The organism is Sphaerisporangium sp. NPDC004334, from assembly GCF_053602655.1.
Genome location: NZ_JBSGDZ010000014.1, coordinates 53,725 through 166,442 on the forward strand (window position 1 = coordinate 53,725; position 112,718 = coordinate 166,442).

Genomic DNA, 112,718 nt, shown 5'->3' on the forward strand with positions numbered 1-112,718 from the left:
GCCCCGGGGAGTCCTGCTCGGACACCAGGCGCCCCAGGGAGTCCTGCTCGGACACCAGGCGCCCCAGGGAGTCCTGCTCGGACACCAGGCGCCCCAGGGAGTCCTGCTCGGACACCAGGCGCCCCGGGGAGTCCTGCTCGGACACCAGGCGCCCCGGGGAGTCCTGCTCGGACACCTGACGCCCCGCGGGCCGCGCTCCACCGCGCCGTCCGGCTAGTTGGATCCGCGCCGTCCGGGGTACGGGAACGGGCATGTGCCACTCTCCGCGATCCATGCGGCGAGATCCGGCACGGCGGGCCGGGTCCGCCATGGGGAGCCCGAGCGGCACGGGGGCGGGCGAGTGCCCGGCGTCACACAGGGACGGTGAAAGATGCGACGCGGAGTCATCTTCGACATCGACGGAACGCTGGTCGACACGAACTACCTGCACGTGGTGGCCTGGTGGGAGGGCTTCCGGCGGCAGGGCCATGACATCCTGATGGTGGACGTCCACGGGGCCATCGGGCGGGCCGACCAGGCGCTCATCGACTATCTGCTGCCCGGGGCGACCTCGGAGGAGGCCGAGGCGATCTCGGCGACGCACTCCCGGCTCTACAAGCCGCGCATGGACGAGGTGCGGCCGGTGCCGGGGGCGGGGGAGCTGCTCAAGGCGGTCGCCGCGCGCGGCCTGATCGTCGTGGTGGCGACCAGCGCGCCCAAGGACCAGGCCGAGCGGCTGATCGCCGTGACCGGCGCGCAGGACGCGGTCTCCGAGATGGTCCACGCGGACGACGTCGACAAGTCCAAACCCCATCCCGAACCCGTGCGGCAGGCACTGGAGAAGGCCGGCCTGCGCCCGCAGGACGCCGTCATGCTGGGCGACTCCGTCTGGGACATGCTGGCCGCCCGCGCGGCCAAGGTGACCTGCGCGGGCCTGCGCTCCGGGGGCATCGACACCGCCTCCCTGGTGGAGGCCGGAGCCGAAGCCGTCTACAAGGACTGCCATGATCTCCTCAGCCACCTGGAGGACAGCCCGATAGGACGACTTCTCCGGAATTGATCCGGCCGATGCCCGGGTTACCTAGATGGCCCAGCGTGGGGGTTCCCTCACTCCATCGAACCGGGTGGGCACGCACGGCGTATTGCCGGATCAGAAGGAGAGTGATCGGACATGGCACAGCAAGCGGTCATCGGTGTGACAGGGCTAGGGGTCATGGGCCGCAATCTCGCCCGCAACTTCGCCCGCCACGGGTACACGGTCGCCGTCCACAACCGGACGAGCACCAAGACCAAGGCGCTGATGGACGAGTTCGGCCACGAGGGAGAGTTCATCCCCGCGGAGACGCCCGAGGCGTTCGTCGCCTCGCTGGCCCGGCCGCGCAAGATGGTGATCATGGTCCAGGCCAGCGCCTCGACGGACGCGGTGATCGAGGAGTACGCGCCGCTGCTCGAGCCCGGCGACATCCTGATCGACGGCGGAAACGCCCACTTCGCCGACACCCGGCGCCGGGAGAACGCGCTGCGCGACCGGGGGATCCACTTCGTCGGCGTCGGCATCTCCGGCGGCGAGCAGGGGGCCCTGGAAGGCCCGAGCATCATGCCGGGCGGGTCGCCCGAGGCCTACGAGTCGCTGGGCCCGATCCTGGAGGACATCGCGGCCAAGGTCGACGGCGTCCCGTGCTGCACCTACGTCGGGCCGGACGGCGCCGGGCACTTCGTGAAGATGGTGCACAACGGCATCGAGTACGCCGACATGCAGCTCATCGCCGAGGCCTACGACCTGCTGCGCAGGGCGTCGGGGATGTCGCCCGGCGAGATCGCCGAGACCTTCCGCACCTGGAACGAGGGCCGGCTCGGGTCCTACCTCATCGAGATCACCGCCGACGTGCTGTCCCACGTGGACCGGGCCACCGGCAGGCCCTACGTGGACGTGGTGCTCGACCAGGCCGAGCAGAAGGGCACCGGCCGGTGGACCGTACAGGCGGCCCTCGACCTCGGCGTCCCGGTCACCGGCATCGCCGAGGCGGTCTTCGCCCGGTCGCTGTCCGGCCACGTCGACATGCGGGGCGCCGCGCGCGAGCTCGCCGGCCCCTCCGGCGGCGGGCTGGACCACTCCTTCGCCGACGCCGTCGAGCAGGCCCTGTACTCCTCGAAGGTCGTGGCCTACGCGCAGGGCTTCAACGAGATCCAGGCGGGCAGCGCCGAGTACGGGTGGAACATCGACCTCGGCGCCATGGCCACCATCTGGCGGGGCGGCTGCATCATCCGGGCCAAGTTCCTCGACCGCATCCGCGAGGCCTACGAGGCCGACCCGGGCACCCCCACCCTGCTGACCGACGCGCGGTTCGCCGCCGAGGTCGGCGCCGCCCAGGACGCCTGGCGCGACGTCGCCGTCACCGCGACCAAGAACGGCATCCCCGCTCCCGGTTTCGCCAGCTCGCTGGCCTACTACGACGGGCTGCGCGCCGACCGGCTGCCGGCGGCGCTGATCCAGGCGCAGCGGGACTTCTTCGGCGCCCACACCTACCGCAGGACCGACCGCGACGGGGTGTACCACACCCACTGGGAGCTGCCGGACCGTCCCGAGGCCCGCGTCGACGTGTGACGGCCGCGCCGCGGCCCGCGTCGACGTCTGGCTGCGGCGCCGCGGCCCGCGAGAGGAAGGGGCGCGCCACCGCCGGGAGGACGACCGCGTGAGCGGCGCGCCGCGCTCTGAAGACGAGCAGGGGAACGGCGCGCCGCGGTTCAGGGGTCCCTGCGGACGCGGCGTTCCTGCTCGGCGATGAGCGCGGCGAGGGTGGCGGCGTCGTCGGCGTCGACGGTCCGCCACACCCCCGCCGCCTCGATCGCGTCGTCGAACCGGAGGCGGGTCGCCCAGAAGCGGCCGGCGTCCGAGCGGAACACGATCCACCCGGGCGCGTCCGCCGGCGGGCGGCTCACCTCGCCCCCTCGTGCGGGCGTCCGGGTAAGGACGGCCGGCGGGCGGGAAGGGTGCTGAGCTGTCGCACTTGAGTGCACCTCGCTTGCCCATCAAATCCGCTCAAGGCACACCATGCACGCATATCGGCCTGCCATTTACGGCGTCATCGGTCTGCGCGAGTGACATCCGCGCTACGGTCAGTGTGAGGGTTCGATGACGCGGTGTCACCGTTTCGGTGATGCCGCACGGCGTTGCCGCAACAGCTGGAGTGGCCATGATCGTCGGTGCCGATCTGCGCGCGGCCCGCCGCGACGCCAGCCTCAGCCTGGGGCAGCTCGCGGCCAGAACGGGCGTCTCCGCAGGTCACCTGAGCCGCGTGGAGCGCGGGGACCGCGAGGTGACCCCCTCGCTCGTCCTGCACTACCAGACCGCCCTGGGCCCCGCGGCCACCGCCCTTGCCGCACTTCTTGACTCCGATAGCGGTGCGCCTGAAAAGGGTACCGTCGATGACATGAAGCGCAGGGGCTTACTCTCAGTCATCGCCGCGGCGTCCATGGGGGTCGCCGCCGGCGAGCCGGTGACGCGCCTCCTCGATGGCCTGGCCGGCGACCTGCCGACCAGGGTCGGCTTACCCGAGGTGCACGCCGTCGAGGCCGCCGCCGACCTCTACATGCGCATGGATCTCGCCCGCGGAGGCGACGCGGCGATCGCGATGGCCCGCGGCACCCTCGAATGGGCGGTGAAGCTGCACGACCGCCCCATGGCCGAGCCCACGCGAGAACGGCTCTCCTCCGCCGTCGGGCTGCTGGCCGACCGCCTGGGCTGGGCCACCTACGACCAGGGCAGGGCCGAGCGGGCGGCGCGCATCCTCACCTTCGCCCTCGACTCCGCGGCCCGCGGCGCCGACCGCGACCTGCGGGCGCACACGATGCTCGACCTGTCGGTCACCCTCACCGACCTCGGCAGCCCCCGCGACGGCGTCGAGATCCTCCGCCTCGCGCTCGGCGACGAGCGCATCTCCAGCGCCGAGCGGGCCAACCTCCACGCCGTCGCCGCCCGCCACTGCGCCACCGCCGGCGACCGGGCCGCCGGGCTGCGGCACATCGGGCTCGCCGAGGAGGCCCTGGGCCGCGCCGAGCCGGCGCTCGCGCCCGACTGGGCGCACCACATCACCGTCGCCCCCGGCCACCACGACAGCGCGCTCGGCCTCGCGCTGTTCCAGCTCGGCGAGGACGCGCGGGCGCGCGACCACCTGACGGCGGCGCTCGGCCGGCTCGGGGAGAGCCGCACGCGCACCGGGCTGCGCTGCCTCATCCGCCTTGCGGTGCTGCGCGTCCGCGAGGGCGACCGCGACGCCGGCGCCGATCAGGCCAGGCGCGCGGTCGCGCTGGCGGCGGAGGTGCGCTCCACCCGGGTCGCCGGCGACCTGCGCATGATGGTCGACGGCGTCCGCGCGTGCGGCATGACCGACCTGGCCCGTGAGCTGGCCCGTTCCCTTCCCCTCTCTGATCAGCCCGCCGGCCGGGCATCGGCCGGACGGCCGATCCCCGCGACCCCCGAGTCCGCTAGCCTCGCCTGAAGCGCGGGCCGCCGGCGATCGCCGGATGGCCGCGAGAGGCGGGCGGCGCCGCGCGAGACCCCCGTCACGCGTGGCCGCCGGTCCTCCTCTCCGGCCGCCCTCCCCCGGAAGGTGTTGTGCATTGATCGGCTGGTTCGAGGCGCTCGTGCTGGGTCTGGTGCAAGGGCTGACGGAGTTCCTGCCCATCTCCTCCAGCGCGCACATCAGGGTGGTGTCGGCGTTCTTCGGCTGGCACGACCCGGGCGCCGCCTTCACCGCGGTGATCCAGCTCGGCACCGAGACGGCCGTGCTCATCTACTTCCGCGCGCGCATCTGGGAGATCATCTCCACCTGGACGCGGTCCCTGTGGACGCCCGCGCTGCGGCAGGAACCGCCGGCGCGCATGGGCTGGTACGTGATCGCGGGCAGCGTCCCGATCGGCGTGCTCGGCCTGGCGTTCCAGGACACGATCGAGACCACGCTGCGCGACCTGCGCCTGGTGGGCGGGTGCCTGATCGTCTTCGGCCTGCTGCTGGCGGTCGCCGACCGCATGGCGCGCAACGAGCTGATCCTGGACAAGGACCTCAACCTGCCGCACGCCCTGACCTACGGCCTGGCCCAGGCTCTGGCCCTCATCCCGGGCGTCTCGCGGTCCGGCGGCACGACGGGCGCGGGCCTGCTGCTCGGCTACCGCCGCGAGGAGGCCGCCGAGTACTCCTTCCTGCTCGCGATCCCGGCCGTGCTCATGTCGGGCGTCCTGGAGCTGTTCAAGATCGGGGAGGGCCGGGCGCCGGAATGGGGGCCGACGATCGTGGCCACCGTGGTGTCCTTCGTCGTCGGCTACGCCGTGATCGCCTGGCTCATGCGGTACATCAGCACCCACCGCTTCACGCCGTTCATCGTCTACCGCGTCGCCGTCGGCGTCCTGGTCATCGCCGCCGTGAGCGCCGGGCTCATCCCCGCGACCTGAGCCGCGCGCACCGGCCGCGCCGCCGATGCGTCCAAGTTCGGTAGATTGCCGACAACGGGGGTCATTCAATGACACTAAGGGGCGCGATGAAGGCCCGGATATCGGGCGTCGCGACGCATCTGCCCGAGCACACCATGACCAGTGACGAGGTGGAGGCCCGGATCCAGGGGTACGTTCCGCACCGCGGCGTGATCGAGCGGATGACCGGGGTCGTACGCCGGCACGTGGCGCCCGACGACCAGCAGGCCTCCGACCTGGCCGTGGCCGCCGCGCGCCTGCTGGACCACCGGGACGCCGACCTGCTGATCTTCGCCTCGGCCTCGCAGGACATGGTCGAGCCGGCGACCGCGCACATCGTGGCGGCGAAGCTCGGGCTGTCGTGCCCGGTGTTCGACGTCAAGAACGCCTGCAACAGCCTGCTGAACGGGCTTCAGGTCGCCGAGGCGCTGATCCGCACGGGGGCGCATCGCAAGGTGCTGGTCTGCACGGGCGAGATGCCCTCCCGCGCGGTCCGCTGGCGGGTCGAGGGGCGGGCGCAGTTCGTGGACGCCTTCGCGGGATACACGCTGTCGGACGCCGGAGCGGCGGTGCTGGTCACCGCCGACGCCGACCGCGGCATCTTCTACCGCGACTTCTCCGCCGACTCCAGGGCATGGGCGATCGGCACGCTGCCCGGCGGCGGCTCGGCCCACCCGCGCGACCCCGAGTACTCCTACTTCCGCGGCGACGGACGGCGGCTGAAGGAGGCGTTCGAGCTGGTCGGCCCGGACATCTACCTGGACGCGCTCAAGCGCACCGGGCTCACCTGGGAGGACTTCTCCCTGGTGGCCGTGCACCAGGTCGCCCTGCCCTACCTGGCGGTGCTCACCCAGGCGCTGGGCATCCCCGAGGACCGCCTGGCGGTGACGCTGCCCGAGCACGGGAACTGCGCCTCGGCCACCCTGCCGCTCCAGCTCTGCGCGGCCGGCGCCCGGCCCGGCGATCGCGTCGCGCTGCTCGGCCTCGGCGGCGGCGTCAGCCTCGGCGTCCTGTTCGCGGACCTGTGACGGCCGGCGTCATGGACCTGTGGGTGGTCATCCCCGCGTACAACGAGGCCACGGGCATCGAGGCCACCCTGCGCGCGCTCGAGGCGCAGGACGACCCCGCCTTCACCGTGCTCGTGGTCGACAACATGAGCACCGACGGCACCGCTGAGGTGGTGAAGTCCTATGCCGCCACGTCCTCGATGGCCATCCGGGTCGTCCAGGAGTCCCGCAAGGGCACCGGCGCCGCCTCCGACACCGGCGTGCGGCACGCCATCGCCCAGGGAGCCACCCACCTGGCCAGGACCGACGCCGACTGCGTGCCGCGCCGCGACTGGGTGCGGGCGATCAGGCGGGCCTTCGGCGAGGGGCTGGAGATGGTCGGCGGCAAGCTGCGCCCCCGCACCGACGAGTTCCCGCTCAAGCTGTGGGAACGGCGCCTCATCCCGTTCGTGGTCGGCGTCGCCGCCGCGTTCGGCCGCCTGCGTCCCGGCAACCGCGACGCCGCCTACCTCGGGCCCTACGTCATGATGCCCGGCGCCACGCTGGCCATCACCGCCTCGCTCTACGAGCGGTCGGGCGGCTTCCCCCGCACGGCCATCGAGGAGGTGCACGAGGACCGCGCGCTGGTCAACCGGGTGCGCAAGGTGACCGGCGCGTACGCCTCGCGGCGGGACGTGGTCGTGTACGGCTCGGTGCGCCGCCTGCGCGCCTACGGCCTGGCGGGCACGCTGGCCTGGTACGCCGACCACCACTACCGCCCCGACGTCGTCGACGTGCGATGAGCGCCAGGTGAGCGACACGGCGAGCGCCCGCCCGCGCCGGTGGGCCCCGGGCCACGAGACCCGCCTCCACCTGGCCGCCCATCCGTTCGCCTACCCGCTGGTGCGGCTGCTCGCCCGGCTCGGCCCGGTGGTGCGGGTCCCCGGCCTCGGCGTCGTGGTCAACGACGCCGCGACCGCCCGCGCCGTGCTGATGGACGAACGCTTCCGCAAGGACGGCCCCGGCTCCCCCGGCGACCTGTGGACTCCGGTGCTCGGCCCGTCCGTGCTGCTCAACATGGAAGGCGAGGCGCACGCCGCGCTGCGCCGCAAGCTGGCGCCGCTGTTCACCCCCGCCCAGGTCGCCTCGCTGGTGGACCAGGTGCTCCGGGCGCCGCTCGCCGGGCTGTCGGAGCGGCTGGCGCGCGGCGAGGCGGTGGACCTGGTGGCGGAGACGCGGCTGATGGCCGGCGCGGTGATCTGCCGGCTGATCGGCATGGGCGAGGTCTCCCCCGGCGACGCGCGGGCCATGTACGCCGACGGCGAGCGCATCGTGTCCATGGTGTCGCTGCGCTCGCGCCGGCTGTCCGCGCGGCAGGTCGCGCTCGCCCGCCGGGTGCTGGACCGCGTCGGCGACATCGCCGCGGCGGCCTACGAGCGGGGCGAGGAGACGACGGTCATGGGCCGCATGCGGTCCCTCGGCCTGTCCGCGGCCGAGGCGCGCGGCGCGGCGGGCGCGTTCTTCCTCACCGGCACCGAGACGGTGGCGACGTTCGTCCCCCGGCTCGTCGCGCTGCTGCACGACGCGCGGTCCCGGCCGGCCGGGCCGCAGCAGCTGGACCGGGCGATCGAGGAGGCGATGCGGGTCACCACTCCGACGCCGGTGATGCTGCGCTCGGTCGCCGCCCCCGCCCGCGTCGGGCGGGTGCCGGTGCGGCCGGGCGACCGCGTGCTCATCGTGACCCACAACTGCGCGCGCGCCTACGGCCCGTTCGACCCGGCGCGGACGCACCCGCCGGAGCTGCGCCGCCTGTGGTTCGGGGCCGGCCCGCACTTCTGCATCGGCTACCCGCTGGCGCTGGCCGAGATCCGCGCGATCGCCGCCGTCGTCCTGGCGCACGATGTGCGGGTGAGCGGCCGCGGCGCGGCGCGCGGCGTGCTCATCCCCACCTACCGGCACCTGTGGATAACGGCGGCGCCCGCGTGAACGACCTCTGGACGGCGGCGACTTCGCACGGACACCATCCCGGTGATACCGGCCCCGCCGGCGACCTCCCGACGAGGCTGGTGGTGCCCGCGTGAACGACGTCGTCACCGGCGTCCTCGAGACCGCCCGGCGCGCCCCCGGCGGTGTCGCGGTCATCGACGGGCGTGGCGCGACGCTGACGTACGGCGAACTCCGGCGCCGGGTCCTCGCCGTCGCGGGGGCCATGACCGGGCTCCGGCCGGGCGACGGGGTGCTCTTCGCGGCGCGTCCGGGCCCCGATGCCGTGGCGCTCGCCCTCGGCGCGGTGGCGGCCGGAGGGATGCTGGTCCTCGCCGACCCCGGTCTCGCCCCCGACGTGGCCGCCGCGCGGCTGGCCGCCGCCGTGCCGGCATGGGTGGTCGCCGACTCGGTGGCATACACGCTGAGCGGGCCCCTGCGTGCTCTGGCCCGTCATCGCGGGCTGTCGCTGCCGCACCTGCGCGACCCCGCCCCTGGCCGTCCGGTGCGCCATCTGTACGCCGGCCCGTGGCTCCCCGGCGTCCCCCGCGACGCCATACGACTGCGCGCCCTGTACCGCGCCCCTTCACCTCACCCTGCGCCGCTGGAGGGAGCCGGCCCGTTCGAGGACCCGGGCTCTCCCGACCGCAACGGTCCGGCCGCGCGGCCGGACCAGCCGGCCGTGGTCGCGTTCACCTCGGGTACGACGGGACGGCCGCGCGGCGTCGTGCATACCCGGGGGTCGCTCGCCGAAGGGTCCGCGTCGTTCGGCTCGGCGGTCCCGCTGGCCCCCGGCGACGTCGTGCACACCGACCAGCTCATGCTGGGCCTGCCCGCCCTCATGGCCGGCGCCACCTGGTCGCTGCCCGGCGCACGGCCGTTCGCCCGCGAGCTGGCCGAGCGGGGCGCCACCCACGCCTTCTGCGTCCCGGTGCGGCTGGACCGCATCCTGCGGGAGGACGACCGGCTTCCCGGCACCCTGCGCTGTCTGCTGCTCGGCACGGCCCCCTCCCCGCCCGCCGTACTGCGCCGCGCCCGCGCCGCGGCCCCGCGCGCCCAGATCTGGTCGGTGTACGCGATGACCGAGGCCCTGCCCATCGCGATCGTCTCCGCCGAGGAGAAACTGGCCTGCCGGGAGGGCGACCTGCTGGGCGCGCCGCTCCCCGGCGTCGCCGCGCGGATCGCCGCCGACGGGGAACTGTACATCTCAGGACCGCAGCTCGCCCGCGGGTACCTCGGTGAACCGCCGCTGCGGGAGGTGGCCACCGGAGACCTGGCCCGCCTCGACGAACAGGGCCGGCTCATCCTGCTCGGCCGCAAGAAGGACATGATCCTGCGGAACGGGGTGAACATCTACCCGGGCCTGTACGAGCCGGCGCTGGCCGCGCTGCCCGGCGTGGCGGAGGCGGCCATCGTGGGCGTCGCCGACCCGGAGACCGGTGACGAGGAGGTCGTGCTCGCCGTCCGCCCCGACGAGGGCTTCGACGCGGCGGCGCTGCGCCGTGCCCTTCCGGACCGGGTGGACGCCGGGGCGCTGCCCGACCGGGTGGAGGTACTGCCCGACTTCCCCCGCGCGGGCCGGACGGACAAGCTCGACCGCGCCCGCCTGCGCGCGGCGGTCGCGAGACACACCGGCGGCGGCGGCCGATGAGGATGGCGGTCACCGGGGCGTCGGGATTCGTGGGCGGGGCGGTGTGCAGGGCCGCGACGGCGGCGGGATGGGAGGTCCACGCCTTCGGCCGCCGCTCCCAAGTGGCCATGAGGTTGACGGGCGCGGTGCCGGGCGGCCACCGGGGAGCGGCCGTGTCACCGCCGTCCACGGGCACCATGGCGCCGTACCGTTCGTGGGACATCACCGGGGCGCCGCCCGATGAGCTGCCCGAGGTGGACGCGGTGGTGCACTGCGCGGGCAGCGTGACCGACTGGGGCCCGGCCCGGGAGTTCTTCGAAGTGAACGCCCGGGGCACGCTGCGGGTCCTGCGGGCCTTCCCCGGCGCCCGGTTCGTCCACGTCAGCACCGCCAGCGTGTACGACCCGTTCCGGCCGACCGTGATGGCGCGCGAGGATGAGTGCCGGGCCGCGCGGCACGTCAACGCCTACGGCGCCTCCAAGGCGCTGGCCGAGCGGCTGGTGCGGGACTCGGCGGTGGTGCTGCGGCCGCACGCCGTCTACGGCCCCGGCGACCGCACGCTGCTGCCGCGGCTGCTCGGCGCGGTCCGGGGCGGCCGTCTGTGGGCCGTCGGGGACGGACATCAGCGCATCAGCCTGACCTCGGTGGAGAACCTCGCCCAGGCGTGCGTGCTCGCCGCCGCCGGTCCGGTGGCGGCGGGGGTGTTCAACGTGACCGACGCCGAGCCGGTCGTGCTGGACGACGCCCTGCGGTGGTTCCTGCGAGAGCGGGACGTCCCGGCGCGGCCGGCGTACCTGCCCGCCGCCGTCGCCCGGCCACTGGCGGCCGCCGCCGAGACCGCCTTCCGCGTGCTGGGACGCCCGGACCCGCCGCGCCTCACCCGGTACGCCGCCGGCCATCTCGCCGTGGAGCGCACGCTGGACATCACCGCGGCCCGCGAGCGCCTCGGATACCGTCCTTCTCCGACGTCCTTCCGCGGAGCGGCGCACTGGTGAACCCGCTGGCCGTGGCCCAGTGGATCACAATCTGTCATGACAAGTATTGACAATGGGCATTGCGGGATCGATGCGCAAATGCGACGGTCGAGATGACCGTTCGCGATGGGGAAGCGAACCGACCAGAGGGGCGCCACCGTGTCAGATCTCCCGCAGATGCCGTTCCCGCGCCGCCACACGCTCGACGTGCCGCCGACGTACCGCGAATTACGGGAGCACGCGCCGATCACCAGGGTCCGCACGCCGGTCGGCGACGAGGTGTGGCTGGTCACCGGCTACGAGGACGTCCGCCGGATGTTCGCCGACGACCGCCTCGGCCGCTCGCACCCCGACCCCGCCTCGGCGGCCAGGGTGTCGGGATCGGTGATGCTCGGCGGCCCGATGGGCGAGTACGACACCGAGAAGCAGGAGCACCAGAGGATGCGCAAGCTCCTGGCGCCCGCGTTCTCGGCGCGCCGGATGAAGGCGCTGTCCGGCCACGTCCAGGAGCTCGTCGGCGGCCTGCTCGACGAGATGGCGCGGAACGCGCCTCCGCTGGACCTGCACGAGCACCTGTCCTTCCCGCTGCCGGTGCTGGTCATCTGCGAGCTGCTCGGCGTGCCGTTCGAGGACCGCCACCTGTTCCGGGCGCTGTCGGACGGCATGGCCATCACCACCGACCCCGCGGCGTCCTCGGCGGCGATGGAGAAGTTCTCGGCCTACATCCTGGAACTGGTGGAGCACAAGCGCAGGCATCCGTCCGAGGACGTGCTGTCGGACCTGGCCGGGATGGACGCCGACGACACCGAGATCGCCAGGCTGGGGGCCGGCCTGCTGTTCGCCGGGCACGAGACGACGCTCAACCGCATCGACTACGGGGTGGTGTTCCTGCTCAGCGACCTCGCCCAGCGCGACGCCCTCGCGGCCGACCCCTCGCTCGCGCCCGCCGCGGTCGAGGAGATCCTGCGCATGACCTCCCCGTCCGACCACGGCCTGCCGCGGTACGCCAAAACCGACATCCAATACGGCGAGGTGACCATCCGCGCGGGGGAGGCGGTGGTGCTCATCCCCTCGGCGGCCAACCGCGACGAGGGCGTCTTCGACGACCCCGACGTCTTCGACATCCGGCGCGAGACCTCCGAGCCGCATGTCGCCTTCGGCTACGGCCAGCACTACTGCATCGGCGCCAACCTGGCCCGGGTCGAGCTGACCGAGGTGTTCCGAGCCCTTTTCCAGAGGTTCCCGACGATGGAGCTGGCGGTGCCGGTGGAGGAGCTGCGCCCCCGCACCGGCCACCTGACCGGCGGCCTGCTGGAGGTCCCCGTCACCTGGTGACCGCCCGCCGCCCGGCCGGACGCCGGTCCGGCGGTGACCCGCGACCGCTTCGCACGACCGGCGCACGGTCCGGTCGTGCGAAGCGCCTCCGTCGCACCACCGCCGGACGGCCGTTCCGGTCGAGGCGGCCTGCGCGCGACCAGCGAAAAGCGGTTTCCGCCCGATGGTCGCCGTTTCGTCCTGCGGTCACCGGAAGATCGTTCCGGTGTGTCGCGGGCTTACACGGACGTGCCGCCACTCTCCGTTACTAATCTGTTATCGATTACCGACGGAGTGGGAGTTGCGGAAGGCGCGATGCCGATGAGAGGCGATCGGGGATCCCTGCGGCTGAGCGGGGCGCTCGGGCTCACCCTCGCGGCGGCCCTGGTGTGGGGCCTGGCCCACCTGCTCGCCGGCCGGCGCGCGGCCGGCGCGGCGCTGCTTGCGGCACAGGTCCTGCTGGTGGCGGGCCTGACGGCGGCGGCCACGGCGCTGCGCCCCGAGGTGCTCGCGCTCGTGGCGCGGCCGGGCCGGCTGGCGGGCCTCGCCGTCGCGGCGGTGCTGCTCGGCCTCGCCTGGGCGACGGTGATCGTCTCGTCCTACCGGCTCGTCCGGCCCCCAGGGCTCGGCGGCCCGGGACGCTCGCTCGGGCGGGCCGCGGTGGGCGTGATGTGCGCCGCCGCCCTGCTGCCCACCCTCTACGCCGCGCGGCTGGCGTACGTGGGCCGCGACGTGGTGACCACGGTGTTCGCCCCGCGCGGCGCCGCCTCCGCCGATCCGTGGCAGGGCAGGTACCGGGTGAACGTCCTGCTGCTCGGGGCGGACGCGGCGGCCAGGCGTCCGGGAGCGCGCACCGACAGCATGTCGGTGGCGGCCATCGACACAAGGACGGGCAGGACGGTGCTGTTCAGCCTGCCGCGCAACCTGCAGCACGTGCCCATGCCCACCGGGCCGGCGCGGCGGATGTTTCCCGGCGGCTTCGCCGGCGACGGCACGCTCAACCACCCCGGCCTGCTCAACGAGGTGTACCAGTGGGCCGAGGACCACCCGGAGGCGGTGCCGGGCGTCCCGGCGGGACGGCGCGGGCCCGAGCTGCTCAAGCGCACGATCGGCGGCATTCTCGGCCTTCCGATCGACTACTACGCGATGGTCGACATGAAGGGTTTCGCGCGGATCATCGACGCGACCGGCGGCGTCAGGGTGACCGTCAAGAACGACATCCCGTACGGCCTCGCGGGCGGCGTGCTCCGGGCCGGCACCCGCAGACTGAGCGGCGCGGAGGCCCTGTGGTTCGGCAGGTCCCGGTCGGACGGCGACGACTACGTCCGCATGGGGCGTCAGCGGTGCCTGCTGGACGCGGTCGCCCGGCAGGCGGACCCGTTCACGGTGATCAGAAGCTTCGGCCGGCTCGCCGATGCGGCAAAGCGCTACATATCCACAGATATACCTCAAGAATCGCTACCCGCGTTTATCACCCTTTCCCGCAAGATAAAGGACGCTCCTCTGGAAAGCGTGCAATTCGTTCCGCCGCTGATCGACACGGCCGCCCCCGACTGGGCACTGATCAGGCAGAAGGTCTCCGAGACGACCGGGGTGCCGCTGCCCGCGTCCACCCGCGCGCGGCGCGGCGCCCCCGGCGACCCGGCGGCGAGCGCGTCGCGCGCCTCAGCGACCCCGTCCGTCATATCGCCACAAACGGAACAAACGTCACCTAACGCTTCTTGTAACTGAATCTTATAAATCTCGTTAGGATTCACTCGATCACCACGCTGATCGGGGAGACATGCAGAGCCTGTGGTACGACCGGCCCGCCGACGGGCCGGATGAGCACGACGCGTGGGAACGGCAGGCGCTGCCCATCGGCAACGGCAGGCTGGGCGCGATGGTGTTCGGCCGGCTCGGCTCCGAGCGGCTCGCCCTCAACGAGAGCACCCTGTGGACCGGCGGCCCGGGCTCCAAGGACGCCGGGCCCGGCGGCTACCGGTCCGGCGACTGGCCCGCCCCCCGGCCGGGCGTCCTGGCCGAGGTCAGGCGGCGCCTGGCCGAACACGGCCGCCTCGACCCGGTGGAGGCCGCCCACCTGCTCGGCAACCCCGCCGGCCCGCACGGCCGCATCCCCGGCTTCGGCGCCTACCAGCCCTTCGGCGACCTGCTGCTCGACATCGCCTCCCCCGGCGGCGGCGTGTCGGACTACCGCAGGGAGCTGGACCTGACGACGGCGGTCGCCACCGTGCGCTACACGGCCGGCGGGGTGCGCTTCACCCGCGAGCACTTCGCCAGTCACCCCGCCCAGGCGGTCGTCGTCCGCCTGGCCGCCGACCGTCCCGGCCACGTCTCGCTGACCGTGCGCCTGGCCCCCGGTCCGCTGACCGCGCCGCCGGAGTACGCCGCGGCGGGGGGCCGGCTGACGCTGCGCGGGGCGCTGGAGGACAACGGGCTGCGCTACGAGGGCCAGGTCCAGGTGATCGCGGAGGGCGGCGCCCGGACCGACGGGCCCGGCGCCATCGCCGTCCGGGGGGCCGACGCGGTCACGCTGGTCTTCTCTGCGGGCACCGACTACGCCTGCGCCCACCCCGGCTACCGCGGGGCGCCTCCCGGCGCGGCGGTCACCGCGCACGTGGACCGCGCGAGCGCCCGCCCGTACGGCGAGCTGCGCGCCGAGCACGTCGCCGACCACCGCGGGTTGTTCGACCGCGTCCGGCTCGACATCGGGGGCGGCGCGGCGGGCTGCCCGCCGCCGACCGACCGGGCGCTCGCGGCATACGGCCGGGGCGGCCCCGGCGACCGTGCGCTGGAGGCGCTGCTGTTCGCCTACGGCCGCTACCTGCTCATCGCCTCCTCCCGGGAGGACTCGCCGCTGCCGGCCGGCCTCCAGGGCCTGTGGAACGACAGCCCCGCCCCGCCCTGGAACGGCGACTGGCACACCAACGTCAACGTGCAGATGAACTACTGGCCGGCCGAGGTGACCGCGCTGAGCGAGTGCGCCGCCCCGCTGACGCGCTTCGTCGACGCGCTGCGCGTGCCCGGCAGGGTCACCGCGGCGACCATGTTCGGCTCCCCGGGCTGGGTGGTCCACTCCAGCACCAACCCCTTCGGGTTCACCGGCGTGCACGACTGGCCGACCGCGTTCTGGTTCCCCGAGGCGGCCGCGTGGCTCGCCCAGCACGTCTACGAGCGCTACCTGTTCGGCGGCGACCTCGCCTACCTGCGCGACCACGCCTACCCCCTGCTCAGCGAGACCGCCGAATTCTGGCTGGACAACCTGGTCGAGGACAGCGGCCTGGTGGTCTCGCCCGGCCACTCGCCCGAGCACGGGCCCTTCTCGGCCGGTGCCGCCGTCTCCCAGCAGATCGTGTGGGACCTGCTGGCCAACACCGCCGAGGCCGCCGACCAGCTCGGCATCGAGCCGGGCTACCGCGTGCTCAAGGCGCTGGGCGAGCTGGACGAGGGCCTGCGCATCGGGTCCTACGGCCAGTTGCAGGAATGGCGGGACGACTGGGACGACCCCGACGACACCCACCGGCACCTGTCCCACCTGTTCGCCCTGCACCCGGGTCGCCGCATCCACCCGTGCACGGAGTTCGGCGAGGCGGCGCGGGTGGCGCTGGAGCACCGGGGCGACGCGGGCCCGGGCTGGAGCAGGGCCTGGAAGATCAACCTCTGGGCGCGGCTGCTGGACGGCGACCGGGCGCACCACCTGCTGGCCGAGCAGCTGCGGCACAGCACGCATCCGAACCTGTGGAGTACGCATCCGCCGTTCCAGATCGACGGCAACCTCGGGACGACGGCCGGCGTCGCCGAGATGCTCCTGCAGAGCCACCTCGGGGTGATCGACGTGCTGCCCGCGCCGCCCTCGGCGTGGCCGGACGGCTCCTTCGACGGGCTGCGCGCCCGGGGCGGCCACACGGTGGGCGCCACCTGGCGGGACGGCGAGCTGGTGGAGGTGCGCGTGCTGGCCGGCCACGACGGCGAGGTGCGGCTGCGCAACCCGGCGTTCCTGAACGGCTGCCGCACGCGCGTGCCCTGCGCCGTCGAGGGCGACACCGCCGCCTTCCAGGCGAGCGCCGGCCACACCTACCGCCTCGCCGTCGGCTGACCCGGCCTCTCACCCTCCTCCGCCGACATAACGGCATATTTCGTCATATGGGCTGGTAGAGGCCACCGGTCAGGGACACGAAGCGATAACGACAGGCGTCCGAAACCCCGTTCTCGCTTGACATGTGGCTCCGCATGTCGTGTTATGACACCTAACCGACTTATTAAGTAGGAATTAGGGAGAGGTCAATGAGGGTTCGCAGGCTACGAGGGATGGCGGCCGTGGTGGCCGCGGTCGCGGTGACCGCCCTCGCGGCTGCCTGCGGAGGGGATGGGGGATCCTCCGGCGGCGACGCTGCCAAGACCGAGGTCCGCCTCGGCTTCTTTCCGAACATCACGCACTCCACGGCCCTGGTCGGGGTCAAGAAGGGCCTGTTCGCCAAGGCCCTGGGCTCGAACGTCACACTGAAGACGGCGACCTTCAACGCCGGCCCCGCCGCGACCGAGGCGATCTTCTCGGACGCGGTGGACGCCACCTACATCGGGCCGAACCCGGCGATCAACGCCTGGTCCAAGTCCAAGGGCCAGGCGATCAAGATCATCGCCGGCTCCGCCTCCGGCGGCGTGTACCTCGTCGTCAAGCCCACCATAAACGACGTCGCCGACCTCAAGGGCAAGAAGATCGCCACGCCGCAGCTCGGCAACACCCAGGACGTGGCGCTGCGCTACTGGCTTCAGGAGAAGGGGCTGAAGACCGACACCAAGGGCGGCGGCGACGTCTCGATCGTCCCGCAGGAGAACTCCCAGACCTTGCAGACCTTCGCCACCGGCGACATCGACGGCGCGTGGGTGCCCGAGCCGTTCGCCAGCCGCCTGGTGCTCGAGAGCAAGGGCAAGATCCTGGTCAACGAGTCCGACCTGTGGCCGGACAAGAAGTTCGTGATCACCCACCTGATCGTCCGGCAGCAGTTCCTCAAGGAGCACCCCGACCTGGTCAAGAAGCTGATCGAGGGGCACGTCGAGTCGACCGCCTACATCAACTCCGACCCGGCGGGCGCCAAGGAGGCGATCAACGCCGAGCTTCAGGACCTCACCGGTAAGCCGCTGAAGCCCGAGGTGCTGGACAGCGCGTTCAAGAACATCACCTTCACCAACGACCCGATCGCCTCCTCCCTGGTCGCCAGCGCCGACCACGCGCAGAAGGTCGGGCTGCTGGACCCGGTGGACCTCAACGGGATCTACGACCTCAAGATCCTCAACGAGGTGCTCGCCGCCAAGGGCCAGCAGGCGGTGAACGACAAGTGACCGCGCCCGCCCTCACGGGCGGGCACCCCGCTCATCACGCTCATCACGGCCCGTCCGGCCCCCGCGGCCGGGCGGGCCGGCCGCCCCGCTCCACCGGCGCCCCCGGACGGACGGGCACCGCAGGTCGAAACAGCCCAAACGGCGCCGACGGCCACCGGCCGGCGGGGGCGCCGGGTGAGGAGTCGAAGTGACAGCTCCGAGCAGGGAGCTGCGCTCCAGCCGGGTCGACGGGCACGAGCCCGCGGTCCGGCTGGACGCGGTCTCCAAGGTGTACGGCAGGGAGTTGCTCGCCCTGGACCGCGTCACGCTGTCGGTGGGCAAAGGCGAGTTCGCCTGCCTGCTCGGCGCGTCCGGTTGCGGCAAGAGCACGCTGCTCAACCTGGTCGCCGGGCTCGACCGCCCGACGGCCGGGACGATCGACACCGGCGGCGCGCGCATCGCGATGATGTTCCAGGAGCCGGCCCTGTTCCCGTGGCTCACGGTCTCGTCCAACATCGAGCTGGCCCTGCGGGTGACCGGCACCGCCCGGAACACCACCAAGAAGGAACGCCGCGCGCGGGCCGCCGAACTCCTGGAGACGGTCCACCTGGCCGGCTTCGGCGGCAAGCGGCCGCACGAGCTGTCCGGCGGCATGCGCCAGCGGGTCGCCCTCGCCAGGGCCCTCGCCCAGCGGGCCGACGTGCTGCTCATGGACGAGCCGTTCGGCGCGCTGGACGCGATGACCCGCGACCTGCTCCACGACGAGCTGGAGCGCATCTGGCGCGAGCGGGGGCTGACCGTCCTGTTCGTGACGCACAACGTGCGCGAGGCCGTCCGCCTCGGCGACCGGGTGGTCCTGCTGAGCAGCCGGCCGGGAACCGTCATCGAAGACTACGCCGTCACCCTGCCGCGCCCGCGACGCACCGACTCCGGCGAGGTCGCCGGTCTGGCCTCCACCATCACCGACCGGCTCCGCCAGGAGGTGCTGCGCCACGCCAGGCCGGCGCAGGCGGTGTCCGCGGCCGGCGCCGTCCCCGCGGGAGCCGACCGATGACCGCCGACGTCTCCCAGCACCTCGCCGGACTGGACGCGCTCGAGCTCTCGGGCCAGGAGCGGCGCGGCGTCGCCGCGCGCGTCTGGTCGCGGGCGTGGCCGATGATCGCGGCGATCTTCCTGGTCTTCGCCATCTGGGAGGTGGTGGTGCTCAGCGGCTGGCGTCCCGAGTACGTCCTCCCCGGCCCCATCACCGTCCTCGGCGAGCTCGGGCACCGCCTCGGCGACGGCGACTTCTACCAGGCCGTCGCGGTGACCATGCGCCGCGCCATCTTCGGGTTCGCGGTCGCCGTCCTTGTGGGGCTGGTGGTCGGCGCGGCGGTGTCCCGGGTGCGCCCGCTGCGCGCGGCGTTCGGCTCGCTGATCACCGGCCTGCAGACCATGCCGTCCATCGCGTGGTTCCCGCTGGCGATCCTGCTGTTCAAGCTGAGCGAGAGCGCCATCCTGTTCGTGGTCGTGCTCGGCGCCGCGCCGTCCATCGCCAACGGGCTGATCGCCGGCGTCGACTACACCCCGCCCATTCTGCTGCGCGCCGGCCACATCCTCGGCCTGCGGCGGCTGGCGCTGTACCGGCACGTCATCCTGCCCGCCTCGCTGCCCTCGTTCCTGTCGGGCCTCAAGCAGGGCTGGGCGTTCGCGTGGCGGTCCCTCATGGCGGGCGAGCTGCTGGTCATCATCGCGCACCAGACCTCGATCGGCGAGCAGCTCGACAACGCACGTGAACTGTCCGACGCACCCGGCCTCCTCGCGACGATGATCGTGATCCTGGTCATCGGCATCGTCGTGGACATGTGCTTCGGTGCGGCCGACAACGCTCTCAGGCGCCGCTGGGGGCTCGACCAGCCGGTCGGCTGATGCGGATCTCCGCCAGGACGCAGTACGCCCTCCGCGCCGCCGCGGAGCTCGCGGCCGCTCCTCCCGGCCCGGTGCCGGCCGAACGGATCGCGAGCTCCCAGGACATCCCCCGCAGGTTCCTGGACAACATCCTGCTCCAGCTGCGGCGCGCGGGGCTCATCGAAAGCCAGCGGGGTCCCGAGGGCGGGTACTGGCTCGCCCGGCCGGCCACCGAGATCACGCTGGCCGACGTCATCCTCGTCGTCGAGGGAGTGCCCTCCCACAGCGAGCGGTTCCCCGGGGTCGCGGGGCCGCTCGCCGAGGTGTGGTCCGCGCTGCGCACCTTCGAGAACGAGACGCTCACCGAGATCACCCTCGCCCACATCGCCACCGGCTCACTCCCACCCCTCACCGCCCCACCTCTCTGAAAGCGTCGTTCCCGGCGACACGGCGGGCGCGTGCGCCCACATTGACGCTTGCGAACAGCGTCTGCCCGGAGGCCGGGTGGAATCCGGTCGAGCTCGCGCAACGGCTTTCCCGCTGGCGGGAGTTCTGGCCGGTTCGTCTTCACCGGACTGGTGGTGATGCCGAGCCGGTCGTGGTCCGAACGGCGCGAAATCCCGGCCGTGATCCTGCCCCCGGAACCACTGGTCGGCGTAGTGGACCGAGCGGGGCGGCACGGCGGCGACCTTCATGTTGGACGGTGGGGACCTTCATGCGGGACGGCGTTGTTGGAGCGCGGTGGTGGCGGCAACTGTGGAAGACTTCCCATCTGCTGACTTCTCGCTCTATCGCCCGCGAAGGGGCATTTTGGATGGGAACACCTGGGCAACTGGTGGTGAAGCGGTACCGGCTGGTGCGAGCCCTCGGGCAGGGCGGCATGGGAATGGTGTGGGAGGGGCACGACACGCTCCTCGACCGGCCGGTCGCCGTCAAGGAGGTCCTGGTACCGCCCAGGCTCGACTCCCGCCAGCGGCTCCAGATGCTCCACCGGACCTCGCGCGAGGCCCGCACGGCGGCGCGGCTCAACCACCGCACCATCGTGGGCGTCTACGACGTGGCCGAGGAGGAGGGGCATCCCTGGATCATCATGGAGCTCGTCCCGTCCCGCTCCCTGGACCGCGTCCTCGGCAGTGAAGGGCCGCTCTCGGTGCCCCGGGCCGCGACGATCGCGAGCGAGGTGCTCACGGCCCTGTCGCTCGCGCACGCCGCCGGCGTCGTCCACCGTGACGTGAAACCGGCGAACATCCTGATCGGTTACGACGGCCGGGTGGTGCTCAGCGACTTCGGCATCGCCACCTCGCTCGGCGACCCGTACGCGCAGCGCAGCGGCACCATCGGCTCGCCCGGTTTCGTCGCGCCCGAGCGCCTCGACGGCGCCCCCGCCGCTCCCGAGGGCGACCTGTGGTCGCTGGGCGCGACGCTGTTCGCGACCGTCGTCGGCCGCCCGCCGTTCGAGAACTCCATGGGGCCGCTCGCCTCGCTGCTCACCCAGGACGCCGAACTGGCCCGGGTGCCCGTCGAACTGCGCCCGGTGCTCGCCGGCCTGCTGGCCAAGGACCCGGCCAGGCGGATGAGCGCGTCGGCGGCCAAGGCCCTGCTGGAGCCGCTCCGCTCACCGGCGACGACGCCCGCCGCGACCGCTCCGAGACTGGCCGGTCACACCAAGCTGCTGGCCGGCGTGGCGGCGGCCGTGGTGATCGCGAGCGCCGTCGGCGGGTGGGCGATGCTGCGCCCGCCGGACACCACGCCCGCCGGACGGGACGGCGTGCCGTCCACGGAGGCTCCCACGTCGAGCACGCTGTCCAGCCGCGCGGCCGCCCCCGCGACGGCGTCGCCCGCTCCGGACCGGTTGCGGATGAAGTGGTACGACGCGGACGCGGGCTGGAGGGCCGGCGTGCCGCGCGGCTGGCGACTGTCCGTACAGGACGGCCGGCACACCTGGGCGGCGCCGACCGGCACCGCCTACCTGGGCGTGGAGGTCGTCGACGCCCGTGGGCGGGACCCGCTGGACCTGCTCACCGAGGTCGAGACGTCCCTGTCCGGGTCGGTGCGCAAGTACCGCAGGATCCGCCTGGAGAAGCTTCCCGCCACCCCGGCGACACCGGCGAGCTTCGCGCGATCCTCCACCTCCACCACATCGCCGACACCGGGAGCACCCACGACACCGAGGACACCCACGACGCCGGGAGCATCGGCGACGCCGCCGACACCGGCCGACGGCGGCACACCGGGAGTCACCTCGGCCGGGCACAGGGGCTCCGCTCCCGCCAAGGGCGTGGTCGTCGCGGAATGGGAGAGCACCTGGACCGGCCCCGGATACCACTCATGGGCCGTCAAGGGCGTCCCCTACCACGAGCTGCAGCGGATGATCATCTCTGGCGGCCGGATCAGCGTCATCGACTGGGTGACCACCCGCACCGAGTGGGACCGCCTCAAACCCACCCACGACGCCGTGCTGAAGTACTACCACCCCCCAACCCCCCACTCCTGACGCCCCACCCACCGGCTCCCCGACAGGCGACCGAGGTGGATCCGGGGGTCAGCCGACGTGGACCGGGGGGCGGCGGGTGTCGTCGGGTTCGGCTTGGCGGAGGACCTCGCGGGTGAGGGGGGCGACGTCGCCGCCGCCGAAGACCAGGTAGCGCAGGAGCGCGGCGATCGGGTTGCCCTCGGACCAGTGGAAGTAGACGTGCGGCAGCTTGTCCGTCTCGTCGCGGATGTGCAGTAGGACGGCCGCGATCGTGTTCGGGACCGTCGCGGCCTCGACCGTGAGGATCTTGTAGCCGTGGCGCTCCTCGCCCCGCACGTACAGCTCGGAGTGGAACTCCGAGGCGTCCTCGATGGTGACCTCCAGGAAGAGCAGAGGCTCGTCCTCGGGGAGGTGGTTGTTGCGGCGGGTCTCGTGGTCCTTGTCGGCGTACTCCTGCCGGTCGCGGGCGTCGGGCTCGTTGGCGATGATGCGGAGCTTCCCGGGCACGTCGATGAGGCGCTTGGCCTCCTCGTCCAGTTCGATGGCGCTGACCCGCAGCTCGGTGGACCGGGTGGCCCGGGAGACCAGCGAGGTGACGATGATGGCCAGCACGAAGAAGAACGCGATCTTCAACCCGTCGGGGCGCTCGATGATGTTGGCGATCGCGGTGTAGGCGAGGATCAGCGCGACCACGCCGAAACCGATGGTCCTGCGGAGATGGCGCTTCTGCCAGCAGGACAGCGTCACCGCGACGGCGGCCGAGAGGATCAGCGCCAGCACGCCGGTGGCGTACGCGCCGCCCTGCTCTTCGACGCCGGCGTCGAAGAAGACGGTGATGGCGAAGGCGATGGCCGTGAACACCAGCACGAGGGGGCGAACGGCCCTCGTCCAGTCGGGGGCCATGCCGTAGCGGGGTAGATAGCGCGGCACGATGTTGAGCAGGCCGGCCATGGCCGACGCTCCGGCGAACCACAGGATGGCCATCGTGCTCAGGTCGTACACGGTGCCGAACAGGTCGCCGAGATAGGTGTGGGCGAGGTAGGCGAGCGCCCGCCCGCTGGCCTTGCCGCCCTCGTGGAACTCCTTGGCCGGGATGAGCACGCTGGTGGCGAAGCTGCTGGCGATGAGGAACACGCTCATGATGAGCGCGGCGGTGGTGAGCAGCAATTTGGCGCCCTTGACGCGCTGCGCCAGGTCGCCCTTGACCAGCGGCATCACGGCGACACCGGTCTCGAAGCCCGACAGGCCGAGCGCGAGCTTGGGCATCACGAACAGCGAGACGGCGATCATGGCGAGCGGCCCTGAGTGCTCGGTGACCAGAGCCTGCCGCCAGTCGCCCACCAGGGCGGGGTGGGCCACCGCCTGCGCGACGGCCGTGGCCACCACCACGACGTTCAGCGCGAGGTAGACCGCGACGAGCACGACCGCCAGGCCGATGGCCTCACTGAAGCCGCCGAGGAAAACCATGCCGAGCAGGGCGATGAGCAGCAGCGTGATCGGGACCTTCCACCCCTGGAAGAACTCGGGGACGAAAGGATTCTGCAGGAGGTGGGCCGTCGCGTCGGCGGCCGACAGCGTGATGGTGACGACGAAGGCCGTGGCGACGAACCCGAGCAGGAACAGCACGAGCAGCTTGCCCCGCCACCCGGGCAGCAGGCCCTCGAGCATGGACAGCGAGCCGAGGCCGTTGGGGCTCTCGGCGGCCACCGCGCGATAGGTGGGCAGGGCGCCGAACAGCGTGAGCGCGACGAGCAGCAGCGTGGCGACAGGGGACAACGCGCCGGCGGCCAGCGCGGCGATGCCCGGCTGGTAGCCGAGGGTCGAGAAGTAGTCGACACCGGTGAGGCACATGACCTGCCACCAGTGGTGCTGCTCGTGCGGCGCCGGCTCGGCGTGGTGACCGACGGACTTGCGGTCGGACTGCAGAAGCCCGTGCAACAGCCAGGCACGGAGCTTGTCGTCGGCGCGTTCGTCGGACGCCGGCGGAGTCGAAGTGGCCGCCACCCGTATCACCCTCTTCAGTGCTTGGACGACAGGAACCCTACTCAACGCGCGCCGCCCTCAGCCCCCCGAATCCACCGGCTGTGGACAGAGAACGTCTTCCCGCGGCTTTTCGCGGACAGAAAGGGCGAACAGCAACCGCGCTTGTGGACAACGCACCGGCCGGCCGCCGGGGACAAGGGACCCTTGCCTGACCGCCGCCCACAGGTTGTGGACGGCCACCACGCCGGCCGGGCCAGGACTGCCCGGCGCGCCTCGGACAAGCCTCGGACAGGGCAAGAGCAGGTGAAAGACGAGCCGGAGGAGCCGGAAGCCGACGAGGAGAGCCGGTGCGGCGTGGCATGATGAGGCCGCCGGTACTTGCAATGGTTTTCATAACCAGATTGGATTTCCCGCATGAGAGTCGCCTTCGTCGGCAAGGGCGGCAGCGGCAAGACCACGCTGTCGTCGCTCTTCGCCCGCTACGTCGCACGACAGGGCGGCCCCGTGGTCGCCATCGACGCCGACATCAACCAGCACCTCGGCCTGGTCCTAGGCCTGGACCCGGCCGCGCTGCCCGAGCCGCTGGGCGCCCACATCGGCGAGATCAAGGAGTACCTGCGCGGCGACAACCCGCTGATCGCCTCCGCCGGCTCCATGGTCAAGACGACTCCGCCCGGCCGCGGGTCGCGCCTGGTCGGTCTCGACGACCCCTTCTTCGCCGACCGGTTCACCACCGCCGTCCAGGGGTTCGGCCTCATGGTCACCGGCCCCTTCAGCGAGGACGACCTCGGCGTCGCCTGCTACCACTCCAAGGTCGGCGCGGTCGAGCTGTTCCTCAACCATCTGGTCGACGGCCGCGACGAATACGTCATCGTCGACATGACCGCCGGCGGCGACTCCTTCGCCTCGGGCATGTTCACCCGGTTCGACATGACCTTCCTGGTGGCCGAGCCCACCCGGCAGGGCGTCAGCGTCTACCGCCAGTACCGCGACCACGCCCGCGACTTCGACGTGCCCATCGCCGTGGTCGGCAACAAGGTCCACTCCGCGGCCGACGTCGCCTTCCTCCAGGAGCAGGTGGGCGAAGACCTGCTGGTGTGCCTGGAGCACTCGCCGGCCGTCCGCGCCATGGAGCAGGGCCGCGCGTTCACCCTGGAGGACCTGGAGCCGGCCAACCGGCAGGCCCTCGTGACGCTCCTCGCGCGCGTACAGGCGCAGGAGAAGAACTGGGAGAGGTTCGGCCGGCAGACCATCGAGTTCCACGTCCGCAACGCCGAAGCCTGGGCGAACCGCGCCACCGGGGAAGACCTGCGCAAGCAGATCGACCACGGCTTCGTCTTCGGCGAGCGCCCCACCGTCCCCGCCGGATGACACCGGACGACGCGGGATGACGCCGCACGTCCCCACGCGACGCCGCACGAGGCTCGAGGCTGTGAGGCCGCACGGTGCCGCACGACGCCGTACGAGCCTGCACGAGGCCGCGACGCCGGAACGCCGGACGACGCCGGACGACCCCCGCGGCGGCACGCGCCGCCCATGTGACCGTCCCCCCACCGCCACCTGGAGCCGGTCCGACCTGACGCCTGACCTCGGACCCGCCCATCTCGAGAGGAGAACCCGCATGTCGCTGACCGTTCCGAACGAGCTCGTCGACCAGGCCCGCACCGGCGACGTGGACGACGAGGCGTTCCTCGCCTGCGTCCGCGACTCGCTCCCGTACGCCTGGTCCCTGATCACCGGGCTGGTCCGGGAACGCGAGCAGAGCGGCGCCGAGTTCGCCGACAACCTCACGCCGCCGCCGGACGAGGCGGCGCGGGGCCAGTTGCTGCGCTGCTTGGCGAGCGACGCGATGCGCGGCGCCCTCGAACGGCACTTCGGGGTGCGGCTCGCCTTCCAGAACTGCCACCGCGTCGCGGTCTTCGACCCCGCGGCCGAGAAGGCGCACGCGGAGTTCGTCACCGCCCGCGCGCAGATCCTCAACCAGCGGCCCGACCTGGTCGACTGCTGACCTGAGGCGCGGCAGCGGCCCGGCCTCCGGCCCCGCCTGCCCCGCCGTCCTCGCCCCGCCCGGTCCCGCACCGCCACGGCGGCCGCGCCCCGCTAGTCGGTGGAGGACCGGACGGGCGCGAGGTCGGCGGCGAGGTAGCGGGCCGCAACGTGCAGGGCTCGCAGCGTCGCTGCGACCGACGGACGGTTGACGCTCGCCGTCCTGACGACGGCTCGCACCTCCCGGGTGACCGGGTTGCCGGGTATCTCGCGCACCGCGACGCCCCGCACTCCGGCGGCCAGGGCCAGCGCCGGCACCGCGGCGATGCCGATGCCCTTGGCGACCAGGCTGAGGATGGTGCCGAGCCCTTCGAACTCCCACGGCACGGGCAGGGCGCCTCCGACGTCCGACAGCAGGCGGTCCACCGCCATCCGCGACGGTTCTCCGTCGGGGGTGGCCATCCACGGCTCGTCGCGCAGGGTCAGCATGTCGACCGGGACCGACGGGTCGGCCATCCGGTGCCGGCGGGGCACGACGAGCACGATGGGGTCGTGCAGCAGCGGCAGCACGCGCAAGGTGTCGGTGCCTCGCGAACGCATGCCGCCGTACCAGTCGTCCACGAGCGCGATGTCCGCCTCTCCCGCCTCGACCTCCCTGATGCCGCGGCCGGACCGGCCCTGGCGCAGCCGCAGCGACAGTGCGGTGTGCCGGCGCAGCGACCGCACGAGGACCGGGGCGAAGGCGACGGCCGCCGTGGGGAAGGCGGTCACGACCACGCGGCCCGAGGGCGTGGCGGCATGGGCCGACAGGTCGGACTCGGCGGTCTCCACCATGGCGAGGATGCGTTCGGCGTGCTCGACGAGCCGGTACCCGGCCTCCGTGAGTTCGGCGCTACGAGATGTGCGGTCCAACAGCGCCGAACCCGACTCGCGTTCCAGGGTCGCGAGCTGCTGCGACACCGCCGAGGCGCTGTAGCCGAGCGCCGCCGCCGTGGCGGCGATGCTGCCCCTGCGCGCGAACTCGCGGAGCAGGGACAGCCGCCGTAAGTCGAGCATCGGTTCTCCTTGTGCTCACCACCGAAAAGCCTCGCTTGTGCCGATGGGTGTACCCGTTCAAGCTGGGCAGGTCCCCAGACACCAGGAGGTTATGACGATGAATGTCACACTTTCAGCAACCCTGGCAGCTAATGAGGACATTGCCCGAAGACGCCGCGCCGGAGAACGGGTTCTCAACCTGGCCTTCGGCGAGGCGGGCCTCCCCGTCCACCCGGCACTGCGCGAGCGCCTCGAGGCGGCCTCGCGGGAGAACGGTTACGGGCCGGTCGCCGGCGCTGCGGCCCTGCGCGAGGCGGCGGCCGGCTACTGGGAGCGCCGCGGGCTGCCCACCGATCCCGACCTGGTGGTCTGCGGCCCGGGCAGCAAGCCGCTGCTGTACGCCCTGCTGCTGGCGATCGGCGGTGACATCGTGCTGCCGATGCCGAGCTGGGTGAGCTACGCGGCCCAGACCGGTCTGGCCGGCGTGCAGCCGATCATGGTGCCGGCGTCCTCCGGCGAGGGGGGGACGCCCGATCCCGAGCAGGTGGCCGCAGCGGTCTCACGCGCGCGCGCCCGGGGACGCACGGTCGGCTCGGTGCTGGTGACGCTGCCCGACAACCCGACCGGCAGGCTCGCGACCCCGAGGACCGTGCGGCGCCTGGCCCAGGTCGCCCGTGAGCTGGACCTGACGATCATCTCCGACGAGATCTACCGCGACCTCGTCCACGATCCCGATGCCGAGTTCCTCAGCCCGGCGGACGTCGCGCCCGAGCGCACCGTGGTCACCAGCGGGCTGAGCAAGAGCCTCGCCCTCGGCGGGTGGCGCATCGGCGTGGCGCGGCTGCCCTCGTGGCCGCTCCGGGAGGCGATGCTCGCCGTGGCCTCGGAGATCTGGTCCAGCCCGGCCGCCCCGGTGCAGCACGCCGCGGCCTACGCCTACACCGAACCGCCGGAGCTGGTCGAGCGGGTGGCCGCGAGCAGGAGGCTGCACGGCATCGTGGCCCGCGCGGTGGCCGGCCGCTTCACGCGGGCGGGCGCCATCGTGGCCGAGCCCCAGGGCGGCTTCTACCTGTATCCCGACCTCACTCCGCTCGGACGGTTCGGCACCTCGGACGAGCTGGCCACCGTCCTGCTCGAACGGCACGGCGTGGGCGTCCTGCCCGGCTCCGCCTTCGGCGACCGGCCCGCCGACCTCAGCGTCCGGGTCGCCACGAGCCTGCTGTACGGCGAGGACGAGGAGCGGCGGCTGGCCGCGCTCGAGAGCCCGGAACCGCTCGGACTGCCGTGGGTGGCGGCCGCCCTTTCGCACCTTGACGGCGCCCTCGCGGCGCTCACTCCGAGGGGGTGTCCGGCGGCCTGGCTGCCCGCCTCGCCGGCGCCGGCGGCACCCTGATCGGCATTACCGAACCTTTACCGCCGGCCAGCACCGGAACCGTGCGGTGATCATGGCTCTGACCTGCGCCTTTACCCTCATGATCAGCGCTTTCCTGGACGCTCACCTAGAAGTTCCATCCGATTTGGCGCAGAGTCTGCAATGGAGCCCTCATCATGTGCTCATGCCCGCTTTTGTCACCCTGTCCGGGCGCTCCGTGCGCCTGGAACCACTCAGCCTCGCGGTGGTCGACGACCTGGTCGCCGCGGCGAGTGAAGACCGTTCCACCTACGCCTTCACTCGGGTTCCCGCCAGTCGGGAAGAGATGACCTCGTACGTCGAGACCGCTCAGGCTGAGCAGGCGGAGGGCCGCACCATGCCCTTCGCCATCCGGTGGCTGCACACCGACAGAGTCGTCGGTGCCACCCGTCTCATGCACCTGGAGTACTGGCAGGGACCCCTGCCCTGGCCTCCCGGCACGCGGGGCGTGGTGGGCGAGGTCCCGTCCGTGGCGGACATCGGTTACACCTGGCTGGCCGCATCGGCCCAGGGCACCAGCGTGAACCGGGAGAGCAAGTACCTGATGCTCTCGCTCGCCTTCGAGACCTGGCAGGTCCACCGCATCACCCTCAAGGCAGACGTACGCAACCTGCGTTCCCGGGCCGCCATCGAGGCCCTCGGCGCACACCTGGACGGTGTGCGGCGGGCGGACAGCCGAGGCGCCGACGACACGGTCCGAGATACCGCGTACTACTCCATCCTGGCCGGTGAATGGCCGGTGGTTCGAGAACGGATGCACGCGAGACTCGGTCTCGTGGAAGCCGCGTGAGCTCCCCGTCCCTTCGATGAACCCATGGAACGCGCAGCCCGCCCGGTAGCCTTCCCGGCCACTGGGCGGGCTGTGTGTTTCCCCCCACTTCCCCCGTGTACTTCGAGCTCCCCCTGCTTTCCGGGTCTCCCCGGCACTTCCCCCGTGTCTCCGGCTCCCCGGCGCACCCCCCCCGTGCGGCCCGGCTCGCCGGCACTTCCCCGCGTTCCCGGCTCCCCGGCGCACCCCCCGCGCGACCCGGCTCCCCGGCACTTCCCCCGTGTCTTCCGGGTCTCCCCGGTGAATAACGCCCCAGGAGGTCTCACTTCCCCCGTTCAACCCCCTGGGGCGTCCCCTGTGGTGCTCCCGCGGCGCGTCCCCAACGTGCCGCGGGCTCGCCGCGCGGATCAGGCCGTGGCCTCATCCGGCGGACGCCTCGGTGGCGTGGATCACTCGTCGCCGTCGCTCTCGTAGACGTAGTTCCAGCGGCCGCAGTACTTCTTCGCGGCGTGGTGGTTGTCCCAGTAGCAGACGCGGACCGAGATGTTGTCGACGTCGTCGGAGGAGAAGTGGAAGTAGCGGGACCCGCTGGAGCCGCACTTCTTGGCCCAGTACGTCGAGTCGTCGCCGTCCTCGTTCTCGAACTTGACCTGGACGTAGCCGCAGAGCCAGCCCGGCGAGGACTTGTCGTACAGCCGGCCCTCGACGTGGAAGTCGCCGTCCTCGTCCTCGTAGACGGTGCCGCGGGCCTTGGCGCGGGAGCCGTTGAAGTACTTGGAGTAGTAGTAGCCCCAGTCGTCGTCGAAGTCGTAGCTGGAGGCGGAGGCCGTCTTCGTGGCGGTCGCCGCGGAGGCGGAGGTGGCGAGGGCGGGGAGGCCCACCGCGATGACGGCGGAGGCTGCGGCCAGGCCCAGGACGTTGCGGATCGAGCGGTGCATTGCGGTTCTCCTATTGCGGGTTCCCCCGTGTGCTTGGTGCTTCGGGGCTTATGACCAAATTGATAGAACCCATCGCCTGCAGGGCGCTTACAACGGCCTTACCTCCGCCTGCAAGGCACTTGCCCGGCTCCTGCCGGATCCGGTTCCCCTGACCCGGATCCGGCGGCGGTGCCGTCGCCGCCCGTGACCGCCCCTCTTCGGTGGGCCGCGTTCGACGTGCCATCAGCATCGCCGTGACCGGTCAACGGCAGATCAACGAGAAATCAACGACTCGATTAACGCGACGGGCGCCGCATAGGGCATAAAGCATGTGGGGACCTATCATTTGCCAATAGAACCGTCTTGAGGGTGGAGAAGCAGGGAAAATGGCTGGTCAAGAGGCTGCGGCTGGCCTTCGCTTCGCGGTGCTCGGACCGGTTCAGGCCTGGCTGTCCGGCCGCGAGGTCGAACTGGGCACCCCTCTGCAACGATCCATCCTCGCCATGCTGCTGCTCCGCGAGGGCCGCGCGGTGACCCCGATGGAGATGATCGACGCCATCTGGGGGGAGGACGCCCCGCCGCGCGCGCTCGGCGCGCTGCGCACGTACGTGTCGCGGCTGCGGGCCGTACTGGAGCCCGACCGCTCGCCCCGCATGCGCCCTGAGCTGCTCACATCGGTGGGCCGGGGGTACGCGCTGCGCCTGGCGCCCGACGCCCTGGACCTGACGCTCTTCGAGCGTTCCGTGGCCGCGGCGGAGGCGCGGCGCAAGGCGGGCGACCTGCCGGGCGCGGCCGCCACCGTGCGCGACGCCCTCGCCCTGTGGTCGGGGGAACCGCTCGCCGGGGCGCTCGGCCCGTACATCGAGAGCCAGCGCGGCAGGCTCGTCGAGCGCCGCATCGGCGTCGTCGAGAACCTGATGGAGCTGGACCTCCAGCTCGGCCGGCACGCCGACGTCATCCCCGAGCTGATCGCCCTGACGGCCGAGCACCCGCTGCGCGAGCGACTGCGCGGCCAGCTCATGCTCGCCTACTACCGCTGCGGGCGTCAGGCCGAGGCACTGGCGGTGTTCTCCGACACCCGGCGGGCCCTGGTGGAGGAGCTGGGCATCGACCCCGGCCATGAGCTGTCCTCGCTCCACCAGCGCATCCTCGGCGCCGATCCGCGGCTCGCGTGGGCGCCCACCGCGCAGGAACGGCGCCCCGCGTCCCCGCCCGCCCCGGCGGGGACCGCCGACCGCCGCGAGCAGGGCGGCGCCCCGCGCACCCCCGCCGCGAGGACCACGGGCGAGACGCCCTTCCCCGGCGCGGAGAGCGCCGAGGCCGAGCACGAGGGCTTCCAGGAGATGCCCCGTCCCGCCCAGCTCCCGGCCGCCGTCAGCGACTTCACCGGCCGCAGGCAGGTCGTCAACCGGCTGCGCACGCTGCTGACCAGCGCCACCGGCACCGAGGGCATGCCCGTCGCGGCCGTCTCGGGCATCGGCGGGGTCGGCAAGACGGCGGTCGCCGTGCACGTGGCCCACTCGCTGCACGACGTGTTCCCCGACGGGCAGTTGTACGCCGACCTGCGCGGCTACGGCAAGGAGCCGACGGCCCCCGAGTCGGTGCTGGCGGCGTTCCTGCGCGCGCTCGGCATCCCGGTGGACATCATCCCCGACGGCCTCGCCGAGCGCGGCGCGCTGTTCCGTTCGCTGCTCGCCGACCGGCAGATGATCGTCCTGCTGGACAACGCCCGGGACGCCGAGCAGGTGGAGCACCTGCTGCCCGGGACGGCCGGGTGCGCGGCGATCATCACGAGCCGGGGGAAGCTGGCCGACCTGCCCTCGGCCCGGCTGCTGGATCTTGAGGTCATGGAGCCGGACGAGGCGCTGACGCTGTTCTCGGCGGTCGCCGGCGCCGAGCGGGTGGCGGCGGAGCGCCCCGCGGCCATGGACGTGGTCGCCATCTGCGGCTTCCTGCCGCTGGCCGTCCGCATCGTCGCGGCGAGGCTCGCGGCGAGGCCGTCGTGGACGGTGGCCTCGCTGGTGCCCCGGCTCGCGGACGAGCGCCGGCGCCTTTCCGAGATGCGCATCGGGCACCTGGCCGTGGACGCCACCTTCTCGCTGGGCTACGGGCACCTGGACCCCGGACAGGCGCGGGCCTTCCGCCTGCTCTCGCTGCCGAACGGACCGGACATCGGCATCCAGGCGGCCTCGGCGGTGCTGTCGCTCAGCATGATCGAGACCGAGGACATCCTGGAGTCGCTGGTCGACGTCAGCCTGCTGGAGGCGCCGGCGCCCGGCCGGTACCGCTTCCACGACCTGCTGCGGCTGTTCGCCCGCAAGCAGGCGGAGGCCACCGAGAGCCCCGAGGCGGGGGCGCTGGCGCTGCGCCGGCTGCTCGGGTTCTACCTGACCTCGGCCCAGGCGGCGCACCGGCTCGCCTACGAGGGCAGTGTGATCTCCGACCACCTGGTGTCCTCGGGCGTGCCCGGCCGGACCTTCGCGGGCGCCGACGAGGCCGTGACCTGGCTGACCGTCGAAGCCGAGGCGATGTTCGCCATCATCGGGCAGATCGCCGAGTCCGGCCCCTCCGCCGAGGCGCTGTCGCCCGCCGCCGACCTGCTGGTCGCGATGGAGCCGCTGCTGGAGTCCGGCGCCTACGGCCGCGAGTTCGTCTCACGCACCGGCGCGGTGATCGCCGCGGCGCAGGCCGTTAACGACAAGGTCAGCGAGCTGCGCTGCCGGTACGTCCTGGGCCGCGTGCTGTTCGGCAGCAATCGGATGGGCGACGCCGAGGAGCAGTTCCGCGCGGCCCTGGACCTGGCCGACTCGACCGGCGACCACATCGTCAGGGGAGAGATCTACAACGGCCTGGCCGTCGTCGCCGGGCGCAGGCGCCGCCACCAGGACGCGCTGGCCCTGTTCGACTCGGCTCTGAAGGCCTACAAGGACATCGGCGCGGCGGCCGGAGAGGCCCTGGTGGCCAGCTACTCCGCCCGCGACCACCTGGGCCTGGGCAACAGCGAGGAGGCGATCGCCGCCGCCCACCGGGGCCTGGCGATCTTCACCGAGCTGGGGAGCGAGCCGGGCATGGCCCGCGCGCGTTACCAGCTCGGCATCGTCCTGTCACGGGTGGGCCGCCTCACCGAGGCGGTCGTCCATCACGCCGAGTGCCTGGACTTCTTCCGCGCCGGCGGCCAGAAGGTGTGGGAGCAGCGGGTGTGCACCCGGCTCGCCGAGACGTTCATCGCCGCCGAGCGTTACAAGGACGCGGCGCGGTACGCCGAGCAGGCGCTCACACTGAGCAGGGAGATCGGGCACCCGTACGGCGAGGCGCTGTCGCTGACCGTGCTAGGCCGTGCCCTCACCGGGCTCGGAAGCGTCCGGCGCAGCGGCGACTGCCTCAAGCGGGCCTTGGACATCTTCTCCCGGCTGGGCTCCCCCGAGGCCGACGACCTGCGCGCGCTCCTGAAGCTGGATCAGGTCGGCGATTAGCTCGCGGACCCCGCTCATGGGCTCGTCGTCCAACCTGGTCATCCACACGTGGTTTATCACTCTACATCCCGATATGTCGCATGACGGCGTTGTCTGCCCTATCTGGGGGTGGAAGTGCCCGGCCGGTCGTCTGCCGCCGCGGGGCGCCGGGGGCCCGGTTGGTCACCGGTGGCGCCTTCGCGGCGACCGGCCGCCTCACGACGACGACCGGCCGGACGTCAGCACGGATCTTGAACCCCCCAAGCTCCGCGCCTCTGCCGTCAAGGCTCGCGCCCGGGGTTCAACGTCGGATCAACGCCCGATCGCACCCCTGTAAGCGGCCCTCGGCGGATCAACCTGGGGTACCGGGCGCTCAAGTGAACGGCAAGCCGCACGTAAGCGGGTACAGGTAGACCTGGGGCGTACGCCCGCACCACCTGCACCAAGGAGCGGATCTCCATGCTGATCCCGTGCTTCGCCTGCGAGTCCCGGTTCCGTCCGGAGGAGTACTTCCTCGCCTGCCACGACTACAACCGCGGCATGGACCTGGTCGCGTGGACCTGTCCGCGCTGCGGCAACCGGGACGATCTGCGCGTGCTGCCCGACGCGCTCGGGTTCGGCTATCCCCGCCGCGGGCGCTTCGACGTGCACGACCGCTTCCGGGTCCCCGGCCTGCGCCGCCACCGCATGGACATGCGCCTGGACATCTCCCTGGACAAGGAGGTCTGGCGCGTCCCCACCCGCCTCCGTCAGCTCACCTAGCCGCCTGAGCCGCGCCGCGGCCCGCGCGGTAGGCCCGCGGAGAGACGCCCATCACGCGCTTGAAGGCGTTGCTGAAGGCGCTCTCGGAGCCGTAGCCCCAGGCGGCCGCCACGGCGCTGATCGTCCGGCCGGTCGCCCGCAGATCCTGACCGGCCGAGTGCATGCGCCAGCGCAGCAGGTAGTCCAGCGGCGCCGAGCCGACGGCCGACCTGAACCTCTGTGCGAAGCTCGACCGTGACATGCCGACCTCGGCGGCCAGCTCGGCCACCGTCCACCGGCGCCCGTTGTCCTGGTGCATGAGCCGCAGAGCCGCGCCGATCTGCGAGTCCATGAGGGCGCCCAGCCAGTCGCCCGTCGCGCGGCCCTCGCCGGAGGCGGCCCGCGCGTGGGCGCGCAAGATCTGGATGAAGATGATCTGCGCGACCCGGTCGGTCACGAACGCGCTGCCGAGCCCCGGGGCGGCGTTCTCCCTCGCCAGCAGCCGCAGCGCCGCCTGCAGCACCTCGGCCTGGTCGGATTCGGCGGGCGCGTGGACGAACGGCGGCAGGACGTCCAGCAGCAGCCGGGCGTTCGCCATGTCCAGCTTGATCGGCCCGCCGACGATGACCACCTCGTCCCCGGTGCCCCAGCGGCACACCGCGTCCACGGTCTCGCGGAACACGACGGAGGCGTGGACGGGCTCGACCAGCGGGTCGCTGAACATGCGGTACGGCGCGCCACCGTTGATCAGGTAGCAGTCGCCGGCCTCGACCAGCACGGGCGCGAGGTCGCCGACGGCGATCCAGCACGAACCGGCGAGCACGGCCCCGCACTTCACGTGCGGGTACCCGTCGAAGGTCACCGCCCAGGGGCCGCCCGCCTCGAAACGCAGGGGCAGGGCGCTCTCGACGTTCAGCAGCGACAGCACGTTCGACAGAGGGTCCACCCGACCTCCGGACGATCGCTCAAGAAAAACGGACTTTCACGCATGGATTGTCGTTGACGAACTCCGTAACCTGCAAGGCGAACGGTAACAAGGGGGACAAAACATGAAATATCGACCGTTGGGCCGTACGGGGGTCTACGTATCCGAGCTCTGCCTGGGCGCGATGACGTTCGGCGGCGCCGACCACCCGGTGTTCAAGATGGTCGGCGGGCTGGGGCAGGACGACACCGACCAGATCGTCGGCACCGCCCTGGACGCGGGGGTCAACTTCATCGACACCGCCGACATGTACGCGGACGGTGAGTCCGAGACGCTGCTCGGCCGGGCCCTCAAGGGCCGCCGCGACGATGTCGTCCTGGCCACCAAGCTCGCCGCCCGCACCGGGCCCGGCCCGAACAACGTCGGCCTCTCACGCCTGCACCTCGCGCGCAGCCTCGAGGACAGCCTGCGCAGGCTGGGGACCGACCACATCGACCTGTACCAGATCCACAGCATCGACCCGCACACGCCGATCGAGGAGACGCTGCGCGCGCTGGACGACGCCGTGCGCCAGGGCAAGATCCGCTACATCGGCTGCTCGAACCTCGCGGCCTGGGAGGTCGCCAAGGCGCTCGGCGTGTCGGCGGCGCGCGGCCTGGCGGAGTTCGTCTCGGTGCAGTCGTACTACTCGCTGGTGGGACGCGACGTCGAGCGGGAGCTGATCCCGATGCTGCGGTCGGAGGATCTGGCCCTGATGGTGTGGAGCCCGCTCGCCGGCGGCCTGCTGTCGGGCAAGACCGACCGGAACGGCGTCTCCGACGCCGGGGCGCGCCACGCTCAGGGGCAGTTCGTGCCGGTCGACACGGAGAAGGCCTACGACGTCATCGACGTGCTCAAGGCCGTCGCCGCCCGCCACGAGGTGAGCGCGGCCCGCGTCGCGCTCGCCTGGGTGCTGGCACAGCCCGCCGTCACCAGCGTCATCATCGGCGCCAGGCGGGTGGACCAGCTCACCGACAACCTCGCGGCGGCCGAACTGACGCTGACCGAGGACGATCTGGCCCGCCTCGACGAGGTGAGCCGCGAGGCCCTTCCTCCGTACCCGGCCTGGATCCAGCAGGCAGGACTCCGCGACCGGCTCCCGCAGCAGGTCTGAATATGGAGCAAACCTTTATTATTCGCCATTCCGGATAGATCGGATAAATCAGTCTTAGGCGGCCCCAGCCCGGGCCGCCTAAGATCGGTCCGCGTTTTCCGACGGCGTCGATTCGGCCCACCCGAATGGCATGAAAAGCCGAGACCGTATCGGCGGCACCCGGTTGCGGAGCTCCGGATCAGTCAAGTGATACGGCGGTAATTGCCATATCTGGCACCATATTCTTCTCGCACCGATTTCCGAGAAGAAGGGGTGGCTTTGGCAGGTCGCGCACAAGGGCCCCGGATCGGCGGGCTGGTCGCGGCCGTGCTCGCCGCCTCCGTGCTCGTCCCGTTCTCCGGGACCCTGACCACCCGGCCGCAGGGAGAGGGATGCGTCGGCGACAGCACCATTCCCGTCGTCGCGTCCGTCGACAAGATCGGTGTCATACGGCGCCTGGCCCAGCGGTTCACCGGCCCGCACGGTTACGAGATGGACGGCAGGCGCGTCTGCCTGAACGTCCTCAACTCGCAGTCGGGGTCGACCCTTCTCAAACTGATCGAAGCGTGGCGCCGGCACAGCGCGCCGGGCGCGGTGGACGCGCCCGGGCCGCTGGACGACTATCCGCTGATCTGGATGCCCGCCTCGTCCATGTGGTGGGTGCAGCTCAAGGAGCGCACCGACTCGTGCGGCGCCCATATGAACGCCTACCAGTGCGAAAAAAACGAACTGGGCCTGTCCAATGAGCCGCCCAAATCCTTGGCGCGCTCACCGATGGTCATCGCCGTGCGCCGTTCCGCCCGGAAGTCTCTGGACAGGTTCAAGACCGCGACCATCACCTGGAAAGACCTCACCGACTGCGGAGGCGCTTCCTGCGATCCGCCCTTGGGGAAGACCAATCCGAACGTGTCGACGATCGGGCTGGAGACCGCACTCGGCATGATCTGGGAGGCCGGCGACCCGAAGAAGGGGGGCGCGGCGAAGGAGATCGCCGAGATGGTGCGCAGGCCGGACGCCAAGAAGCCGTTCCCCGCCGAGACCACGGCACTGCGGGCGAAGGTGCGCGAGGGTGTCCGCGCCATGGAGAAGGCCTTCAGCCACTACGGGCACACCACGGTCGACCTGCTGTGCGGGCTCACCAGGAAGTCCGGCGACTCCGACCAGGCGATCGTCATCGAGGAACAGACGGTGTGGCTGTACAACACCGGCGGACCGGCCAAGGTGGGCTGTCCCGGCGCCGGACCGGAGCGACGGCCGGACGACCCGCTGGTGCCGATCTTCCTCAAGCACCGCTCAATACTTTCTGACAACCCATTCGTGCTCATCGATCCCGCGCCGCGGGCGCATTCGGCGGAGAACAAGGTGGCACAGGCTTTCCAGAGCCATCTTCTCCAACCCGAACTGCAGAAGGAATTCCAGGACCTCGGATTCCGGGTGCCCGACCCCGCGGCCCATGATCGACTCGCCCTGGGTGCGCGGCAGATTCAGGATCTGTATCCGGACGGGTACGACGCGGTCTACGAAGAGGGGACCAATGATCACCTGTCGGAGCCGCCGTGCGTCGCGACCGAACCCGCCGGGAACAACGCCGGCGGGAACGACGTCGTCGGCGCCGGCGGGAACAACGGCACGATCGACTGCCCGCGTGGATTCTTCGACGACGTCCTCACCACCTGGGCGACAGAGCTCCGCAAACCCGTGCAGACCCACGTGCTGGTCGACTATTCGGGGTCGATGAGCGACCCGGTGCGGGAAACGGGCGCCAGGAAGATCGACATCGCGATGGCGGGGGTCGAGCAGATGATCGCCGGCTTCCACGACGGCGACAGGGTCGGAGTCCGCGTCTTCGCCACCCTGCACCCTGAGCTGAGACGCGACTGGCAGGACATCCTCCCGCTCTCCGACGTCACCAAGAGCACGTTGACCGACGTACAGGCGAACTTCCAGCGGTTCGTCACCACGGGGTTCCGCGAGGGCACGCGCCGGACCGGGCTCTACAACAGCATCGCCGACACCGTCACGGACATGGCCGGGCGGTGCGCGACCGGCTCCACCAGCTCGGTCGTCGTCCTGACCGACGGCGCGGACTCCGAGCAGAAGACCTCCACCACGAAGGGATCGAGGAAGACCGGGCTGACCCTCGACGAATTGGTCAAGAAGCTCGGCAGCCCCGATCGGCCGTGCGCGGTCCGGGTCCTCATCGTCGCCTACGGCGCGGACATCGACTCGGCGACGGCGAGTGCCATGGGGCGGATCGCCGACGCCACCTCCGGCCACGTCTACTACGCCACCGATCCGGCCTCCCTGGGAACGGTGCTGACCGATCTCATAGCGGACTTCTGAAGGGAGGCGTCTCCATGCGGGTCTCACATCCCCACCGGCTCGCGGCCATCGTGTCCGGGGCGATCGCGGCGGCGGTCTCACACCTCACCGGACATCCGCCGCCCGGCGTCGTCCTGCTGGTCGGGGTCCTGGTCTGCGGCGCCTACGTCGCCGGCCTGGTCCTGGGCGACGCGGCGCCGCGCCTGGTCCGCCACGTCCGCCACCTGCCGCGGAGGCGGACCGCCTTCCTGGCCGCCGGCTCCATCGTCCTCGCGGTGCTGACCGTGGTCCTCGCCGGGGAGGTCACGCCGGGCGCCGTGCTCGGGGCGTTGACGGCGCTGTTCGCGCCGTTCCTCCTCGATCTGGCCGTGGCCGCCCACCACCGGGAGTCCGGGCCCAGCGCCCCGGTCCCTGATCCACCGGCGTCGCCGGCCGCCTCCGAACCGGCCGAGACCACCCGGGCCTGACGTCCCGGCGAAGGCCCGATCGGCTGTGGCGGCTCGACGGTCAGCGCCGCCATGGGCGGCGCATGGATGGAGCCGGGTGGCCGGCGAAGTCTCGCGGCCACCCGGCTCCGGCTTCGGAACGGGTCGAGTTGGTCTGGGCTGGTCTGGGCTGGGCTCGTCTGGTCTGGGCTGTTCCGGGCTGGTCTGGGTCAGTCGACGCTCGCCAGGAGGCGCGCGTCCTCGGCGCCTTCAGCGGCCTCGGCGGTTTCGGCGGCTTCAGCGCGGACCGTCTCGCCGGAACCGTCGGCGTCCTCGGTCTGCGGCGCCGGCGCGGCCGGGACGCCGCTGTCCCGCAGGACGACCGCCGACAGGACGGCCAAGCCGATGAAGACGGTCGCGCCGACGGCGGCGACGACGTTCAGCCCGCTGGTGAAGGCGGCCCGGGCCGTCTCGACCAGGTCGGCGGCGAGCTGCCCGCCGACCTGCTGCGCGGCGCCGAGCGCGGCGGTGATGCTCTGGTGCGCCGTGTCGGCCGCGCCGGCCGGGACGCCCGAGGGCAGGCCGCCGGTGAGCTCGGTGCGGTAGACGAAGGTGCCGAGGCTGCCCAGGGCGGCGACGCCCAGGGCGACGCCGAACTCGCCGCTGGTCTCGCTGATCGAGGCGGCGGAACCGGCCTTCTCCGGCGAGACCGAGCCCATGATGAGGTTCATGGTGAGCGACATCGGCAGGGCGATGCCGAAGGAGGTGAGCACCAGCCCGGTGACCAGCAGCGGCAGGCCGTCGACGCTCGGGACCTGGGTGTGGGCGACCAGACCGGCCCCCGCGATCAGCAGGCCGGTGGCGATGACGTAGGCGGGGCGGATCTTGCGGGCCAGCGCCGGGGCGACCATCGAGCCGACCACCATGGCCACGTTCTGCGGGAGGAGCCACAGGCCGGAGTCCATCGGGCCCAGGCCCTGCACGGTCTGCAGGTAGAGGCTGGACAGCAGGGTGGTGCCGGCCATCACGACGCCCGCCCCCAGCCCGACGCCCATCGCGGTGCTGAAGGTGCGGTTGGCGAACAGCCGCAGGTCGAGCAGCGGGTTGGCGAGCCCGCGCTGGCGCAGGACGAACACGGCGCCCACGGCGACACCGGCGACCAGGGAGGCGACGGGCAGTGCGTGCGCGCCGTCGCGGGCCAGTTCCTTCAGGCCGTAGATGGCGGGCAGGATCGCCGCCAGGGACAGCGCGACGCTCGCCAGGTCGAGGCGGCCGGCGTTCGGGTCGCGGTACTCCGGCAGCAGGCGCGGGCCGACGACCAGCAGCAGCACCATGACCGGGACGCCGAGGAGGAAGGCCGAGCCCCACCAGAAGTGCTCAAGGAGCAGCCCGCCGACCAGCGGACCGACCGTCATGCCGCCCATGAAGCAGGCGAACCAGATGCCGATCGCGGCGCCCATCTGCTTGGGGTCGCGGAACATGTTGCGGATCAGCGCCATCGTGGAGGGCATGAGCGAGGCTCCGGCGATGCCGAGCAGTGCACGGGAGGCGATGAGCATCTGCGGGTTGACCGAGTACGCGGCCAGGATCGAGGCGGCGCCGAAGGCCGCGGCGCCGGCCAGCAGGAGCTTGCGACGGCCGATGCGGTCGCCGAGGGTGCCCATGGTGACCAGGAACCCGGCGAGCATGAACGAGTAGATGTCCAAAATCCACAACTGCTGGGTGGAGTCGGCGCCGAGGCCCCGGCTCAGCTGGGGGAGCGCCAGGTACAGCACGCTGATGTCCAGCGACATCAGCAGAGTCGGCAGGGCCAGCACGGCCAGCCCGATCCATTCGCGCCGCCCGGCCCGCAGGTCGGGGGTGATCTCACCATTGGCGTTCATCACACATTCCTTCGTAGTCGGTGGTCGTTCACGCGGTCGTCCCCGGCGTGATCGCCGCCTTCGCGGGCCCCGATCAGCGCCTCTGGTCGTACCGTCTCACCGACAAACTTTCTTGTCAAGACGATTTAAGCTTTCGGTGCGCGAGCGTGCCGAAATGGGGAGGGGCACCGCAGGAGCGGTCGGCTCAAGGAAGGGCGTCGGCGATGCGCCCGACCTGGCCGGGGTCGGCGGACCAGCAGTAGAGCATCACCTCGTCGGCGCCCACGTCGCCGAAGGCCGTGATGGCGCGCCTGACGGCGTCCGGCGTGGTCAGCAGCCCCTGGACCACCTTGTGCCGGTAGCCGCCGAAGTCGTAGTACGCCCGCAGGGCCCGCCCGGCGTCGTCCACGACCTGTTCGGGGCCGAGGACCGCGTTGGCCTGCGCGACCAGCCGTGGACGGCCCTCGCGCCCGGCAGACCGCCACGCCCGCTCCACCGTCCGGAAGAAGCGGCCCATGTCCTGCGGCCCGAACATCGCCCCGAGGAAACCGTCGCCGTGGTGCGCCACGCGGTCGGCGGTCGCCGGGACGAAGCCGCCGAAGAGCACTTCGGGACCCCCGGCGCGGGCCGGCGCGGGCCCGATCGGCCCGGCGCCCCCGCCGTACGCCTCGCCGGCCCACAGGCGCCGCAAGGTCCTCATCTGCTCGTCCAGGCGCCGGCCGCGCCCGCGGTAGTCGACCTGCGCGACCTGGAAGTCGTCCTCGCGCACGCCGACGCCGACGCCGAGCGTCAGGCGGCCGCCGGAGAGCCGGTCGAGCGTGGCGCACTGCTTGGCGAGCAGGGCGACCGGTCGCAGTGGCGCGACCAGCACCTCGGTCATCAGGCGGACGCGGGAGGTGGCCCCGGCGAGGACTCCGAGGGTCACCAGCGGCTCGGGGTTGTCGTAGACGAGGCGGTCGAGCAGGCCGAGGGTCGAGAACGGACCGGCCTCGGCGCGGGACGCCCAGTCGCGCAGCACCGCGAGGTCACCGACGGGCAGCCCGAGCCCTACCTCCATGATGGTCGCCCCCATCCTGTGCCGCGCGGAACGGGGGTGGCCCACTTTAGGCGGCCGGCCGGGACTCCCGGCCGCAGGCGCGCCGGGTCAGGCGAGCCGGAGGCTCAGCCAGGCGGCCTCGCAGAGGGACCTGATCTCCTCCTCGGTCGGCTGGTGGGCCCCGGAGAACCACAGGCGGCACATCTCGGTGGCCGGGCCGAGCCACAGCACGTAGCACATGGTGGGGTGCACCGGCCGCAGCACGCCGTCCTTCATGTGCGGGCGCCACCAGTCGGACACCTGGCGGAAGAAGGCCCGCCGGGACTCGGCGACCTCGGGGCCGCCCGGCTCGTCGCGGCGGGGCGGGCGTTCGCTGATCAGGATGCGGGCCCGCTCGGGGTGCTCACCGCACCAGGCCATGTGCATGGCGACGATCGCCTCGATGCCGCCCCGGGCGCTGTCATGGCGGCACAGCTCTTCCACGAACGCCTGCTGGTACATGTTCTGGATCTCGGAGTAGAGCACCCCGAAGACGTGTTCCTTGCTGGCGAAGTGGTGGTAGAAGCTCCCCACGCTGACGCCGCTCTCTTCGCGGAGGCTGGCGAGCGTCGTGGCCGAGACTCCGTCCTGGCTGAAGCGGCGCAGGGCACCCTCGATGATGCGGGTGCGGCCGTCTCGTCCGTTCTTCGCGGTCTTCACGATGTCAATGGTGACTCAACAGAACGTTGTTCTGCAAACCCCGGGGCACAACCCTCCGAGCGCACCCCATCCTAACCACCTTGGGCGCGACGGCGGCGGGGCGTGCGGCTCATCCGGCCGGCGCCGCCTCGAGCGACGCGGCGATCTCGACGGTGCCGGAGACCACGCGCATCCGCGCGTGCGGCCACCACCGGGCGACCATGGACAGCACTTTGCGGTTCTCCCCCATGACGTCCATGGTCACCGCCGTCGCGCCGCGGGCGACGGCACGCGCGAGCAGCCTGCGCACGAGCCGTGAGCCGAGCCCCACGCCCTGCCACTCGTCGGCGACGACCACCGCGATCTCGGTCGACCCGTCCCGGGTGAAGCTCATCGCGTGCCCGATGATCCGCTCGCCGGCGTCCACGGCCAGCAGGACGTCGCGCGCCTCGCCGACGGCGACCATGGCGCTCACCAGCGCCCTGCCAGGCCGCGAGACTCCGCCGAAGAAGCGTAGCGACTGGCTGCGCAGGGACAGTCCGGCGACGAAGGCCCGCACTCTGTCCTCGTCGTCCATCCGGGCGGGACGGACGCGCACCGCGGCGACCGGCGCCGTACCCGGTCGGGGCGCGGGCGTCCCGGGAGCGGAGGGGAGCGCACGACGCGAGTCGGCCTGAGTCTGAATCATAGACTCAGACTCGCCCAGCCCACCTGAGTCTGTCAACTAGACTTAGCTGCATTGGAGGGAGGGAAATGAACGCCTACGATGCCTCCATGTCCGGGCGAACCCCTTTCCGGGTGGAGAACTGCTCGATCGAGCGCACGCTCGCGGTCATCGGCGAGAAATGGACGCTCCTCGTGCTGCGGGAGGTCTTCAACGGCGTGCGCCGGTTCGCCGACATGCAGGCCGGCACCGGCGCCCCCCGCCAGGTGCTCAGCGCCCGCCTCACGCGACTGGTCGAGGAAGGGCTGCTCCGCAAGGTCCCCTACCGCGAGCCCGGCAGCCGCAGCCGCGACGAGTACCGCCTCACGCAGAAGGGCCTCGACCTGTACCCGATCATGGTCAGCCTGATGCACTGGGGCGACCGCTACGTGGCCGACCCCGACGGCCCCTCGGTCGTCCTGACCCACCGCGACTGCGGCTCCCCCGTCGAACTGCACATGCGCTGCGCGGACGGCCACGAGGTGCCCTCGCCCCGCGAGGTCACCCCCCGCCTCGGCCCCGGCGCGCGTCTGGCCGGCTGACGCCGGCCATCCGCCCGGCCGGCCGGCCCCCGGCCATCCGGCGACCGGCCCCGAGCCCGTCCCGGCCGCGACTCACGGCCGCCCGGTCACGGCCTCTGCAGGACGCGGAGCACCCGCCGGAAGGCCAGCAGCGAGACTCCCGCCGCGGCGACCATGAGGACGGCCACCGCGGACGTCCGGACGATCAGGTAGGTCTCGATCGACTCGCTGAACAGCAGCCACAGGCTCAGCGTCCCGTTGACGAACTGCACCGTTCCCCACAACAGCGACAGGTGCCTGAAGAACCGGCGCATCACCGGATGGTGGAGCAGATGCTCGGGCAGCGGCACCAGGTCGGTGGTGACCCGCTGGATCAGCGGGCGCGGCGCGGCGGCCGTGGCCAGGAAGGCCAGGCTCGCGCAGAACACGCCGAGCGTCGGCTGCAGGAAGTAGATGACCACGTCGCCGGTGACCAGCGCCAGCGCCGCCCGCACCGTGATCGCCAGTATCGCCAGCAGCACGGTGCCGGGAACGCTCTGCCGCCTGACCAGCCGCAGCGCGGCCCCTCCGTACACCCAGGCCACCGCCATGGCCAGCCCGCCGTTGACCCCGGCCACCAGCAGGCCCGCGTAGAACACGGCGACGGGCAGGATCATGCCCTCCAGCACGCGCGGCGCCGCGTGCCGGACGAGTACGGAGATCCTCGGCAACGCCGGGTGCGGGGCGGCGGCGGACGGCAACGCGAGAGTGGACGCGGTCATATGCGAGACGGCTCCTGCGGGACAGAGCGACGTGCCGTGGACGAAATCGGTACGACCGTACGGCATGCCTCCCCCGTTCGCGAGTGGTTCCACGAGATCATGATCGGCCGGTGGGGGGACCTTCACCACGTACAAGGACGCGCATGGCGTGATCCGGTGGCCGCCTGCCGTGGCCGGGTCCTGGACCACTCACCGGCCTGCCTAGGCTGAAAGCGTGTACCGGTTCCTGCTGAGACCGCGCTGGCTGGCGTTCCACCTGCTGGTCCTGCTGCTCATCCCCGCCTTCGTCTTCCTGGGCAGATGGCAGTTCGGGCGCTACGAGGAGCGGTCGGCGGCCAGCGAGCGGGCGCACGCCAACATCGCCGCGGCGACGGTCCCGCTCGCCGAACTGGACCGGCCGGGCGCGAGCGTGCCCGAGGCGGTGAAGTTCCGCACCGTCACGGTCACCGGCCGCTTCGATCAGGCGCATGAGCTGGTGGTTCGCCGCCGCCCGCAAAACGGGCAGGCCGGTTTCTACGTGATCACTCCGCTGGTGACCGCGGACGGCGCCGCCGTTATCGTCAACCGGGGCTGGGTGCGAATGGGACCGACCGCCGAGGCCCCGCCGGAGGTGCCGCCGCCCACCGCGGGTGAGGTAAGTGTCACCGGCCGGCTACGCCCCGCGGAGACCGAGGACAACACCGGCATCACCGACCGCGCCGGGCTGCCGCCCCGCCAGGTCCTGCTGATCGACACCGCGAAGCTCGCCCGGATGATGCCGTACAAGCTGTTCGGCGGGTACGTCGAGCTGACGGCGCAGCAGCCCGCGGCGGCCGCCGCGCCGGACCCGGTCCCCGAGCCCGACCTGGGCGGAGGCGGCGGCCTCAACCTCGCCTACGCCGTCCAGTGGTGGCTGTTCATCGGCATCGCGATCGGCGGCTGGTTCACCCTGATCCGCCGCGAGGCGCACGACCTCAGGGCCGAGAGCGACGCCGCCCCGGCCGCCGACGCCCTCCCCGCCCCCGGCGCCGACCAGCCGGTCGCCGGGGAAGCCCCCGCCACCGGCCATTGACGGCGGCGTCCCACCGCCTCCCACTGCGTCCCACCGGGCTGCCACCGGCCGCTTTCCGCGCCGCGAACGAGCGTCCCGTGACCGACCGCTTGTCGTAATCGTCACGCTTTGAGGTAAGGGCTCTCACGGCGGCGGACACCGCTGCGCGCGCGAACGGATACCGATCGGAGACCTCCCAGCTTGTCTGGTGTTATTCCTGCGGCATACGGTTTTCCCTGTGAACTCATCGCTGCCCCCTGACCCCGAGCCGAGGCGGCGAGATTATGTGATCATCAGCGTCGACGATCACCTGATCGAACCGCCGGATCTGTTCGAAGGCCGGCTTCCCGAGAGGTACGTCGACATGGCCCCCAAGGTCGTCGAGACCGACGCGGGCCATCAGGTGTGGCGATACAGCGGAGCCACCTACGCGTGCGCCGGCATGGACGCCGGCGCCGGCCTTCCGCGCGACCAGTGGACGCTCGACCCGGTGCGCTTCGAGGAGATGCGGCCCGGCTGCCACGATATCGAAGCCCGCGTCAAGGACATGGACATCGCCGGGGTCTGGGCCGCGCTCAGCTTCCCCGGCATGCTGGCCGTGCAGGCGGGCATGGCCTTCGCCAAGACCCGCGACCAGGATCTCGGCCTCGCGCTCATCCGCGCGTGGAACGACTGGCACTGCGACGTCTGGGCCGGCACCTACCCCGAGCGCATCATCGCGCTCCAGCTCCCCTGGCTGCCCGACCCCGAGGTCGCCGCCAAGGAGATCCGCGCCAACGCCGCCCGCGGGTTCAAGGCGGTGGTCTTCCCCGAGTTCCCGACCCGGCTGCGGCTGCCCTCCATCCACACCGGCCACTGGGATCCGTTTTTCGCCGCCTGCGAAGAGACCGGCACGGTCGTCTGCCTGCACACCGGCGCCTCGTCGTGGTCGCCGGTGCCCTCGCCGGACACGCCCATCGAGGCCATCACCACGATGATCCCGGCGAGCGCGATGTTCGCCTGCGCCGACTGGCTCTGGTCGGGCATCCCGCTCCGCTTCCCCAAGCTGCGCATCCTCATCGTCGAGGGCGGCGTCGGATGGCTGCCCATGCTGGCCGCGCGGGCCGACTACGCCCTGGACCATCCGGTCGCGGACGAGGCGACCTGGGAGGGCGGGCTCAAGCCGAGCGAGGTGCTCCGCCGCAACTTCTACTTCGGCACGCTGGACGACTACGCGCTGTCCGGCGTGCGCCTGGCCGTCGGGCTCGAGCACGTCCTGCTCGAGAGCGGCTACCCGCGCTCGGAGTCCACCTGGCCGGATGTCCAGCAGGCCCTGGCCCGCAACCTGGGCAGCCTTCCCCCGGCCGACATCGGCAGGGTGGCCTACGGCAACGCCGCCCGTCTGTTCGGCCATCCCCTGCCCTCCCGGGCCTGGCTGCTGCGCGAGGGCGAAGACTAGGCCCGCGAGCGACGCCGCCGCCGCGAGACCTCGGAGACACCCGAGACCTCGCCGCGCACCTGCTTGCGCTCCCAGTCGAGGTACCGGCCGCTCTCGCCCAGCAGCGAGCTCATGAGCCACAGGAAGGCGCCGAAGTCGTCCGCGACCCCGATCAGCGGCAGGAAGTCGGGCAGCACGTCGATCGGCGAGACGATGTACACGATGCCGAGGCCCATCAGAGCGAGCTTGCCCTTGCCCAGGTCGCTGTACTCCCCGCGCAGCGCGCCACCGATCATCCTGGGCAATGCCCTGAGCCGCGCCATCAGCCCGGGCGAGCCCGGGCGGCTGATGTCCTGATAGGCGCGGTAGGCCGCGGCCGCGCGTCCAGCCTTGCTCATGAGGGCCACCTCCGTCTGTGCCACCGCCACACGCGCACGGTCGGGACTCGTCGAGGGACGCCACTACCCAACCGCACCCGGATAACGCCCGCCCCCGTCCCGGAGTTCCGTCCCGGAGTTCCACCCCGGACGGCCCGCCGGCGCGGTCTCCCGCCCGACCTCGCCGCCGGCACTCCCCTCGCCCGCCTTGGCCACGCGCCTTGGCCACCCGCCTTGGCCACGCGTCTTGGCCGGGCATCCTCGCCGCCCGTCCTCCCCCGGCGGCCCTCAGCCGGCCGGGGAGGAGGTGGAGGCGGCCGGAGCGAGGTCGCGGACGGCCTGAGCCATCGGGACCTCACCCGTCGCGATCGGAGCCAGCACAGGGGTCGTCAGCCCGTTGGCGACGTACTCCTCGATGCGCGCCCGGCAGGTGGCCGCGTCGCCGTGCACGATGAGCGCGTCCACCACCTCGTCCGGGATCGCGTCGAGCGCGCCCTTGCGGTCGCCCGCCGCCCACGCCTCGTGCATTGGACGAAGCACCTCGCCCCGTCCCAGCCAGTCGTGGAAGGCCGCGTACACCGGCACCGTCAGATAGGCGGCCAGCATGCGCCTGCCGAGCTTCCTGACCTTCTCCGCGTCCTCGCTGACGCAGACGAACAGGCGGGCGATCAGCTCGGTCTCCGGTCCTAGCTCGGCGCGCACGGTGCGGACGTCCTGCGGGGAGAGCCAGTTGGTGATGGCCCCGTCGGCCTCCCGCGCCGCCAGGCCCAGCATGCGCGGACGCAGCGCGGCGAGGACGATCTTCGGCGGCACCTTCGGCGCCCGCTCCAGCCGGAAGCCCTTCACCTCGAAGGTCTCGTACCTCTCGGTGACCTTCTCGCCCGCGAGGGCCTTCCTGAGGAAGCGCAGCGTGTCACGCGTCCTGGCGTACGGCTTGACGAACTCCCCGGCGTTCCACCGTTCGACGATCACCGGGGACGAGGCGCCGATGCCGAGCACGAACCGCTCGGGCGCCAGGTCGGCGAGTGTGGCGGCCGACATGGCGAGCAGGCCCGGACCCCGGGTGGACACCGGGATGATCGCGCTGCCCAGCCGGAGCGCGGGCGCCCAGTCGGCGGCCAGGGCGAGCGGGACGAAGCCATCGGTGCCGCTGACCTCGGCGGACCAGGCGTCGGTGTAACCAAGCCCGGGCAGCTCGGCCACCAGCTCCTTGGACTCGGCCATCGTGCGGTCGAAGAACGGGATCGTGATGCCCCAGCGCTTCACTGTCCACCTCCTGACGGCCGACCATACCAACCGGACGGTATGCCGCGCACGGGTCATCTCACCGTTCGTGCCGGCTCAGGCGCGCAGCTCCCGCATGGCGGTGATGAAGTCCTTGGTCACCCCGCGCAGGCCAGGCAGATGGGACAGCCCCACCAGCCGGTCGATCAGCGGCACCATGACCTCGATCAACCGGTACGTGCGCTCGCACCCCGGCGAGGTGTCATGGACCCAGAACAGCACCACACCCAGCGAGGACAACCACAGCAGCTCGGGCAGTTCCTCGCGCAGCTCCGCGTCGATGCGGTCGGCGGAGCCCTCCACGACCTCCCGGTAGATCGCGATGGCCGCCTCCCGCGCCGGCGCCGACTCCCCGCTGAAAGGGCTCAGCGGATTGCTCGGCTCCGAGGCGTGCTTGAAGAACTTGACGGCGAACCCGTGGTACGGCTCGGACACCCGGACCCAGGCACGCAGCACCCCGCTCAGCCGGGCCGCGAACCTGCGCTCGCCCGCCAGGAGCTCCCGGCAGGCGGCCTCGTGCTCGCATTGCGCCCGATCGTAGTAAGCCTGGACCAACTGCTCTTTCGACGAAAAGTAGTAGTAAGCGTTTCCTACGGAGACGCCCGCCTCGGCCGCGATGGCCCGCATGGTCGTCGCCTCGTACCCCCGCTCCCTGAACAGGCGCAGGGCCGTCTCGACGATGACCTCCCGGGTCTTTTCTCCCCCACGCGCTCTCGGCGTCGATTCGACCACGTGGCCACTGTACGGCCAGGAACCCTCCATGGTCACAGACGCACAGCATGCCCGCCATTTTCCCGCAAAAACACGCAGAGTAGTGGAGTCAGCACTTTGGGCGGGTGGCATAGATCCTCTGGCGGAGGGGCGCCCTGCGACAGAGGATCAATATGGGTGTGCATCCATGCACACGGGGGCCCGCGTGGCTTGGTGCCTGCGCGTTGCTCGCCGTGCAGATCACAGTGACGGCGTTGGGTTCGGCGGAGCCCGCCTCGGCGGCCGCTCCACGGCCGGGCGGCACGGACCTCCGCTCCGCGCCCGATCGGCTCGGCGCGACGTCGAGCGGCTCCGGCATGGCCTCCGGCCGCGCTGGGGCCCGCTTCCCGCGGCAGGTCGCCCTCGATCCGGCGATGCCGGAACGGGCCACACCCGAAAGGGGCATCCCTGAGGCGGCCGGCCCGGACGCGGCCGTCCGCCGCGCCACCGCCCGCACCGGCACCACCCGCACCGGCACCGCCCTCACCGGCACCGCCCTCACCCGCTCCGCCACCCCAGCGAACACCGCCCTCAGCCGGTCCGCCATCCCCCCGAACACCGTCCTCGCCCGGTCCTCCACCCCCACGGACACCGTCCTCGCCCGGAAGGCGCCCGGCACCACGCCGACCACGACCACCCCGAGGGCGGCTCCCGCCCGGGCGACCACGGCCCTCCGGGAAGCGGCTCGGCTCAAGGCGACCGCGGCCATCACCAAAGCGGCTCGGGTCAAGGTCGTCCCGAAGACCCCGAAGACCGCCCGCGTCAGGGTGACCGCGACGTCGAGGAACGCGGCGGCCCTCGCTCAGGAGACCTCGGCGGCCCGCACCTCCATGTCCTCCAGCGCGATCACGAACTACCGGCGAGCAGGCCTCGCCGTCGAAGCCGCTCCGTCCCGGCGCGCACGCCTTGCCATCGAGACCGCTCCGACGCGGCGCGCGAACCTCATTGTGAACACCGCCGGCGCCGGTCGAAGAGCACTCACGCCGAAGGCCACACGCCGGGGGTCCTTCGCTCCCAAAGCCGGCCTTTCGCGCCGCGAAGCGTTCCTCCGCATGGCCGCCCCCACCCGCCGAGGTCTGCCCACGGTGGGAGCCCGCCGGGGCCTGCCCACGGCAGGCGTCCCCCAAGGCCTGCCCACGGTAGGAGCCCGCCGGGCGCCGGTCGCCGTCCGGGTGGCCGCCGCGCGGCGCGCGGCGGCGTCGCCGCGCATGGCTCAGCGCGTCGCCATGGCCTCCGGGATGGTCAGCCCGATGCTGTGGAGGCAACATCTGCTGTACCCGGGCCTGAGGCTGCGGCACCCGCAGGCCGCGCGGCGGCTCCAGCGGGCGGGCCTGCGATGGCGGTCGTCGGGCAACTGCGTCAACCGGCACCGGCACTCCTGCACCTCGCTGGCCACCGTGCGGCTGCAGACGCTGTGGGGCCTGGTCGACCTCAAGCGCCGCAGCGGTTGCGACGTCCTGGTCACGGGGGGCACCGAGACCGGCCACGCCGGAGGCGTGCACAGCCACGGCAAGGGCTACAAGATCGACGTCGCCCACAACCGGTGCATCGACCGGTTCATCAGAAGCAAGTACCGGGGACGGGTCCGCGGCGACGGTGCCCGGCTGTTCTACGAGCACCGCCCTCAGGGCCACACCACCTACGCCAACGAGCCGAGCCACTGGGACATCACATTCCTCTGACCCGCCCCACATCCACACCACGACCCCAACGGAGCAGACCACTCCGACCGGCCCGACCTCAGCCGGACAGGCCCGATCGCCCCGGCCACTCCAACCAGCCGCACCCACCGGGGCAAGATCGGATCGACCCGGTCAGTCCGGCCGGCTCACGCCTGGCCGAGAAAGGCAGGACCGAACCGATGCATCCGGGCAACCCGTGCCCGACCGGGAAAGGACCGGATTGGACCGGTCGGTGGGGCCGACTCCTGATGTGAGCCGGCCTGGCTCGCCGCCGGCCGTGTGTGACCAGTGACTCCCGGAGCGGGCGATCGTTTGCGATGGAGCGATCGCCCGCTCCGGGGCTGTTTCGGCGGCCCGAGGGGGCGCGTGGCCTCACGGGACACACCCGCGCGCTTGATCGCGCGGATGGACGGCAACCGGCGCGTCCGGCGCACACCCACTGTCGACCCACTTCCGGCACCCACGCCGCACCCGCCCGCGGCCGAAGCGGAACGCGATGTAACGGCCGAGGGCGGATGCGATCGAGTGGTGTGCGGGTGGGTCAGCGGGAGGAGAGTTCTGCGGCGACCAGTTCGGCGATCTCGGCGGTGTTCAGTGCGGCGCCCTTGCGCAGGTTGTCGCCGCAGACGAACATGTCGAGCGTGTTGGGGAAGTCGAGCGCCTGGCGGATGCGCCCCACGTAGGTGGGGTCGGTGCCCACGACGTCGGCAGGGGTGGGGAACACGCCCTTCGCCGGGTCGTCCAGGACGACCACCGTCGGCGCGGCCTCCAGCACCGCCCGCGCCGCGGCCACCGTCACCGGCTCGTCGAAGGTGGCGTGCACGGCCAGCGAGTGGGTGGTGATGACCGGCACGCGCACGCAGGTGGCCGAGACCTTCAGGTCGGGAATGCCGAGGATCTTGCGGGACTCGTTGCGGACCTTGAGCTCCTCGGAGAACCAGCCGTCCTCCTTGAGCGAGCCCGCGGCGGGCACCACGTTGAACGCGAGTGGAGCCGGGAACGGCGAGTCGACCAGGTCGGGGACGGCCTTGCGGACGTCGCCGGCCACCGTGCCGATGGCCCGGTTTCCCGCCACCGCGGCGATCTCGTCGTAGAGCCGCTCGGGCCCCGCGACGCCCATGCCGGAGACGGCCTGGTACGACGCCACGACCAGCTCGCGCAGGCCGTACTCGCGGTGCAGGGCGCCGAGGGCGGCCATCATCGACAGCGTCGTGCAGTTGGGGTTGGCGATGATGCCCTTGGGCCGCCGGGCGATCGCCTCGGGGTTGCACTCGGGCACCACGAGGGGCACGTCGGGATCCATGCGAAAGGCGCCGGAGTTGTCCACGGCGACCGCGCCGCGGGAGGCGGCCACCGGCGCCCACTGCGCCGACACCTCGTCGGGCACGTCGAACATGGCGACGTCGACCCCGTCGAACGCCTCAGGAGAGAGCGCGACGACCTCGACCTCCCGCTCGCGGACCACCAGCTTCTTGCCGGCCGAGCGGGGTGAGGCGATGAGGCGGATCTCGCCCCAGACGTCGGGACGGCTGGACAGGATCTCCAGCATCACCGTGCCGACGGCGCCGGTGGCGCCGACGACGGCCAGGGTGGGCTTGTCGGAACTCACTGCTCGGTCACTCTCCTCGCCGGTGTGCTCGTGGGCGTTCATCTTCCGGTGCCTCCATACACCACGGCCTCGACCTGGTCGCTGTCGAGGTCGAAGGCCCGGTGGGCGGCGGCAACGGCCGCGTCCACCTCGTCCTGGCTGACGATGACCGAGATGCGGATCTCGGAGGTCGAGATCATCTCGATGTTGATGCCGGCGTCGGCCAGGGCGCCGAAGAAGGTGGCGGTGACGCCGGGGTGGGAGCGCATGCCCGCCCCGATCAGCGAGACCTTGCCGATCTGGTCGTCGAAGAGGATCTTCTCGAAGCCGATCTGCTCCTGGATGCGCTTGAGGGCCGTGACGGCGGAGGTGCCGTCGGCCGAGGGCAGCGTGAAGGAGATGTCGGTGCGCCCGGTGGCGGCGGCCGAGATGTTCTGCACGATCATGTCGATGTTGATCTCGGCGGTCGCGAGCGTTCTGAAGATGGCCGCGGCCTCTCCGACCTTGTCGGGAACCCCGACGACAGTGATCTTTGCCTCGCTCCGGTCGTGCGCGACGCCGGAGATGATCGGCTGCTCCATCTCGGTTCCTTCAGTGTGGGGATCGGAGACGACCCAGGTGCCTTCCTTGCTGCTGAACGAGCTCCTGACGTGGATCGGCAGGTTGAACCGCCGGGCGTACTCCACGCAGCGCAGGTGCAGGATCTTGGCGCCGCAGGCCGCCATCTCCATCGACTCCTCGTAGGAGATGCGGGGGATCTGGCGGGCGGCCGGGACGATGCGCGGATCGGCGGTGAAGATGCCGTCGACATCGGTGTAGATCTCGCAGACGTCGGCGCCCAGGGCCGCCGCCAGCGCGACGGCCGTGGTGTCGGAACCGCCCCGCCCGAGCGTCGTGATGTCCTTGGTGTCCTGGGAGACGCCCTGGAAGCCGGCGACGATGGCGATCTGCCCGCTGCGCACGGCCTCCTGGATGCGGCCGGGCGTCACGTCGATGATGCGCGCCTTGCCGTGGGTGGAGTCGGTGATCACGCCGGCCTGGGAACCGGTGAACGACCGCGCCTCGTCGCCGAGGTTGGCGATGGCCATCGCCAGCAACGCCATCGAGATGCGCTCGCCGGCGGTCAGCAGCATGTCGAGCTCGCGCCCCGGGGGCAGCGGCGTCACCTGCTGGGCCAGGTCGAGCAGTTCGTCGGTCGTGTCGCCCATCGCCGAGACGATCACCACGACGTCGTTGCCGGCTTTTTTCGTCGCGACGATCCGCTGGGCCACCCGCTTGATGCGGGAGGCGTCGGCGACGGAGGAACCACCGTATTTCTGGACAACGAGCGCCACGGGATGTCTCCCAAAGGTTCAGTATGCGGAGCTCACAGTCTACTGGGGGCACCCATGACCGCCGCCGATTAAGCCCAGCATGTGGACAACCGGCCCCGTTGACCAGCCCGAACCGGACACGGCCTGTGGACGACCGGTCCGACGGGTGGACGACCGTGCCGGCGCGGGGGCCCCGCGCCGGCCGCCGGGCTCAGGCGGTGGTCGTCTCCTCCACCACGTCCAGGCGGGTGTGGGCGACCAGCGCCTGCAACGCCCGCATGGCCGCGCCCGCGTGGTTGCCCCAGGTGTTGAAGTACGAGTACTGCCACCACCACAGCGCCTCCAGCGGGCGCCCCGCGCGGTAGTGGCCGAGCCCGTGGATCAGATCGGCCGCGACGGCCGTCAGGTCGTCCGACAGGCGGTAGGCCGTGACCCCGGTGTCCTTGTAGGGGTCGAACACCTCGGCGTAGTCGTCCACCGGGCCAAGACGCGTGGCGAGCGCCGTGCGCACCCCGTCGAGGTCGGGGTCGGGACCGGTCGCGGGCTCGAAATTGCCCTGCAGGATCACATCCTGCGCCGCTCCGAGCTGCGCACCCGCCAGACTGACCTGCGAGACCTCGACGAGCAGCATGGGCAGCATGGCGTCGCCGCCCTCGCCGCCCGCCAGTCTCGTCAAGCCGTCGAGATAGTTCTGCGCGTGCGCGGCGATGCGGTCCGCCATGGCGTTCCACTCGTCAAACATCCAGCAGCCTCCGTCCTTCGAAAGCGCGGCCCAAGGTGACCTCGTCGGCGTACTCGAGGTCTCCGCCCACTGGCAGACCGCTGGCCAATCGTGTCACTTTCAAACCCATCGGTTTGACCAACCTGGCCAGATAGGTGGCCGTGGCCTCCCCTTCCAGGTTGGGATCGGTCGCGAGGATCAACTCGGTGACCCGCCCGTCGGCCAGCCGCGTCATCAGCTCACGGATGCGCAGGTCGTCCGGTCCGACGCCCTCGATGGGGCTGATCGCCCCGCCCAGCACGTGGTAGCGGCCGCGGAACTCGCGCGTCTTCTCGATGGCGACGACGTCCTTGGACTCCTCGACGACGCAGATGACATGGGGATCGCGCCGGGCGTCCCGGCAGATGCGGCACTCCTCCTCGGCCGCGACGTTCCCGCAGACGCGGCAGAAGCGGACGCGCTCCTTGACCTCCAGCAAGGCGTGCGCCAGCCGCTTGACGTCGGCCGGGTCGGCGGCCAGCAGGTGGAACGCTATGCGCTGCGCGCTCTTGGGACCGACGCCGGGAAGCAGGCCCAGTTCGTCGATCAGGTTTTGGACGACCCCCTCGTACATGGCGGTCAGAACCCCGGAAGCTGGAGTCCGCCCCCGCCGAGGCCCTGGGCCAGCGGGCCGAGCTTCTCCTGCTGGAGGTCGGCCGCCGCGCGGACGGCGTCGCGCACCGCCGCGATCACCAGGTCGGCGACCGTGTCGGCCGTGTCCTGCGGGTCACCGGGGTCGATGGCCTTGGGACTGATCTTCAGTTCGAGCAGCTCGCCGCTCCCGTTGACGGTGGCGACGACCAGGCCGCCGCCGGCCGTGCCCTCGACCTCCGCGTCGTTGAGCTCCTGCTGTGCGGTCGCGAGCTGCTGCTGCATGAGCTGCGCCTGCTCGAGCAACTGCTGCAGGTTGACATCACCTGGATTCACGATCGTGCGCTCCTCATGGCTTCGCGTGTGGCACGAGCCTACGGGGTTTGCCACGGATGTTGCACTGGCGCCGTCCGTTGTAGGCAAGCGGGGACCGGCCGCGGGACACGGCGCCGAAGATGCCCGCCCCAGGTGCGGACCACATCGCACCGGGTGGCCCCGGCCCTCGACGATCATGCCGGCACGGTCGTGACCGTACCGCCCGACCGGGCGCGCCGCCCCCGCCCGGTGCGCGACTCCAGCGTCCCAGAACCGGCACGGCGACGGTGCCAAGGAACAGCACGCATAACGTCAAGACCGCATAAGAGCCACCACGCCCCGCCGACCCCTCACCCCGCCCCGGCTCGCTGCCCACCACCCGGCTCGACACGTCCGGCCGCCCCGGCTCAGCTTTCTTCCCACGCCGTGCTGCGCCTTGCCCGGCGCCGGGTCGGCGAGAGGGGGTACGGCGAATCCGGCGCCGTCGTGCGGCGGGCGACGCGGTCTAGGTGTGGTCGATCTCGCCGATGACCTGGCCGCCGAGCTCACGCTGGACGAGGGCCATGCCGGTCAGCGCGTCGGCGTCCGCGTCCGCGTCGTTGTCCGGATCGACCTCGTCGGCGTCGACCGACGCCGGCCCCGGACGGCCCGGGACGGCGTCCGGCCACCCGGTGGCGCCCGCTTGGCGCGGCCCGGCCTGGGCCGCCGCCTGCGCGGCCGAGCGCGCCGCGGCGAGCCCTGGACGGGCGGCGGTGAACCCGGGGCCCGGAGGATGCCCCTCGTCGTCCGGCGGCGGCGCGTCCGGCCATGGCTCCTCTGCCGTGGACGCCGTGGACGCCGCCCCCGCAGGCCGCTGCGCGGAGGCCGGAGCCTGCCGCCGCGCCGGTGCCGGCGCGCTTGTGGGGCCCGGCTGGGCGGGAGCCTGCGCCGCCGGCGGGGCCTCCTGCCGCGCGGGCGCCGGCCTGGCGGCGGGCGCCTGCCGCACCGCCGGAGTCGAGGGCGCGCCGCCGCCCGGCGCGTTGCCGACCACGGCCTCGACCCGCCAGTTGCCGCCCATGACCTCGGCGATGGCCGCGGCCACGACGGCGTCCTTGGCGCCGTTGACGAAGTTGCGCATGGCGCCGACCTGGCTGAAGCCCAGCGTGACGATGTTGTCCTCGACGCCGATCAGCTGGGAGTTGGTGTTGACGTTCGCCCAGACGGCCGGCGAGCGCCGCTTGAGCACGTCCAGGATCTGCGGCCAGGTGTGCTGGAACGCGCCGGACGCCGCCTGGACCACGGGCCCGGCGGATGGGGCGTCCGGCCGGTGCGCCGGCGCCTGGGGAGCGGCCGAGCCCTCCTGCGTGCGGGCGGCGCCGGCCCGCGCGGGGGCGGGCCAGTCGTCCGCGGGCGGACGGGCGGCGGGCGTCCTCGCCTCGACCGGCGGCCGGCCCTGACCGGAGACGTCCTGCCCAGGGGCCTCCTGAGCATCTGGAACGGGCGCGTGCTGGGACTGGCCCGGCTGCGGGTACTGCGGCTCGCCGGCGCCCCGCGGCTCGTGCGCCGCGCCGGCCCGCGTGCCGGAGGTCACGGCGCCCGGCACCGGTGCGGCCGCCGCGACCACGCCGCCGCGCTCCAGCCGTTCGAGGCGGGCGAGCATCGCGGCCTCGCCCTGGTCGACGGCCGGGAGCAGCACCCGGGCGCACATGAGCTCGAGCAGCAGACGGGGAGAGGTGGCGCCGCGCATCTCGATCAGCCCGGCGTTGAACACCTCGGCCGCGCGGGTCAGCTCGCCGGGCCCCATGGAGGCGGCCTGCCCGGCCAGCCGCTCGAGCTCGTCGGCCGGGCGGTCGAGCAGGCCGTTGTGCGCCGCCTCCGGCACGTTGGCGAGGATGACCAGGTCGCGGAAGCGCTCGAGAAGGTCCATGGCGAACCGGCGCGGGTCGTGACCTCCCTCGGCCACCCGGTTCACCGCCTGGAAGACCGCGGCGCCGTCGCGCCGGGCGAACGCGGCGATGATCTCGTCGAGCAGCCCGCCGTCGGTGTACCCCAGCAGGGACACGGCCCGGGCGTAGGTGATGCCGGCCTCGTCGGCGCCGGCCAGGAGTTGGTCCAGGATCGACAGCGAGTCGCGGGCCGAGCCGGCCCCCGCCCGCACGACCAGCGGCAGCGCGGCCGGCTCGTACGGCACCGACTCCGACAGGAGGATCTCCTCCAGCAGCTGCCGCAGCGTCGCCGGGGGCATCAGCCTGAACGGGTAGTGGTGGGTGCGCGACTTGATGGTCCCGATGACCTTCTCGGGCTCGGTGGTCGCGAAGACGAACTTCAGGTGCGGCGGGGGCTCCTCGACGAGCTTGAGCAGCGCGTTGAAACCCTCGCGGGTCACCATGTGCGCCTCGTCGATGATGTAGATCTTGAACCGCGCCGACACCGGGGCGAAGAACGCGCGCTCGCGCAGGTCGCGGGCGTCGTCCACGCCTCCATGGGAGGCGGCGTCGATCTCAATGACGTCGAGGTGGCCCGGCCCGGTGGGCGCGAGGGCCACGCACGACTCGCACTCGCCGCAGGGGTCGGGCGTCGGGCCCTTCTCGCAGTTGAGCGAGCGGGCGAGGATGCGCGCGCTGGAGGTCTTGCCGCACCCGCGCGGCCCGCTGAACAGGTAGGCGTGGTTGACGCGGCCGGTGCTGAGCGCCTGCCGCAGTGGCTCGGTGACGTGCTCCTGACCCTTGACCTCGGCGAACGTCCCAGGCCGGTACTTGCGGTAGAGAGCGAGACTCATGCCGTCTCCTCGCCTAGGGGGTCGGAGTGGGTGATCACCGAAGCGTCTTCCGGGTCGTATGTGCCGATCGTCGCGATCATGTGACGACACCGCCTCGAGGCTCCAGCGAAGAGACCCCTCGCACACCCGACAGAGCCCGCTTATCCTTGCTGCCTTCCGGCCCTGGGGAGGTTCACAGGATGACGCCGTGCGAGGGGTCCGGTGACAGTCTAGCCGTGCGCTGCAGTGCTCGGGGCGCACCCGCCGGGGAACGTCGAGACCGATTCGTCGTCATCTCCATGGTCTCGGCAGGCTCCGAAGTCCGGTAAGCTTCTCGGCGGAGGATTCGCCTAGTTGGCCTAGGGCGCACGCTTGGAAAGCGTGTTGGGGGCAACCCCTCAGGAGTTCGAATCTCCTATCCTCCGCGCTTGGTTGAGCAGCAAGAACACGAAGGCCCCGGTCGATCCAACCGGGGCCTTCGTGCTGTCAGGGTCTCAGTTTGGGTCTCAGTAGACGCCCGACACCGCCGCTCCCATCCTCCGCGCCGATCCAAGTCATCCCCTGTTCGCGCATCGCGCCGGCACAGCACCTCTCTCCCCCGACGGCCCTGAGAGCCTCTGAGACAAGATCAACAGTCCGAGGGGGTACCCCATCCCAACGGGGTTTCACCGCTGAAATAAGTGGCAACTTGAGTTTCCAGAACGCTCGAATGCTCATGGCCGTGTATGGCATGCTAGGCCCGTAACTTCGTCCGTATCTATGGACAAAGTTACAGTGAACGCGTCACAGCGTTCACGGGCTAAGCGCTTCGCGGCTTGGCTGAGCACAGCGAAGGGCCCCCCTATCGTCACTAGGGGGGCCCTCAGCTAGCGCCTCCAGTCGTCGAACGGTGACCACATAGCGAGCGAGATCAGAAATCTCGCGAACGCCAGCCCTGTGCGGGCCCACTGGTGAAACCGATCATGCCTGGACTTGCTACTAGACGTATCTTCCACCAGGTCTTCCTCCATCAGCCGATCTCTCCTGAGGCACGGTGGCCTAAGGACTACAAGGTGGCCCGACTGGAATGAAGACGCTCTTGGCGAGACGCCTGGTCTGACACTACTAGCGCTCACAGCGCTATACACAGAAATCCCACAATTCCCACGGCGAGAGCGAGCCATTAAGCCTATTCAACAGATTTGTCCGGTTCTGCCGCCCAAAGAAGACCGTCCACCTGTTTCGCAACGCTATGCCGAATGGTGTCGGTCACGTGCTGGTATCTCCGCGCCATGCCAGTGCTCGACCATCCCATGATGGCCATGACAGTTCGCTCGGGGACTCCCAGAATCAGCAGGACAGTAGCGGCCGTGTGCCTGGCATCGTGGAGACGAGCATCCCGCAGGCCGGCGGCCTTCAGGAGATCCTTCCACTGGTGGTAGTCGGTGTTCGGGTTGAGGGGGCCGCCGGTGGCGTTGGCGAAGACCCATCCACCGTCCTGCCAGAGCTGCCGGGCCTTGCTGCGGTCGGACTCCTGCTCTTGCTGGTGCTTCCGCAGGAGGGAGACGAGTTGACCAGGTAGGCCGATGGTGCGCCGGCCAGCTCGTGACTTCGTGTCGGCCGTCTCTGAACGGGTCTGCCGACGCTCTGGGCAGTAACCAGCCTTACGCCCGCAGGTCTCCCCGCACCCGTGTTCGTACTTGGGACGCTGCCGACCTCTCCGGACCCGCAAGACCCCTTTGTCGAGATCCACATCCGTCCACTTCAGCCCCAATGCCTCACCCTGCCTCAGCCCCAGGGCGAGGGCGACGGCCCATCGAGCGCTATTCCGAGGAAGCTCGTCGGCAGCCTTCAGAAGTTGCTTCACCTCCTCGATCTCGTATGGCTCTACCTCCTCCTCGGTCACAGTCGGAGCCTTGGCGAGCGTGGCGGGGTTACTGGTCAGATAGCCACGCCGTACGGCCACGTTGAGCGCTGTGCGTATGGTCCGGTGAACGTGGTGAGCGGTTCCTGCTGACTTCCCCTCCCGCTGCATCTTGGCGTACAGCTTCTCCAGGTGCTCCGGGCTGAGCTTTTCGAGCCGGTGAGCCCCGATTCCGGGGATCAGATGGGTCTGTACGTCAACGCGGTAGCCGGCGTGGGTGCTCTCGCGGATGGCAGGGGGAACCGCAATGTTCTCGATCCAGTGTGTAAGCCATGTCGTGACCGTCCAGCGCTGGCCGGCCTTGCGAACTCCCCCGCTGTCGCGTGCCCTCTCAAGCTCGCGGACTGCCTTGATGACCTCGGCCTGAGTCTTGCGCTTCACGTGTCGGCGGTCGGGTGTCCCGTCGTCCTTGACTCCCACCGTCACGCGCCCGTGCCACTTGCCATCAGCGCCTAGGTAGATGCTCGAAGCGCCGTTCGGTTTACGTCCCACTCAGTGCCCCTCTCAGGCGACGGTCTTGTCATGCTGGCCACCATCGGCCAACAGGGTCTTCACGTACTCGTGCAGGCACTCCATCGGCACTCGCCGAAGCCGGCCGATGAACACGGACTCGACGGCACCGCTGGTCACGAGGTGGTACATACGGGTCCGACCGATCCTGAGCTGCCGCGCGGCCTCTTCCACCGTGAGCAGCAACGTCTCCGCCGAGTCAGTGATGGCGGCCGGGTGAAGCCGGACCACGTCCGGCGCTGCGATGGTCATGGCAGGGTGTTCTCCTCAGCAATGCGCAGTGGTTTGGCTGTTCTGCGGATGCGGACGAGCAAGTTTGAGGGGGGTAGCCGTACCAGCCGTACCAGCCTCGTTTTTGCTGGTCAGGGCTGGTACGGCTTGGTCGGTGGTACGGCTCAAGCCGTACCAAGATCGGTGGGTGGTACGGCTTGAGCCGTACCAGGCTCCAAGCCGTACCGTGTCTGAGCTGCGGCGTTGAGGCTGGTACGGCTGGTACGGCTCCCCCTCCCGAACGGGAGCACGTCCCCCGGTTGCGTCGTCGCCGGCAGGTGATTCTCGGGGGTGTCGAGGGCGGGGCAGTAGCGTGCCCATGCGTCGGCGAAGTCGGCGCGCTGGTAGCCCTTGGCCTGACCTACTGGGGGCGGAAAGCGGATCGTGTCGGAGCGGATGTCGTACTCGCGTAGCAGGGTGCCCAGCTTCATGGCGGTGAGTCCGGTGGGGCCGTAGTCGGCCCATGGGGCTTCGGGGTCGGCCTTGAGCCGTTCCAGCAGGGTGGCGGTGGGCAGGGCGGTGTCGGTGCGGAACGCGGTGCGGCAGTCGGTGAGCAGGCGGACGCGGGGTGAGGGTTGGCCGTTGTCGTCGGCTTCGGCGGTCAGGGCGGTGACGGCGTCGCGGGCGCGGCCGGGCCAGTCGCCGCCGGCGTGGTCGGCGACGGCGACGAGGGGTTCCCAGGTGTCGGCGGCGCGGTCTTCCACGGGCATGGCGGGTTCGGCGTGTTCCAGGGTGGCCAGGTCGGCGCGTAGCCACGCTGACAGGTCGGCGGCGAGTTGGCGCAGGGCGGGGCGGTCGCGGCGGTGGCGGTAGGGGGCGACGGTTTCGCCGGGGCCGCGGCGGCGCATGCGGATGACGACGGCGCGGTCTTCGATGGTGTCGGGCATGGCGCCGATTCCGGCGAGGGCGGCCATGGCGAAGGTGGGGATGGATTCCACGCGACAGGTGTTGGCGTCGTATCTCTTGGCGGGTCGGTTGCGCTGGTGGCCGGCGTTGAGCAGGCCGCGTAGGTCTTCGTTGCCGTCTGCTTTGGGGCCGAAGATGGTGTCGGCTTCGTCCACGAGCATGGTGGGCGGGTCGTCGCTGATGGACCGGTAGACCGCGGCGCTGCTGCTGTTGACGGTGATGAACGGGTCGTGGCAGGTGGCTTCGACCACGTCCAGCAGCCGGGATTTTCCGCAGCGCTTCTCGGGGGCGCGGATGACCAGGCGGGGGGCGTGTGCCCATGCGGGTTGGGCGTGGCTGGCGGCGATCCACAGGGTGACCGCGTCGGCGGCTTCGGGGGTGGGCAGGATCACGTATCGGGTGAGTGCGTCTCGTAGGGCGTCCAGCAAGGCGGCGCCGCGGGTGGCGGGTTGGGCCATGGATGGGTCTCCCTGGTGATCGGTGGCGGGAGCGCGGGTCAGGTGCGCATGCCGGCGTCGATGGCGTAGCCGATGACGGCGGCGAGGGTGTGTGTGGGGCGGGGGTCGCGGCTGTGGGTGTTGGCGGTCTCGGCGGCGCCTAGTAGGGCGTGTTCGACCAGGTCGCGGGGGAGGATGCCGCGGGCGATGAGCTTGCCGAGTTTCCAGCCGGCGAGGTTGAGCGCGTGGTTGCGCCCGCCGTCGGGTGCGGTGGCGACGCGTTCGATCTCGCCGGTCAGGGCGGCTTGGCCGTAGCGGGACAGCCGCACGTGGCCGAGGTGGGCCGGCCGGGGCATGGCGCTCGCCGGTGTCGGCGTCGGCGGGGGTGGGGTGAGGAGGGTGGTGAGCCAGGTGGGCAGCGGGGCGGGTGGGGTCGGGTTGGTGATGTGGTAGGTGCCGGTGCCGTCGGGTTGGGCGACGTGGCTGCCGGGGGCGACGACGTAGCCGCCGCGGGCGCGGGTGTCGATCAGCCAGCCCAACCCGTTGCCTTTGGTCCCGCTGGTGTTGCCCAGGGCGAGGTCGTGCGGTGCGGTGAAGTACAGGTGGGTGCCGCCGCGGCGGGTGGTGACGGTGAAGGTGTCGGCGGGGTAGGGCCGGCCGTGGCGTTCACACAGAGTGCGGAAGACCTGCTCTCCGGTGGTGATGCCGCGGGCGGTGTGCTCGGCGGGCGGGTGGTCGCCGGGTTTGGGGGTGTCGAGGTCGATCACGATCAGGTGGGAGGGGCCGCAGGCGATGCCGATGTTGTAGGGGCCGCGGGCCCAGATTTGGGTGATCTTGTCGGGGTCGGTGGTGGCGTGCTGTTCCCAGGCGGTGAAGCCGCGGCGCGGGTGCTTTCTGCCGGGGGTGAGGGGGAAGACGTGCCATTGGCGGGCGGCGCAGTCGAGCGCGGCGGCGGTCAGTTCACGGGGCATCTGTGTTCCTTCCCTTCGGTGGCCATGCGGGCGGGTGAGAGGGCGCGGGAAGATCAGCGGGGGCCGGCTGCCCCCAACTGGTGGCCTTGTCGGTGTGCCGGTAGTGCCACCAGTTGGGGGGCGCGGGGCGGTCAGGCGGCGATGGAGACCCTGTCGCCTTGGTGGGTGGTCGCGCCGGTGGTGAGGGCGGTGGCGATGGCGTGGCCGATGTGGTGGGTGTAGGCGGGTGGGATGGCTTCAGCGATCTCGCGGCGGACGTCGGTCCAGGTGATGCCCATGGCGGTCTGCCATTCGGTGATGCTGCCTTTGCCGCCGCCGTCGCCGTAGACGGCGACCATGTCTCCGTCGTGGTAGGCGCCGTGCCGCCAGCCGCGGACCCGGTGCCCGCGGTGGGTGGGGTGGGCGGGTTGGGGGACGGTGATGCCGTGCAGCTCGAACTGCCGGTGTCGGAACACCTTCAGGTGGTTGAACATCAGCCCGCACAGCAGGAGGTCACGGCGCATGTCCGCCCGGCCGATCGGCTGTTCGATGACCCACGGCCGGCCCGTGTGGTGCAGGGCGGCGCGGACGGCGGGCAGTAGCCGGGGGTAGGTGCGTCCCTGGTTGGTGCCGGCGGTGAGGGTGCAGTCGGCCTGACAGGGCGGTGAGACGTGGATGAGGTCGAACTCGTGCCCGTGGGCGCGGACGAACTCGACCACGTCCGCCTGGTGGAAGGTGAAGGGGTAGTTCGGTTGTGGGGTGATGTCCACGCCGGTCACCTCGAATCCGGCGAGGTGGTAGCCCATCGCGGCGCCGCCGGCGCAGCAGCAGCCGTCAAGGACGCGCAGCCCGTTCGGCACCCGCACCGGCGGGGCCGGCAGCCGGCGGGCCGGTGGGGTGATCGGTGGGGTGGTAGAGGTGGTCATGCGGCGATCCGCCTTACCGAGTCATCCGCGGTGACGGTGTGCTCGGGCAGATGGCCCCAGTGGGTGCCGAGGATCTCGGCGTCGGCGAGGATCGGCACGCCGCGGAAGGTGGTCGTCATCGCCTGCTGGAGGGCATCGCGGAGGCGTTCGGCGTCGTGCTGGGGGGCTTGGATGATGACTTCGTCGTGGACGAACAGCCAGAGTTTGGCGTCGGGGTGGCGGGTGGCGAAGGTGTAGACGGCGGCCAGCAGCAGGTCACGGGCGGTGGATTGGATCATGTAGTTGCCGTTGGCGTAGCCGCGGGCGGGGTCGGCGGGGATGTGCCGCCCGCTTGGCGTGATCACCATCTGCTGGCCGGCGAGTGCTCGGGTGTAGGCGATGACGCGGGGATAGGTGGACTGCCATCGGGCGATGACCTGCCGCGCGGTCTCGGGGGTGACGCCGGTCTGTTCGGCCAGGGCGCCTGCGCCGCCGCCGTACAGGGTGCCGAACGTGGCCCGCTTGGACACCGTCCGCTGTTCCTTGGTGAAGTCGGGGCCGTACATCAGGGCGGCGGTGGCGTCGTGGATGTCCACCCCGGAGGCGATGACCCTGGTCAAGGTGGGATCTTCGGACAGGGCGGCGGCCACGCGTACTTCGACCTGGGAGAAGTCGCAGGAGATCAGCACGTGGCCGGGGTCGGCGCGGAAACAGTGCCGTAGCCGCGGGTCGTGTTTCTTCAGGGTTTGCAGGGCGGGGCCGGTGATGGACATGCGGGCGGTCTTGGCGCGCAGCGTGTTGATCTGGGGGTGGACCCGCCCGGCGGGGTCGGCGGCGTTCAGGAAGGACCGCAGGTTGGCGATCAGGTTGGAGGTACGGGCCATGGTCAACCGCGCGCCCACCAGTTCGCGCACGTCGGCGGGCAGGGCGGTGGCGTGGCGGGTGGTCAGTGCGGTGAGGGTATCGGCGGTGATCTGAAGCCGCCCGGTGGGGGTGCGCGGCAGGCCGGTGACGCCGGCGGCGGCGAGTCGGTCGTCCAGCCAGGCGGCGAAGCGGGGCGAGCCGCCTGGGACGCCGAGGGCGGCGGCGATGTGGGCTTCGGCGTCGGCGTGCTCGCCGCTGATCGCCGTCAGCAGGTCGGTGGTGTAGGGGCGGTCCAGCAGTAGGCCGCGGATGGTGATGGCGGTGGAGCGGGCGGCGAGCCACTGTTCCATGTGGACCAGGTGGGTGAAGGCGCGGCACTGGCGCAGCAGCGCGGGTAGCAGCCGGCGGACGTAGATGGCGTCCAGCCCGGCGTACACCAGGTAGCTCTCATCGTCGGCGGGGAGGTGGTTCCAGCCCCAGGTGAGCCAGGCGTTGCCCGCACGGTGGCCGGCCGGGGCGGCGGCACGCATCCGGGCGTGCAGCGCGGCTTCGGCTTCCATCAGGCCGGTGTCGAGGTGGCGGGCGGTCAGTTCCTTCAGCCCGTGCCCGGCGCGCTCGTCGGGGTCGAGGAGTTTGGAGATCAGGTGGGTGTCGATGACCCGTTGGCCGAGGGCGATGCCGAATACCGCCCACACCGCGAGCGGGTCGTAGTTGGTGTGGGTGACGAAGCGGCGGGCGGGGTCGGCGAGGGTGGCGCGGATCGCGGCGTTCTGGGCGGGGTCGGTGGGGTCCAGGACCCAGGCGTGGGAGGTGTCGGCGAACTGGACCAGTCGCACGGTGAAGCCGGGGTCGAACTGGCGGGGTCCCTTGTCGTTGATGGCGCTGGTCTCCACATCCAGCCCCAAGACCTCCTCACCGGCGGCGAAGGTCGCGAAGGCGCGGGGGTCGAACCCGGCCGGGGTGTGGATGGTCAGGGTGCGTCCGCCGTGACGGCGCACATAGTGGCCGGGCGGGCTGGTCGGGGGCGGGGTCATCGGGCCTCCAGCGGGTGGCAGCGCGGGCAGGTCCACAGCACCGGCGCCGAGGTCGGGAGGATCTGCGGCCGGTGGCAGGCGGAGCAGGGCGGCGCCGTAGGGGCGGGCAGTGCCGCGGCGAGCCAGCCGTAGCCGTCACCGGCCAGCGCGGCGTCACTGGCGGCGGGGTCGGTGCCGAGGTAGGGAACTCCCGACACCGGGGCGTCGGCGCTCGGGTCGAGGGCGAACAACGTAGCCTGCGCGCCGGCCGGGGTGGCAGCGGTGGCGTTGACCATGGGCGTGGTCTCCTTTCCGGGGAGCCCGGGGCGGCGGTGGGTGTGCCGCCCCGGGGCGGCGGTGGGTGTGCCGCCCCGGGGCGGGCGGATAGGCCGGTGCGGGGCGGGTTAGAACGGCGGCTCGTCGCCGGCCCAGCCGCCGGAACCACCGGCGCCGGCTCCCGCGGGAGCGGGGGTGGAGACGCGCCAGGGGTCGGACTCGCCGACGCTGGCGCCGTTGGCGTTGGCGGTGCTGTGGGTGCGGGTTGTCCTCTTCACCTCGGTGGTGGCGAAGCGCAGGGAGGGGCCGATCTCGTCCACGGTCATCTCGTAGACGGTGCGGCGCTCGCCGTCGGTGGTGTCGTAGGTGCGCATGCACAGCCGGCCGGAGGCGATGACGCGGGTACCACGGGTCAGCGAGGCGGCGACGTGTTCGCCGAGGTCGCGCCAGGCCGAGCAGCGCAGGAACAGCGCCTCGCCGTCCTCCCACTGCTCAAGCTGCTTGTTGTAGGTGCGCGAACTGGAGGCGATGGAGAACCCGGCCACGGCGGTGCCGGTCTGGGTGTAGCGCAGTTCGGGGTCGGCGGTCAGGTTGCCGATGATGGTGATCGTGGTCTCGCCGGACATGAGCGGTCTTCCTTCCATCAGCGGATTACTGGAGGCAGCGAACGGTGGTGAGAGATCAGCGGACGTTGAGCAGGCGGGCACCGGCGCGGGGGCGGTGGCCGGTGCCCTCGCAGTCGGGGCAGTGACCGAAGGAGTTGGCGAACAGCCGGCTGCGGCGCTCTCCGGTCCCTTGGCAGCGCCAGCAGTGGGTGTAGGGGTGGCGTTTGAGGCTGACCCGGTAGGCCACCACCAGGGCCAGCGCGAGCACCGCGAGCATGGTCACGCAGACGGCGAGGGTGGCCAGGGCCGATAGGATGGACGGGTCGCCGGTCATGACCGGTCCTGGCTGGTGTGGGGCTCGGTGTAGCGGCGGCCGAAGCCGGTGATGGTGACCTGGCGGTCGGTGGTGGTGGGGGTGGCGGGTTGGTAGCCGTTGGCTCCGACCACCGGGCACAGCGGCTCTCCGTCCAGGTGCGACCACGACGGCGCACGGCCCCAGGCAGGGGTCCAGGAGGTCGGGGCTGCGTGTTCGGCCGGCTCTTCGCACTCGGGGCAGATCGGGGTGACCTCGATGAAGCCCCGGGCTTCCAACTCGGTCAAGGTGTCCTGCCCGATCCCGGCGTCATCCTGAAGCGTGGTGAGGGTGAGCGGAGCCGGGGCGTGGGTGCGCAGGTGGTGCAGCGCGCGGTAGGCAACCTCGATGGTCTCGGCGGCGCTCTTGCCCGAGGAGGTGAGACAGATGCGCAGCCGCGGGTTGCGGACGGTTTGCATGATGATCGGATAGAGCTGGTCATCGCCGCCATGCAGGCGGCCGGTGATGTGGCCGAGGTCGGCCAGGCCGGTGAGATAAGCGTCACCCGCGCCGGTGATGTCCTGCACCCGCCTGGCCAGGAAGCCGGTACGGGTCGCGGTGGCGCTGTAGGTGGCCAGGTAGCGCAGGACGCGCCATTGGGGCGGGCTGAGCCGCAGCGGGGTCATGGTCGGTTGTCCCTTCCACGGGATGGGGTGTGAGGTGTGGGCGGGCAGGCTCGCGCGCACGGCTGCGCGTGGGACGCACCGCGAAAGCTTTTGATCTTGCTGCCACAGGTGCCACGAAGGGCGAAGGAGAGGGGCCACGCCCCTGCCACGCGGGGTGCCAGCAGGGGGCCACGGCGGGTGCCACGCGGGGTGCCACGACGCGTGGCAGGGTGTCTGGCCTGTAACTCTCTCCCCCAGCCCCCTCCCGTGGCACCCGGGCGGGGTGCCACGGTGGTGGTCGTGGCCGGTCAGACCTGGGGGCGGTCGGCCATCAGGTAGCGCTGTGCCTCGTCGTCGTAGCCGGTCAGGATCCCGGCGGCAAGCAGGCGCTTGAGCTGCTTTTGCACCCAGGCGCGGGACATGTCGGTGCTCTCCCACAGCGGCTTGAGGTCGCCGGAGGAGAAGTCGCGGGCGCCGTCGTCCCACATGTCCTGCACGTGCGCCATCAGCGCAGCGCCACGTTCCTCGGCGCTCATCTTCCGTTCGGGCTGGGCGAACCGCAGCGGCGGCTCCCCGTCCTCCAGATCGGGGATCTCGTCATCGATCCCGGCCTGAACGCTGGGGTCGGGGTCGTCGCTGTGCAGGTACTCGGCGGCCACGTCGTCCTGAGCGTCGTCGGCGTGCTCATCGAGTGTGGCCGGCGGGTGGCCGGTGGGCAGCGGAGCGGGCGCGGCCAGCGCGGCCAGATCGAGTCGTGACAGCGAGGCGGTAATGGGGTCGATCTGCTTGTGAACGGCGGGGAAAGCCGCGGCGTGCGCCCGCATCTGCGCGTTGGCCGCTTCGTCATCGAAGTCGCCGGCGGCGGTGATGCCCCAGGCGTAGGTACGCATCGGCATCGAGATCCGGTCCTCGGGGATGGACGGGGCGTCCAGGTAGGCCATGCCGGGCTGCTTGTTGCTCCACAGCTCGGGCCGGCATCCGGCGTCCTGCTGGGCTTCCGACAGCCCGAAGGTGGCATCGGCGGCCGAATCGACGCCGAAGCACATCTTGGCGAGCTGGCCGCGGGCGATGGTGGGCATCTGGGTCCAGTCGCTGCGCTGCAACGACAGCACCACCGTGCCGCCCGCGGAGCGGATGGCCTTGATCAGGCTGAGGAACTGCTCTTGCTCCTTGTCAGGTAGCGCGTCGTAGATGTCGGGGAACTCCTCCAGCCACAGCACCCAGTACGTCAAACCGCACCCGGGCGCCCACTTCTGCAAGTTCTTCGAGGCCAGCAGGTCGGTGCGCGGCTTGACCTGCGATTGGATGTCGCGCAGCAGGGCGCGAGCGCCCTCGGGGGTGGTCTCCAGCCGGTGCAGGGCGGCCTTGAGCGGGCCGAGGGTCTGCTCTCCCTTGGTGATGTCGATGGCGAACACCGCCGCATCCCGACGGGTGACGATCTCGGCTAGCAGGTTCCACGCGCCGCCGATGGACTTGCCCGAACCGGTCTTGCCCATGATCTGCACGTGGTGCCCCACGATCACGTACGCGATCTCGTCTTGGTCCTGCCACAGGCCGGGGCGCACCGGTTCGGCGATCGACGCCCCCACGCGGGAGGGACCGCCCCACGGGATGGGGTGCTTCATCACACGCGGGTCGGAGATCGTGATCGTGGCCTTGGAGGCGTCGTCGGGGTCCAGGGCGGTGGTGATCGACCCCGGCGGCAGGCCGATCCCGGATTCGACGTAGGGGACGCGTTTTTGCAGGTCATCGGCGATCTGCTTGCCCTCGTGCAACTGCACTTCGCCGGTCACCTTGTAGGGGGTGGCGGTGATGGTGCGTGCCTGCACCTGGGCCATGCCGGCTTTCTCGGCGCCGCGGTTGAACAGGAAGCCCAGCGGGTCGGCTGCGGCGCCGGCCACGTCGATCTGCTTGGCGCGGATCACGGTGCGGATGTTGAACGACAACGCGAACGACACCCCGCCGATCAGAATCAGCCGTCCGGTGACCGTGGTGGCCGGACCGTTGATGGTGGCCGCGCACACCCACAACCCGCCCGCCAGGGTGGTCAGCGTGGTGTGCGCCCGCCCCGACAGGCTGCGGGCATGGGACTGGCGCCAGGTCAGCGCGGTCAGCGCCAGCACGCACGTGATGATCAGCGCGGTCGTCCACGCCACGGTCTGCGGGTCGTCGCTGCGCAGGGTGAAGTGGAACCCCGCGCCCAGGCCGAACAGCAGGACGCCGATCAGCCAGGGCGGGAAGTACAGCAGGGCCTTGGACACCTCGCGGGTGGCCACCTGCTCCCAGGAAGAGGAGTCATGGACCGCGGGCAGCGCCGCAGCGTCCGCGCCGGCCGGGGTCCGGGTCGTGGCAGGGGTGCGCGTGGCCATCAGACGTCCTCATTCCAGTTGAACTGCGGGCGCCGCTCCGGCTTGGCCTGAGGCAGCACCTCAACGAACTCCTTGCGGAACTGGGCGTGGAACTTCACCAGCTCCACCCCCGCCCCGCGCTGCAACTCCGCGGCCCGCTGGAGCCGCTTGACCACCCGGCGGGCGCGTAGCCGCACGTCGGGGCCGCCGAACACGCTCAGCACCGGGTGGCCCTTGAAGCTGCGGACCAGCACCGCATACAACTCATCGGCGCCGAGCGCGAACTCCTCGCCCAGGTCGCGGGCGAAGTCGCGGCCGACCTTGGCGTACTGGGTGATCGCCGACGGGCCGGCCCACGGGATGGACGACAACTCCGGAATCCGGCCACGGCCAGACCTGCCGGCGTCCTGCGGGGCCTGCTGACCGGCGTAGGGGTCAGGGGTACTCATGGGCAGCTCTCCTTTCGAGGGCAGGAAGCGTCACGGGCCGGGGCGCGTGGGTCGCGTACGGCCTGGCGCAGCAGCACGGTGAGGTAGGCCAGCCGGCGGGTGCCCAGCGCCGCGGCGATGAGCGCATCGGCAGCGCCCAGCACGTGTCCGGCGATCTGCCGTACGGGGCGCAGCAGCGGCCAGGCGATCCACATCAGCGCCGCCCCGTACAGCCACCACCGGCAGCCGTACACGGGCACGATCAGGTGCAGCAGGGCCAGGACGGCCAGCGCCGACGCCGCCCGCACCGTCAGCCGTACGGACAGCGGGATGGCAGGCCGGGCGGGCAGCGCCGTACGGGACGCGGCGGCGTCGGTGATGACGTACACCGGCGATTCGGTACGTGTCATGGCCATCACGCCTCTCGCCATAAGGGGCCGCGCCCCGTACGGGCGCCTGTTGGGGGCAGCGTCCGCGCCGTGGTGATCGGCTTTGCCGCCGAACCCGAGCGCAGCGAGATGCCCTCATGCGGTCGGCGGGTCAGATCTTTCGGCCGGCCCGCAGCGGCCGGTGACGGGGCCTGGGCTGCATGGTGGCTCAGCGGGCGTTTGTCGGGCTTGTGGCGGCTCACGGGGCCACCTCCCGCCCGCTGTCGCCCGTCGGCGCCACCTCGGCGGGCGCGGCGCCGCGGCCGGCGACGGCCATGGGGACGGCCGGCGGCGCGACGGGGGTGTGCGGTGTGGCCGGGCGGGCGTGATCGGCGGTACGGGCCTGCTCACGGGCCTCCCGTACGGCCTTCTCACACCATGAGCGGCGATACCCCGACACCTTCTCCAGTACGGGATAGTCAGGCTCCCAGGTACCACCGTTCGCGGCGGCGGCGCGGATGTCCCGTACGAGATCGGCGATGAACCGCGCACGATCCACCGGCCTGACCTCCGTACGGGCCGACTCGCCCGCCCCGTCCCGTACGGCGGCCAGATTCACCACACCCGTACGGGAGGCGGCGGCATCCGCCGCGGCGGGCGTACGGGCGGCGACCGCGCGCCGATCCTCCCGTACGGGAGCGGGGGCGGGGTCGGTACGGGGCAGCCGCTCGATGCGTACGGCGGTCGGAGTCGGTACGGGCTCGGGTGTGGTCGGCGGGGTGCCGGACGGGCCGCCGCGCGGCGCGGGTTCGGCGTGATCCCCTGAGCGCAGCGCCACCAGGTGCGACAGCAGGCCGATGGTGACCGGTGGCACCACCGACACCGCCACCACGAGCACCCAGGACGGCACCTGAAGCGCCTTGGCCTGGATCGCGTGGTAGACGACGTTGCCGACCACGCTCATCACGATCGCGGCCACCGCGTTGCCGGCGGCGTGCCGGCGCACCCGCGGTGAGCGCGTGGCCTTTGACAGCCAGATGCGGGTGGAGGTGATGCCGTAGGCGTCCACCATCAGCGGCAGCAACAGCGACAGCTCATCACCCCAGGCGGCGAGCTTGGCCAGGCCGGTCAGCGCGCTGGCGCTGGAGATCAGCGCAGCCACGGCCACCACCGCGATACCGGCATCAGCGATCCAGTCGCGACGCCCACCCGCAGGGGTCATGCCTGCGGTCTGCGGCGGGCCCGACCCTGCGCAGGCGGTAGGAGGAGCGGGGGCGGTCATCGGGCGTCCCTTCTTGATGAGCAGGTGGGCGGCTCCATCGCCGGGCCGGCGCCGCGGCGTACGAGGTAGAGGCCGCGAACGTGAGCGACGGCGAACCGCATGCACTGGACCCGGCCGAACGCGGTCACTTCGGCGGGCTCGCCGATCAGGCGCAGGTTCATGCCGCGACCTCCCCGGCGCAGTCCAGGCAGACGCCCAGGTGCCGCGGCAGCACATACCCGGCGTCGATGCCGCAGGTGGGACAGGTACGGCGTGCGGCGTTCGCCTTGGCCAGCGCCTCCAGTTGGTGGGCGGTGGCGGTGCGCTTGGGCAGCGCGAGGCGCACGTCATACAAGAACGCCACCCGCACCCCCGGGGCGCCGTGCCGACGCGAGGCCCACATGATCTGCGCCTGCACGTCCTGTCCGCCTGGGCGTAGCCCTTCGGCGGCGAGCTGGCGCAGCGTGCGCAGGTGCGGCGGCGCCATCCGCCACGGCCAGGTGGGAATGCCGTGCCGCGCCCCTGTGGGGTCCCAGAACCGGGCGCGTATGCGGCTCATCGCGCCCCTCCCCGGGTGCCGGGCGGGTGGCTCAGCCCGCAGGACGAGCACGACACTCCGCGGGCCGGGGCGGGGGCGTGGGTGCGCTGCCAGAGCAGCGCCCAGCGCAGCCGACGCGCCCGCCGGCCGGTGGCCAGCAGCCGGCGCCGGGCCTTGGCACTGGGATGGTCGTCCAGCAGCCAGCCGATCAACCGGTACCCGGCGGGCAGGTCGATCAGGTCGGCCAGCGCCGCGGCCATCAGGCGCCGGCCGGGCAGCCCGGCGGCGTCCAGCAGCAGCACGGCGTGGAAGTCGGCGTCGAACTCCTCCAGCCGCGCCCGGCGGACACCGGCCGCATGCACGGCCACCACCAGGCAACCCAGCACGCCCAGCAGCAGCACCGGCAGGTGGACGATCAGACCGGCCAGCAGCGCGGCTCTGGCCCACCAGGACGGGCGACGCCAAAACGGTGCGGCCACACCGTGTCCCAGAGCGTGATGGGCGATCTCGTGGGCCAGCACCCCATACAGCGCGTCGCCCTCGCCCAGCAGACCCGTTCCCAGGTCGATGCGCGGGGTGCGGTCGCAGCGAACGGCCAGGGCCTCGGCGTTGTCCTCCAGCTCAGGGGTGATGTGGACCAGCAGGCCGGGCAGGCGCGCGCTGTGACGCAGTGCGCAGATCAGCTTGGCCAGCCCCGGCAGGTCGGCGACGTCTTCGGGGGCCTCGGCGAAGCGGGGAGGCGCGAGGGTCATCAGGCCACCTCCCCCGGTGACCACACCGCGCCGTCGGCGGCGCGGCCGGGCAGGGCGGCGATCTCTTCGGCGGTCAGGCCCGCCCACACCCCCGCCTGCGGGCGCTCGTCCAGGGCGTAGAACAGGCACGAGGCCCACACCGGGCAGTCCGCGCATACCTCGCGGGCCACCTGCTCACGGGCCGCCCGCTCCTCGGCCGACTCCTTGGCGAACACATCCGGGCCGGTGTGTAACTCCGGATCGAGCACGCACGCGGCCTCCTCGGCGAGGTGGCGCGGCATGCGCGCGGTGACGGTGGCCAGCAGGATCAGCGCCCCGCGGTCCCGCGTCGGCGCCGGCCTTTCGGCTCGTGGCGGCGCGCTGGATTGGTGGGTCATGATGATGGTGCTCCTTTGCCAGGAGTCGAAGGGGGCGGCTCGTGTCTTGGCGGATTGGGGCCGCCCCCGGGATGAACGGGTGTCAGCGCTGGACGACGGGCTTGTCCAGGTCGCGGTGGTGCAAGGTGACCGATAGGCCGTCCCCGCGGAGCCGGCGGGCCAGGTGCTCGGCGAAGACCGGGGCACGGTGCCGCCCGCCGGCGCACCCGTCGGCCACGGTGACGGTGCCGGCACTCGGGCCGGTCAGGAACGCGGCCACCGCGGTGGCGGTGGCCTCCAGAAGATCGGCGATGCCGGGCGTGCCCAGCACCGTGGCGCGCACCGGCTCATCGCGGGCGGTCAGGTAGCGCAGCTCAGGCGAGACGTGCGGGTCCTTGAAGTGGTGCCGAAGGTCGATGGTCAGGTGCGCGGGTGGCGGCTCACCGTGGAGGTAGCCGAACGAAACGATCTCAACGGCAGACATGGCGTCGCAGCCACGATTAGCCGAGGTTGCCGGCGAAGGACGCCAGCGCGTCGGTCACCGTCATCAGCCCGTTGAAGGCGCTCGTGGCGAGGGTGGCCGCCTTGTCGGGCTGCCGTACGACGAAGACCAGCGCGAAGCCGGCCACCAGGACCAGCAGGAAGCGGCGCAGCGGCCGACGGTCGGAATACACGTGTGGATCTCCCCTTTCGGGCTGACGTCAGGTCAGAGAGGACAGACGGGAGGAAGAGCTACGAATGCGCAGGTCAGTCGCCTACGCAGGCCGCCTTTTCGGTGGGAGGCGGTGACCCGGATGCAGTTGAGAAGTGGCAAATGCCCAGCCCGTTGGCGCGCGACTTCGTCGCCTTCCCTAGTCTTCCGGCTGGAGCTATTTCTAGCGCTAGTATTAGCGCACTCCGTGACGCTGTCAATAGCGCGAGCGTTGGCTACGCTGTGATCAGTACGGGTGTTGGGTTAGCCCAGGCAGGAGGGCATTACGCGTGGCAGACTGGGCGGCGGTGGCGAAGGTCGTCAATGATCGGATGGCCGATCTAGGTATGACGCAGCGAGAACTCATCGAACGGTCGAAGGTCGCTCCGATGACGATCCGGCAGGTTCAGCAGGGCGTAGACCGGCGGCGGAACAGGAACACCCTCGCCGCAATCTCCAGAGCACTCGGCTTCCCCGATGACTACCTGAGCCAAGTCGCCGCCGAGTCGCAAGCAGAAACCAGCCGCGACGACGCTGGCAGCGCGGCCATCGCTGATCTCGCAAGGGAGTTGGCTGCGCTTCGCCGCAGGGTGGACGCGATCGAAGATCGCCTGTCTGATCGGGGGTGATCTAGTTTGCTTGGTCACATCTCAAGAGTCGCGATGAAGCCCGCCCAGAACTAGATGACGGATACGGACGCGAAGGGACGTGGGGCATGTCCGAAGGGACTGGACAAGCCAGCAACGGCCGGCGCCGGGCGCCCAACCATGTCCTGATATCCAGGCGCGAATCGCTGGGATGGAGCCGTCGGCGCGCAGCCCGCGAATTCCAGCGCATCGGCGAAGCCCGCGGCCTAGGTACGCCTGAACTGGAGGCGCTGGAGAAGGCTCTCTATCGCCACGAGAGTGGCCTGGCGCTCTGCCGTGACCCGCTCTACGTTGAGCTGTACTGCGCCGCCTACAACGCAACGGCTCACGAGCTATTCGGTGAGGTGGTGCCCCTCGCGGAAGCCGGGGAACGCTACGGCGTCCGCTCTCACAAGTTCATCGCCGTGTACATCGGCGCCGAACGGGTGGCGGACCTGGCGGCCAGAGCGCTAGTGACACCTGGCACGTCGCACCACGGACTCGGTTGCATGGCACGTGAAGTCACGCACGACGAAGGCTTATGCCGTCTGCATGTCTGGCCGTTCGGCGTCGCCATTTTCCATCTTGTCGAAGACCTCGATTTACCGAACATTGCGCATCTCGCGGTATGGAGAAGGCGCACCTACGCTGAAAACCTTGCCTGGGCATCTCGCTACATATCCGACCTTGTGCAAGCCGAAGCTGAAGCAGCATATGTGCTGAGCCTCTACTGGGTTCACTCACCCATATGGCCAGCACACCAAATTGACACAGCCTTACGGATTATATGCTTTCCGAAGACCCTACTTGCACGCGATCCGGAGACATCAGAGAATTCTCTCGCACATGCCGAGCTAGTAGAGCGATCCTTACTAGCAGAAGGCTTCGATTACCCAGAGATGATTTCCTTCGGTGTCAAGGGCATCTCTCTTGGCTACGCATCTTGGTCAGGTGTCGTCTACTCACCAACAGCGCCACAACGCTCGTTAGCGGAAGACGAGCTGGTGTCGACCGAGTTGGCAACGCAAGCCATCTGGGCCTATTGTGCCCATATCAATGAGCAGATCGAACAGGGGCGCGACCCCACCGTACCGGCGGAGTACGGTTGGCGGTTTTTACGCGGAGTACGCTCCCGTTTGACAAATCCTCGCCCTCAGGAGACCGATCAGCACCGGTTTATGCGAGCCGCGATTCTCGACACCAGTGGCCTGCCCGGCCATCTCTCGCAGGCCATAGATATACTTCGCGAAACGAGTGAGGGGTAAGGTCAGTGCTCAGCAGATCGGCAGTCCTGGCGGTCGTTGACGTTCAGAACGGGTTCGTACGCGAGGCATCGGCCCACGTCGTTCCAATCATCACGGATCTTGTCGAACGCTGGCAGGCGGCAGGCGGCGATGTTGTCTTTACTCGCTACCTGAATCACGAGGGAAGCATCTTTCAGCGACTCTTCGCGTGGTCCAAGCTTATGGCATCGCCCGATATCGACATCGTTCCCGAGTTGCAGCCATACCTGCCGAAGGCGACGGCAGTGATCGACAAGACCATATACAGCCTCTTCAACGAAGAGGGGCAAGCTCTTGTCGCCGAGCGAGGATGGACCGACATCTACGTATGCGGAATCGCCACAGAGAGCTGCGTTCTGAAGACCGCGGCCGATGCCTTCGAACGGAACATCACGCCATGGGTGATTGAGGATGCTTCGGCCAGCCACGCCGGCGAGGTCTCCCATGAAGCCGGCTTGCTGGTAACCGCGCGCTTCATCGGCCCCCGCCAGTTCGTCAACTCCACGGAAATCGACCCACAGCACCCCGGACACGAAGGCAAAATCCGTACAACTGACACGAACGGACGCATGGACGCCGCGATCGTGGCGCTTACCCGGGCGTATCAGGAGGCGGCTACGGCCGTGCGTAGCATCTCGGATGCCCACGAAGCCTCACGGGAGGTCGCGCGGCTTACTGAAGCCCTTCGCGAGATATCCGACTCAACAGACCGCGTCAGTTCCGAGACCGCCGCACGAGTGCGGGACGCTGGCGAAGAACGCTAATATTTATTCCGAAGCTATCGGACCGGCCGGGGGCAGAAGGCGCACGAGCCCTCATGCCCCCCGAGCAATATCACTGTTTCATCGCACTACGCGAAGGCCGCGAGAGCTGAGCGAAGGGAGATCGTCGAAGAGATCTTCCTGCAACATCCCAAGCGAGGCAGCTAGTTCAGCTTCCGTATAGCCATGCTCCGTCAGGTGAATATGGAGTATTTCCTTAAGTACTTGCGGCTCTTCGCGCTCAAGAGGGGCAGGTTCATTGATGAGATAACCCATTTTGTTCATGTACGCATGCAAGCTGCGACATCTACCCGGGGTTATCACATCGAGGTGCTCTGCGCGAAGAATGAGTGACTGCATCGGCACCCGCCAGTACGGCTTGAGCGCAGCAGCCTTGGCTACATCGATGCCATCAAGGTCGGCTATGATTTCCGCAGCCGGCATCAGTAGTTCTTCGGCGAACCCGTCGGCCTCGCGCTCGGCCTCTTCTCGCGGCGGCTCACCCTCATGCATAACCATATGCCCGAGTTCATGCGCAAGGACAAATCGTTGACGCTCCGGACTCAAGAAAGAGTTGAGAACGAAGAGTGGGGCAGACGCAGGATGCCAAACACTGATGGCATTTATCCTGTGCGTGTGAAAATCTCGCCGAACCACTACCCCACCGGCCGCTTCCACAATATCCACTAGGTTGTCAAGCGGTCCCATAGGAATACGCCAAGCAGCTCGGATTCGGCGCGCCGCTTCGGCCGCTCCTCCGATCTCCTCAACGTCAAGGTGCGGAATGACAAGGGGCGCCTCGATGTCGATGCCCTGCATGAGGCGTTGAATACGCATGCGCAGCAAGTTGACTCGTGCCTGTATCGCGCGGAGGCTCTTTTGAGAAAGACTCTGCTGTTTGCGATGGAAGAAACTTGCACTGCCGAAGCCGTACACGTCGTCAGGCCAGCAGAGGAGATCTGGCGTTACCCGCAACGTTCGCGCCAGACTGACTACTTCATCCTCACGTAGTTGTCGCAGACCGGTCTCAGCCTTACTCAGACTGGACTGCACAATTCCTGTAAGTTGTGCCAACTCGATTTGAGTTAGACCTCTAGCCTCCCGCGCAAGCGTGAGCATGCGCGGATTCATGCTCATTCTTCATCGCCTGCCTTCTTCTTCTTTCGAGCGCTCCGGACCTTCGACTTGAGAGTGCCGGTTCGTGTCGGCATCGCTCCAACTTTGGCACCCACAGGAGCTGCGATGATCTCGATTGGCGCCCAGAAATGCTTACCATTCATGATACACGTGACCGCGAGCTTATTGATGTCCAGCGCGAGTTCATCCAATAGATATCCCGCGACCAGATGCGTCATCGGCTGAAGCTTTATGTCAAGCTCCAGGGTTTGAGCATCGAAAAGCATAGCTTGTTTGGTATTTATTCCACTTGTCTTGAGAGACCGGTTTCGGAACTTCTTGAAGCGAAGAGCGATGCGGTCGTTGAAGTGGATGACCAGAAATCCACGCTGCTGCCGAATCCGGACCCCCTCAACGCCGAGGAACCGGGCCTTGCCCTCCGCAACGACGAAGTCGTACACGATGTTAGCCCTGGTCCGGGGGTGGATGTCGGCCGGGGACCCTTCAAGGTTGCCCAGCCACTTGACCCACCGCTTCCAAGCGCGGCGAAAGCACTCGTCCAGTTCAGCCATATGAGGCTTGAGCGCATCGGCGCACGCCGCTCGGTCGAGGGGTTCAGCAGTCTCCATGCGGAGCAGCATGGCAGGTTGCAGAACCGCTGTCAATTATTCCATGATTCATTCCGTGCGTTGGCCGCAGGCGGCCGTGGGGGTCGCAGTTGGGGTCTCAGTTCACCGTCGTTCAGGCCCGTACGGGAGCGTACTTCCGAGACCCCTCTACCAGCTCAGGGACCTGGGCGAACAGGCATGTACGAAGATCCGCAGACTTGGAAAGCGTGTTGGGGGCAACCCCTCAGGAGTTCGAATCTCCTATCCTCCGCGCTTGGTTGAGCAGCAAGAACACGTAGGGCCCGGGTCGATCCAACCCGGGCCCTACGTGCGTTCGGGCCCCAGTCAGGCGTCCGACTGGGCATGACGGTTCCGCGGTACATCCGGTAGGCGCCGGGACCACAGCCGCGACAAGCCGGCGCAGTGAGGCTGCGATGTCAGGCGAGCGGTTCAACGGCCGCAGACCCAGGCGAGGAGACGCCGCGGACAGCCGTAAGCGGTCGACGAGATAACGTCGATCCCGCCAACGGAGAGGAGCGACGAGGATGGGGAACGCCAACCCGTACGAGACGATCGGCCTTGGCTACTCGCGCCACCGCCGCCCCGACCCTCGCATCGCCGGCCAGATCGACCGGGCCTTGGGCTCCGCCGCGACGGTGATCAATGTGGGCGCCGGAAGCGGCTCCTACGAGCCCCGCAGCCGGCAGGTCACCGCCGTGGAGCCGTCGGCGGTGATGATAAGCCAGCGTCCCCCCGGCTCGGCGCCGGTCATCCAGGGGTACGCCGAGTCCCTCCCGGTCCGTGACAAGTCGTTCGACGCCGCGATGGCCATCCTCACCGTCCACCATTGGACCGACGTGGCCGCCGGCCTCGCCGAGCTGCGCCGAGTGTCCGACCGGCAGGTCGTCCTCACTTGGGACCCCGCCGTCACCGCACGATTCTGGCTGGTCGATGAGTACCTCCCGCAGATCGCCGAAGCGGAGGCCGGACTCGCCTGTCTCGACGTCGTCGAGAGTTGGTTCCGGCGCGAGGGCGCACGAGTGAGCGTCATCCCCGTGCCGGTGCCGGCCGACTGCACGGACGGGTTCCTGGGCGCGTACTGGAGCCGGCCGCACCACTACCTCGACCCCCACGTTCGCGCCGCCATCTCCGCCCTGGCCAGGCTGGACCAGCGCCTTGTCGGGCGCGCGATGCGGCGTCTCGATATCGATCTCACCACTCGACGCTGGCATGAACGACACGAGGATCTCCTCGACGCCGACACCCTCGACCTCGGCTATCGCCTCGTCACGAGCACGTGACCACCCCGTGGTCATCCTCCTGTTGGTCAGTGACCGGCCGGTGGGGGCTTCAGTGGCCGGCGGATGAGACCCGGGCGTGCGGGACGGCGGCGCCGCCGCAGGCCGGGTGCAGGCCCAGCGCAACACCCGCGCCCATCGCGAACGCGAGCACCAGTCCGGCGGCGAACGGGCCGAGGGACGTCGCCCAGGCCCTGAGCCACGCGGTCACCGGCATGGCGGGAAGGCTGCGCAGGAAGTAGGCCGGAGGGGGCACGTCATCGCGGACGAAGTCCGGCACGTCATCGCGAACCGGGTCCGGCGCGTCCTCACGTCCCGGGTACGGCCCGCCGTCGGAACCGGAGCACCGCGTGTCCTCGTGCGTCCAGTGCGCTTCTTCGCGACGAGGGGGCGGCACCTCGTTTCTCGCACCCAAGGTGACCTCCGTATCACCAGCAGTGATCGTCGATCAGCACGCTAGCCCGCTTCAGGACGAAGATCCCGTAACCGGTGCCCGGGTGAAGCCGATCACGGCCTTCCGTTGGCATTCAGCGGTGACGGGCTTGGCCGAAGGCGCCGCCATCGATGACGGGGGTCACCGGCGCACGGCGTGACGTGCGTGTACCCGCGATCATGCATGATCGTTTCTCTGCGGGGCAGCGGAGTGGCCGACACCCCGAGGACCGAGACAAAGGGAAGACGGGCCGATGGACTTCCGTGACGATGTCGACCTCGACGCCTCACAGGTCGAGAACCGTGGTGGCGGAGGCGGGATCCCCGGTGGCGGGCTCGCCATCGGAGGAGGCGCGGCGGGCATCATCGCCCTCATCGCCGCGCTGATATTCGGGATCAATCCCGGCGACATAACCGGCAGGGACGGCGGTGGGGACACCACGGGCGTCCAGCCGACCTCCGACCTGTCCCAAGAGTGCAAGAAGGGCTCCGACGCCGACCAGTCGGAGAACTGCCGAGTCGTGGGCGTGGTGAACAGCATCCAGGCGTACTGGAAGGACGCGTTCGGGCAGAGCGGCACCGGCACCTACACGCCCGCGAAGACCGTTCTGTTCTCCCAGGCGGTGGACACCGGGTGCGGTCAGGCCACCTCGCAGGTGGGGCCGTTCTACTGCCCGAGCGACAAGCACGTCTACCTGGACCTGAGCTTCTTCGACGAGTTGCAGAGCAAGTTCGGTGCGAAGGGTGGCCCGTTCGCCCAGGCGTACGTCATCGCCCACGAGTACGGCCATCACGTCCAGGACCTGCTGGGCACCATGGAGCGCGTCGGGGGGAACAGCCAGGGCGCCGACAGCGCCTCGGTCCGGCTGGAACTCCAGGCCGACTGCTATGGCGGCGTTTGGGCGAAGAACGCCGTGGACACCGGTTTCTACGAGAAGCCCTTCACCCAGACCGACATCCAGGAAGCGCTCGACGCCGCGGCCGCCGTCGGCGACGACCGCATCCAGGAGAAGACGCAGGGCCGCGTCGACCCGGAGTCCTTCACTCACGGCACCGCCGAGCAGCGGACCAAGTGGTTCAGCACCGGCTACGACTCGGGCGACCCCGCCAAGTGCGACACCTTCTCCGGAGGCATCTGACCTGATCAGGGCTTCACCGCGCACCCGCTGAAGCAGGCAAACAGGGAATCTCTCCTAAACTACATAGGGTGATCTTCAAGTCAGTCGGTGATGGCCGCCCGTACCCCGAGCACGGCCTGTCGCATCGAGAGTGGGCCCAGATCCCGCCGCGGCAGGTCAGGCTCGACTCTCTGGTGACCACGAAGGCGGTGCTCGACCTGCACTCTCTGCTCGCCAAGGATTCGACCTTCTACGGTGACCTGTTCCCCCATGTGGTGCAGTGGCGCGGCGAGCTCTACCTCGAGGACGGGCTGCACCGCGCGCTGCGGGCCGCCCTGCACCAGCGTTCGGTCCTGCACGCGCGGGTTCTCGAACTGGAGGAGTCCCGCGGCGGCTCCGCGCCCGAATGACGCGGCGCGGAGCCCCCGAAGCCGCCGGCCCGGCGCGTACGAGGCCATCCGCGAGCCTGGCGGCCGTCCGCGGGCCGGCGCGGAACAATCGCGTTGACACCCCTGTCCCGGCACGGCCAGCCTGAGCGGATGCTGATCCGACGCGAGGTACCGGCGGACATCCCCGCCATCCGCGAAGTGCACAACGCCGCGTTCGCCAAGCCGGAAGCGCCCGGCGAACCGACCGTGGAGGCCGTCCTGGTGGACGAGCTGCGGGCCTGCGAGGCGTGGCTGCCGCGTCTCTCACTGGTCGCCACAGGGGCGGACGGCGCCGTCCTTGGCCATGTGGTCTGCAGCCGGGCCCACGTGGACTCCGCCCCCGTGCTCGGACTGGGGCCGCTCGGCGTGCTGCCCGCCCATCAGCGTCAGGGGGTCGGTCATGCGCTCATGCACGCGGTGCTGGCGGCGGCGGACGCGCTCGACGAACCGCTCGTCGTGCTGCTGGGCCATCGTGACTACTATCCGCGGTTCGGTTTCCGGCCGGCCGCCGAGCTCGGCGTCGTCCCGCCGGTCGCGGCCTGGGGCGACCACTTCCAGGCGCGCCCGCTGGCCGCCTACACCCCGGCGACGCGCGGCGCGTTCGCCTACGCCAAGCCGTTCGACGAGGTGTAGGCCCGGTGACGCCGAAGGGCCCGCGGCCGGTCACCCGGCGCGGGCCCTTCGTGGTGGCGGTGGAGGTGGGATTTGAACCCACGGATAGGTTGCCCCATCACACGCTTTCGAGGCGTGCGCCCTCGGCCACTAGGCGACTCCACCGCCGAGCAGCCTACCGGATCCAGGGCCCTGTTCGCGCGCGCTCATCGTCTGGTATGCACCAAATGCCGGTTTCAGTGGCGGCGCTCGGCGAAGAAGTCCCGGAGAACGGCCGCGCAGTCCCCGGCGAGGACCCCGAGGATCACCTCGGGACGGTGGTTCAGCCGCCGGTCGCGCACCACGTCCCACAGCGACCCCGCCGCGCCGGCCTTCTCGTCGGCCGCCCCGTAGACGATCGTGTCCACCCGGGCGAGCACCGCCGCCCCCGCGCACATGGTGCAGGGTTCCAGGGTCACCACCAGGGTGCAGCCGCTCAGCCGCCACTCGCCGCGCACGCGGGCCGCCGCGCGCAGGGCCAGCACCTCGGCGTGGGCGGTCGGGTCGGCGCTCGCCTCCCGGTCGTTGCCCGCCACCGCGAGCACCTCGCCCGCGGGCCCGAGGACGACGGCGCCCACGGGCACCTCGCCACGCTCGCCGGCCAGCGCGGCCTGCTCGAGCGCGAGCCGCATGGGCGTCTCGAACTCGCCCTCCGCCGGATCGCTCACGGCCGCGGGCCCGCCGGCGAAGCCGCGCGGGGGAAGGCGCTAGTGCAGCCGGTCGAGCTCATCGGCGAAGGAGAGCTTCTCGGCGATGACCGAGAGGGTGTCGGCGGGAAGCACCCCCTCCTCCATGCTCAGCTCCAAAAGCTCCTCAGCGCTGACGCCGAGGTCGCTGAGCAGCTCGAAGTCGCCGGCGGGACGGACGCCGAGATCGGCCTCCTTGTCGGGGACGACGACCCCGGCCAGCTCGTTGAACAGCTCGCCGAGGCCGTCAGCGGCCGCCGCGTGGGCGTCGGAGAGGAAGGCGCGCGGCTCGGCGTCGTCGTCGTAGCGGACGAGCGCGAACCATTCGTCCTCCACCTCGACGCAGAGCAGGGCGAGCTCCTCGCCGTTCAGCCCCAGAGCGTCCTGGACGGCGTCGCCCAGGTCGTCGGCGATCTCAGCGTTGGTGAGATCGACCTCGGCGCCGCTCCACCCCTGGGGCGTGCGGACGAAGGCCGCGGCGAACAGAGCGCTGTGTGTTGGCCTCGAGGGCATGATCGGGGCTCCCGAGGTCAGCCGATGGCTGAGTCGACGGCACGTTCAAACGGCTGGGAGAAGCCCAGCCGCGCGGCGATGCTGGAGAGCACCTCATCAGGAAGCAGTTCGAGATCACCGGAGAGGGCGCCCAGCTCCATCTCGTCGAGGCCCAGATCGGCGAAGATCGACAGGTCTCCGGCCGGGAGGACCATGTCGAGCTCCTCCTCCTCCGGCACGGGGACGTCGAGGTACTCCAGCACCTGCTGGGCGAGCGGCCAGTCCCACGACGCGGTGATGTCGGACAGGAAGACGTCGACGCGCTCGCCGAACACCCTTAATGCCACGAAGAAGTCATCCCCCACGGCGACCAGGCCAATCGTGGCGCCCATGCTCGGCTGCTGCCGAAGAGCATGGATCAGCCCGTGGAGGTCCGCGGTGAGACCCACCGGCAACATCTCGGCTTCCCAGCGGTCGTCCTCGCGGTAGACCACGATGGCGAAGTCAAGAGCATCTACGTCTGTCATCTTCACCCTACCGACGCGGTTCTCACGGTTTGCCATGCTCCCAGAATCACTAGGGCCCCGTTGGCCCCTCGGGCAAATTGTGATCAAAAACGGCCGCCCCCGACCCGCTTGGGGTGTGATGGGGGTTACCGGACCGCTCGTACCGTTCACCCGGGCGCAGAGGATAGCGTTGGCAGCCATGAAGACCCTCGTCGTTGACCACCCGCTGGTCGCTCACAAGCTGACCGCTCTCAGGGACGTGCGCACCGACTCCCCCACGTTCCGGCGGCTCGCCGACGAGCTGGTGACGCTGCTGGCCTACGAGGCCACGCGTGACGTACGGGTCACCGACGCGACGGTCACCACCCCCGTGGCGCCCGCCCACGGCGTGCGGCTCGCCCGGCCCGCGCCCCTGGTCGTGCCGATCTTGCGCGCGGGCCTCGGCATGCTCGACGGCATGACCCGCCTGCTGCCCACGGCCGAGGTCGGCTTTCTTGGCATGATCCGCGACGAGGGCACCCTCAAGGCCGAGACCTACGCCACCCGGCTGCCCGAAGACCTCTCGGGCCGCCAGTGCTACGTGCTCGACCCCATGCTCGCCACCGGCGGCACGCTCGCGGCGGCCATCCAGCTTCTGTTCCAGCGCGGCGCCGAGGACGTCACGGCCATCTGCCTGCTCGCCGCGCCCGAGGGGCTGCAATATCTGGAGCAGGTCTTCACCGACTCGGGCAACCCCGTGCGTGTGGTGACCGCCGCCCTGGACGAGCGGCTCAACGAGCACGGTTATATCGTCCCCGGCTTGGGCGACGCGGGAGACCGCCTGTACGGCGTCGTCTGATTCTTTTTCCTTCTTCGTCCCCAGGTTGACACACCCTTCGTTACATACTGTGTTTCGAAGGGTACACAGAGTGATGACAATGTCACTGTGTTCCCGGCCCCCGCGGGGCCGTGGACGCACACCTGGGAGAGCGATGGACCAACTGCCGGATATTGACGCCTACACACAGGTCGAGACCGCGCTGAAGGTCGAGTTCGCCGGGGTTCATCCCGCCGCGACGGTGACACGCTGCGTAGAGGCGGCGCACCACGGCGCGATGGAGGTCACTGGTTACGCGTACCCGAGCCTCGTCGAGCGCATCGCGCGCAAGCACCTCCAGGTGCTGGCCGCGGTCGCCGGCGAGCAAGGGTGACGCAGGTCACATCCAGACCCCTAAAGACTGTGGGGTCGGGATGCCTTTACCGAGCGAATCAGCTGGGTAATGTATACGGTGGGTGCAGTGGGTGAGTTGGTTAACGGAGGCGGCAGTGCAGGTCAAGAAGGTTCTAACGTACGCAGCCATCGCGTTTGTGGCTTTCTACCTGTTCACCAGACCGGCTGACGCGGCTAGCGCGGTCAGAGGAGCAATGGACACTGTGGTGAACGCCGCGGATTCGCTGGCGCTATTCGTCGCGAAGCTGACATGAGACTTGTGACCCACGGGGACTCTGCTCCGTCGTCGGTCAATCGTTACCTTCTGCCCCACGAACACCAGGTCATCATGGTGCGGCGCCACCCGGCCGTGCTGCTGCGACCGGTCGCCGAGGTCTTCGGCGGCCTGGTCCTGGCGGGGCTGCTGAGCAAGTGGCTGGGCGAGAACCAAGGAGCCCAGGCATTGGTGATCGTCTGGTGGGCGTGGCTTCTCTTACTCATTCGCTTCGTGTGGAAAGTGGCCGAGTGGTCCGTCGACTACTTCGTGGTGACGTCCAAACGCATGCTCCTTACCACCGGTTTGATCACTCGCCGGGTGGCGATGATGCCACTCGGCAAGGTGACCGACATGAGCTTCCAGCGCTCATTGCTCGGCCGCATGCTCGGTTACGGCGAGTTCGTCCTGGAGTCCGCCGGTCAGGATCAGGCGCTCTCGACCGTCCCCTTCATTCCGTATCCGGAGACCTTGTACCTCGAGGTTTGCCAGATGCTCTTTCCCAGTTCTGACGACGACGATTAGTCCGGGTTCGTCCTGAATCCCGAGGGGTGAGACAGACTTGCCCCTCGGGATTCTTGACGTGGGTATACCCGATTCGGCTGCTTCGTGCCATCATGGCGAGACCATTGACCATAACATCGCCTTAAGAGATCACATGCCGAGTCAGGGAACCATCGGTGATCGCGTCCGCGGGCTGCGTCTGAGCAGGCGTATGTCTCAGGCCCAGCTGGCCGGACCCGACCTCTCCGACAGTTATGTCTCACTCATCGAGTCCGGCAAGCGCACGCCGACGCCGGTGGTCGCCCGCCTTCTCGCGGAGCGCCTTGGATGCACCACCGAGTTCCTGCTCCACGGGATCGAACCGCGCCAGCGCATCGACACCGAGCTCGGCCTGCGCCATGCCGAGCTGGAGCTCCACCACGGGGACGCGGCCCTCGCCGCCGACCGCTTCGGTGACATCGTCAAGGCCGCCGGAGAGGACAACGCGCTGCTCGCCGCGCACGCACGGCTCGGCCGTGCGCGTGCGTTGGAGGCGCAGGGCAAGCTCGGCCGCGCGGTCGAGGCGTACGAGCGGCTTCGCCGCGAGGCCGCCGCGCACCCCGAGCGGCTGGCCGACCTTCCACTCACGGTCGCGCTGTGCCGGTGCTACCACAAGGCCGGCGACATCATGCGCGCCCGCGACCTCGGCGCCAAGGCGCTGGAGCAGGTGACACAACTGTCACTGTTCCACGGCGAGGTGTCGGTCGACCTGGCCGCGGCGCTCGCCGACGCCGAGATCGGGCTCTCGTACGTCGAGCACGTGCTCGAGGTCACGGGCGTGCCGGTGCCGGACGACCGCACGACCGAGATCCTCTCGCTCTGGCAGGCCAGCGTGTCGGCCGCCGAGGGCGAGGACTCCGCGCTCGCGGTGCAGTTCGCCGACGACGCGCTGTCGGCCGGGCGGCCCGCCCGCGTCGCGGTCCAGATGGCGAAGATCGCCATGCGCTGGGCCGAGATCTCCGCCGCGCGGTCCAGCAGGGAGCACTCCGACGCGCTGGTCTCCCGCGCCGCGGAGGTCTTCTCCGTGCTGCCCGCCGAGTCGGTGGAGTACGCGCACAGCCTGGTCGTTCTCGCCCGGGTGCACCTGCGGTCCGGGGACGGCCGCGGCGCCGACGAGCTGGCTGCCAAGGCGCTGGAGCTGTTCGCCGACGAGCCCCGCACCATGAGGGCCTCGGCCCACCTTGTGCTCGCCGAAAGTGCTTTGGCACGGTCCGACGACGCGGTCAGGGGCCACCTTGAGCGCGCGGGCGACGTCCTGGTCGCGGTGCCGTCCTCGGGCGCGGTCCGCGACCGCGAGATCGCCGAGGTCTGGCGTGAGCTCGGCGACCTGTGGGGCAAGGCCGGTGACCGCGGGCGGCAGACGCGCGCGTATCGTAAGGCACTCGAAGCGGTCGGGGTCAGGTCGACCGTGGCCGGCGCCGTCACCGCGACGGTCTTCGCACGGTAGGCCTCCAACCAGGGCCCCGGATTTGGCCGCGGGGCCCTGGAATAAATAAGGTCGACCAATCATTGACTCGTAGGATGATTGGTTACCCGGAGGAGGCAGACTGTGAGTCTGCGTACGGCGCAGCGGGCTTCCCTCGTCGACCAGGTGATCGAGCAGCTCAAAGAGCAGATCACATCTGGGTCCTGGCATCTCAACGCCAAGATCCCTACGGAGACCGTCCTCGCTGAGCAGCTCGGCGTCGGCCGCAACACCGTGCGGGAGGCGGTGCGCGCGCTCACCCATGCCGGGCTGCTCGAATGCCGCCAGGGTGACGGCACGTACGTGCGCGCCACCAGCGAGCTCTCAGGGGCCATGGCGCGGCGCCTGCGGACCGCCGAGCATCTGGAGATCCTCGAGGTGCGCCGCGCGCTCGAGGTCGAGGCCGCCCGGCTCGCGGCCGTCCGCCGCACCGAGGGCGACATCGAGCTGATCGAGGCCGCTCTGCTCCGCCGCGAGGAGGCGTGGGCTGAGGGCGAGGTCGACGCCTTCGTGGAGGCCGACCTGGCCTTCCACGTCTCGGTGGTCGAGGCCACGCACAACCGCGTGCTGATCGAGCTGTACAAGGACTTCTCCGCGGCGCTGCGCGCCAGCATCGCCGCCGCGGGCGCGCCCCTGCAGAACGGCCATATCCCGCACGACGCCATCGCCCGTGCCATCGCCTCCGGTGACGCCGCCGCCGCCGAGCGCGCGGGACACGCGTGCATGGAGCACATCGCGATCGCCCTCACCGAGACCCCCGAACTTCTCGACTGACCGCCGCCCCCAAGGCCGGCCCCAGCCTGCCTCGGGGCAGGCGCGTGACCTCACTCAATACCGGAACGCCGGGTCATCGCCCTGGTCGGTGGCAAGGGGCCTCGGCCCAGAAGTCCGGCCCGCCGGCCGGCCTCAGGCCAGGCGCAGCGACATCACCAGATAGCGGAACGCAGGGTCGTCGCCCTCGTCGGTGATCAGGGACGGCCGGGTGGGCGAGGCCATGTGGATGCTCGCCTTCTCGGTCTCCACCCCGGCCAGCCCGTCGAGCAGGTAGTGCGGCTGGAAGGCGATCTGGATGTCGTCGCCTTCCAGATCGGCGGCCACCGCCTCGGCGCCCCGGCCGATCTCGCCGCCGCCGGCCTGCACCAGCACCTGCCCCTGCGTGAACGACAGCCTGATCGCGGTGTGCCGTTCGGCGACCAGGGCGACGCGCTTGATGGCCTCGACGAAAGGCGCCACCGTGACATCGGCGCGGATCGCCCAGGTCTCGGCGAGGCGCGCCCGGTAGTCGATGAACTGCTCGTCCAGCAGGCGGACGGTGGTCGTGCGCCCCGCGCACTCGAACCCGGCGACTCCCGCGTCGAAGCCGATCGACACCTCCCCGGCGCGCAGGGAGCGGCCCACCTCCACCATGACCCGGGCGGGCACCATGACCGCGGCCCGCTGGTCGGGCTCCTCGGAGTGCCACAGGAAGTCGCGGGCCGCGATGCGGTAACGGTCGGTGGCCGCCAGGGAGACGTTGGCGCCGTCGATGTCCATGCGGATGCCCGTGAGCATGGGGAGGGTCAGGTCGCGGCTGGCGGCCACCGCCACCTGGGCGACGGCCGCGGCGAAGACGCCGCCCCCGACCGCGCCGGCCCTGGGCGGCATGGCGGGGAGCGTGGGGAAGTCCTCCACCGGAAGGGTGAGCAGGCCGAACTCGGCGCCGCCGCAGGTGAGCACGGCCTCGGCGCCGGAGGTGACGATCTGCACGGGCTCCCCCGGCAGGCTGCGGGTGATCTCGGCCAGCACCCGGCCGGGGATCAGGACCTTGCCCGGCTCGGCGACCTCGGCGTCGATCACGGCGCGGGCCGAGACGTCGTAGTCGAACACCGAGAGCGTGAGGCTGTCGTCGAGCGCCTCCAGCAGGATGCCGGACAGGACGGGCATCGCAGGACGGCCCGGCAGCGTCCGGGCGCTCCACGCCACCGCGTCGGCGAGGACATCGCGGTTCACCTGGAACTTCACCCTGATCCATCCCCTTCGCTCACGTCTGCTTTCCAGCAAGGTAGCGCCTGGGTGGGACATTTACCCGTTGAGCAAGCACCATCACCCCCGCCCAACTTGGGCGTACTTCCCTTTTCTCTAAGGACCCACACCCGACCGATCACCATCGGCGCCCCCTGACCTGCCCGAACCACCTGAACAAGCACCGCCTCGGCTCAGCCTGGGCCCCGCTCCCCGCGTGTCGAGGGGTCAGGCTCGGGTGCCGTTGAGGTAGGCGAGAACGGCGAGGACGCGGCGGTTGTCGTCGTCGGACACGGCCAGATCGAGCTTGGCGAAGATGTTCGCGGTGTGCTTGGCCACTGCGCTCTCGCTGAGGAACAGGCGTTGCGCGATGGCGGCGTTCGACCTGCCCTCGGCCATAAGCTCGAGCACCTCACGCTCGCGCGGGCTGAGCCGGCCCAGCGGCTCATGGCGGGCGTTGCTGGCCAGCAGCTTGGCGATGACATCGGGATCCATGGCGGTGCCGCCCCCTGCCACCCGCCGAACCGCGTCGATGAACTGCGCGGAGTTGAAGACGCGGTCTTTGAGCAGATAACCCACCCCGCCCGTGCCGTCGGCGAGGAGCTCTCTGGCGTAGAGCTGCTCGACGTGCTGGGACAGGACGAGCACCGGCAGGCCGGGGATGGAGCGGCGGGCCGCCAGCGCCGCCTGCAACCCCTCGTCGGTGAAGGTCGGCGGCAGCCGCACGTCGACCACGGCGACCTCGGGACGCTCGTCGAGCAGGGCCCTGAGCAGCTCGGGCCCCGACTCGACCGCCGCGACGATCTCGAACCCGTGGGCCTGCAGCAGGCGGACCAGGCCGTCGCGAAGGAGATAGAGATCTTCGGCCAGGACGACCCTCACGCGGCCGCTCCAGCCTCGGCCCTCTTGATCTCCTGGGTGAGGCTGTAGGCGGTGACGGCCATGGCGACTCCGAGCACGATCATGCCGATGATGGCGGGCCACTGGAACACTTCGGGCAGGTAGAGCGCGAGGAACCAGCTGCGCTCATCGGCATCGAAGATCTTGAAACCCGCCGCGACGAGGCCTTGCGGGAACAACGGTAGCCACATCATGCCCCAGCACACGGCCATCAGCCTGTGTTTCCAGGGCGGCAGGGTGACGCGGCACGCGGCGTGCCCGGCGAAGGCGCGAGGGATGTCGACGCTGGCCGTGGTCGGACCTCCCACTGGGCTGTACAGCGCCAGCACGCCGTCGAACGCGGCCACCCGCCGCTCGATGCCGCGCAGGCCGCTGCCACGCGAAGGGTCGGCGCCGCCCTGACCGTCGTCGATGACCGTGATGCGCAGGGCGGGACCGCGCCGGCTGATGTCCACCGCGACATGACGCCCGCCGCCGTGCCTGCTGGCGTTGGTGAGCAGTTCGCTGACCACGAAGTAGACGGCGGACTCGACCGGGGCCTCGGGGCGGGCCGGCAGGTCGACGTTGACCGAGACCTTCAGCGGGCTGTCGAGGGCCAGCGCCCGGACCGCGTCGCCGAGGCCGCGCTCGGCGAGCACGGGCGGGTGGATGCCGCGCACGAGGTGCCGCAGCTCGACCAGGGAGGCGGCGGACGCCTCGCGTACCTTGGCGATCAGGGCCTTGGCGGCCGCCGGATCAGAGTCGATGAGCTCTTCGGCGGCGCCGAGGGTCATGCCGATGGCGACCAGGCGTGCCTGCGCGCCGTCGTGCAGGTCGCGCTCGATGCGCCGCAGCTCGGCGGCCTGGGTGTCGATGGCGTCGGTGTGCACCCGCGTCAGGTGGCGCATGGCGTTGGTCAGGCGGGCGCGGTAGGTGGGGGCCAGCAGCCACCGCGTCCACACGCCGTGCAGGCGGACCGCGCGCGGAGCCAGCAGCGGCCCGGCCACCACGAGCAGCACCCCGGCCACCGCCTGCAGCGGGCCCTGCGCCACCAGCGCCACCCCGCACGCCACCATGAGCGGCGGCACCAGGACCGCCACGCCGCCGATCAGCGGGTCGCCGAGCAGCCAGGCGAGGTCACGCCAGGTGGCCGGGTCTTTGAACATCCACTCGAAGGTGCGGTTGAAGTTCGGGACCAGGGACGTGCGGTACAGGCTGCGGCCCTCGCGGTACCAGCCGTCGCGCTGCGGCACGGGCGGCGGCGGAGCGCCGCGGTAAGGCGGGACGATCTGCACCTCGGCCCAGGCCAGCGCGAGCCGGCGCGCCTGGACGGCGCGGCGGCGGACCAGGCGGATGGTGGCCGGGAACAGGAACACCAGGCCGAGGCCGAAGCACAACAGGAAGACGAGCAGCGCCACCGCGGCGAGCGCCGCGTTCACCACGGCCAGGGCGAGCAGCACCAAAGCGCGCCCGAAGCCGACCATCGTCCTGAGAACCATGCCGTCAAGTCTGCGGCATCGGGCACTTAGCTCGCAGTGGCCGTGGCGCCCGTTCAAAGGTGTACCTAGGTACACCTCCGTCCGGGCCACAGCCGCATTCCGTCGCGACGCCGCGCTTCCTACCGTCGGCGGCATGGAAATCATCGAGATCGCCGGCCTGCGCAAGGTGTACGGCGAGCAGGTGGCGGTCGACGAGGTGTCGTTCACCGTGCACGAGGGCGAGCTGTTCGGCGTCGTCGGCCGCAACGGCGCCGGCAAGACCACGACCGTCGAGTGCGTGTGCGGCCTTCGCGTCCCCGACGGCGGCGCCATCACCGTCACCGGCCTGGACCCGCGCCGCGACCGCGCCGTGCTCCGCCAGAGGGTCGGCGTGCAGCTGCAAGACTGCTCGCTCCCCGACAGGCTGCGGGTCGGGGAGGCCCTCGAGCTGTACGCCTCCTTCTACGACCGCCCTGCCGACTGGCGGGCGCTGCTGGAGGAGGTCGGGCTCGGCCCCAAACGCGACACTCCGTTCGCCAAGCTGTCCGGCGGGCAGCGCCAGCGCCTGTCGATCGCCCTCGCGCTCGTCGGCGACCCTCGCGTGGCCGTCCTGGACGAGCTGACCACCGGCCTCGACCCCATGGCCCGCCGTGAGACCTGGGAACTCATCGAGAAGGTCAAACGACGCGGCGTCACGATCGTCCTGGTCACCCACTTCATGGAGGAGGCCGAGCGGCTCTGCGACCGCGTCGCGGTGATCGACAGGGGGCGCGTGGCCGCGGTGGACACGCCCGCGGGCCTGATCGCCCGGGTGGACGGCGGCCAGCGCGTCCGGTTCCGCAGCGCTCCTGACGCCGACCAGGTGCTCAGGACGCTCCCCGAGGTCGCGAGCCTGACCCGCGAAGGCGACACGGTCACGGTGACCGGGTCCGAGGGTTTGCTCCTCGCCGTGACCAAGGCCCTCGCGGCCTGCCAGGTCGTTCCCGCGGGCCTCCAGATGGACCAGGCCACGCTGGAGGACGCCTTCCTCGCCCTGACAGGCCGCCCGGCCGCCGACGTTTCTTAGGAGCCCCCATGACGACGACCCGCTCGCGCTCTCCCCGCACGGCTCCGCCCAGGCCCGGTGCGCTGCGCAAGGTGCTGTTCACCGAGACCAGGCTCTATCTGCGCGACCCTCTGACGGCCTTCTTCACGCTCGTGCTCCCGCTGGGCCTGCTGCTGATCCTCGGCAGCGCCATTCCGGGCTTCCGCGAACCCGACCCCTCGCTTGGCGGCCAGCGGGTGGTGGACACCCAGCTGCCCGCGATGATGATCATGCTGGCGGTGGCGACCTCGGCCTTCAGCGTCATCCCCACCGTGCTGGCCACCTATCGCGAGCGCGGCGTGCTGCGCCGCTTGTCCATCACGCCCGCCTCGCCGGTGACCCTGCTGGGCGCCCAACTGGTGCTGAACCTGGTCGTGGCGCTGCTGGCCGCGTTCCTCACCATCCTCTTCGGGCACCTCGTGCTGAACACGCACGTGCCTGCCGCCTTGCCGTGGTTCGTGCTGTCCTTCGTCCTTGGAGTGTGCGCTCTGTTCGCGATCGGCCTGTCGGTCGCCGCCGTGGTGCCCAACGGCCGTGCCGCCGGCGGCGTCGGCGCGGTGGTGATGTTCCCCTTGCTGTTCCTCGGCGGCATGTGGCTCCCTCGCGAGCTGATGCCCGAGACCCTGGTGCGGTTCAGCGACTTCACCCCGACGGGAGCGTTCGGCCAGGTGTTACGCGACGCCTGGGCCGGCGCCGCCCCACAGCCCCTCCACCTCGCCGTCCTCGCCGCCTGGACACTGGCCGCCGGAGCGTTCGCGGTGCGGTTCTTCCGCTGGGAGTGACAGAACGCGGTGTTCGTCAGGGACGGTTCGCCGGAGGAACCATCCGCGGGGACAAGCTGGGCGACCTCAGGGTTGTTTTGGACCAACCGTTCTCGATAGAGTTCCATGCCGTGGCACGCACGAAGGAGTTCGATCCTGAGAAGGCGCTCCAGGCGGCGCTCGAGCTGTTCTGGGAGCGCGGTTACGAGGCGACGTCGATGGCCGATCTCGTCGAGACGCTCGGCATCGCCCGCGCCAGCCTCTACTCCACCTTCGGCGGCAAGCACGACCTGTACGTGCTCGCCCTGCGCCGCTACATCGAGATCCGCAACCCGCCGCTCGTCGAGATCCTGTCCCAGCCGGGCCCGGCGCTGCCGGCGGTGCGCGCGCTGGTCGAGTCCTACGCCGCCGATGCGCTCGATGACGGGCGGCGCCGGGGGTGCATGGTGGTCAACGCGGCGGCCGAGATGCTCCCGGGCGACCCGGAGGTCACCCGCATCCTGGACGCCAACTGGACAGCCATGGAGACCGCGCTGGCGTCGGCGCTGACCCGGGCGCGGGCCCAGGGCGAACTGCCCGCCGGTCGCGACCCGAGGGCGCTGGCCCGCTTCCTGCTGGTCTTCCTGCAAGGGCTGAGGGTGGTCGGCAAGGGCTTCCCCGACCCGGCACGGGTGCGCGATGCCGCGGCCCAGGCTCTGTCGGTGCTCGACTGACAGCGACGATGTGAATGAGCACCTCCCAGTGAGGTCCGCCCCGTCGACTGACGGCCCCGCCGAGAGCGGGGGACCCATCGGCTCCACAGCGGGGTGGGTTGCGCCATCTCATCTGTATCAAGAACGAACGATCCAATAAATGTCGCCGCCCGTGCGGCACCGACAAGGGGGAGCCATGAGATTCAACAGACGGACGGTGCTGGTCACCGGGGGCGGCTCGGGCATCGGGCGCGCGATCGCGCGCGGCTTCGCCCGCGAGGGCGCGGTGGTGTTCGTGACCGGCCGCCGGCAGGCACCGCTCCAGGAGACGGTCCGGCTCATCGAGGCGGAGGGCGGCCGGGCGGCCGCGCTGACCACCGATGTGACCAGCTCGCCGGATGTCGCCGAGCTCATCGCCGAGATCGTGCGACGGCAGGGGAGCCTGGACATCGCGGTCAACAACGCGGGGGTCCTCACGCTGGGTCAGGTCGCCGACATCGACGAGGACGACTGGACGCGCACCCTGACCGGCAACGCCACCGGTGTCTTCCTGTCGATGAAGCACGAGATCGCCGCCATGCGCCGGCAGGGCAGCGGTGTGATCGTCAACGTGTCGTCCCAGGTGGGCGCGCACAAGCGGGTCCCGGGCCTCGGCGCCTACGCCGCGTCCAAGGCCGCGGTCGCCGCGCTGACCCGCACGGCCGCCCTGGAGTACATCCGCGACGGCATCCGAATCAACGCGGTCAGCCCGGGGCCGCACGACACTCCCATGTCCATGCGCCCGGGCGAGACCGAGGCCGGCCGCGCCGACCGCATGAAACAGCAGCTCCCCATCGGCCGGGTCGGCTCGCTGGAGGAGATCACCTCGGCCGTGCTCTGGCTCGCCTCGGACGACGCCGCCTTCACCGTCGGCCACGATCTCGTCGTGGACGGCGGCTCCACCGCCTGAGCCGTTTGCTCGCGACCCGGTCCCGTTACCTGGCGCGTAATCGCGGGGCGCGGGGGGTGGCACGTAGGGTCGGGCCATGACGACGACGGCGCTCTCCCGGCGGCCGGTAGGCGAGCTGCTCCGCCAGTGGCGTGAGCACCGCCGGCTCAGCCAGCTCGACCTGGCCATCCAGGCGGACATCTCCACCCGGCACCTGAGCTTTCTGGAGACCGGGCGTTCCAACCCGAGCCGCGAGATGGTGCTGCTTCTGGCCGAACATCTCGACCTGTCGCTGCGTGAGCGCAACCGCTTGCTGCTGGCGGCCGGGTTCGCGCCGGTCTTCTCCGAGAACACGCTGGACGCTCCGGGCATGCGGGCGGTGCGCCGGGCGATCAAGCAGGTCCTCACCGGGCACGAACCCTACCCCGCGGTCGTGGTGGACGGCCGCTGGAACCTCGTGGACGGCAACACCAGCCTCGGGGTGCTCACGAGCCTGGTGTCGCCCACGCTGCTCGCCGCCCCGGCCAATGTGCTGCGGGCCAGCCTGCATCCGGACGGTCTGGCTCCGCACATCGTCAACCTCGGCGAGTGGCGCGCCCACCTGCTCGGCCGGCTGCGCCGCCAGATCGCCCTCACGGCCGACCCGCAGCTGGAGGCACTGGATGAGGAACTGCGCGCCTACCCGTGCGACCAGCCGGAGCCCGAGGTGGAGCTGCCCGGCCCCGGCGAGATCGTCGTGCCGCTGAGGCTACGCCATCAGGACGGCGAAATGACCTTCTTTAGTACGATCGCCACCTTTGGCACGCCGCTGGACATCACGGTCGCCGAGCTGGCCATCGAGTCCTTCTACCCCGCCGACGAGTTCACCGCCGACACCCTCCGGAAAATCGCCTCCCAGCCTGGCGGCTCCTCGTCGTGACGGCCGGTCCGGCCCCGTCCCGGTCAGCGGCGCTCACCGGGGCCAGGCCCGATCGCCGCTCTGCCGGCCGCATCGCCTACCGCCCCGGCGGCTCCCCGTCGTGACGGCCGGTCCGGGTCCACCGGCACTTGCCGGGGCAAGCCCGTCGCGGGGGCTGCCCGTGGTGGTGGTCGGACTGCCCGCGTCAGAAATGCCGGCCGGGCCGCCGCCGTTCGCGGAGGAGGGGACAGGGCGGGCGGCTGCCGCCTACGGAGGCGTGGGCGGGGCTGGGTTGAGCCCCTACAAGGGGAGGGTCAGTGAGGCGCCATGTCGACGAAGCGGCTGTAGTGGCCCTGGAAGGCGACGGTCACGGTGGCGGTTGGGCCGTTGCGGTGCTTGGCCACGATCAGGTCGGCCTCGCCGGCGCGCGGCGACTCGCGCTCGTAGGCGTCCTCCCGGTGCAGCAGGATCACCACGTCGGCATCCTGCTCAATCGACCCGGATTCCCGCAAATCGGAAACCTGGGGGCGCTTGTCGGTGCGCTGTTCGGGACCGCGGTTGAGCTGGGAGATCGCGATCACCGGCACCTCGAGCTCTTTGGCCAGCAGCTTGAGCGCGCGGGAGATCTCGGAGACCTCCTGCTGGCGGCTTTCGGTCTTCTTCGGCGAGCTCATCAGCTGGAGGTAGTCGACGATGACGAAGCGCAGGTCGTGACGCTGCTTGAGGCGACGGCACTTGGCACGGATCTCCATCATCGACATGTTGGGCGAGTCGTCGATGAACAGCGGCGCCTCGGCGACCTCGCTCATGCGGCGCGCGAGGCGCGTCCAGTCTTCGTCGTTCATGGTGCCGGAACGCATGGTGTGCAACGCCACCCGCGCCTCGGCCGACAACAAGCGCATGGTGATCTCGTTGCGCGACATTTCCAGCGAGAACACCACAGTGGCCATATGGTGCTTGATCGCAGCAGATCGCGCGAAATCCAGACCAAGCGTCGACTTGCCGATGGCCGGGCGGGCGGCGACGACGATCATCTGGCCGGGGTGGAGGCCGTTCATCAGGGCGTCGAGGTCCTGGAAGCCGGTGGGCACGCCGACCATCTGGCCGCTGCGGCTGCCGATGGCCTCGATCTCGTCCAGCGCGCCGGGCATGATCTCGGACAGGGGGCGGTAGTCCTCGCTGGTGCGGCGCTCGGTGACCGCGTAGATCTCGGCCTGGGCGCGGTCGACCAGCTCGTCGACCTCCTCGTTCTGCCCGCCGTAGCCGTAGGAGACGATGCGGGTGCCCGCCTCGATGAGCCGCCGCAGGATGGCCTGCTCGCGCACGATCTTGGCGTAGTAGCCGGCGTTGGCGGCCGTGGGGACGATGGCGGTGAGCGTGTGCAGGTAGGTGCCGCCGCCCACCCGGGCCATCTCGCCCCGGCGGGACAGCTCGCTGAAGATCGTCACCGCGTCGGCCGGCTCGCCGCGTCCGTACAGGTCGAGGATGGCGTCGTAGATGACCTGGTGCGCCGGACGGTAGAAGTCGTCGGAACGCAGGACCTCCACCACGTCGGCGATGGCGTCCTTGGACAGCAGCATGCCGCCCAGCACGGACTGCTCGGCCTCGATGTTGCTGGGGGGCGTACGCTCGAATGGTGCGTCGAAGGCCTGCACGACTTCACTGCTCAACTGGCGGCCCTCCCTGACTCCCCCGTGCCACCCCCGAAGTAGCCGGGGTGACAGTTTCGCCGGTTCTCGGGCGAGCGGCAACGCGTCCTGTCGACAACGTTGTGGATAACGTGTGCAGTTCTGGCCTGGAGATGTGGGCACGCTGGGGACAAGTCTGTGGATAACCATGGGGGATAACCACAGACCCCCGACTGAGCAGGGGAAACGGTATCCACGGGCTGTGGAGAAAAGAAAGTCCGCGCGACAGGCCGATGAGCGGCGGGACCGGTGCCGAGCATGCTGAGGTAAGGGGCAATATAGACAAGTGACTCTTACCCCCCGGGTCGGCAGCCAGGAGATCCTCAGGCTCGCCGTTCCGGCCTTCGGCGCGCTCGTGGCCGAGCCGCTGTTCATCCTGGTCGACTACGCCATCGTCGGCCGTCTCGGCACGGCCTCGCTCGGCGCCCTCGGCATCGCCGGGGCCGCGCTCACCACCCTGGTGAACATCTGCGTCTTCCTGGCGTACGGCACGACGGCGGCGGTGGCCCGGCAGGTCGGCGCGGGCAACCTCGTCCGGGCGGTCAAGCAGGGCATCGACGGGCTGTGGCTGGCCACGGCGATCGGGCTGGCGCTGATCGTGGTCTGCTGGCCGCTGTCCCCGTGGATCGTCCAGTGGTTCGGCGCGGTCGCCGAGGTGTCCGGGCCCGCGGTCGCCTACCTGCGCATCAGCCTGTTCGGTGTCCCCGCCATGCTCGTCGTCCTGGCCGGCACGGGCATCCTGCGCGGCCTGCAGGACACCGTGACCCCACTGGCCGTCTCAGTCGGGTCCTTCGCGCTGAACGCCGTGCTCAACGCCGTGTTCGTGCTGGGGTTCCACTGGGGCATCGCGGGCTCGGCGTGGGGCACCGTCACGGCCCAGGGACTCGGCGCCCTGGTCTACCTGGTCGTCGTCGCCCGCGCGGCCCGCCGGCACCGGGTCTCCCTCCGTCCTGACCTGGCGGGAGTACGGGCCTCCGGTACGGCCGGCATCGCTCTGATCATCCGGACGGTGTGCCTGAGGGTCGTGCTGCTCGCCGCCACCGCCGTGGCCACCCGCATGGGCGTCGCCCAGCTCGCCGCCCACGCGATCGCCACGCAGATCTGGTCGCTGCTCGCCTACGCCCTCGACGCGATCGCCATCGCCGGCCAGGCCATCACCGGCCGCACCCTCGGCGCGGGGCGCAGCGACCACACGCGGGCGGCCACCCGCACGATGGTGGTCTGGGGCGTCGGCTGCGGGATGGTCCTGGGGGCCGCCACCCTCGCGCTGCGGCCGGTCATCCCGCACCTGTTCGGCGCCGACGCCGCCGTGAGCGCCGAGCTGGTCGCGGTCCTGTGGCCGGTGGCGCTGCTCCAGCCCGTGGCCGGCGTGGTGTTCGTGCTCGACGGCGTGCTCATCGGCGCCGGGGACCGCCGCTATCTGGCCTGGGCCTCGGCGATCACGACGGCCGTCTACCTGCCCGCGGCGTACGCCGTCGTCCACCTGGGCGGCGGCCTGGTGGCGTTGTGGGCGGCGCTGGGCGTGTGGATGGCGGCCCGTCTGGTGACCCTGGGCTCGCGCGCGTACGGGCGCGCCTGGCTGGTCACCGGCGGTTGAGCACCCTGCTCAGGAACTCGCGGGTACGCGGCTCGCGGGGGTCGGTGAAGATCTGCTCCGGAGTCCCCTGCTCCAGCAGCACGCCGCCGTCCAGGAAGCAGACCTTGTCGGCGATGTCCCGGGCCAGCCCCATCTCGTGGGTGGCCAGGACCATCGTCATCCCCGTGTCCTTCAGCTCGCGGATGATCTCCAGCACCTCGCCGACCAGCGCGGGGTCCAGGGCCGAGGTCACCTCGTCCAGCAGCAGCAGGCGCGGCCGGGTGGCGAGCGCGCGGATGATGGCCACTCGCTGCTGCTGGCCGCCGGACAACCGGTCGGGGTAGGCCTCCGCCTTGTCCGCCAGGCCGAACCTGGCCAGCAGCTCGCGTGCCCGCTCCTCGGCCTCGGCCCTGCCGACGCCGTGCGCCTTGCGCGGCGCCAGCGTGATGTTGGAGAGGACGGTCATGGAGGGGAAGAGGTTGTAGGCCTGGAACACCATGCCGATGCGCTTGCGCACGTCGTCGGGGTCGGCCCGCACGTCGGTGATCTCCGCACCGTCCAGGTGGATGGCGCCGTCGTCGACGGTCTCCAGCAGGTTCACGCAGCGCAGCAGGGTCGACTTGCCCGAGCCGGAGGCTCCGATGAGGCAGACCACCTCGTGGGAGTCCACCGACAGGTCGATGCCGCGCAGCACGCTGTGGCGGTGGTAGAACTTCCACACGCCCTCGATCTCCAGCAGGCTCCGCCCCTGCTCGACCGGCACGGTCACGCTCCCCTCCTTCTCTGCGAACGGGCCGCCAGGTAGTCGGTGAAGCGGGCCATCGGGATGGTCAGCACGATGAACAGCAGCGCCGCGGCCAGGTAAGGGGTGTAGTTGAAGGTCTCGGCGGTATGGATCTGCGCCTGGCGCAGCGCCTCCAGCGGGCCGATGGTGGCCACCAGGGCGGTGTCCTTCTGCAGCGAGACGAAGTCGTTGAGCAGCGGCGGCACGACGCGCCGCACGGCCTGGGGCAGCACGACGAAGCGCATGGCCTGGCCGTGGGTCAGGCCCAGCGACCGCGCGGCGGCGCGCTGGCTCGGGTGCACCGAGTCGATGCCCGACCGGAACACCTCGGCGACGTACCCTCCGTACGACAGCACCAGCGCGATGATCCCCAGCGTCGCCAGGTCGGTGGGCATCCCTTGCAGGCGCAGTGCGGGCAGGCCGAACCCGACCAGGTAGATGACCAGGATCGTCGGCACGCCGCGGAAGACGTCGGTGTACAGCACGGCGAGCGCGCGCAGCGGGTAGAACACCGGAGCGTGCAGGTTGCGCACCAGCGCGACGAGCAGGCCGACGACCAGGATCAGCGGCTCGGCGATCAGGAAGATCTTGATGTTGAGCAGGAAGCCCCATAGGACGTCGGGCAGGGCGCCGGAGAACTCGCCGAGGTCGAAGAAGGTCTCCTTGACCCGCGGCCAGCCGGGCGAGGTGGTGACCAGCCAGATCAGAAGGACGATGAACACCACGGTGGACGCCGTGGCGATCGAGCCGGACCGCAGGTCCGAACGGCGGCGCAGTCGCTCGCGCTCGCGCTGCCGTTCGCTCCTGCGCCACGAGCCGTCCTCGCCCGGCCCGCCATCCGAGCCCGGCCTCTCCCGCGAAGCGCGGTCCCGGCCAGGCCCGTGTGTGGAGACGCGGGCCTGACCCGGTTCGTCCATGGAGACGCGGGCTTGACCCGGCCCGTCCGTAGAGACGGGGGCTTGATGCGGCCCGTCCGTAGAGACGGGGGCCTGAGCTCGCCCGTCCATAGAGACGGGGCCCTGAGCTCGCCCGTCCGTGGGGACGGGGGGCTCACCTGGCGCGTCGCCGAGGACGCGGGGATCGGCCGAGCTACCTTCCGGGACTCGGTCGCTCACTTCAGCTCCGGCGCGCCCGCCGCCGAGCCGAGCCACCGAGTCTCGATCTTCGCCAGCTCGCCGGAGGACTTCAGCTCGCCGATGGCCTGGTCGACGCAGCTCACGAGCGGGTTGCCCTTCTGGAAGACCAGGCCGAACTCCTCGGGGGTGCCCGAGCCCGCGCCGAACTGGCCGACGATCTTGGAATGCTCCACCTGTGCCGCCGTGACGTAGAAAGCGGTCGGCAGGTCGACCACCAGGGCATCCACCTGCTTGTTCTTCAGCGCGGTGATCGCGTCGATCTGCTCGTTGTAGACGTTGGGCTCGGCACTCGGCTGGATGACGTCCTTCACGGCCTGCAGGGAAGTGGTGCCGATCTGCACGCCGATCTTGGCGTCCTTCAGGGCGGCCAGGGAGGTCGCCGAGGCGAACTTCGAGCCCTCCAGGGCGACCGCCGCCTGCTTGACCGTGTAGTACCCGCTGCTGAAGTCGACGGCCTTCGCGCGGGCCGGGGTGATGGACACCTGGTTGACGTCGAAGTCGAACTGCTTGTCGCCGGGCGCGAACGCCGAGTTGAACGGGATGCTCGCCCAGGACACCTCGCCGTCGGCAAAGCCGAGCTTGGCCGCCACGGCGTAGGCGACGGCGCTCTCGAAGCCCTGGCCGTTGGCGGGCTTGTCGTCCTTGAACCACGGCTCGTACGCGGGCTTGTCGGTCGCGATCGTCAGGGTGCCGGGCTTGAGCAGCTTGAGCTGGTCCTTGGCGCAGGAGGCCGACGCCTGCGGAGTGCCGCTCGCGCCGGCGGAGGGGGTCGTCGTGTCGGAGGCCGGAGCGCACGCCACCGCCACCAGCGCGAGGGCGCCGAGCGCCGGCAGCATCGAGGGACGGAGCATACGTGCCTCCAGAAGGCGTCTCACCGAGGGAATTCGTCGCCCAGGATAGCGGGAAGCACGCATTCGCACATATAGCGCCAACTAGCAGCAAACAGGGATAACCTGCGGCTTCGCTCCGTAGAGATGACGAAGGCCCCTTTCACGGAAGGAAAGGGGCCTTCACCGGACCTCGGGCCACGGCGCGACCGCCCGCGAAGGCGGGACGGCGAGCCGCGACCGGAACCTCAGGCGCCGGAGACCGTCACGACCCGAAGATCGTCAGACCGCGGAGAGCACCGGCGACCGGAGGCCGTCTGTGCACGGGAACCGTCAGGAACCGACGACCTCGACGTCGAGGTTGGCCGACACCTCGGGGTGCAGCCGGACCGAGACGCGGTGGGAGCCGACGCTCTTGATCGCGTTGGTGATCTCGATGCGACGACGGTCGAGGAGCGGACCGCCCGCGGCCTTGACCGCGTCGGCGATGTCACCGGTGGTGACCGAGCCGAACAGGCGGCCGGAGTCGCCGGCGCGCGTCTTCAGCGTGACCCGAAGGGCGCCGAGCCGGCCGGCGACCTCCTTGGCGGTGCCGAGGTCGCGGATCTCGCGGGCGTCGCGCGCCTTCTTGATCGAATCGATCTGCTTCTCGCCGCCGCGCGTCCACCGCATGGCGAACCCGCGGGGGATCAGATAGTTGCGGCCGTAGCCGTCCTTGACCTCGACGATGTCGCCGGGAGCGCCGAGGCCGGAGACCTCATTGGTGAGAATGAGCTTCATATCTCGCAAGCCTCCTGTCAGCGCGCGGTGCTCGTGTACGGCAGCAGCGCCATCTCACGGGCATTCTTGATCGCGGTCGCCACGTCACGCTGGTGCTGGGTGCAGTTGCCCGTCACCCGGCGGGCACGGATCTTGCCGCGGTCGGAGATGAACTTCCGCAGCAGCGCCGTGTCCTTGTAGTCGACGTAAGAGATCTTGTCATGGCAGAACAGGCAAACCTTTTTCTTCGGCTTGCGCAGTGCCGGCTTCGCCATCTTGGTGCTCCTCCTAAGAGAGCCCCGCATGACGCGGGAATGGTCGATCGGTTACTGGAATGGATGAGTGGATCAGAAGGGAGGCTCGTCGCTCAGGTCGCCGCCACCGCCACCGCCGCCGTAGCCGCCCTGGTTGTAGCCGCCACCGCCGCCGCCGTAGCCACCGCCGCCGCCTCCGCCGAACCCGCCACCGGCGGGCGCCGGAGTGGCCGAGGCCCACGGGTCGTCGGCGCCGCCGCCGAACCCGCCGCCTCCGCCGCCGCCCTGGCGGGCGGTCTTGTTGACCTTGGTGGTGGCGTTGCGCAAGGACGGGCCGACCTCGTCGACCTCGACCTCGTAGACCGTGCGCTTCTCGCCTTCCTTGGTCTCGTACGAGCGCTGCTTCAGCCGCCCCTGCACGATGACCCGCATCCCACGCTGGAGGCTCTCGGCGACGTTCTCCGCCGCCTGACGCCACACGTTGCAGGTCAGGAAGAGGCTTTCGCCGTCCTTCCACTCGTTGGTCTGGCGGTCCATGAACCGCGGAGTGGACGCGATGCGGAACCGGGCCACGGCCTGCCCCGAAGGGGTGAAACGCAGCTCGGGGTCGTCGACAAGATTGCCGACGATGGTGATCGTTGTGTCGCCTGCTGCCATCGGTCGCTTTCGCCTTCCTGCGTGAGTCTGCGCAGCCTGTCGGGCCTCAGAGTACGGCTCCGGCCCGACAAAAGCCGGGCTTCGGCGGACTCGGAGCCGCTCAGTGCATGTCGGGGCGCAGCACCTTGGTGCGCAGAATGCCTTCGTTCAGGTTGAGCTGGCGGTCGAGCTCCTTGACGGTGGCCGGAGCCGCCGTCAGGTCGATGACGGCGTAGATGCCCTCGGACTTCTTGATGATGTCGTAGGCCAGCCGGCGACGACCCCACACGTCGACCTTCTCCACCGTGCCGCCGTCGTTGCGGACGACCGTGAGGAACTGGTCGAGCGAGGGAGTCACCGTGCGCTCATCGAGGGACGGGTCCAGAATGACCATCACTTCGTAATGACGCATGCGGACTTCCAACCTCCTCTGGACTATCGCGGTCACGACACCATGCCGTGACAGGAGGACGCTGACGTCGTCGCCCCCGCCTTCGGTGGCGGGGCGACCGCGTGCTTCGAGATCGGGTACGCCGAACGGCACGCATAACGAACGCAGCCCACGAAGTCTACCAGGGCGCCGCGACTGACCTGCCGCGATTGCCCGCCGCCACAAGGGGAACGTGGGAGAAGAGGGAGGGGGTGGTCATCATGCGATCTGCCACGGGCTCCGGCAGAGAGCACTTCCACCTGTCGCTGAACACCGACGGCAGGAAGCACACCCTGGAGAACGCCCTGACGCTGGTGGCGCTGGCCTGCGGCGGCGTCGCCTTCGTCAGCGGCCTGGTGGTGAGCGCGCACATCGTCGCCTCGTGGACCGGAGTCGTCGGGTTCGTCGTCGGGATGTACTCGCAATATGTGTCGGCCACGACCGCCGAGCGGTCGTTGAACATCGTCGCCATCGTCATGTCGTTCGTCGGCGTCGCGATGGGCGTCTATCACGGAGGGTTCGTCTGACCGGCCCGGACGGCCGGTCCGTCCGACCCGCGAAGGCCGTCACGCCCGTCCGGTGCGGCACGATGGGGCGCCCCCCGAGGCGCCCCCGCCGTTCACTTCCCGCCGGCGTGGAGATCGGCGCGCCATGTCGCCGCATCTCCCCGCGTCCGTGGACGTCGCCGCGTCACTGTCCGCCGATGTGGAGGTCGATGCCGAGGAGAATGAGGAACCACAGGACGATGGCGAGCAGGGCTTGCGCGATCTTCCTGAGCAGGCTCGGGGTGATGTAGTCGTGAACCCATGCCACGTAAATGCCGATGAGGATGTAGATCAGGCCTAAGAGGCTGATCCCGCGGCGGTAGTAGGCCACAGTCGTCTCCTATATGTCACGGTACGCGGGTGTCAGGGCGTACCAGCCTGGCGCCCCTACTGCCCCTGGTGGAGACCTTGAAACGGCTAGGCTCGACCCATGGTGCGTATCGGAGCTCACGTCGACCGAGATGATCCCCTGGCCCACGCGACGGCCCGCGGCGCGGAGGTCGCGCAGTTCTTCCTGGGCGATCCGCAAGGGTGGAAAGGCCCCGTGCTGCCGGAGAACGCCGAGGCGCTGGCCTCCTCGGAGATCGACGTCTACGTCCACGCGCCGTACGTGATCAACGTCGCCACCGCGAACAACCGCATCCGCATCCCGAGCCGCAAGCTGCTGGCCGGCCAGCTGGAGGCGGCGGCGTCGATCGGCGCCAAGGGCCTCATCGTGCACGGGGGCCACGTCGGCAAGGACGACGACCCGCAGGTCGGGTTCGACAACTGGCGCAAGGTCTTCGAGCGGCTGGAGACACCGATCCCCGTCCTGATCGAGAACACCGCCGGAGGCGGCAACGCGATGGCGCGCCGGCTCGAGCGCATCGCCCGGCTGTGGGAGGCGCTGGACGGCTTCGACGTGGGGTTCTGCCTGGACACCTGCCACGCGCACGCCGGCGGCGAGGAGCTCGCCGACGTGGTCGACCGGGTCAAGGCCATCACGGGCCGCATCGACCTGATCCACTGCAACGACTCGCGGGACGCCTTCGACTCCGGCGCCGACCGTCACGCCAACCTGGGCAAGGGCCAGATCGACCCCGAGCTGATCCTGTCGGTGTGCCGCGCCGCGGGCGCGCCGATCGTGGTCGAGACACCCGGCGACGGGCAGGCGGCCGACATCGCCTTCCTTCGTGACCACCTTTAGTCCACAGCCTGTGGATAAATCCCCTGGATTACGGAGCCGGGAAAAGGGGTAAGGCGTTCCCTCGCGCCGGCAGGGCCGACCAGGGGACGGACGCGAGCCGGCCCGCCTGATCACGGACCGCCTTCGCAGCGGACGCGGGGCAGGCCGTCCAGCGGGGGCGTGTGACACCGGCGCGGGTCAGCCCGCCCAGGCGCCGCGCATGAAGGTCATGGTGTTCAGCACCATGAGCGGCCCGGCCACCAGCGCGTACAGCAGCAGCACCCAGCGGCGGCGCACCGACACCCGCCCGAGCATCACCCACAGCGGCCACCACAGCAGGGCCGAACGCGGGACCGACAGGTAGTACGCCGAGAACAGCAGGGCGCTCAGCTGCAGTCCGACGTACACCAGTTCGCTCCACCTGCGGGCGACGAGCAGCCAGATCAGCACGGCGACCCCGAGCAGGGCGCCCGCGACCTCCATGCGGAACGCCCACACGAACTGCCCGTCCCCGGCCGCCATCTGCCAGGTGGTCAGGAACGACTGCCACGGCCAGACCATCTGCCGTCCCCAGCCGGCCTGCTGCGCGTGCTGCCAGGCCAGCCAGTCGCCCGTGCGCTGGTGCTGGTAGAACGAATAGGCGACCAGCGGCAGGAAGGGGACCGCCAGCCACCACGCCTGGCGGAGGCTCCCCCGGCGCGTGACGTACTCCACGATCAGCGCGAGCGCGAGGAACAGGCCCGTGATGCGCACGCACGACGCCCCGGCGGCCAGCAGCGCCGCCGCCGGCCAGTCGCCGCGCCGGGCGTACAGCCAGGCGGGTATCGCGAACGCCAGGAACAGCGATTCGCTGTAGCCGGCGAACAGGAACACCGCCATGGGGAACAGCAGGATCGCAAGGACCGCCCGCCATCCTGCGCCCGCGGGGCCCTCGAACTCGGCGAGCCGCGCGAGGGCCACCATCGCCACCGCTCCGGCGACGAACGAGATCAGCAGGCCGGCGAGCGACCAGTCGGGGATGATCACGTGGACCAGCCGCAGCGCGATGGGCATGCCGGGGAAGAAGGCGGGCAGCCCGGCGTCGGGGTTCTCGGCCGGGTCACCGCCGTAGCCGAACTTCGCGATCTTCACCAGGAGCCCGGCGTCCCAGTGCGTCCAGCGTTCCAGGAACGGGGTGTCGTTCGCTTCGCTGCTGAGCACTCCGGCGCCGACCGTCATGGCGACGATGATCCCGATCCTCGACCCCAGCCACGCGAGGAGCGCCTCGCGGTCGGAGAAGCGTGCGGGCGCCGGGGAAACGGTCTCCTGGGGGGAGGTCTGCACGCATAGGAGAATAGAGGGTCAAGCTGGACTTCTCGATCAGAGCGGACCGGAAAGAACCCGGCTCCCGGGAAGATCTCGGAGCCGGCTCCCGGACGGGACGGCCGCAAACCCGCGGAGCCGGCAGGCGCGATCGCCGCGTCCCGGCCGGAACGGCCGGGAGCTCAGAGCGGATACGTCGAGCGCCGCCTCCTGGACGCAAGGGTCAGGAGGCTTCGGGAGCGGCCTCACGCACCGCCGTCCGGGACGGCATCCGCAGGACGAAACGGTCCTCGGCGCCGTCGAAGACGCCGCCCACCGGGTCGTCCACGCCGCCCTGCCGGATGACGTCGTGCTCGGGGCGCAGGATGTCCCTGACCACGAACGCCGCCAGGATGGCGATGGTGATCGCCCGGGCCCACACGGCCGCGAAGTAGCCGCCGTCGCCGATGCCGAGCGTCTCGTTGCCCGGCTGGACGTGGACCAGGTACAGCCAGATCGCGAAGAAGTACCAGCACTCGGCCACCTGCCACAGCGCCAGCGGCTTCCAGTTCGGCCGCGCCAGCACCGCGAACGGCACCAGCCACAGCACGTACTGCGGCGACCACACCTTGTTGGTGACCATGAACGCGGCCAGCACCAGGAAGCAGAGCTGCATGAGACGCGGCCGGGTGGGCGCGGTGAGCGCCAGCACGGCCACGGCCAGGCACAGCAGGCCGAACGACACGATGCCGAGCATGTCCACCCGCCCGGCGTCACCGAGGAAGGGCCACTGCCGGTTCTGGAAGAAGAACCACAGTGACCCCCAGTCGGCTCCGCGCTCGCTGCTGAAGACGTAGAACCTCCTCCAGCCGTCGAACGCGAAGAGCATGAACGGCAGGTTGACCACCACCCAGGTGATCACCGTGCCGCCGACCGCCCACAGCAGGGCGGGCAGCTTGCGCGTCCGCAGCGCCAGCAGCAGCAGCGGGCCGAAGAACACGACCGGGTAGAACTTGGTGGCGATGGCCAGGCCCAGCAGCGCCCCGGCCGTGAAGTGCGCCCGCCGCGACCAGGCGAGGAAGGCGCCCAGGCTCAGCGCCCCGCACATCAGGTCCCAGTTGATGAACGCGGTGAGGATGAGCGCGGGCGCCAGCGCGTACCAGGCGGCGTCCCACGGCCGGCGCTGCAGTCCGGCCAGCGCCACCATGACCACCACCCCGGCGACCAGCGACGCCGCCATGACGATCACCGTGAGGTCGAAGAACCGGACGCCCGGATCGCTGGTGCCCGTCACGAGCTTCTGGATGACCCACATCAGCGAGCCGATGCCGACCGGGTACTCGACCGGGTGACCGAAGTAGGGCGTCAACCCCTGGTCGAGCTTCTCGTTCCACCACAGCGGATAGATGTCGGTGTAGCAGAAGTTGAGGAACTGCTGTGTTCCGTCGTTCCACGCCCCGCCGAACCGGCACGGCGCCTTCCACGCGTACGCGAGGATCGCCCCCAGGGCCGCGAGCAGCCCGAGAGGGACGAATGGCAGGGCGGCACGCGCCACGGAGCCGGCGGCACCCGGCGTGGACGTGGAACGGGTCATGTCGTCGTCCGATCAGCGAGAGGGCGCGGGCGTCGATCGGCGCCCGCCCGGCGCGGTCGGAGTGGGCGCGGGAGTGGCGGCGTCGGAGGGGGTGCTGCCCTGCTTGAAGGGGTCGCCTCCGCCGTTGCCGCCGTTGTTGCAGCTGTCGTCCCACGGCAGGCAGCCGCCGTTGTCGTCGGGGTTGCCGTTGGGGTCGCCGTGGCCGTTGGGGTCGCCGTTGTCGTTCGGGAACCCGTTGTCGTCCGGGAACCCGGGGTCGGCCGAGGGAGTCGGCGTCGGGATCGGCTTGGGCACGATGTTCTCCGGCGACCCGCCGTTGACGGGGTCGGGGAACTGCTCGACGGGCTTGCCGTTCATGGCCGCCGCCATGAACGCCCGCCACACCTGGCTCGGGTAGGTCGCGCCCTGGATGTTGCCCAGGGAGACCTCCTTGCCGGTGCTGCCGTTCGGGCAGATCTCCCGCTCGGACAGCACCTTGCCCTTCTTGGTGACGCACTGCTCGCGGTACATGCCGACGGCGGTCGACATCTGCGGGGTGAAGCCGACGAACCAGGCTTCCTTGTTCTCGCTGTTGGTACCGGTCTTGCCGGCCACCGGGCGGTCGGACAGCGCGGCGCCGCGGCCGGTGCCCTCCTTGACGACCGCGCGCAGCGCCTCGATGGCGTCCGCGGCCGCGGACGGGTCGATCACCTGGGTGAAGGACTTCTCCTCGGGGATGACCACGTTCTTGTTGACGTCCTCGACCTGCCGCACCACGTGGGTCTTGTAGTGCCTGCCCTGGTTGGCGAAGATCGAGTACCCGCTCGCCTGCTCCAGCGGCGAGACCAGGGCGGTGCCGATCGCCAGCAGGAACTTGTGCTCCTGCTCGTCCCGGTCGAGCTCGTCGCGCGGGATGCCGGCCCCGGCGGCGATGTCCTTCACCTTGTCCAGCCCGACCTGGAAGGCCATGGACGCGTAGGCCGTGTTGATCGAGTGCGCGGTGGCCGAGGTCACGGTGATGCCCGAGGGCATGCGCTCCTCATTGGTGATCTTGGTGGTGCCCGGCAGCACCTTGGGCACGGTCTCATTGCCGGGCACGTAGCTGTTCAGGCTGTAGCCCGCCTTGAGCCAGGCCGCCAGGACGTACGGCTTGAACGCCGACGCGGCCTGCTTGCGGGCGTAGAAGGCGTCGTTGAACTGGTCGGGATGCTTGCCCAGGTAGTTCTTGCCGCCGTAGAAGGCGATGACCCGGCCGTTGCGGGGGTCCACCGCCGCGAGCGAGGTGTGGATCTCCGGCGAAAGCGGCCGGGTGTTGTTCTGCACGGCCAGCGCGGCGGCGTCCATGAGCTTCTTGTCGAACGTCGTCCTGATCTTGTAGCCGCCGGTCTCGATCTCGGAGCGGGGCAGCCGGTCCTTGAGCTCGTCCATGACAGCGTTGATCATGTAGCCGCGGAAGCCGCTGTTGTAGTTCCGCGCCTTGTACTTCTGGATCTTCGGGAACTTGGCGGTGGCCGGCAGGTTGCCGTACTTCTGCGGCCAGGTCCTCGCCATCTGGCCGATGACGTAGGTGAAGCGCTCCTGCGTGGCCTTGAAGTTGCCCTGGATCTCCTGCGCGTCGAAGTTGCCCGGCTGCTGGATGCGCCCGGCGAGGTAGGCCGCCTGCGCGGGGGTGAGCTCGCTGGTGTGCTTGCCGAAGAACGACCGGGCCGCGGCCTCGATGCCGTAGGTGTTGCGGCCGAACGGCACGATGTTCAGGTAGTACAGCAGCACCTTGTCCTTGGTCCACTCCTTGTCGAGCTTCACCGCGATGAAGATCTCCTTGATCTTCCGGGTGACCGTCCGCTCAGCGGTGAGGTTGTCGAAGTAGCCGCGGGCCATCTGCTGGGTGATGGTCGAGGCGCCCTGCACCTGCTGGCCGCTCGCGGTGCTCCACAGCGAGCGGGCCATGCCCGAGAGCGAGATGCCGGAGTCCTCACGGAAGCTGGAGTTCTCGGCGCCGATCACCGCGTCCTGGACGTGCTGCGGGACGTCTTTCAGGCTGTCGAGCTTGACGCGCTCGACCCCGAGCTTGGCCAGCACCTCGCCGCTGCCGTAGTAGATCGTGCTGCCCTGCGCGTTGGCGCTCTCCTTGGCGCTCTCCTCGGTGGGCAGCGGGGTGTTGGCGTAGGCCACGGCGATCATGCCGAAGACGCCGGCCGCGATCACGGCGAAGCCCGCCATGACGATCTTCCAGTTCGGGAGGAACCGGGTCCAGCCGCGGCGGCGGGGCGGCTCCTCGCCTTTCGCCCGGCGGGACCGGCGTCCGCCGGGCGGGCCGTCACCGGGACCGCGTCCCCCGGGACCATCTGGTCCACCGGGGCCGGCCGGGCCTCCGGGACCGCCCGGGCCCGCGGCGGCGCCGAAGGTGCCCGTCGCGCCGGCGCGGGCGGGACCACCCTGCGCTCTGCGGGAGCGCCGGGGCCCCGCGTCGCGGCTCACGACCGTCTCGGCGCCGGACGGCTCGCGCCGCGGCGCCGCCGGACCTGCCGCGGCGACCTCCTGCATCGACTGGGTGTCCTCGAAGGCCGCCTCGGAGCGGCGCGACCGTGGGTCGGCGGGCCCCCTGCGCGGGTCGCCGGCCCGGGCACGCGGGTCCGCGGCGGCCGGGCGGGGACGGGGAGCCGCGCCGGAGCGTCCCGGCGACGACCGGGTGTCCCACCCGGCGTCGGGACTCTGCCGCGGCGCCGCGCGCCGCGCCGAGCCCTGGTCGTACGCGGGCGCGGAGCCCTGGTCGTACGCGGGCGCGGAGCCCTGGTCGTACGCGGGCGCCGACCGCGGCGCGGGGTATCCACCGGCGGGCGCGTCCCCTTGCGGAGAGCGACGGCGCCGCCCGGGACGAGCTGATCCACCGGCGCCCTCGGCTTGCTCAGGGCGACCGGTCGGCTCTGGGCCATAGCTGCTGTAACTCACGCGTCCTCGTTGGGTCATCTGGCGATCTGGAGGTCTTCGACGTCTGTCTGCGGCAGGCGGAGAACG

The 112,718-nt window shown here is 70.7% G+C and carries 111 protein-coding genes, 2 tRNA genes and 1 other RNA gene; 52 read left to right on the forward strand and 62 right to left on the reverse strand.

The window, feature by feature from the left end; translation table 11 throughout:
- The first annotated feature begins 370 nt into the window (after positions 1–370).
- Positions 371–1,039 carry an HAD family hydrolase gene (locus ACWEN6_RS19460; protein ID WP_452571528.1) on the forward strand — a complete coding sequence of 223 codons (669 nt, stop codon included), beginning with the start codon at positions 371–373 and terminating at the stop codon, positions 1,037–1,039.
- A 111-nt stretch (positions 1,040–1,150) separates the two neighbouring features.
- A complete protein-coding gene (gene gndA, locus ACWEN6_RS19465) occupies positions 1,151–2,584 on the forward strand; it encodes an NADP-dependent phosphogluconate dehydrogenase (protein ID WP_452571530.1) in 1,434 nt (477 codons plus the stop codon).
- 140 nt (positions 2,585–2,724) lie between these two features.
- On the opposite strand, the gene ACWEN6_RS19470 is transcribed toward gndA, so the two are convergent.
- On the reverse strand, positions 2,725–2,919 hold the full coding sequence (locus ACWEN6_RS19470; protein WP_354924121.1) for a hypothetical protein: 195 nt from the start codon (positions 2,917–2,919) through the stop codon (positions 2,725–2,727).
- Between the two features lie 254 nt (positions 2,920–3,173).
- Here ACWEN6_RS19470 and ACWEN6_RS19475 point away from each other — a divergent pair, with 254 nt between their 5' ends.
- From ACWEN6_RS19475 to ACWEN6_RS19545, 15 genes are all read left to right on the forward strand, one after another.
- On the forward strand, positions 3,174–4,478 hold the full coding sequence (locus ACWEN6_RS19475; RefSeq protein WP_452571532.1) for a helix-turn-helix domain-containing protein: 1,305 nt from the start codon (positions 3,174–3,176) through the stop codon (positions 4,476–4,478).
- A 121-nt stretch (positions 4,479–4,599) separates the two neighbouring features.
- On the forward strand, positions 4,600–5,427 hold the full coding sequence (locus tag ACWEN6_RS19480; protein ID WP_452571534.1) for an undecaprenyl-diphosphate phosphatase: 828 nt from the start codon (positions 4,600–4,602) through the stop codon (positions 5,425–5,427).
- Positions 5,428–5,513: 86 nt separating this feature from the next.
- Positions 5,514–6,473 (forward strand): 3-oxoacyl-ACP synthase III family protein, encoded by a 960-nt coding sequence (locus ACWEN6_RS19485; RefSeq protein ID WP_452571536.1) that lies wholly within the window; start codon positions 5,514–5,516, stop codon positions 6,471–6,473.
- A complete protein-coding gene (locus tag ACWEN6_RS19490) occupies positions 6,470–7,234 on the forward strand; it encodes a glycosyltransferase (protein WP_452571538.1) in 765 nt (254 codons plus the stop codon). The genes ACWEN6_RS19485 and ACWEN6_RS19490 overlap by 4 nt, the downstream gene beginning before the upstream one ends.
- 7 nt (positions 7,235–7,241) lie before the next feature.
- Positions 7,242–8,417, forward strand: coding sequence for a cytochrome P450 (locus tag ACWEN6_RS19495; protein WP_452571540.1), 1,176 nt, complete (start codon positions 7,242–7,244; stop codon positions 8,415–8,417).
- A 91-nt stretch (positions 8,418–8,508) separates the two neighbouring features.
- The gene (locus ACWEN6_RS19500) at positions 8,509–10,065 is read left to right on the forward strand and encodes a class I adenylate-forming enzyme family protein (protein ID WP_452571542.1); all 1,557 of its coding nucleotides are present in this window, start codon (positions 8,509–8,511) and stop codon (positions 10,063–10,065) included.
- 2 nt (positions 10,066–10,067) lie between these two features.
- Positions 10,068–11,039, forward strand: a complete 972-nt coding sequence (locus tag ACWEN6_RS19505; protein WP_452571820.1) for an NAD-dependent epimerase/dehydratase family protein — start codon at positions 10,068–10,070, stop codon at positions 11,037–11,039.
- Positions 11,040–11,177: 138 nt separating this feature from the next.
- Positions 11,178–12,353, forward strand: a complete 1,176-nt coding sequence (locus ACWEN6_RS19510; protein ID WP_452571544.1) for a cytochrome P450 — start codon at positions 11,178–11,180, stop codon at positions 12,351–12,353.
- A 300-nt stretch (positions 12,354–12,653) separates the two neighbouring features.
- Positions 12,654–14,063, forward strand: a complete 1,410-nt coding sequence (locus ACWEN6_RS19515; protein ID WP_452571546.1) for an LCP family protein — start codon at positions 12,654–12,656, stop codon at positions 14,061–14,063.
- A 52-nt stretch (positions 14,064–14,115) separates the two neighbouring features.
- Positions 14,116–16,428 (forward strand): glycoside hydrolase family 95 protein, encoded by a 2,313-nt coding sequence (locus tag ACWEN6_RS19520; protein WP_452571548.1) that lies wholly within the window; start codon positions 14,116–14,118, stop codon positions 16,426–16,428.
- Between the two features lie 188 nt (positions 16,429–16,616).
- The gene (locus ACWEN6_RS19525) at positions 16,617–17,672 is read left to right on the forward strand and encodes an ABC transporter substrate-binding protein (protein WP_452571550.1); all 1,056 of its coding nucleotides are present in this window, start codon (positions 16,617–16,619) and stop codon (positions 17,670–17,672) included.
- A gap of 187 nt (positions 17,673–17,859) precedes the next feature.
- On the forward strand, positions 17,860–18,705 hold the full coding sequence (locus ACWEN6_RS19530) for an ABC transporter ATP-binding protein (RefSeq protein ID WP_354851586.1): 846 nt from the start codon (positions 17,860–17,862) through the stop codon (positions 18,703–18,705).
- Positions 18,702–19,559, forward strand: a complete 858-nt coding sequence (locus tag ACWEN6_RS19535) for an ABC transporter permease (RefSeq protein ID WP_354851589.1) — start codon at positions 18,702–18,704, stop codon at positions 19,557–19,559. Before ACWEN6_RS19530 ends, ACWEN6_RS19535 begins: the two co-directional genes overlap by 4 nt.
- The gene (locus ACWEN6_RS19540; protein ID WP_380830139.1) at positions 19,559–19,966 is read left to right on the forward strand and encodes an RrF2 family transcriptional regulator; all 408 of its coding nucleotides are present in this window, start codon (positions 19,559–19,561) and stop codon (positions 19,964–19,966) included. The genes ACWEN6_RS19535 and ACWEN6_RS19540 overlap by 1 nt, the downstream gene beginning before the upstream one ends.
- 386 nt (positions 19,967–20,352) lie before the next feature.
- Positions 20,353–22,032, forward strand: a complete 1,680-nt coding sequence (locus ACWEN6_RS19545) for a serine/threonine-protein kinase (protein ID WP_452571552.1) — start codon at positions 20,353–20,355, stop codon at positions 22,030–22,032.
- 48 nt (positions 22,033–22,080) lie between these two features.
- Here the strand turns inward: ACWEN6_RS19545 and ACWEN6_RS19550 are convergent, their stop codons facing one another.
- Positions 22,081–24,015 (reverse strand): amino acid transporter, encoded by a 1,935-nt coding sequence (locus ACWEN6_RS19550; protein WP_452571554.1) that lies wholly within the window; start codon positions 24,013–24,015, stop codon positions 22,081–22,083.
- A gap of 393 nt (positions 24,016–24,408) precedes the next feature.
- On the opposite strand from ACWEN6_RS19550, the gene ACWEN6_RS19555 reads away from it, so the two are divergent.
- On the forward strand, positions 24,409–25,365 hold the full coding sequence (locus ACWEN6_RS19555) for an ATP-binding protein (protein ID WP_452571556.1): 957 nt from the start codon (positions 24,409–24,411) through the stop codon (positions 25,363–25,365).
- 250 nt (positions 25,366–25,615) lie between these two features.
- Positions 25,616–26,002, forward strand: a complete 387-nt coding sequence (locus ACWEN6_RS19560) for an SCO5389 family protein (RefSeq protein WP_452571558.1) — start codon at positions 25,616–25,618, stop codon at positions 26,000–26,002.
- Positions 26,003–26,094: 92 nt separating this feature from the next.
- Here ACWEN6_RS19560 and ACWEN6_RS19565 read toward each other — a convergent pair whose 3' ends face one another.
- Entirely contained in the window at positions 26,095–27,036 is a 942-nt protein-coding gene (locus ACWEN6_RS19565) for a LysR family transcriptional regulator (protein ID WP_354851607.1), read from the reverse strand.
- Between the two features lie 97 nt (positions 27,037–27,133).
- Between ACWEN6_RS19565 and ACWEN6_RS19570 the strand changes: the two genes are divergently transcribed.
- Together ACWEN6_RS19570 and ACWEN6_RS19575 are read left to right on the forward strand one after the other, a co-directional pair.
- Positions 27,134–28,408, forward strand: a complete 1,275-nt coding sequence (locus ACWEN6_RS19570; RefSeq protein ID WP_452571560.1) for a pyridoxal phosphate-dependent aminotransferase — start codon at positions 27,134–27,136, stop codon at positions 28,406–28,408.
- Between the two features lie 163 nt (positions 28,409–28,571).
- The gene (locus tag ACWEN6_RS19575; RefSeq protein WP_452571562.1) at positions 28,572–29,216 is read left to right on the forward strand and encodes a GNAT family N-acetyltransferase; all 645 of its coding nucleotides are present in this window, start codon (positions 28,572–28,574) and stop codon (positions 29,214–29,216) included.
- Positions 29,217–29,644: 428 nt separating this feature from the next.
- On the opposite strand, the gene ACWEN6_RS19580 is transcribed toward ACWEN6_RS19575, so the two are convergent.
- Positions 29,645–30,133, reverse strand: a complete 489-nt coding sequence (locus tag ACWEN6_RS19580; protein WP_354851612.1) for a hypothetical protein — start codon at positions 30,131–30,133, stop codon at positions 29,645–29,647.
- 404 nt (positions 30,134–30,537) lie between these two features.
- Here ACWEN6_RS19580 and ACWEN6_RS19585 point away from each other — a divergent pair, with 404 nt between their 5' ends.
- A complete protein-coding gene (locus tag ACWEN6_RS19585; protein ID WP_452571564.1) occupies positions 30,538–33,585 on the forward strand; it encodes an AfsR/SARP family transcriptional regulator in 3,048 nt (1,015 codons plus the stop codon).
- A 438-nt stretch (positions 33,586–34,023) separates the two neighbouring features.
- A complete protein-coding gene (locus ACWEN6_RS19590) occupies positions 34,024–34,326 on the forward strand; it encodes a hypothetical protein (protein WP_354851618.1) in 303 nt (100 codons plus the stop codon).
- Here the strand turns inward: ACWEN6_RS19590 and ACWEN6_RS19595 are convergent.
- Positions 34,319–35,251, reverse strand: coding sequence for an AraC family transcriptional regulator (locus ACWEN6_RS19595; RefSeq protein WP_452571566.1), 933 nt, complete (start codon positions 35,249–35,251; stop codon positions 34,319–34,321). The two genes, ACWEN6_RS19590 and ACWEN6_RS19595, sit on opposite strands and share 8 nt — an antisense overlap.
- Positions 35,252–35,354: 103 nt before the next feature.
- On the opposite strand from ACWEN6_RS19595, the gene ACWEN6_RS19600 reads away from it, so the two are divergent.
- From ACWEN6_RS19600 to ACWEN6_RS19610, 3 genes are all read left to right on the forward strand, one after another.
- Positions 35,355–36,383, forward strand: a complete 1,029-nt coding sequence (locus tag ACWEN6_RS19600; RefSeq protein ID WP_452571568.1) for an aldo/keto reductase — start codon at positions 35,355–35,357, stop codon at positions 36,381–36,383.
- Between the two features lie 258 nt (positions 36,384–36,641).
- Complete coding sequence (locus ACWEN6_RS19605) at positions 36,642–38,705, forward strand: VWA domain-containing protein (RefSeq protein ID WP_452571570.1); 2,064 nt, start codon at positions 36,642–36,644, stop codon at positions 38,703–38,705.
- Positions 38,706–38,719: 14 nt separating this feature from the next.
- Positions 38,720–39,151, forward strand: coding sequence for a hypothetical protein (locus ACWEN6_RS19610; RefSeq protein WP_452571572.1), 432 nt, complete (start codon positions 38,720–38,722; stop codon positions 39,149–39,151).
- Positions 39,152–39,339: 188 nt separating this feature from the next.
- Here ACWEN6_RS19610 and ACWEN6_RS19615 read toward each other — a convergent pair whose 3' ends face one another.
- The 4 genes from ACWEN6_RS19615 to ACWEN6_RS19630 form a co-directional block, all read right to left on the reverse strand.
- Entirely contained in the window at positions 39,340–40,992 is a 1,653-nt protein-coding gene (locus tag ACWEN6_RS19615; protein WP_452571574.1) for an MFS transporter, read from the reverse strand.
- A 184-nt stretch (positions 40,993–41,176) separates the two neighbouring features.
- Positions 41,177–42,028 (reverse strand): LLM class flavin-dependent oxidoreductase, encoded by an 852-nt coding sequence (locus tag ACWEN6_RS19620; protein WP_452571576.1) that lies wholly within the window; start codon positions 42,026–42,028, stop codon positions 41,177–41,179.
- Between the two features lie 87 nt (positions 42,029–42,115).
- Positions 42,116–42,706 (reverse strand): TetR/AcrR family transcriptional regulator, encoded by a 591-nt coding sequence (locus ACWEN6_RS19625; protein WP_354851637.1) that lies wholly within the window; start codon positions 42,704–42,706, stop codon positions 42,116–42,118.
- A 109-nt stretch (positions 42,707–42,815) separates the two neighbouring features.
- The gene (locus ACWEN6_RS19630) at positions 42,816–43,373 is read right to left on the reverse strand and encodes an N-acetyltransferase family protein (protein ID WP_452571578.1); all 558 of its coding nucleotides are present in this window, start codon (positions 43,371–43,373) and stop codon (positions 42,816–42,818) included.
- 86 nt (positions 43,374–43,459) lie between these two features.
- Here ACWEN6_RS19630 and ACWEN6_RS19635 point away from each other — a divergent pair, with 86 nt between their 5' ends.
- Positions 43,460–43,930, forward strand: a complete 471-nt coding sequence (locus tag ACWEN6_RS19635; RefSeq protein ID WP_452571580.1) for a winged helix-turn-helix transcriptional regulator — start codon at positions 43,460–43,462, stop codon at positions 43,928–43,930.
- A gap of 86 nt (positions 43,931–44,016) precedes the next feature.
- Here ACWEN6_RS19635 and ACWEN6_RS19640 read toward each other — a convergent pair whose 3' ends face one another.
- Positions 44,017–44,670 carry a VC0807 family protein gene (locus ACWEN6_RS19640; RefSeq protein WP_452571582.1) on the reverse strand — a complete coding sequence of 218 codons (654 nt, stop codon included), beginning with the start codon at positions 44,668–44,670 and terminating at the stop codon, positions 44,017–44,019.
- Positions 44,671–44,884: 214 nt separating this feature from the next.
- Between ACWEN6_RS19640 and ACWEN6_RS19645 the strand changes: the two genes are divergently transcribed.
- Entirely contained in the window at positions 44,885–45,721 is an 837-nt protein-coding gene (locus tag ACWEN6_RS19645) for an SURF1 family cytochrome oxidase biogenesis protein (protein ID WP_452571584.1), read from the forward strand.
- 217 nt (positions 45,722–45,938) lie between these two features.
- Complete coding sequence (locus ACWEN6_RS19650; RefSeq protein ID WP_452571586.1) at positions 45,939–47,138, forward strand: amidohydrolase family protein; 1,200 nt, start codon at positions 45,939–45,941, stop codon at positions 47,136–47,138.
- Here the strand turns inward: ACWEN6_RS19650 and ACWEN6_RS19655 are convergent.
- The 3 genes from ACWEN6_RS19655 to ACWEN6_RS19665 form a co-directional block, all read right to left on the reverse strand.
- Entirely contained in the window at positions 47,135–47,515 is a 381-nt protein-coding gene (locus ACWEN6_RS19655; protein WP_452571588.1) for a YkvA family protein, read from the reverse strand. The two genes, ACWEN6_RS19650 and ACWEN6_RS19655, sit on opposite strands and share 4 nt — an antisense overlap.
- Before the next feature lie 267 nt (positions 47,516–47,782).
- The gene (locus ACWEN6_RS19660) at positions 47,783–48,760 is read right to left on the reverse strand and encodes an LLM class F420-dependent oxidoreductase (RefSeq protein ID WP_452571590.1); all 978 of its coding nucleotides are present in this window, start codon (positions 48,758–48,760) and stop codon (positions 47,783–47,785) included.
- Positions 48,761–48,835: 75 nt separating this feature from the next.
- Positions 48,836–49,510 (reverse strand): TetR/AcrR family transcriptional regulator, encoded by a 675-nt coding sequence (locus tag ACWEN6_RS19665; protein ID WP_354851656.1) that lies wholly within the window; start codon positions 49,508–49,510, stop codon positions 48,836–48,838.
- Positions 49,511–49,743: 233 nt separating this feature from the next.
- On the opposite strand from ACWEN6_RS19665, the gene ACWEN6_RS19670 reads away from it, so the two are divergent.
- A complete protein-coding gene (locus tag ACWEN6_RS19670) occupies positions 49,744–51,210 on the forward strand; it encodes a hypothetical protein (protein ID WP_452571592.1) in 1,467 nt (488 codons plus the stop codon).
- Between the two features lie 541 nt (positions 51,211–51,751).
- Here the strand turns inward: ACWEN6_RS19670 and ACWEN6_RS19675 are convergent.
- The 7 genes from ACWEN6_RS19675 to ffs all read right to left on the reverse strand — a co-directional run bounded on the left by ACWEN6_RS19675 (position 51,752) and on the right by ffs (position 58,737).
- Complete coding sequence (locus ACWEN6_RS19675; protein WP_380830119.1) at positions 51,752–52,819, reverse strand: aspartate-semialdehyde dehydrogenase; 1,068 nt, start codon at positions 52,817–52,819, stop codon at positions 51,752–51,754.
- Between the two features lie 38 nt (positions 52,820–52,857).
- On the reverse strand, positions 52,858–54,132 hold the full coding sequence (locus ACWEN6_RS19680) for an aspartate kinase (protein WP_354851662.1): 1,275 nt from the start codon (positions 54,130–54,132) through the stop codon (positions 52,858–52,860).
- Between the two features lie 190 nt (positions 54,133–54,322).
- A complete protein-coding gene (locus tag ACWEN6_RS19685; RefSeq protein WP_452571594.1) occupies positions 54,323–54,853 on the reverse strand; it encodes a DUF5063 domain-containing protein in 531 nt (176 codons plus the stop codon).
- Positions 54,846–55,445 carry a recombination mediator RecR gene (gene recR / locus ACWEN6_RS19690; protein ID WP_354851666.1) on the reverse strand — a complete coding sequence of 200 codons (600 nt, stop codon included), beginning with the start codon at positions 55,443–55,445 and terminating at the stop codon, positions 54,846–54,848. The genes ACWEN6_RS19685 and recR overlap by 8 nt, the downstream gene beginning before the upstream one ends.
- A 5-nt stretch (positions 55,446–55,450) precedes the next feature.
- Positions 55,451–55,798, reverse strand: a complete 348-nt coding sequence (locus ACWEN6_RS19695; RefSeq protein WP_452571596.1) for a YbaB/EbfC family nucleoid-associated protein — start codon at positions 55,796–55,798, stop codon at positions 55,451–55,453.
- Between the two features lie 484 nt (positions 55,799–56,282).
- Positions 56,283–58,535: a DNA polymerase III subunit gamma and tau gene (locus ACWEN6_RS19700; protein WP_452571598.1), complete on the reverse strand. Its 2,253-nt coding sequence runs from the start codon at positions 58,533–58,535 to the stop codon at positions 56,283–56,285.
- 106 nt (positions 58,536–58,641) lie between these two features.
- Positions 58,642–58,737: signal recognition particle sRNA small type (ffs, locus tag ACWEN6_RS19705), an RNA gene on the reverse strand.
- 116 nt (positions 58,738–58,853) lie between these two features.
- Between ffs and ACWEN6_RS19710 the strand changes: the two genes are divergently transcribed.
- Positions 58,854–58,939: transfer RNA gene (locus ACWEN6_RS19710), tRNA-Ser, on the forward strand.
- Between the two features lie 743 nt (positions 58,940–59,682).
- On the opposite strand, the gene ACWEN6_RS19715 is transcribed toward ACWEN6_RS19710, so the two are convergent.
- The 20 genes from ACWEN6_RS19715 to ACWEN6_RS19810 form a co-directional block, all read right to left on the reverse strand.
- Complete coding sequence (locus ACWEN6_RS19715) at positions 59,683–60,909, reverse strand: tyrosine-type recombinase/integrase (protein WP_452571600.1); 1,227 nt, start codon at positions 60,907–60,909, stop codon at positions 59,683–59,685.
- A gap of 12 nt (positions 60,910–60,921) precedes the next feature.
- On the reverse strand, positions 60,922–61,179 hold the full coding sequence (locus ACWEN6_RS19720) for a helix-turn-helix domain-containing protein (RefSeq protein WP_452571602.1): 258 nt from the start codon (positions 61,177–61,179) through the stop codon (positions 60,922–60,924).
- A 143-nt stretch (positions 61,180–61,322) separates the two neighbouring features.
- On the reverse strand, positions 61,323–62,561 hold the full coding sequence (locus tag ACWEN6_RS19725; protein ID WP_452571604.1) for a DUF3631 domain-containing protein: 1,239 nt from the start codon (positions 62,559–62,561) through the stop codon (positions 61,323–61,325).
- Positions 62,562–62,599: 38 nt separating this feature from the next.
- Positions 62,600–63,511 (reverse strand): bifunctional DNA primase/polymerase, encoded by a 912-nt coding sequence (locus ACWEN6_RS19730; RefSeq protein WP_452571606.1) that lies wholly within the window; start codon positions 63,509–63,511, stop codon positions 62,600–62,602.
- 131 nt (positions 63,512–63,642) lie between these two features.
- Positions 63,643–64,416: a hypothetical protein gene (locus tag ACWEN6_RS19735; RefSeq protein ID WP_452571608.1), complete on the reverse strand. Its 774-nt coding sequence runs from the start codon at positions 64,414–64,416 to the stop codon at positions 63,643–63,645.
- A complete protein-coding gene (locus ACWEN6_RS19740) occupies positions 64,413–66,293 on the reverse strand; it encodes a DNA polymerase (protein ID WP_452571610.1) in 1,881 nt (626 codons plus the stop codon). Before ACWEN6_RS19740 ends, ACWEN6_RS19735 begins: the two co-directional genes overlap by 4 nt.
- Positions 66,290–66,568 (reverse strand): hypothetical protein, encoded by a 279-nt coding sequence (locus tag ACWEN6_RS19745; RefSeq protein WP_452571612.1) that lies wholly within the window; start codon positions 66,566–66,568, stop codon positions 66,290–66,292. Before ACWEN6_RS19745 ends, ACWEN6_RS19740 begins: the two co-directional genes overlap by 4 nt.
- A 108-nt stretch (positions 66,569–66,676) precedes the next feature.
- The gene (locus ACWEN6_RS19750; RefSeq protein ID WP_452571614.1) at positions 66,677–67,174 is read right to left on the reverse strand and encodes a single-stranded DNA-binding protein; all 498 of its coding nucleotides are present in this window, start codon (positions 67,172–67,174) and stop codon (positions 66,677–66,679) included.
- A gap of 55 nt (positions 67,175–67,229) precedes the next feature.
- Positions 67,230–67,487: a hypothetical protein gene (locus ACWEN6_RS19755; protein WP_452571616.1), complete on the reverse strand. Its 258-nt coding sequence runs from the start codon at positions 67,485–67,487 to the stop codon at positions 67,230–67,232.
- Complete coding sequence (locus tag ACWEN6_RS19760) at positions 67,484–68,131, reverse strand: hypothetical protein (RefSeq protein WP_452571618.1); 648 nt, start codon at positions 68,129–68,131, stop codon at positions 67,484–67,486. The genes ACWEN6_RS19755 and ACWEN6_RS19760 overlap by 4 nt, the downstream gene beginning before the upstream one ends.
- Before the next feature lie 287 nt (positions 68,132–68,418).
- Positions 68,419–70,479 (reverse strand): hypothetical protein, encoded by a 2,061-nt coding sequence (locus ACWEN6_RS19765; protein WP_452571620.1) that lies wholly within the window; start codon positions 70,477–70,479, stop codon positions 68,419–68,421.
- Positions 70,479–70,907, reverse strand: coding sequence for a hypothetical protein (locus ACWEN6_RS19770; protein ID WP_452571622.1), 429 nt, complete (start codon positions 70,905–70,907; stop codon positions 70,479–70,481). Before ACWEN6_RS19770 ends, ACWEN6_RS19765 begins: the two co-directional genes overlap by 1 nt.
- A complete protein-coding gene (locus tag ACWEN6_RS19775) occupies positions 70,904–71,296 on the reverse strand; it encodes a hypothetical protein (protein ID WP_452571624.1) in 393 nt (130 codons plus the stop codon). The genes ACWEN6_RS19770 and ACWEN6_RS19775 overlap by 4 nt, the downstream gene beginning before the upstream one ends.
- 217 nt (positions 71,297–71,513) lie before the next feature.
- Complete coding sequence (locus ACWEN6_RS19780; protein ID WP_452571626.1) at positions 71,514–72,416, reverse strand: hypothetical protein; 903 nt, start codon at positions 72,414–72,416, stop codon at positions 71,514–71,516.
- A 116-nt stretch (positions 72,417–72,532) separates the two neighbouring features.
- The gene (locus ACWEN6_RS19785; protein WP_452571627.1) at positions 72,533–72,697 is read right to left on the reverse strand and encodes a hypothetical protein; all 165 of its coding nucleotides are present in this window, start codon (positions 72,695–72,697) and stop codon (positions 72,533–72,535) included.
- Positions 72,694–73,074, reverse strand: a complete 381-nt coding sequence (locus tag ACWEN6_RS19790; protein ID WP_452571629.1) for an RRQRL motif-containing zinc-binding protein — start codon at positions 73,072–73,074, stop codon at positions 72,694–72,696. The genes ACWEN6_RS19785 and ACWEN6_RS19790 overlap by 4 nt, the downstream gene beginning before the upstream one ends.
- Positions 73,071–73,805 carry a M48 family metalloprotease gene (locus ACWEN6_RS19795; protein ID WP_452571631.1) on the reverse strand — a complete coding sequence of 245 codons (735 nt, stop codon included), beginning with the start codon at positions 73,803–73,805 and terminating at the stop codon, positions 73,071–73,073. Before ACWEN6_RS19795 ends, ACWEN6_RS19790 begins: the two co-directional genes overlap by 4 nt.
- Positions 73,805–74,182 (reverse strand): WhiB family transcriptional regulator, encoded by a 378-nt coding sequence (locus tag ACWEN6_RS19800; protein ID WP_452571633.1) that lies wholly within the window; start codon positions 74,180–74,182, stop codon positions 73,805–73,807. The genes ACWEN6_RS19795 and ACWEN6_RS19800 overlap by 1 nt, the downstream gene beginning before the upstream one ends.
- Before the next feature lie 82 nt (positions 74,183–74,264).
- The gene (locus ACWEN6_RS19805) at positions 74,265–74,645 is read right to left on the reverse strand and encodes a RapZ C-terminal domain-containing protein (RefSeq protein WP_452571635.1); all 381 of its coding nucleotides are present in this window, start codon (positions 74,643–74,645) and stop codon (positions 74,265–74,267) included.
- Positions 74,646–74,661: 16 nt separating this feature from the next.
- Positions 74,662–74,835, reverse strand: a complete 174-nt coding sequence (locus ACWEN6_RS19810; protein ID WP_452571637.1) for a hypothetical protein — start codon at positions 74,833–74,835, stop codon at positions 74,662–74,664.
- Positions 74,836–75,142: 307 nt separating this feature from the next.
- Between ACWEN6_RS19810 and ACWEN6_RS19815 the strand changes: the two genes are divergently transcribed.
- From ACWEN6_RS19815 to ACWEN6_RS19825, 3 genes are all read left to right on the forward strand, one after another.
- Positions 75,143–75,481, forward strand: coding sequence for a hypothetical protein (locus ACWEN6_RS19815; protein WP_452571639.1), 339 nt, complete (start codon positions 75,143–75,145; stop codon positions 75,479–75,481).
- An 86-nt stretch (positions 75,482–75,567) separates the two neighbouring features.
- Entirely contained in the window at positions 75,568–76,743 is a 1,176-nt protein-coding gene (locus tag ACWEN6_RS19820; RefSeq protein WP_452571641.1) for a helix-turn-helix domain-containing protein, read from the forward strand.
- Positions 76,744–76,748: 5 nt separating this feature from the next.
- Complete coding sequence (locus tag ACWEN6_RS19825) at positions 76,749–77,525, forward strand: isochorismatase family cysteine hydrolase (protein ID WP_452571643.1); 777 nt, start codon at positions 76,749–76,751, stop codon at positions 77,523–77,525.
- A gap of 78 nt (positions 77,526–77,603) precedes the next feature.
- Here ACWEN6_RS19825 and ACWEN6_RS19830 read toward each other — a convergent pair whose 3' ends face one another.
- Both ACWEN6_RS19830 and ACWEN6_RS19835 read right to left on the reverse strand, forming a co-directional pair.
- Entirely contained in the window at positions 77,604–78,653 is a 1,050-nt protein-coding gene (locus ACWEN6_RS19830) for an ImmA/IrrE family metallo-endopeptidase (RefSeq protein WP_452571645.1), read from the reverse strand.
- Between the two features lie 2 nt (positions 78,654–78,655).
- A complete protein-coding gene (locus ACWEN6_RS19835; protein ID WP_452571647.1) occupies positions 78,656–79,267 on the reverse strand; it encodes a hypothetical protein in 612 nt (203 codons plus the stop codon).
- 524 nt (positions 79,268–79,791) lie between these two features.
- Here ACWEN6_RS19835 and ACWEN6_RS19840 point away from each other — a divergent pair.
- Positions 79,792–80,547, forward strand: coding sequence for a class I SAM-dependent methyltransferase (locus ACWEN6_RS19840; RefSeq protein ID WP_452571649.1), 756 nt, complete (start codon positions 79,792–79,794; stop codon positions 80,545–80,547).
- A 49-nt stretch (positions 80,548–80,596) separates the two neighbouring features.
- Here the strand turns inward: ACWEN6_RS19840 and ACWEN6_RS19845 are convergent, their stop codons facing one another.
- Positions 80,597–80,959 carry a hypothetical protein gene (locus ACWEN6_RS19845; protein ID WP_452571651.1) on the reverse strand — a complete coding sequence of 121 codons (363 nt, stop codon included), beginning with the start codon at positions 80,957–80,959 and terminating at the stop codon, positions 80,597–80,599.
- Positions 80,960–81,230: 271 nt separating this feature from the next.
- Between ACWEN6_RS19845 and ypfJ the strand changes: the two genes are divergently transcribed.
- The 3 genes from ypfJ (at position 81,231) to ACWEN6_RS19860 (ending at position 83,155) form a co-directional block, all read left to right on the forward strand.
- The gene (gene ypfJ, locus ACWEN6_RS19850; protein ID WP_452571653.1) at positions 81,231–82,115 is read left to right on the forward strand and encodes a KPN_02809 family neutral zinc metallopeptidase; all 885 of its coding nucleotides are present in this window, start codon (positions 81,231–81,233) and stop codon (positions 82,113–82,115) included.
- 68 nt (positions 82,116–82,183) lie between these two features.
- Positions 82,184–82,504, forward strand: a complete 321-nt coding sequence (locus ACWEN6_RS19855) for a type II toxin-antitoxin system VapB family antitoxin (RefSeq protein ID WP_452571655.1) — start codon at positions 82,184–82,186, stop codon at positions 82,502–82,504.
- 129 nt (positions 82,505–82,633) lie between these two features.
- A complete protein-coding gene (locus tag ACWEN6_RS19860) occupies positions 82,634–83,155 on the forward strand; it encodes a GNAT family N-acetyltransferase (RefSeq protein ID WP_452571657.1) in 522 nt (173 codons plus the stop codon).
- A 54-nt stretch (positions 83,156–83,209) separates the two neighbouring features.
- Here ACWEN6_RS19860 and ACWEN6_RS19865 read toward each other — a convergent pair.
- The 4 genes from ACWEN6_RS19865 to ACWEN6_RS19880 all read right to left on the reverse strand — a co-directional run bounded on the left by ACWEN6_RS19865 (position 83,210) and on the right by ACWEN6_RS19880 (position 84,878).
- Positions 83,210–83,299 (reverse strand) — tRNA-Ser (locus ACWEN6_RS19865).
- Between the two features lie 71 nt (positions 83,300–83,370).
- Positions 83,371–83,805 (reverse strand): tRNA adenosine(34) deaminase TadA, encoded by a 435-nt coding sequence (gene tadA / locus ACWEN6_RS19870; protein WP_452571822.1) that lies wholly within the window; start codon positions 83,803–83,805, stop codon positions 83,371–83,373.
- A gap of 75 nt (positions 83,806–83,880) precedes the next feature.
- Complete coding sequence (locus ACWEN6_RS19875) at positions 83,881–84,372, reverse strand: tRNA adenosine deaminase-associated protein (RefSeq protein ID WP_354851684.1); 492 nt, start codon at positions 84,370–84,372, stop codon at positions 83,881–83,883.
- 17 nt (positions 84,373–84,389) lie between these two features.
- Positions 84,390–84,878, reverse strand: coding sequence for a tRNA adenosine deaminase-associated protein (locus ACWEN6_RS19880; RefSeq protein WP_354851704.1), 489 nt, complete (start codon positions 84,876–84,878; stop codon positions 84,390–84,392).
- Between the two features lie 178 nt (positions 84,879–85,056).
- On the opposite strand from ACWEN6_RS19880, the gene upp reads away from it, so the two are divergent.
- The 6 genes from upp to ACWEN6_RS19910 all read left to right on the forward strand — a co-directional run bounded on the left by upp (position 85,057) and on the right by ACWEN6_RS19910 (position 89,102).
- Positions 85,057–85,695, forward strand: a complete 639-nt coding sequence (upp, locus tag ACWEN6_RS19885; protein WP_354851686.1) for a uracil phosphoribosyltransferase — start codon at positions 85,057–85,059, stop codon at positions 85,693–85,695.
- Positions 85,696–85,828: 133 nt separating this feature from the next.
- Complete coding sequence (locus ACWEN6_RS19890; protein WP_354851687.1) at positions 85,829–86,047, forward strand: three-helix bundle dimerization domain-containing protein; 219 nt, start codon at positions 85,829–85,831, stop codon at positions 86,045–86,047.
- A 115-nt stretch (positions 86,048–86,162) separates the two neighbouring features.
- On the forward strand, positions 86,163–86,321 hold the full coding sequence (locus ACWEN6_RS19895) for a hypothetical protein (RefSeq protein ID WP_354851688.1): 159 nt from the start codon (positions 86,163–86,165) through the stop codon (positions 86,319–86,321).
- A complete protein-coding gene (locus ACWEN6_RS19900) occupies positions 86,318–86,845 on the forward strand; it encodes a PH domain-containing protein (protein ID WP_354851690.1) in 528 nt (175 codons plus the stop codon). Before ACWEN6_RS19895 ends, ACWEN6_RS19900 begins: the two co-directional genes overlap by 4 nt.
- Positions 86,846–86,978: 133 nt before the next feature.
- Positions 86,979–88,310, forward strand: a complete 1,332-nt coding sequence (locus tag ACWEN6_RS19905; protein WP_452571659.1) for a helix-turn-helix domain-containing protein — start codon at positions 86,979–86,981, stop codon at positions 88,308–88,310.
- A 102-nt stretch (positions 88,311–88,412) separates the two neighbouring features.
- On the forward strand, positions 88,413–89,102 hold the full coding sequence (locus ACWEN6_RS19910) for a FadR/GntR family transcriptional regulator (RefSeq protein ID WP_452571661.1): 690 nt from the start codon (positions 88,413–88,415) through the stop codon (positions 89,100–89,102).
- Positions 89,103–89,234: 132 nt separating this feature from the next.
- On the opposite strand, the gene dnaN is transcribed toward ACWEN6_RS19910, so the two are convergent.
- The 3 genes from dnaN to ACWEN6_RS19925 form a co-directional block, all read right to left on the reverse strand.
- The gene (gene dnaN / locus ACWEN6_RS19915; RefSeq protein WP_452571663.1) at positions 89,235–90,329 is read right to left on the reverse strand and encodes a DNA polymerase III subunit beta; all 1,095 of its coding nucleotides are present in this window, start codon (positions 90,327–90,329) and stop codon (positions 89,235–89,237) included.
- Between the two features lie 228 nt (positions 90,330–90,557).
- On the reverse strand, positions 90,558–91,211 hold the full coding sequence (locus ACWEN6_RS19920; protein ID WP_354851697.1) for a response regulator transcription factor: 654 nt from the start codon (positions 91,209–91,211) through the stop codon (positions 90,558–90,560).
- Positions 91,208–92,707: a sensor histidine kinase gene (locus ACWEN6_RS19925; protein WP_452571665.1), complete on the reverse strand. Its 1,500-nt coding sequence runs from the start codon at positions 92,705–92,707 to the stop codon at positions 91,208–91,210. The genes ACWEN6_RS19920 and ACWEN6_RS19925 overlap by 4 nt, the downstream gene beginning before the upstream one ends.
- 133 nt (positions 92,708–92,840) lie before the next feature.
- Between ACWEN6_RS19925 and ACWEN6_RS19930 the strand changes: the two genes are divergently transcribed.
- From ACWEN6_RS19930 to ACWEN6_RS19950, 5 genes are all read left to right on the forward strand, one after another.
- Positions 92,841–93,752, forward strand: a complete 912-nt coding sequence (locus ACWEN6_RS19930) for an ABC transporter ATP-binding protein (protein WP_452571667.1) — start codon at positions 92,841–92,843, stop codon at positions 93,750–93,752.
- 8 nt (positions 93,753–93,760) lie between these two features.
- Positions 93,761–94,552 (forward strand): ABC transporter permease, encoded by a 792-nt coding sequence (locus ACWEN6_RS19935; RefSeq protein ID WP_452571669.1) that lies wholly within the window; start codon positions 93,761–93,763, stop codon positions 94,550–94,552.
- 110 nt (positions 94,553–94,662) lie between these two features.
- Entirely contained in the window at positions 94,663–95,244 is a 582-nt protein-coding gene (locus ACWEN6_RS19940; RefSeq protein WP_452571671.1) for a TetR/AcrR family transcriptional regulator, read from the forward strand.
- Between the two features lie 175 nt (positions 95,245–95,419).
- Positions 95,420–96,172, forward strand: coding sequence for an SDR family NAD(P)-dependent oxidoreductase (locus ACWEN6_RS19945; protein WP_452571673.1), 753 nt, complete (start codon positions 95,420–95,422; stop codon positions 96,170–96,172).
- A gap of 76 nt (positions 96,173–96,248) precedes the next feature.
- The gene (locus tag ACWEN6_RS19950; protein ID WP_452571675.1) at positions 96,249–97,070 is read left to right on the forward strand and encodes a helix-turn-helix domain-containing protein; all 822 of its coding nucleotides are present in this window, start codon (positions 96,249–96,251) and stop codon (positions 97,068–97,070) included.
- A 293-nt stretch (positions 97,071–97,363) separates the two neighbouring features.
- On the opposite strand, the gene dnaB is transcribed toward ACWEN6_RS19950, so the two are convergent.
- A complete protein-coding gene (gene dnaB / locus ACWEN6_RS19955; RefSeq protein WP_452571677.1) occupies positions 97,364–98,719 on the reverse strand; it encodes a replicative DNA helicase in 1,356 nt (451 codons plus the stop codon).
- Positions 98,720–99,023: 304 nt separating this feature from the next.
- On the opposite strand from dnaB, the gene ACWEN6_RS19960 reads away from it, so the two are divergent.
- A complete protein-coding gene (locus ACWEN6_RS19960; protein ID WP_452571679.1) occupies positions 99,024–100,334 on the forward strand; it encodes an MATE family efflux transporter in 1,311 nt (436 codons plus the stop codon).
- Here ACWEN6_RS19960 and ACWEN6_RS19965 read toward each other — a convergent pair.
- From ACWEN6_RS19965 to rpsF, 7 genes are all read right to left on the reverse strand, one after another.
- A complete protein-coding gene (locus ACWEN6_RS19965) occupies positions 100,321–101,082 on the reverse strand; it encodes an amino acid ABC transporter ATP-binding protein (protein WP_354924253.1) in 762 nt (253 codons plus the stop codon). The two genes, ACWEN6_RS19960 and ACWEN6_RS19965, sit on opposite strands and share 14 nt — an antisense overlap.
- Positions 101,079–102,014 carry an amino acid ABC transporter permease gene (locus ACWEN6_RS19970; RefSeq protein WP_452571681.1) on the reverse strand — a complete coding sequence of 312 codons (936 nt, stop codon included), beginning with the start codon at positions 102,012–102,014 and terminating at the stop codon, positions 101,079–101,081. The genes ACWEN6_RS19965 and ACWEN6_RS19970 overlap by 4 nt, the downstream gene beginning before the upstream one ends.
- 194 nt (positions 102,015–102,208) lie before the next feature.
- The gene (locus ACWEN6_RS19975) at positions 102,209–103,084 is read right to left on the reverse strand and encodes an ABC transporter substrate-binding protein (RefSeq protein WP_452571683.1); all 876 of its coding nucleotides are present in this window, start codon (positions 103,082–103,084) and stop codon (positions 102,209–102,211) included.
- 309 nt (positions 103,085–103,393) lie between these two features.
- Positions 103,394–103,840 (reverse strand): 50S ribosomal protein L9, encoded by a 447-nt coding sequence (gene rplI, locus ACWEN6_RS19980; RefSeq protein ID WP_354852081.1) that lies wholly within the window; start codon positions 103,838–103,840, stop codon positions 103,394–103,396.
- A 17-nt stretch (positions 103,841–103,857) separates the two neighbouring features.
- On the reverse strand, positions 103,858–104,094 hold the full coding sequence (rpsR, locus tag ACWEN6_RS19985) for a 30S ribosomal protein S18 (RefSeq protein ID WP_061256131.1): 237 nt from the start codon (positions 104,092–104,094) through the stop codon (positions 103,858–103,860).
- Positions 104,095–104,166: 72 nt separating this feature from the next.
- On the reverse strand, positions 104,167–104,730 hold the full coding sequence (locus tag ACWEN6_RS19990; RefSeq protein ID WP_452571685.1) for a single-stranded DNA-binding protein: 564 nt from the start codon (positions 104,728–104,730) through the stop codon (positions 104,167–104,169).
- A gap of 100 nt (positions 104,731–104,830) precedes the next feature.
- On the reverse strand, positions 104,831–105,121 hold the full coding sequence (gene rpsF / locus ACWEN6_RS19995; RefSeq protein ID WP_354852086.1) for a 30S ribosomal protein S6: 291 nt from the start codon (positions 105,119–105,121) through the stop codon (positions 104,831–104,833).
- Between the two features lie 239 nt (positions 105,122–105,360).
- Between rpsF and ACWEN6_RS20000 the strand changes: the two genes are divergently transcribed.
- On the forward strand, positions 105,361–105,666 hold the full coding sequence (locus ACWEN6_RS20000) for a hypothetical protein (protein WP_452571687.1): 306 nt from the start codon (positions 105,361–105,363) through the stop codon (positions 105,664–105,666).
- A 163-nt stretch (positions 105,667–105,829) separates the two neighbouring features.
- On the opposite strand, the gene ACWEN6_RS20005 is transcribed toward ACWEN6_RS20000, so the two are convergent.
- On the reverse strand, positions 105,830–106,015 hold the full coding sequence (locus tag ACWEN6_RS20005; RefSeq protein WP_354852089.1) for a hypothetical protein: 186 nt from the start codon (positions 106,013–106,015) through the stop codon (positions 105,830–105,832).
- 99 nt (positions 106,016–106,114) lie between these two features.
- On the opposite strand from ACWEN6_RS20005, the gene ACWEN6_RS20010 reads away from it, so the two are divergent.
- On the forward strand, positions 106,115–106,870 hold the full coding sequence (locus ACWEN6_RS20010; protein ID WP_452571689.1) for a deoxyribonuclease IV: 756 nt from the start codon (positions 106,115–106,117) through the stop codon (positions 106,868–106,870).
- A 177-nt stretch (positions 106,871–107,047) separates the two neighbouring features.
- Here ACWEN6_RS20010 and ACWEN6_RS20015 read toward each other — a convergent pair whose 3' ends face one another.
- The 3 genes from ACWEN6_RS20015 to ACWEN6_RS20025 all read right to left on the reverse strand — a co-directional run bounded on the left by ACWEN6_RS20015 (position 107,048) and on the right by ACWEN6_RS20025 (position 112,652).
- Positions 107,048–108,172 (reverse strand): mannosyltransferase family protein, encoded by a 1,125-nt coding sequence (locus tag ACWEN6_RS20015; RefSeq protein WP_452571691.1) that lies wholly within the window; start codon positions 108,170–108,172, stop codon positions 107,048–107,050.
- 202 nt (positions 108,173–108,374) lie between these two features.
- Complete coding sequence (locus ACWEN6_RS20020) at positions 108,375–109,724, reverse strand: glycosyltransferase family 87 protein (protein ID WP_354924265.1); 1,350 nt, start codon at positions 109,722–109,724, stop codon at positions 108,375–108,377.
- A gap of 12 nt (positions 109,725–109,736) precedes the next feature.
- On the reverse strand, positions 109,737–112,652 hold the full coding sequence (locus ACWEN6_RS20025; protein ID WP_452571693.1) for a transglycosylase domain-containing protein: 2,916 nt from the start codon (positions 112,650–112,652) through the stop codon (positions 109,737–109,739).
- Positions 112,653–112,718: the final 66 nt, after the last annotated feature.

Coding starts and splice junctions, on each gene's coding strand:
- ACWEN6_RS19460 (WP_452571528.1), top strand. CDS start 371: ATGCGACGCGGAGTCATCTTCGACATCGACGGAACGCTGGTCGACACG.
- gndA (WP_452571530.1), top strand. CDS start 1,151: ATGGCACAGCAAGCGGTCATCGGTGTGACAGGGCTAGGGGTCATGGGC.
- ACWEN6_RS19475 (WP_452571532.1), top strand. CDS start 3,174: ATGATCGTCGGTGCCGATCTGCGCGCGGCCCGCCGCGACGCCAGCCTC.
- ACWEN6_RS19485 (WP_452571536.1), top strand. CDS start 5,514: ATGAAGGCCCGGATATCGGGCGTCGCGACGCATCTGCCCGAGCACACC.
- ACWEN6_RS19505 (WP_452571820.1), top strand. CDS start 10,068: ATGGCGGTCACCGGGGCGTCGGGATTCGTGGGCGGGGCGGTGTGCAGG.
- ACWEN6_RS19515 (WP_452571546.1), top strand. CDS start 12,654: ATGAGAGGCGATCGGGGATCCCTGCGGCTGAGCGGGGCGCTCGGGCTC.
- ACWEN6_RS19520 (WP_452571548.1), top strand. CDS start 14,116: ATGCAGAGCCTGTGGTACGACCGGCCCGCCGACGGGCCGGATGAGCAC.
- ACWEN6_RS19525 (WP_452571550.1), top strand. CDS start 16,617: ATGAGGGTTCGCAGGCTACGAGGGATGGCGGCCGTGGTGGCCGCGGTC.
- ACWEN6_RS19535 (WP_354851589.1), top strand. CDS start 18,702: ATGACCGCCGACGTCTCCCAGCACCTCGCCGGACTGGACGCGCTCGAG.
- ACWEN6_RS19540 (WP_380830139.1), top strand. CDS start 19,559: ATGCGGATCTCCGCCAGGACGCAGTACGCCCTCCGCGCCGCCGCGGAG.
- ACWEN6_RS19545 (WP_452571552.1), top strand. CDS start 20,353: ATGGGAACACCTGGGCAACTGGTGGTGAAGCGGTACCGGCTGGTGCGA.
- ACWEN6_RS19555 (WP_452571556.1), top strand. CDS start 24,409: ATGAGAGTCGCCTTCGTCGGCAAGGGCGGCAGCGGCAAGACCACGCTG.
- ACWEN6_RS19560 (WP_452571558.1), top strand. CDS start 25,616: ATGTCGCTGACCGTTCCGAACGAGCTCGTCGACCAGGCCCGCACCGGC.
- ACWEN6_RS19565 (WP_354851607.1), bottom strand. CDS start 27,036: ATGCTCGACTTACGGCGGCTGTCCCTGCTCCGCGAGTTCGCGCGCAGG.
- ACWEN6_RS19570 (WP_452571560.1), top strand. CDS start 27,134: ATGAATGTCACACTTTCAGCAACCCTGGCAGCTAATGAGGACATTGCC.
- ACWEN6_RS19575 (WP_452571562.1), top strand. CDS start 28,572: ATGCCCGCTTTTGTCACCCTGTCCGGGCGCTCCGTGCGCCTGGAACCA.
- ACWEN6_RS19580 (WP_354851612.1), bottom strand. CDS start 30,133: ATGCACCGCTCGATCCGCAACGTCCTGGGCCTGGCCGCAGCCTCCGCC.
- ACWEN6_RS19590 (WP_354851618.1), top strand. CDS start 34,024: ATGCTGATCCCGTGCTTCGCCTGCGAGTCCCGGTTCCGTCCGGAGGAG.
- ACWEN6_RS19600 (WP_452571568.1), top strand. CDS start 35,355: ATGAAATATCGACCGTTGGGCCGTACGGGGGTCTACGTATCCGAGCTC.
- ACWEN6_RS19610 (WP_452571572.1), top strand. CDS start 38,720: ATGCGGGTCTCACATCCCCACCGGCTCGCGGCCATCGTGTCCGGGGCG.
- ACWEN6_RS19615 (WP_452571574.1), bottom strand. CDS start 40,992: ATGAACGCCAATGGTGAGATCACCCCCGACCTGCGGGCCGGGCGGCGC.
- ACWEN6_RS19620 (WP_452571576.1), bottom strand. CDS start 42,028: ATGGAGGTAGGGCTCGGGCTGCCCGTCGGTGACCTCGCGGTGCTGCGC.
- ACWEN6_RS19630 (WP_452571578.1), bottom strand. CDS start 43,373: ATGATTCAGACTCAGGCCGACTCGCGTCGTGCGCTCCCCTCCGCTCCC.
- ACWEN6_RS19635 (WP_452571580.1), top strand. CDS start 43,460: ATGTCCGGGCGAACCCCTTTCCGGGTGGAGAACTGCTCGATCGAGCGC.
- ACWEN6_RS19640 (WP_452571582.1), bottom strand. CDS start 44,670: ATGACCGCGTCCACTCTCGCGTTGCCGTCCGCCGCCGCCCCGCACCCG.
- ACWEN6_RS19655 (WP_452571588.1), bottom strand. CDS start 47,515: ATGAGCAAGGCTGGACGCGCGGCCGCGGCCTACCGCGCCTATCAGGAC.
- ACWEN6_RS19685 (WP_452571594.1), bottom strand. CDS start 54,853: ATGTTTGACGAGTGGAACGCCATGGCGGACCGCATCGCCGCGCACGCG.
- recR (WP_354851666.1), bottom strand. CDS start 55,445: ATGTACGAGGGGGTCGTCCAAAACCTGATCGACGAACTGGGCCTGCTT.
- ACWEN6_RS19700 (WP_452571598.1), bottom strand. CDS start 58,535: ATGAGTCTCGCTCTCTACCGCAAGTACCGGCCTGGGACGTTCGCCGAG.
- ACWEN6_RS19720 (WP_452571602.1), bottom strand. CDS start 61,179: ATGACCATCGCAGCGCCGGACGTGGTCCGGCTTCACCCGGCCGCCATC.
- ACWEN6_RS19725 (WP_452571604.1), bottom strand. CDS start 62,561: ATGGCCCAACCCGCCACCCGCGGCGCCGCCTTGCTGGACGCCCTACGA.
- ACWEN6_RS19730 (WP_452571606.1), bottom strand. CDS start 63,511: ATGCCCCGTGAACTGACCGCCGCCGCGCTCGACTGCGCCGCCCGCCAA.
- ACWEN6_RS19735 (WP_452571608.1), bottom strand. CDS start 64,416: ATGACCACCTCTACCACCCCACCGATCACCCCACCGGCCCGCCGGCTG.
- ACWEN6_RS19740 (WP_452571610.1), bottom strand. CDS start 66,293: ATGACCCCGCCCCCGACCAGCCCGCCCGGCCACTATGTGCGCCGTCAC.
- ACWEN6_RS19745 (WP_452571612.1), bottom strand. CDS start 66,568: ATGGTCAACGCCACCGCTGCCACCCCGGCCGGCGCGCAGGCTACGTTG.
- ACWEN6_RS19750 (WP_452571614.1), bottom strand. CDS start 67,174: ATGTCCGGCGAGACCACGATCACCATCATCGGCAACCTGACCGCCGAC.
- ACWEN6_RS19755 (WP_452571616.1), bottom strand. CDS start 67,487: ATGACCGGCGACCCGTCCATCCTATCGGCCCTGGCCACCCTCGCCGTC.
- ACWEN6_RS19760 (WP_452571618.1), bottom strand. CDS start 68,131: ATGACCCCGCTGCGGCTCAGCCCGCCCCAATGGCGCGTCCTGCGCTAC.
- ACWEN6_RS19765 (WP_452571620.1), bottom strand. CDS start 70,479: ATGGCCACGCGCACCCCTGCCACGACCCGGACCCCGGCCGGCGCGGAC.
- ACWEN6_RS19770 (WP_452571622.1), bottom strand. CDS start 70,907: ATGAGTACCCCTGACCCCTACGCCGGTCAGCAGGCCCCGCAGGACGCC.
- ACWEN6_RS19775 (WP_452571624.1), bottom strand. CDS start 71,296: ATGACACGTACCGAATCGCCGGTGTACGTCATCACCGACGCCGCCGCG.
- ACWEN6_RS19785 (WP_452571627.1), bottom strand. CDS start 72,697: ATGAACCTGCGCCTGATCGGCGAGCCCGCCGAAGTGACCGCGTTCGGC.
- ACWEN6_RS19790 (WP_452571629.1), bottom strand. CDS start 73,074: ATGAGCCGCATACGCGCCCGGTTCTGGGACCCCACAGGGGCGCGGCAC.
- ACWEN6_RS19795 (WP_452571631.1), bottom strand. CDS start 73,805: ATGACCCTCGCGCCTCCCCGCTTCGCCGAGGCCCCCGAAGACGTCGCC.
- ACWEN6_RS19800 (WP_452571633.1), bottom strand. CDS start 74,182: ATGACCCACCAATCCAGCGCGCCGCCACGAGCCGAAAGGCCGGCGCCG.
- ACWEN6_RS19805 (WP_452571635.1), bottom strand. CDS start 74,645: ATGTCTGCCGTTGAGATCGTTTCGTTCGGCTACCTCCACGGTGAGCCG.
- ACWEN6_RS19820 (WP_452571641.1), top strand. CDS start 75,568: ATGTCCGAAGGGACTGGACAAGCCAGCAACGGCCGGCGCCGGGCGCCC.
- ACWEN6_RS19830 (WP_452571645.1), bottom strand. CDS start 78,653: ATGAATCCGCGCATGCTCACGCTTGCGCGGGAGGCTAGAGGTCTAACT.
- ACWEN6_RS19835 (WP_452571647.1), bottom strand. CDS start 79,267: ATGGAGACTGCTGAACCCCTCGACCGAGCGGCGTGCGCCGATGCGCTC.
- ACWEN6_RS19840 (WP_452571649.1), top strand. CDS start 79,792: ATGGGGAACGCCAACCCGTACGAGACGATCGGCCTTGGCTACTCGCGC.
- ypfJ (WP_452571653.1), top strand. CDS start 81,231: ATGGACTTCCGTGACGATGTCGACCTCGACGCCTCACAGGTCGAGAAC.
- ACWEN6_RS19860 (WP_452571657.1), top strand. CDS start 82,634: ATGCTGATCCGACGCGAGGTACCGGCGGACATCCCCGCCATCCGCGAA.
- tadA (WP_452571822.1), bottom strand. CDS start 83,805: ATGCGGCTCGCGCTCGAGCAGGCCGCGCTGGCCGGCGAGCGTGGCGAG.
- ACWEN6_RS19875 (WP_354851684.1), bottom strand. CDS start 84,372: ATGCCCTCGAGGCCAACACACAGCGCTCTGTTCGCCGCGGCCTTCGTC.
- ACWEN6_RS19880 (WP_354851704.1), bottom strand. CDS start 84,878: ATGACAGACGTAGATGCTCTTGACTTCGCCATCGTGGTCTACCGCGAG.
- upp (WP_354851686.1), top strand. CDS start 85,057: ATGAAGACCCTCGTCGTTGACCACCCGCTGGTCGCTCACAAGCTGACC.
- ACWEN6_RS19890 (WP_354851687.1), top strand. CDS start 85,829: ATGGACCAACTGCCGGATATTGACGCCTACACACAGGTCGAGACCGCG.
- ACWEN6_RS19900 (WP_354851690.1), top strand. CDS start 86,318: ATGAGACTTGTGACCCACGGGGACTCTGCTCCGTCGTCGGTCAATCGT.
- ACWEN6_RS19905 (WP_452571659.1), top strand. CDS start 86,979: ATGCCGAGTCAGGGAACCATCGGTGATCGCGTCCGCGGGCTGCGTCTG.
- ACWEN6_RS19925 (WP_452571665.1), bottom strand. CDS start 92,707: ATGGTTCTCAGGACGATGGTCGGCTTCGGGCGCGCTTTGGTGCTGCTC.
- ACWEN6_RS19930 (WP_452571667.1), top strand. CDS start 92,841: ATGGAAATCATCGAGATCGCCGGCCTGCGCAAGGTGTACGGCGAGCAG.
- ACWEN6_RS19935 (WP_452571669.1), top strand. CDS start 93,761: ATGACGACGACCCGCTCGCGCTCTCCCCGCACGGCTCCGCCCAGGCCC.
- ACWEN6_RS19945 (WP_452571673.1), top strand. CDS start 95,420: ATGAGATTCAACAGACGGACGGTGCTGGTCACCGGGGGCGGCTCGGGC.
- ACWEN6_RS19950 (WP_452571675.1), top strand. CDS start 96,249: ATGACGACGACGGCGCTCTCCCGGCGGCCGGTAGGCGAGCTGCTCCGC.
- ACWEN6_RS19970 (WP_452571681.1), bottom strand. CDS start 102,014: ATGGACGAACCGGGTCAGGCCCGCGTCTCCACACACGGGCCTGGCCGG.
- ACWEN6_RS19975 (WP_452571683.1), bottom strand. CDS start 103,084: ATGCTCCGTCCCTCGATGCTGCCGGCGCTCGGCGCCCTCGCGCTGGTG.
- rplI (WP_354852081.1), bottom strand. CDS start 103,840: ATGAAGCTCATTCTCACCAATGAGGTCTCCGGCCTCGGCGCTCCCGGC.
- rpsR (WP_061256131.1), bottom strand. CDS start 104,094: ATGGCGAAGCCGGCACTGCGCAAGCCGAAGAAAAAGGTTTGCCTGTTC.
- ACWEN6_RS19990 (WP_452571685.1), bottom strand. CDS start 104,730: ATGGCAGCAGGCGACACAACGATCACCATCGTCGGCAATCTTGTCGAC.
- rpsF (WP_354852086.1), bottom strand. CDS start 105,121: ATGCGTCATTACGAAGTGATGGTCATTCTGGACCCGTCCCTCGATGAG.
- ACWEN6_RS20000 (WP_452571687.1), top strand. CDS start 105,361: ATGCGATCTGCCACGGGCTCCGGCAGAGAGCACTTCCACCTGTCGCTG.
- ACWEN6_RS20010 (WP_452571689.1), top strand. CDS start 106,115: ATGGTGCGTATCGGAGCTCACGTCGACCGAGATGATCCCCTGGCCCAC.
- ACWEN6_RS20020 (WP_354924265.1), bottom strand. CDS start 109,724: ATGACCCGTTCCACGTCCACGCCGGGTGCCGCCGGCTCCGTGGCGCGT.